Raw genomic sequence first — 115,343 nt, forward strand, 5'->3', positions numbered from 1 at the left:
GGTGATCGAATCAAACTTAAAGGGATGAATGGATCAAAAAAGGTGAAGGATATATTTATTGATAAAAAAGTGCCTCTTGCAGAAAGAGACAGCTGGCCGATCGTCACTGACTCGGATCATCAAATCATCTGGATCCCAGGTCTGAAAAAATCCGTTTTTGAAGAAATTGATATGACAAACAGCGATCTCATTGTATTACAATATAGACAGCATGAAAATTTGTAGGGGGCAAGCAAAAGCATGAAACAAGATATTGAAAAGGTTTTGATCTCAGAAGAAGAGATCCAGCAAAAAGTGAAGGAACTGGGTGCAACATTAACCAGCGATTATGATGGTGAATTTCCCCTGGCTATTGGTGTTTTGAAAGGGGCTCTTCCATTCATGGCAGACCTGATCAAACACATTGATACATATTTAGAACTTGATTTTATGGATGTATCTAGCTACGGAAAATCTACCGTATCTTCAGGAGAAGTAAAGATCATTAAAGATCTAGATACTTCTGTTGAAGGAAGAGATATTTTAATTATGGAAGATATCATCGACAGTGGGTTAACTTTGAGCTATCTGGTAGAGCTTTTCCGATACCGTAAAGCAAACTCCATAAAAATTGTGACATTGCTTGATAAACCAAGTGGTCGTAAAGCAGACATCAAAGCAGATTATGTTGGATTTGAAGTACCAGATGCATTTGTTGTCGGCTATGGATTGGATTTCGCTGAACGTTACCGAAACCTCCCGTATATTGGAGTGTTAAAACCATCTGTTTACGAGGGCTAATCGGCATGCGTATACATGAGGTTATTGGTTGTATTGGAATGATTTTCTATGATACTATTGAACATAGTTGTGCTTACTGTGGGAGGAGGTAAGGAATGAATCGGGTTTTTCGTAATACGATTTTTTATATACTTATTTTATTACTTGTGATAGGGGTAGTCAGTTGGTTAGGATCCCCTAATCAAAAGCCTGAGAACATGTCTTACAGCAAATTTTCGCAAAATCTAAGTGCGGGAAAAGTGGAGAGTATCTCCATTCAGCCTGTAAGAGGGGTTTATGAAATTCGTGGTCAATTAGATGGCGCGAAGAAAGATGAATACTTCATTACCCATGTTCCAGATGGTCAAGGTGTTGACCAGATTTACAGTGCACTGAAGAATACAGATGTAAAAGTAGAACCAGCACCTGAAACAAATGGATGGCTGCAAGTTCTGACAACCATCATTCCGTTCATCATCATCTTTATCCTGTTCTTCTTCTTATTGAACCAAGCTCAGGGCGGTGGAAGCCGTGTCATGAACTTTGGTAAGAGTAAGGCGAAGCTTTACACAGAAGAGAAGAAACGTGTGAAATTTAAAGATGTTGCCGGTGCAGATGAAGAAAAGCAAGAACTTGTAGAAGTGGTTGAATTCCTGAAGGATCCACGTAAATTCGCGGAGCTTGGCGCAAGAATTCCTAAAGGGGTTTTACTAGTAGGACCTCCAGGTACAGGTAAAACATTGCTTGCGAGAGCATCTGCTGGAGAAGCAGGCGTTCCTTTCTTTAGCATCAGTGGTTCTGACTTCGTCGAGATGTTCGTCGGTGTCGGTGCATCACGTGTACGTGATTTATTCGAAAATGCGAAAAAGAATGCACCATGCTTAATCTTTATTGATGAGATTGATGCAGTGGGTCGTCAGCGTGGAGCAGGTCTTGGCGGTGGTCATGACGAGCGTGAACAAACGCTTAACCAGCTTCTTGTTGAAATGGATGGTTTTAGTGCGAACGAAGGTATTATTATCATCGCTGCGACAAACCGTGCAGATATCCTAGATCCTGCATTGCTGCGTCCGGGACGTTTTGACCGTCAAATTACGGTTGACCGCCCAGATGTCATTGGCCGTGAAGAAGTACTGAAGGTTCATGCGAAAAACAAACCGCTTGATGACACAGTGAACTTGAAAGCCATTGCAAGCAGAACACCTGGGTTCTCTGGAGCAGATCTTGAGAACTTACTAAACGAAGCAGCACTTGTTGCTGCCCGTCATAACAAAAAGAAAATTGATATGCGTGATATCGACGAAGCGACTGACCGTGTCATCGCTGGGCCGGCGAAGAAAAGCCGTGTCATTTCGAAGAAAGAACGTAATATCGTGGCTTACCATGAAGCAGGTCATACCGTCATTGGTCTTATCCTAGACGAAGCGGACATGGTGCATAAAGTAACGATCGTTCCTCGTGGTCAGGCAGGCGGATATGCGGTTATGCTTCCAAGAGAAGACCGTTATTTCCAAACGAAGCCTGAGCTTCTTGATAAAATTGTCGGCTTGCTCGGCGGTCGTGTTGCAGAGGAAATTACGTTTGGCGAAGTAAGTACAGGCGCTCACAACGACTTCCAACGTGCAACTGGCATTGCAAGAAGAATGGTTACAGAGTTCGGTATGTCTGATAAACTTGGTCCACTACAATTCGGTCAAGCACAAGGAGGTCAAGTTTTCCTTGGCCGCGATTTCAACAACGAGCCGAATTATAGTGAAGCGATCGCTTACGAAATTGACCAAGAAGTTCAGCGTTTCATTAAGGAGAGCTACGAACGTGCGAAACAAATTCTTACTGAGAATAAAGATAAGTTAGAAATTATCGCACAAGCTCTTCTAGAAGTTGAAACATTAGATGCTGAGCAAATTAAATCTCTTTACGAAACTGGAAAGCTTCCAGAGCGTGTATACGCAGATGACGAAGAGAAAAATGATGATGTGAAAGTAAACATCAAGAAAAAAGAAGAAGACGAGGAGATCTAATCTCCTTCTGTGAAAGCTGCCGGGATCACCGGCAGCTTTTTTTATTTCAATTCCTGAATGGATCGGTTTCGAATTGTTTACAAATGGAACTCAATTCGTGTATGGTATGATAGAAAGTCGAAAAATGCTCTTTTTGAGAAACTATTCAAAGTGGTGATGAAGTTGTTACTCGTGATAGATGTAGGGAACACAAATACCGTTTTAGGTGTTTATCATAATGGCGATCTAAACTACCATTGGCGAATTGAAACAAGCCGTCATAAAACAGAAGATGAATTTGGTATGGCCATTAGGTCTTTATTTGATTATGTCGGCCTAATGTTTGACCAAATAGAAGGAATTATCATATCGTCTGTTGTCCCGCCAATGATGTTTGCATTAGAAAGAATGTGCGAGAAGTACTTTCACATAACTCCCCAAATTGTAGGGCCTGGAATGAAGACTGGATTAAACATTATGTGTGACAATCCAAAGGAAGTCGGGGCTGATCGAATTGTGAATGCCGTAGCGGCGATTCACCTTTATGGGGCACCTCTCATTGTCGTAGACTTTGGTACAGCGACAACCTACTGCTATATCAATGAACAAAAACAATACATGGGTGGGGCGATTGCACCTGGTATTACCATCTCAACAGAGGCTTTATATACAAGAGCGGCAAAACTGCCGAGAATTGAAATTGTCCGTCCAGATCACATTGTTGGAAAAAACACCATTAGTGCGATGCAATCTGGCATCCTTTATGGATATGTTGGGCAAGTCGAGGGAATAGTGAAACGGATGAAGCAGCAAGCGAAACAAACACCGAAAGTCATTGCAACAGGCGGTTTGTCGACATTGATTGGAAATGAATCAGACTGCATTGATATTGTCGATCCGTTCTTAACATTAAAGGGACTTCAACTCATTTATGAACGTAATCGTGTCGGTGTATTATAGGAGGTTTAAAATCGAATGGATTACTTAGTTAAAGCGTTAGCATATGACGGAAAAGTTCGAGCATATGCTGCAAACACAACAGATACAATCAACGAAGCACAAAGAAGACACCATACATGGCCAACAGCTTCAGCAGCGATTGGCAGAACAATGACTGCCACAGTCATGATGGGTGCTATGCTGAAAGGTGAAAATAAATTAACGGTCAAAATTGAAGGCGGTGGACCAATCGGTGCCATTATTGCTGATGGAAACGCAAAGGGCCAGGTGCGCGGATATGTCTCAAATCCACAAGTCCACTTTGACCTAAATGAACATGGCAAACTGGATGTTAGACGTGCAGTCGGGACATCTGGAACGTTAAGTGTTGTGAAAGATATCGGGCTGAAAGATCACTTTACAGGACAAACGGAGATCGTTTCAGGCGAAATTGGAGATGACTTCACTTATTATCTTGTCTCTTCTGAGCAAGTGCCTTCTTCTGTAGGTGTAGGGGTTCTCGTCAATCCAGATAACTCGATTCTCGCAGCTGGCGGTTTCATCATTCAATTGCTGCCTGGAACAGAAGATGCTGTCATTGAAAGATTAGAAAAGCGTCTCTCAACCATTGAACCCATTTCTAAACTCATCGAAAAAGGGATGACACCAGAAGAAATTTTAGAAGAAGTACTCGGAGAAAAACCTCAAATTTTAGAAACTGTACCTGTCGAATTCTCTTGTAACTGCTCAAAAGAACGTTTTGCTAATGGCATTATCAGCCTAGGGAAAGCCGAAATTGACGATATGATTGAACAAGACGGACAAGCAGAAGCTCAATGCCATTTTTGTAACGAAACGTATGTATTTACAAAAGAAGAGCTAGAAGAGCTACGTGAAGAAATAACCCGCTAAGCTCTAAGCAGCGGGTTTTCTTTTTAGAATGGAAAGGAGACGAAAGATGAGACTGAAAGCAAGAGTGGTATGGACATTTATTCTCGTGTTGCTTATGATCAATGCCGTTGTTATTGCATATGTATTAACAAAGTCGCAAATATCACAGGCTTCTTCAAACGGGAAGAGCGGTGAAGAAATTGCGTCGATTGGAAAAGAAAAGGTGACACGTCAAGAATGGTTAAAGAAGATGGAAGACCGCTATGGAAAGGCAACACTTGAGCAAATGATTAATCAGAAGGTGGTCAATCAGCTTGCGAAAGAAAACAAGCTTGAAGTGTCCTCAAAAGAAATCAATCGTGAATTGCTGATGCTTAAAGCGGTATCTAATAATTTCTATGAAGATGGACATACGAGTGAAAAAGATTGGACAGAACAGATTCGTTATCAAATTTTATTGGAGCAGCTTTTAACGAGAGATGCTGTCGTTTCTGAAAAAGAAGCGAAATCCTTTTATGAAAAAAACAAGGACTTATATCAATATGATGATTCATACCGTATTCGTCATATCGTCGTGAAGACAAAAGACGAAGCTGAAAATGTATTGAAGGATCTGAAAGGCGGATCTAGCTTCGAAGCGGTGGCAGCTGAACGCTCTATTGATCGCTACACCTCTCCATATGGCGGAGATCTTGGGTTTGTGACAGAAGAACAAGAAAGCATCCCAGCCCTATACATACAAGAAGCTCAAAAACTTCAGCCAGATGAATGGACAAAAGAACCGATTGAGACCAAAAACGGGTATGCCATTATTCAATTGAAAGAAAAATTAGATGGCCGCTCCTTCTCGTATGAAGAAGTCAAAAATCAGATCAAAAGGCAGATTGCTATGGAAGATCTAGGTGAAAAGGCGAATGTCAAAACCCTGTGGAAAGAAGCAAAAGTCACATGGTTTTACGATGGCGAGCAGGACTAAAAGCATTGACAAAATTTTTCGAAATTGATAATTTAATATTAATACAATAAAATTACTCGGAGATAGAGGTGTTAGTGATGGCTCGTATTGCAAATTCAGTTTTTGAACTAATAGGAAATACACCAGTCGTTAAATTAAACCGTTTAGTAGATGAAGACAGTGCGGATGTCTACTTGAAACTTGAATATATGAACCCGGGCAGCAGTGTAAAAGATCGTATTGCGTTAGCGATGATCGAAGATGCTGAAGCGAAAGGTACTTTAAAAGCCGGCGACACGCTCATCGAACCAACAAGCGGAAACACTGGGATCGGTCTTGCAATGGTAGCGGCAGCTAAAGGAATTAACGCCATTCTAGTGATGCCAGACACAATGAGTCAGGAGCGTCGCAACCTTTTACGCGCTTATGGTGCAGAGCTTGTATTAACACCGGGTGCAGAAGGAATGAAAGGCGCCATCAAAAAGGCAGAAGAATTGGCAGAAGAGCACGGTTACTTCATGCCTCAGCAATTTAGCAACGAAGCCAATGCAGAGATTCACCGTCGTACGACAGGAAAAGAAATTCTTGAACAGTTTGACGGCGAGCTTGATGCATTTATTGCAGGTGTTGGGACGGGCGGCACAATTACAGGTGCTGGTGAAGTCTTAAAAGAAGCCATCCCATCAATTCAGCTTTATGCGGTAGAGCCGACAGATTCACCTGTATTATCAGGCGGAAAGCCAGGCCCGCATAAAATCCAAGGGATTGGAGCAGGTTTTATTCCTTCCATCTTGAACACGGAAGTATACGATGGTATTATCCAAGTGAAAAACGAAGATGCATTTGAGCTTGCAAGAAAAGCAGCGAAAGAGGAAGGAATCCTTGGCGGTATTTCTTCAGGAGCAGCCATTTATGCAGCACTTCAAACAGCGAAGAAACTTGGTAAAGGGAAAAAGGTTCTCGCAATCATCCCAAGTAATGGGGAGCGTTACCTCAGCACACCTCTTTATCAATTCGATTAAACCAATTACCCCAGCATTTGCTGGGGTTTTTTTATGAAATTTGTAGATGGAAAGCAAATACTATTTTCTAAATAAATTGGATTGCATTACAATAAGATTAATGAAAATGAAAAAGGATGATAACATGACACAACGCAGGCCGATGGGCATCAAAATTCCTTTTACGAAAGATGCATTCTTGAAAAGATACGAACAATTAACTGCTGGCGTAACACACCATGTTCTGCTTGAAAGTGCTCGCGGTGGTTCCTACAGCATTGCTGGTATTCACCCAATTGCTAAAGCGAAGGGTAAAGACGGGATGACAACCATCCATTATCAAGATGAGGTGCTGTTCAAAGAAGGTGATCCATTCAGAGCGTTTACGGATTGGTTCCAAACCCTTCAAACTGAAACGAATGAGGAATACCCTGATTTTCAAGGCGGGGCGATTGGATTTTTAAGCTATGATTATGCTAGATATATTGAGCATTTTAAGATGTTGTCCATTGATGACCTGAAAACACCAGATCTTTATTTTCTCGTGTTTAATGATGTTGCGGTCTTTGATCATGAAGAAAACATGCTGTGGCTGATTACTCACACAGAGGGAGCGGAACCTGTGAGTGACACTCATCAAAGACTCGAAGATTTAAAGCAAAAGTGGACAAGCTCTGCAAATGAATCAGTGCAATCACCTGTTCATGAACCTTCTGTAGAATTTGTACCAGCAGCGCCTTTTACCGAAGAAACCTTTGGAGAAGCAGTAGAGAAGATTAAGCAATATATCGCAAGCGGTGATGTGTTCCAAGTGAATTTATCCATCAGACAAGATGAACAGCTCCACACACATCCGTATGAATTATACAAAACGTTACGTCAAGTCAATCCATCCCCTTATATGTCTTATTTGCACACGCCTGATTTCCAGATTGTTTGTGGATCTCCAGAGCTGTTGATTAAGAAAAAGGGAACTCAACTAGAAACAAGACCGATTGCGGGTACAAGATCAAGAGGCAAAGACGAGGCTGAGGATCACGCGCTGGCAAAAGAGCTCATTGAAAATGAAAAAGAACGCGCGGAGCATGTGATGCTCGTGGATCTTGAGCGGAATGACCTTGGACGCGTGTCCACTTATGGCTCAGTAAGAGTGAACGAATTTATGGCGATTGAAAAATATTCACACGTAATGCACATTGTATCCAACGTACAGGGGGAACTGCGTGATGATTGTGATGCAGTAGATGTCATGAGAGCCGTATTCCCAGGAGGCACAATTACAGGTGCTCCAAAGGTGAGAACAATGGAAATCATAGAAGAGCTTGAGCCAACAAGGCGTGGGCTTTATACTGGATCTATAGGCTGGTTTGGATTCAATCAAGATATGCACTTTAACATCGTCATTCGTACGGCGTACTGCACTGAAGGCAAAGCCTTTATGCAGTCGGGTGCTGGGATTGTCATCGATTCTGTACCAAAGCACGAATACAAAGAATCGATTAAAAAAGCCTATGCAGTGAAAAAAGCATTACAGTTGAGCAAAGAAGAGACTATTTTGAGTTAGAGGTGAGCAGAGCATGATATTAATGATTGATAATTATGATTCATTTACGTACAACCTGGTCCAGTATTTAGGTGAGCTTGGAGAAGAATTGATCGTGAAACGGAATGATCAAGTAACCATTCAAGAAATTGAAGAACTCAAGCCTGATTTTCTCATGATTTCTCCAGGACCATGCAGTCCTGATGAAGCGGGAATTAGTATGGAAGCAATCAAGCACTTTGCGGGAAGTATTCCGATTTTCGGTGTATGCCTAGGACATCAATCCATTGCGCAAGTCTTTGGAGGGGATGTCGTTCGTGCTGAACGCTTAATGCATGGTAAAACGTCAGAGATTGAACATGACGGAAAAGGTGTCTTCACTGGACTCCAAAATCCGCTTGTCGCAACGAGATATCATTCATTAATTGTCAAAAACGAGACGCTGCCAGAGTGCTTTGACGCAACAGCCAGCACAAAAGAAGGCGAGCTCATGGCCATTCGCCATAAAGAGCTGCCAATTGAAAGTGTACAGTTTCATCCTGAATCGATTATGACGTCCTTCGGAAAAGAAATGCTTAAAAATTTCATTGAAACCTATCGTAAAAAGGGGCATGAAGTAAACGCATGATCATTTATCTGAACGGTCAGTATATAGAGGAGAAAGACGCGACTCTTTCTCCTTTTGATCATGGTTTTCTATATGGCATCGGTGTATTCGAAACATTTACCAGCCTGGCAGGACAAGTCTTTCTGTTAGATTGGCACCTTGAAAGGCTCAATCAATCATTGCGTGACCTTTGCATCGAATCCACAATAGAGAAACCATTTGTACTCGACATCATTCATACTTTACTAAATAAAAACGACATAGCCGGCGGTCATGCGAGAATTCGCTTCAATGTATCCGCGGGCAGGGGCAATGGATTTTCTGCCGATCCTTATGAAGAACCTGTCGTGTTTGTCATGATCTCTCCATTCCGGCCCGAATCTGTTTTAGATGAGAAACAGGGAGTTATTCTTCAAACGAGGAGAAATACCCCGGAAGGTTCGAGGCGTCTCAAGTCTCACCATTATATGAACAACCTGCTCGCGAAAAGAGAAGTGGGAAATGATCCGAAGGTAGAAGGTATCTTTTTAACAAAAGAAAATGATGTGGCAGAAGGAATTACCTCCAATGTATTTTGGCGAAAAGGCGATGTGATGTATACACCATCACTTGATACAGGCATTTTAAATGGGGTTACTCGACGATATTGTATCGAAACACTCCAAACGATGGAGGCTTCACTAAAAGTAGGGCGATATCCAGTCTCCCATTTGCTATCAGCTGATGAGGCATGGATGACCAATTCTGTTCAAGGGATTGTGCCTTTCAGAAGTATAGGAGACATCTCCTTTTCCCACAACAGCCGAATCTTCTCAACAAAATTGAGAACTCAATATACAAAAGAACGTCTAGATTATAAAGAGTAGGTGGACACAATGACACAACAAGTGATAAAGCAGCCTAAAGTCATACAAGCCAAGCACCACACCCTTAGTTATGAAGAAAAGACATTGGTCATGGGCATTTTAAATGTCACACCTGACTCTTTTTCAGATGGAGGAAAGTTTAATCAAGTGGATAAAGCGCTGGCTCATGCAGCACAGCTGATAGAGGACGGGGCACATATCATTGATATAGGCGGAGAATCGACTCGCCCAGGAGCGGCATTTGTCTCAGAACAAGAAGAGCTTTCAAGAGTCATTCCCGTCATCGAAAAGATCACAAAAGAATTGGATGTTCCAATTTCTATTGATACGTATAAAGCTCATGTGGCAGATGAAGCAGTGAAAGCTGGAGCTTCCATCATTAATGATGTATGGGGAGCGAAGGCAGATCCTCAAATGGCGCACGTAGCAGCGAAGCACAATGTGCCAATTATTTTAATGCACAATCGGCCAGAACGAAATTACACACATCTAATTTCAGATATGATCGCAGATTTGAAAGAAAGTGTTCAAATTGTAAAACAAGCCGGTGTCTGTGATGACATGATCATATTAGACCCAGGTATAGGGTTTTCGAAAAATAAAGAGGACAACCTGATGGTCATGAATGAGCTTGAACATTTTTGTCAGCTCGGGTATCCACTGCTCTTAGCTACATCTCGAAAACGATTCATCGGAGCTGTCTTAGACCTGCCACCGGAAGAGCGTACTGAAGGAACGGGGGCGACGGTCTGCCTTGGAATTCAAAAAGGCAGTGCGATGGTTCGGGTACATGATGTAAAAGAAATCGCAAGAATGGCAAAAATGATGGATGCCATGCTGAATAAGGGAGGCGCTTATCATCGATAAAGTATATGTAAATGGAATGGAATTTTACGGCTACCATGGCGTATTTGCAGAAGAAAATAAATTAGGACAGCGGTTCCGCGTGGATTTAACAGCTTCACTTGATTTAAGTAAAGCCGGACAAACTGATGACCTCAATGAGACCATCAATTATGCGGAGCTCTACCAAATCTGCAAAAGCATTGTAGAGGGTGAATCAGTCAACCTCGTTGAAACACTAACAGAAAGAATTGCAAGCCAAGTGTTAAAGGACTTTCCGACAGTTCAGGAATGCACTGTGAAGGTGATTAAACCAGATCCGCCAATTCCAGGACACTATCAGTCCGTTGCCATTGAAATGACGAGATCGCGCGCATGAACAATACCGCATACATTGCTTTAGGTTCGAACATAGGGAAAAAGGAAACTTATTTAAAAGAAGCCGTCAAAAAACTACACGAACATCCAGAGGTTCAAGTAGAATCGATCTCTTCTATATATGAAACAACACCTGTAGGTTACGAAAACCAAGATGACTTTTTAAATATGGCTGTGAAAATTTCCACCTCGCTTCGTCCAAATGAATTACTGGCACTTACTCAGAAAATCGAGCAAGAGTTAGGTAGAACGAGAGAAGTGAGATGGGGACCACGAACGGCTGACCTTGACATTTTACTTTATAATCGTGAAAATATTGAAACAGAACAGCTCGTAGTGCCACATCCTAGAATGTACGAACGTTTATTCGTTCTCGTTCCGCTGAGTGAGATTTGCCCGGAAATCGGCGAAGTACAAATAAATGCCGTAACAGACCAAGAAGGTGTAAGCATATGGAAAAAGACGTGTGGGGTAGAAGAATTCGTGCATACCGAAAGCTAAAAGGGTATACTCAGGAAGGGTTCGCGAAAAGACTTGGCATCTCTGTCTCTGTCCTAGGAGAAATTGAGCGGGGCAATCGATTACCAACAAACCAATTGGTTGGTCAAATAGCAGATGCTTTAAATATAACGGTGGAAGAACTTTCACCAAATCTTGAAGAAGAAAGGAGGGGAAATGATGTTTAAAATCGGAGATATCGACATTAAAAACAAAGTGGTGCTCGCACCTATGGCTGGTGTGTGCAACTCCGCCTTCAGACTGACAGTGAAAGAATTTGGAGCAGGTTTAGTCTGCGCTGAAATGGTCAGTGACAAGGCAATCCTGATCAACAATGCAAGAACAATGGGTATGCTATACATTGATGAACGGGAAAAGCCTTTGAGCCTTCAGATATTTGGAGGAGAAAAAGACACTCTCGTTGAAGCGGCAAAGTTTGTAGACCAGAATACCACAGCGGACATTATTGATATCAACATGGGCTGTCCTGTGCCGAAGATTACGAAATGTGATGCAGGAGCGAAATGGCTACTTGATCCAAACAAGATTTATGAAATGGTCTCTGCTGTTGTAGATGCTGTAGATAAACCTGTTACCGTGAAAATGAGAATGGGCTGGGACGAAGATCATATCTTTGCTATCGACAATGCCCGTGCTGTTGAACGAGCAGGTGGACAAGCGGTTGCACTTCACGGACGGACACGTGTGCAGATGTACGAAGGAACAGCAAATTGGGATATTATAAAAGAGGTCAAACAATCTGTTTCCATTCCTGTCATCGGCAATGGAGATGTCAAAACCCCTCAGGATGCAAAACGTATGCTTGATGAAACGGGTGCAGATGCTGTCATGATCGGAAGAGCGGCACTAGGAAACCCGTGGATGATCTATCGAACAGTTCATTATTTAGAAACGGGTGAACTGAAAGAAGAGCCAAACGTACGTGAGAAGATGTCAGTGTGTAAGCTTCACTTAGACAGACTTATTGATCTAAAAGGGGAGCATGTGGCTGTCAGAGAAATGAGAAAGCACGCAGCATGGTACTTAAAAGGTGTCCGAGGCAATGCGGACGTGAGAAATCAAATCAATCAAAGTGAAACGAGAGCGGAGCTTGTACAAGTTCTTGATGACTTTACGATCGAAGCCGAGGCAAAAGAGCTTCAAAGTATAAAAGTAGGATAAAACTATCTTTCTTTTTGTAGCTCACTGCTAGTGCATGTACTGGCAGTTTTTCTGCTTTTCTCTGCAAAATACATTATTGGAGTGATATAAATGAGTAATGAAGGGCTTAATAACGAAGAATTAAATGACCAATTCCAGGTCAGACGTGACAAAATGAATAAAATGAGAGAAGAAGGTATCGATCCGTTCGGTGAACGATATGACCGTTCTCATCAATCTGCACAAATTATTGCTGAATACGATGAGTTTTCTAAAGAAGACTTAGAAGAAAAGTCTGCACAAGTAACGATCGCTGGACGTATGATGACAAAGCGTGGAAAAGGGAAAGCTGGCTTTGCGCATATCCAAGACTTAGAAGGACAAATCCAAATCTACGTTCGTAAAGATAGTGTAGGAGAAGAAGCTTATGAATTATTCAAAAGCTCAGACCTAGGCGATATTATCGGTGTAACAGGAACAGTATTTAAAACGAATGTAGGCGAACTTTCTATTAAAGCGACTAGCTTTGAGGTTCTCACAAAAGCACTTCGCCCGCTTCCTGACAAATATCATGGACTTAAAGATGTCGAACAACGCTATCGTCAGCGTTACCTTGACCTGATTGTAAATCCAGAAAGTAAGCAGACGTTCATCATGCGAAGCAAGATCATCCAATCTATGAGAAGATACTTAGATTCTAAAGGATACCTAGAAGTTGAAACACCAACAATGCACAGCATCCCTGGTGGTGCATCAGCACGTCCTTTCATTACTCATCACAATGCACTGGATATGCCACTTTATATGCGTATTGCGATTGAATTGCACTTAAAACGCCTTATTGTCGGTGGTCTAGAGAAGGTATACGAGATTGGCCGTGTATTCCGTAACGAAGGTGTATCAACTCGTCATAACCCAGAATTCACTATGATCGAGCTTTACGAAGCTTACGCAGATTACAAAGACATCATGAACCTAACTGAAAACCTGATTGCTCATATTGCCGAAGAGGTACTAGGAACAACCACTATTCAATACGGAGAAGATGAAATTGATCTGAAGCCTGAATGGAAGAGACTCCATATGGTTGAAGCAGTCAAAGAAGCAACTGGTGTAGACTTCTGGCAGGAGATGTCTGTAGAAGAAGCGCAACAGCATGCAGCTGATCACGGAATTGAAATTACGAAAAATATGACGGTAGGTCATATCATCAATGAGTTCTTCGAGCAAAAAGTGGAGGAAACATTGGTACAGCCTACATTTATTTACGGACATCCAGTGGAGATTTCTCCATTAGCTAAGAAAAATCCTGAAGACCCTCGCTTCACAGATCGCTTTGAGCTATTTATCGTACGCCGTGAGCATGCTAATGCATTCACAGAACTAAATGATCCAATCGATCAAAGAGAACGATTCGAAGCTCAATTAAAAGAACGTGAAGAAGGAAATGACGAAGCGCATCTAATGGATGACGATTTTGTTGAAGCATTAGAATATGGTATGCCTCCAACAGGCGGACTAGGAATCGGTATCGACCGGTTAATCATGCTATTAACAAATTCTCCATCAATCAGAGATGTACTGCTTTTCCCGCAAATGAGAAACCGCTAATACACCAATTAAAGCGCCATTTTAACTATGGCGCTTTTTATTTTTCATGAAATGAAACTTTTTTTTAAAAAACTATTGCAAGGAAAGAATCAAGATGGTATATTATTATTCGTTGCCGCAAAACAGCAACGAGGTTAAAAAAAGAAATTGAAAAAACTTCTTGACTTTAACCGATACGAAATGTTAAGATATTAAAGTCGCTTACGAGCGACAACGAAAATGATCTTTGAAAACTAAACAAGACAAAACGTACCTGTTAATTCGAGTATTTATAAAAAATCCTATGATGTTTCATAGGTAGTCAGTCAAACGCTGACGAAAAACAAAACTTCGGTTTTGTACTTTTTCGGAGAGTTTGATCCTGGCTCAGGACGAACGCTGGCGGCGTGCCTAATACATGCAAGTCGAGCGGACAGAAGGGAGCTTGCTCCCGGATGTTAGCGGCGGACGGGTGAGTAACACGTGGGTAACCTGCCTGTAAGACTGGGATAACTCCGGGAAACCGGAGCTAATACCGGATAGTTCCTTGAACCGCATGGAAGGACGACCTTTATTCTCACTATAATAGGGTTTTACTTTATCTACGATAAATGAAAAATCAATGTACTGATCAATTTTACGAAGCAGGTGATCCTCTTCGACCAGTTGATCGAGCAATACAAATTCAGCTTCGTGCTGAGAAGAATTTCTAGTGTGGAACATGAGAAAAACACCTTCCTTTAGAATGCTTTTCTCTATTATAAAATGGAGTGGTGGAAAATTTAAGGAAAAATAAAGCTGCCGAGATTTTCTCGACAGCCTAAAAGCCCCTTAATGGGGCTTTTTGATTAACGTAATAATTGAAGTACGTTTTGTGGCTGTTGGTTTGCTTGTGCTAGCATCGCTTGAGACGCTTGAGAAAGAATGTTGTTCTTTGTGAACTCACTCATTTCTTTCGCCATGTCAACGTCACGGATACGAGACTCAGCAGCTGTTAAGTTTTCAGCAGAAGCACCAAGGTTGTTGATTGTGTGCTCTAGGCGGTTTTGGACGGCTCCAAGTTTAGAACGCTGGTCTGAAACTTGTTTGATCGCTCCATCAATGATTGCTAATTGATCGTTAAATCCACCTTCTTCATCCGCTGCAATTTCGGCGAAATCAGTTACTTTAATTGTAGAAACGGTTTTATCCTCAACGCCAAGTTTATCAGCAGACATTGCTTCAATATGAACTGACAATTGCTGCGCACCGTTAGCTCCAATTTGGAAAGTAAGTTTTTTCGCTTCTCCGCCTTCTGGCTCAGCAGCAAAAGTTCCATCAAGAAGTTTCTTTCCGTTGAATTCAGTACGGTCAGAAATACCGTTCTTATCTGTACCGTTTCCAATTTCCTGAACTAGTGCATCAATTTCCTCTTGAATTGCACCAAGGTCTGTTTCATCTTGTGTACCAGTGTTTCCAGCTTGTACGACTAGTTCACGTACACGTTGAAGGATTGAGTGAGTTTCAGTCAACGCACCCTCAGCTGTTTGAATAAGAGAGATACCGTCTTGAGCATTTTTCGTCGCCATTTCTAAACCGCGGATCTGACCACGCATTTTTTCAGAAATTGCTAGACCTGCTGCATCGTCTCCTGCACGGTTAATTTTAAGACCAGAAGAAAGCTTCTCCATGTTCTTCTGCCCTGCTCCATTGTTTGCAGACAAACGGTTCAGTGTGTTAAGTGCTGCGATATTGTGGTTAATTCTCATGTTTCATGACCTCCATGTGTTTGAACCAATTGAACATCCTTGTCCAAAAGTTCTAAATTAGAATTTTTTTGTAAGCCTTACAATCCATTTATCGAACTCTAATGGAATTTGTTTAACAAAAAAGGGATAAATGAGGTAAAAGTCTCATTCGTTATGATCGTTTCGCTAGAGTATGCCAAATTTAAAGGTCATTTTTCATGATTTATCAGAAGGATTTAAGAATCATAAGACTGGAGAAAATGCGAAGAAAAAACTGCATAAAAAAAGCCCCATAAAAGGGGCTCTTCATTAACGAAGTAATTGAAGTACGTTTTGTGGCTGTTGGTTCGCTTGTGCAAGCATTGCTTGAGACGCTTGAGAAAGAATGTTGTTCTTAGTGAACTCACTCATTTCTTTCGCCATGTCAACGTCACGGATACGAGACTCAGCAGCTGTTAAGTTTTCACCAGAAGCACCAAGGTTGTTGATTGTGTGCTCTAGACGGTTTTGGACTGCACCAAGTTTAGAACGCTCGTCTGAAACTTGTTTAATTGCATTGTCAACGATATCTAGTTGATCATCGAAACTAGTAGCTGCGAAATCAGTTACGTCAATAGCAGATACTGTTTTAGTAGTATCAGTTGGATCTGTTCCAATTTTATCAGCAGACATTGCTTTAATGTTCACATCTAATTTTTGTGCTTTGTTTGCACCAATTTGGAATGTTAATTTAGCTGTTTCAAAGTCGCCATTCAACAACTTTTTACCGTTGAACTCAGTACGATCAGAAATACCATTTCCATCTGTACCGCCACCAATTTCTTTGATAAGGTTGCTGATTTCCTCTTGAATTGCACCAAGGTCTGTACCATCTTGTGTACCTGTGTTTCCAGCTTGTACGACAAGCTCACGTACACGTTGAAGGATTGAGTGAGTTTCAGTCAATGCACCTTCAGCTGTTTGGATAAGAGAGATACCGTCTTGTGCGTTTTTTGAAGCCATTTCTAAACCGCGGATTTGTCCACGCATTTTTTCAGAGATTGCTAGACCTGCAGCGTCATCTCCTGCACGGTTGATTTTAAGACCAGAAGAAAGTTTCTCCATGTTCTTTTGACTTGCACCGTTATTTGCAGACAAGCGGTTAAGTGTATTAAGTGCTGCGATATTGTGGTTAATTCTCATTCTTTTTACCTCCATGTATGTGGGACCTGACAGACATCCTTGTCTGAAAAAAATCCTTTATTCTAGGGCTTAACAACCCTGACAATTCTTTTATCGGATCGTTTTAAAGGAAGTTTAACACTTTTTAATATTTATTTATTAATCTATCAGTCTTAATTCATGATTTAGTTCTATGGAAAATACATATTGTGTTCTCTTTTTAATATCAGTAGACATAAAAAAAGCCCCATAAAAGGGGCCAATCATTAACGTAGTAATTGAAGTACGTTTTGTGGCTGTTGGTTCGCTTGTGCAAGCATTGCTTGAGACGCTTGAGAAAGAATGTTGTTCTTTGTGAACTCACTCATTTCTTTCGCCATGTCAACGTCACGGATACGAGACTCAGCAGCTGTTAAGTTCTCAGATGAAGCTCCAAGGTTGTTGATTGTGTGCTCTAGACGGTTTTGAACTGCGCCTAGTTTAGAACGTTGGTCTGAAACTTGTTTGATCGCACCATCTACGATGTCTAGTTGTTGATCAAATGTAAGTGTTGGTGTAGCAGCAGCGAATTGTGTAACATTGATGTTAGTGACCGCTTGACCAGCTACAAGAGTACCATTAGTAACAACACCAAGTTTGTCAGCAGACATTGCTTCAATGTTAACTGATAATTGTTGTGCTTTATTTGCACCGATTTGGAACGTTAAAGTAGCTGTACCATCAGCAAAGTCGCCATTCAGCAATTTTTTACCGTTGAACTCAGTACGATCAGAAATACCATTCTTTTCGCTTCCATTACCAATCTCTTGAACTAGAGCATTAATTTCTTCTTGAATTGCACCAAGGTCTGTACCATCTTGTGTACCTGTGTTCCCAGCTTGTACGACAAGCTCACGTACACGTTGAAGGATTGAGTGAGTTTCAGTCAATGCACCCTCAGCGGTTTGGATAAGAGAGATACCGTCCTGTGCGTTTTTAGATGCCATTTCTAATCCGCGGATTTGTCCACGCATTTTTTCAGAGATCGCTAGACCTGCTGCGTCATCTCCTGCACGGTTGATTTTAAGACCAGAAGAAAGTTTCTCCATGTTCTTTTGGCTCGCACCATTGTTTGCAGACAAACGGTTCAATGTGTTAAGTGCTGCGATATTGTGGTTAATTCTCATTTCCTATTACCTCCATGTATGTGGGACCTGACAGACGTCCTTGTCTGAAAAAAGTCCTTTGTTCTTGGGTTCATCTACCCTGACAATTAAAATATCGGTTTATTTTGAAGGATGTTTAGCATGGTTTACGATTAAATTATTAAATTATCTGTCTAAATTCTAATTTCGCTTGATGCTTTTTTTCAATTCTATCTCTATTCTTTAATAAATATAAAAAAGCCCCATAAAGGGGCCTGTCATTAACGTAATAATTGAAGTACGTTTTGTGGCTGTTGGTTCGCTTGTGCGAGCATTGCTTGAGACGCTTGAGAAAGAATGTTGTTCTTAGTGAACTCACTCATTTCTTTCGCCATGTCAACGTCACGGATACGAGACTCAGCTGCTGTTAAGTTCTCAGATGAAGCTCCAAGGTTGTTGATTGTGTGCTCTAGACGGTTTTGGACCGCACCTAGTTTAGAACGTTGGTCTGAAACTTGTTTAATAGCTCCATCTACGATGTCTAATTGCTCATCAAAAGAAAGAGCACCTGCTGCAGCTGGATTAGCAAATTGAGTTACGTCAATCTTATCAACCGTATGATCCGCTACAAGTGTTCCATCATCTTCTAATGCACCAAGTTTATCAGAAGACATTGCTTCAATGTTAACTGATAATTGTTGTGCTTTATTTGCACCAATTTGGAACGTTAAAGTAGCTGTACCATCAGCAAAGTCGCCATTCAACAATTTTTTACCGTTGAACTCAGTACGATCAGAAATACCATTCTTTTCGCTTCCATTACCAATCTCTTGAACTAGAGCTTTGATTTCTTCTTGAATTGCACCAAGATCTGTTTCATCCTGTGTACCAGTATTTCCAGCTTGAACGACTAGTTCACGAACACGTTGAAGGATTGAGTGAGTTTCAGTCAATGCACCTTCAGCTGTTTGGATAAGAGAGATACCGTCTTGTGCGTTTTTTGAGGCCATTTCTAATCCGCGGATTTGTCCACGCATTTTTTCAGAGATTGCTAGACCTGCAGCGTCATCTCCTGCACGGTTGATTTTAAGACCAGAAGAAAGTTTCTCCATGTTCTTTTGGCTCGCACCGTTGTTTGCAGATAAACGGTTTAATGTGTTAAGTGCTGCGATATTGTGATTAATTCTCATTTCCTATTACCTCCATGTATGTAGGACCTGACAGACATCCTTGTCTGAAAAAAGTCCTTTATTCCGGGACTTAAGTGCCCCTACATTTTAGATATCGGATCATTTTAAAGGAAGTTTAGCAATTTCCATTTTAATTTTAGGGAATTTGCCAATCTTATATATAGCAAAGGTTAACTGAAAAGTTAAGATTACTTGAACAAAAAAAGCCCCATAAAGGGGCCTTTGTTAACGTAGTAATTGAAGTACGTTTTGTGGCTGTTGGTTCGCTTGTGCAAGCATTGCTTGAGACGCTTGAGAAAGAATGTTGTTCTTAGTGAACTCACTCATTTCTTTCGCCATGTCAACGTCACGGATACGAGACTCAGCAGCTGTTAAGTTTTCAGATGAAGCTCCAAGGTTGTTGATTGTGTGCTCTAGACGGTTTTGGACTGCGCCTAGTTTAGAACGTTGGTCAGATACTTGTTTGATTGCTCCATCTACGATGTCTAATTGCTCATCGAAGCCACCAGCGTCACCTGCCGCAATTGTTGAAAATTTAGTTACGTCTAATGTAGAAACTGTTTTTGTCGCATCAAGTCCAATTTTATCAGCAGACATTGCTTCAATGTTAACTGATAATTGTTGTGCTTTATTTGCACCGATTTGGAATGTTAATGCTTTAGGATCTCCAGTAGCTGGTGTTGCAGTAAAAGTACCATCAAGTAGTTTTTTTCCATTGAACTCAGTACGGTCAGAGATACCATTTTTGTCGTCTCCGCCACCAATTTCTTGAATTAGTGCATCAATTTCTTCTTTAATTGCACCAAGGTCTGTACCATCTTGTGTACCAGTGTTTCCAGCTTGAACGACTAGTTCACGTACACGTTGAAGGATTGAGTGAGTTTCAGTCAATGCACCTTCAGCTGTTTGGATAAGTGAGATACCGTCCTGTGCGTTTTTAGAAGCCATTTCTAATCCGCGGATTTGTCCACGCATTTTTTCAGAGATCGCTAGACCTGCAGCGTCATCTCCTGCACGGTTGATTTTAAGACCAGAAGAAAGTTTCTCCATGTTCTTTTGGCTCGCACCGTTATTTGCAGATAAACGGTTTAATGTGTTAAGTGCTGCGATATTGTGGTTAATTCTCATTTCCTATTACCTCCATGTATGTGGGACCTGACAGACATCCTTGTCTGAAAAAAGTCCTTCATTCTAGGGCTTATCAACCCTGACAATTTTATTATCGGACGTGGTTATAGGATGTTTAGCAGATTTTTTTTAAAATAGCGCATATTTCCATGACGTTGATCCTAATTTTAATAATTTTTACGAAAACAAAAACTGCTGACCTATCATCAGCAGTTTTTCCATTATATGAATATCAGTATTGCTTGATATCAAACATTAGGATATTTTGGTACACCACATAATCCTTTTTACTTGTAAAAGGCCCTTTATTATGTTCATCATTGATTTCATAGAAGTTCATCCCAATTCCAAAACTTCTCTCTTTATACCAATTAAGAAAATCACTGATTTCTTTCATTGAAAGAAAATAATCTTTTTGCAGTCCGTTTATCATAGTAATTGAAAGTATACCCTTTGTTACTTCTTCATCAGGTTTTATTCCATCTTGATCCTTTGGTTCTTCGGTTGACCCATCACCAGGTTTTATTCCATCTTGATCCTTTGGTTCTTCGGTTGACCCATCACCAGGTTTTGTTCCGTCTTGATCCTTCGGTTGTTCGGTTGACCCATCACCAGGTTTTGTTCCGTCTTGATCCTTCGGTTGTTCGGTTGTTCCATCACTAGGTTTTGTTCCGTCTTGATCCTTCGGTTGTTCGGTTGTTCCATCACCAGGTTTTGTTCCATCCTGATCTTTCGGTTCTTCTGTTGTATCATCATCTGGATTTGCTTCATCTTCAGTTATTTGCAAGTCGCTTAACGGAATAGAAATCACTGATTTGTAATCACTTTTTGCAGAGAGGTGTCTCATACTATATGAGTAGTCACGTCCTCCAATGACATACAATTTCTCATCAACCACTGCCGCAACAGCTGATACTCGACCTTCTGGTAAATCATATGTTGAATTTTTAAATTGACCATCTTTTGGGTTGAAAATTTGAACTTTTTTCATGATCTCACTTGAACTATCACCAGATTGCTGTCCACCAATAACGAAGAATTTCCCATTATATGTTTCGTAAGCCGGTTCAAATACAAATGAAGTTAAGTCACTATCTTTTAGTTTACTCCATGTATCTGCTGAAATATCATATTGGAACAAAGATCTTTCTCTACTATGCCCGATCGAATTTTCTCCACCCGCAACATATATTTTGCCGTCAATTGCAGATATAGCTCTCCCATTTCGAGACGGTAAAGCAGATGAATTCAAGCTCTTCCATTCACCAGAGTCTGTATTATACTTGTAGACATTATTCTTATAAGAGTTTTTTGAAGATATAATATATAGATTTTCTTTTACTGCAACTGCGTACAAAGTTCCCTTGCTATAAGTTGAAAACACAGGGTCTCTAGGTATTTGAATTGGCTCTTCAGCCCACTGATCAAGCTCTGTATCATAAATATCAATTGTGTTATAAGCTACTTTAGTCTCTTCGTTAATTCCGCCTATTAAATATATTTTTTTACCTACAGTAGCATATGTTCCACCTGTTCTATCTCTTGGCATACCGGCTTTCTCTTCCCACACATCTTTCTTAGGGTCATACATATATGTTTGGTTGTTTAATTTATTTGATTCACTTGCTCCACCAAACACATAAATCTTTCCATCAACGACTCCCACTCCAGCATTAATACGTTCTTCTGGTAAATCAGCTCTTTTCGTCCATCCAGTTACTTTTTCTGCTGCATTTGCTTTAAACGGACTAAGGGTACTCATTAACAGAAGTACCGTGATGAATAATAAAAACCTTTTTTTCATTTTCTATTCCTCCAACTCGTTATATTCCCTCCTTTTATCGTTCTTTTTTTCACAAAGTTTACAATTTAAAGAAATTGAGATGAATCACTTTAAAAATCAAATGACACCAAAAGTCACTCATTCAATCATCTAAATATGTAGTGTTATAAAGGAAATGTTCTAAGCTTTACCTTTTCATAATCACTTCTTCGCCTTTCAGCTGAATCATGAGTGAGGATTGATTATATAATAAATTGATAATGCGGCGTGCCATTTCAGGGGGAGACGCATTGTAGTCATTTCTGATCCATTCAATGATAAAACCAAAAATACCGTATGAACGATATTGGATAAAATAACTGTCGTTGATTTCTGCATACTGATCACTTACAAACGACATTCTATGTTCGAAGATATATTGTATTTTCTTAAGCAATTGTTCTTTTATTTGAGGGATGCGGTCTTCCATCACTAATAAATCATAGTAGTCACGATTTTCCACGATATATTGAAATACATCCGTGCCCTCTGGTTTCATGCGAGTTAAATCCAACAGTGGATTTTCACGAGTCGGTTTACAAAATTCATATTCGAAATCTTCCATTTCTCGGTGAATAAAATCTGCTGCTAGTTCATCTTTACTTTCATAATGCACATAAAACGTCGTCCGGTTATAATTTGCCTTTTCCACAATATCCTTCACTTTTACGTGCGAATATCCTTTTTCTTTTACAAGTATTTTGAATGTTTGTCGAAGTGTTTCTTTTGTTCGCTCAACACGGCGATCCTCTTTTTTCATCATCGGCCCCTCCTTTAGACACTTTTAAAAAAATGTTGATTAGAGATACATAAATTCCTATGTGTTGAAAACCTATACACATAAGTTTTTTTGCTGATTGAAACAAAAAAACTTTCGTCCTACAATCAACTTAGTCATAAAGAAATGAATTTTTTGTGACATTTGATCTAACTTCTTTAGAATATCATACTATACAAAAAGTGAGGGCACATGATATGGAAATTCAAGCGATGGTCACAACAAATGAAAAAGATTTCGAGAAACAAACATTATTACTAGATGATCCAAAAGCAGATGAAGTGCTTGTCAAAATCGTTGCATCTGGCGTCTGTCATACTGATGCCACAGTATTAGATGGAACGCTCCCTGTACCACGTCCTGCTTTATTAGGACATGAAGGCTCTGGCATTGTCGTGAAAGCAGGTTCTAATGTCACAACTGTTCAAGAAGGAGACCACGTTGTACTAGGTTTCGCTTATTGTGGTCATTGTCATAATTGTCTAGATGGGAACGCTGGTGGATGTGAAAACATGATTCCACTGAATTTCTCTGGTCGTAATAAGCATAATGAAACGCCTATCCATACACATGATCATGAAGATGTATCACAATTTTTTGGTCAATCATCATTTGGTACATATGCAACGGTTGATGAAAAAAATGTAGTGAAAGTAGACAAAGAAACCGATTTGCGTTATTTAGGACCATTTGGCTGCGGCTTAATGACTGGGAGCGGTACTGTCTTAAATTCACTTGCCCCAGCACCAGGAACAAGCTTTGTTGTTTTCGGTACAGGCGCTGTTGGGTTAAGTGGATTAATGGCAGCAAAAATTGCAGGCTGTGATCCGATTATTGCCGTTGATATTCATGATAGCCGCCTTGAGTTAGCAAAAGAATTAGGTGCAACACATATCATCAACAGTAAACATGAGAATCCAGCTGAAAAAATTAAGGAAATAATAGAAGGAAAAGGGGCACATTACTCATTTGAAACAACTGGAGTACCAGAAGTCACTCTAGCAGCTCTCCATTGCCTGCGTGTCAAAGGGACTTGTGCAACAGTAGCCGTAGGGAAGCGCGATTTAACATTTAATGTAACAAATGATCTAATGCTCAATGCGCTCACATTAAAAGGTGTGATAGAAGGGGATGCCGTTCCACAACTATTTATTCCTAAACTAGTGAAGTTCTTTAAAAATGGACAATTCCCAGTTGAGAAACTAGCAAAATTCTACGAATTGGAAGATATTGAACAAGCCTTTGAAGATTCTAAAAATGGATCTACGATTAAACCCATTCTTATTTTAGATAAAGAGTATCGTGCTTAATTCTTGAAAGTTAGCCCCCTTGCCATGTAAAGGGGGCTATTCGGATTTTCATTTACGGTCCGTTTTAGAAACAAATTGAACTCACACATACATCACCGGCGTCGATATTTTAATAATCTTCCCGCCTCGACGATAAAATCTTGGGACGCGGCGGCTTAGGGTGGCGATGACTTCGTAGTTGATTGTATTCAGCATTTCGGCGATTTCATCAACAGAAATTTCTCCGCCCTTTTGACGACCATATATAACGACCTCCTCGCCTTGCTTTGCTTTCATTTCTCCTAAACTGATCATCGTCATATCCATTGTGACTCGGCCAGCAATCGGCATTCGTTCTCCTCGGAAAAGCATAAATCCCCGATTGGATAAAGCACGTGAGTACCCATCTGCGTAACCGATCGGTATGGTGGCAATGACTTCATCCCGCTTTGCTACATACGTTGCCCCATAGCTGACAGTTCTTGGCTCTGTCACCATCTCCTTCACGAACGCAATTCTCGCTTTTAAACTGAGAGCGGGCTCTAGCTGAACAGCATCTAAGCTTTCAATGTATTGCGAGGGATACAGTCCATATAGCCCGATGCCTAGCCGAATCATATCGGCGCTAAATTCAGGAAACGCGATGGCAGCCGCTGTATTGTTCATATGTACGGTTGGCAGCTTAATTCCTTGTTTTTTCAAAAAACGAAGAAAATCAATAAAAATACTATGCTGCAGCAGCGTGAAATCAGGGTCTGGCTCATCCGCAGTAGAGAAATGTGTAAAAATCCCGTCCCACCTGAGGTTTTCACTCTTTTCAAGGGCTTCCACCACTCCTAACAGCTCTTCCTTCGTCCGTACACCTAGTCGCCCCATCCCTGTGTCGACATTGACATGTATGCCAAGCCGGCGCTGACTTTCTTCTTCTGCTAAGATCTCATTTGCTTCAACAATCCAGTCTTCACGAAGGCCAGATAAATCAATTCTCCAGGCCGCAGCCCTTTTCACACAATCGAGCGGGGTAAATCCAAGAACCAAAATCGGTGCTTCAATTTTTGCTCTTCGCAGCACAATGCCTTCCTCCAAGCTAGCAACTGCGAGCTCCGTCGCACCGCTTTCCAGTGCCTGCCGGGCTACCTCTACTGAGCCATGTCCATAAGCATTCGCCTTCACGACAGCCATGATCTTACTTTTCCTTGGAATATGCGCTTGAATGGCTTCGATATTTCTTTTAATCGCATCAAGATTGACTTCGATCCAGACTTCCCTGCATAGCTTTTTCATTTTATTTTCCTCCTCATCACATGAGCGTTCTTTCTATCTCCATGTTCACTTTTGCGTCTAGTCTATCTTTATTCATTTTTAAGAAAAACATTCAACTACAATGACTGGACCTGCTTTATCTTGGCTCACAAAAAAAAGAAACCACATCAACTGTGATTTCTTCTCTATGAACGATGATATTCAATTTCATCCGCAGATTTCATCATTGCATCAATCTCATGATAAATTTCCTGCAAATTTTCCCGTTCAGCTAAGTATTGAGCATTGCTTTTACGAACAGGCACGTCAAAACGCAGGGAGTTGATCGTGATCGTTGATGATTCTCGGTCATTCATTGTTAACCTTAATTCAAGCGTCGAGACCTCTTCTTCACCACCACTCTCAGCTGAATCAATCGGCACCCCATCTTCTAATATCACAACTTGTTTCAAATCTTTCAAGGATAGTTCAGTGACTGCAAATCTATTTTTTCTAGTTGACCCGCCAGGCTGATGTTCAATAAAGCGCATTTTCTTTAACTCATCATCAATCGCAAATCCCTTATCAACTTGCTCTGAAAAGATATAGGTAGATGCTTGAAACCCATCTTCATGAAAAAGCATCATCATGTTGTCCAATAATATGTTTGGATCATTCTGTTCTTTTCGCCTTTGTAATCTACCGGCAATGAATAATATGACGAATCCTCCGATGATGCTAAGAGCCGGTCCCAATCCATTCCCTACATCTACAAAAACAGTAAGACCTAAAATAGCAATCATAAAAGCAATGATAATGCCTATGATGAATATCACTCAATGCTCCTCCTATCAAGACCCTCCATGAATGGTTTAGCCATAGTATAGCATTGAAAGCAAAATGATTTAAGAATATAAATCTGTTAGGTAGAGTGTTTAAAAAATAGGTAGTAAGAACTCACACATGCCTTCTTCTTCTCTATACCTCTCCATAATAGATGCCGGACGCATGTTCAATTGATTGTTTTGGATCATTTGAGGCAATTGGCTCCAAAACAAATTCACTTTTTCGGTTGTATGTGTCACTGTAAACACAGCATACTTTCCCCCTTCAACATGTCCAGTCTGCGCCATTTGATCTTTTGAGAAATCTCTATTTGTCATCAACATAAGGTCGTATCTGCATTTTTCTGGTGGAATTTTTCCAGGATCATCTTGAGGAACACCATATATACCATATTCCTTTAATTCATCATTTAATTGATGTTGATTGATCCATTGTTTAAATCTCTTCATCATCTCTACATTTTCTTTGCTACCATATGGTCCTTTATTCCTCATATACACGATCTTCATGTTGCTTACGATTTCAATTTTGTAATTCATGATTTCCCTCCAACTCTTATTGGAAGATTGGCCAACCATTCCTTACATCCAACGGTAACATCCTTTAAAATATAATACAGCAGGATATTAAAAATAATTGAATTCTGTTGGAAAAAGATTCACAGGAATTGCGATTTGAAAATAAAAAAGAACGTTCTTTAGCCGCTCACTTGTTTATTGATTTTCCTTAGAAGATTTAGCAAAGAGAAGGGTGACAATCAAATAGATAATTGTTCCGAAAAAAAGACCATTTAACAAGCTGATAAACAACATTTTACAAACCAGGCCAACATAATAAGACACTGGCGTCCCTGGAAACACAGCCATATTGAACAGACTAATCATAAAGGTTAAAGCAAAAAATATAATGAAAATCTTTCGAAATACTGTTGATTTTAACATTGTCATTTCACTTCTCACTTCCTCCTCAGTATGTTTTCTATGGAAAAAATATTCTTTGTTCATAGCGTATATTCCGTTTTATATTAAAAAGCCCTTAAAGGGCTTTCAGCGTGTAGACAAACCCTCGCATTCGTTGTCAGTCCTGCGCTCCGGTGCTCACGAATGTCAAATTCGCTCCGCTCCGATGCTCGTCCTTCCTAGACTTCAAAGGTTTTCTATCACGCTGAAAAGAAGACAAAGAGCTAAAATCAAGATCATTTTAGCCCTTTGTCAACAATCTAAAAGCCCTTAAAGGGCTTTTTACTTAAGCAGTATAACCAATACTTGCAGTATGACCTCTCCTAGCTTCATCATGACTTGCTGTCACTTCAGACGTAAAATAACCAACAACACTTATGACACTAATCATCACGAATACTACTGATAACGTTTTAAATTTCATACTGACAGTCCCCCCGCTTTACTTGAGTTTGGAAATAAAGAATCTTTTCATAGAAATGCATCGCATTGTCTTTATCTCCCATTTCATTATAATATTTTGCAGCATCTTTTGCTAAATCTTCAAGGTCAGGATACATTGACTTTACTTCTAACAATTCCATTATTTTTTCCAACTGCTCAAAATTGTTGTCAATGTATAGGGATCTTAAAAACTTGAATATCAATAAAAGAACATGATCTTTCAGCTTTTCAGATAGTTCTATGCCGTTATTTAAAGCGTATGTACCTAAATCCTGTTCTTTCTTTTTGAAGTAGGCTTTTGACAACATAATGAGCGGATCTAAGATTCTATTTAAATGCTCGTATCCCTGCTCTTTAAATGCTCGAATTGAATCATTAAAGTGAGTAATCGCTTGTGCTAATTCTTTGTTATGAAAATAACTCAACCCTAAATTATAAAGTGCTGATCCTTTTAATCGTTTTGTTGAGTTATCGGCGGCTTTTTCTAGTGCGTGTTGAAAATGGGGTATCGCTTTTTCGGGGCAGCCCATATCAATATAGTTTAATCCAATCACAAAAGAACATTGAATTTCTCTCACTGTGTATGTATCTTTTTCTCGGTAACATTCTATCGCCTGTGCGATATGGTGCATCGACATGTGGGTTTGTTTCATGTGGTAATAGATTTCTGCCATCTTGTAATTAAACTCGGCACGTTCAATATCATCGCTGACAAGAGACAGCTTTTTTTCTGCCCGCTTATAAAAAGTAATCGCATTTAGGTATTCATAGTTTTCAAATTCGTACATGCCGTAGAAAAAATTGAAATAATACTCGAGCAATCCTGTTAATTTCTCTTGTTCCCTTTTGATCTTCATTGCGAGTTCCCTAAAGTTCGCCCGCTCTTTCCCATTTTCTAAAGGATTCAAGTAATCAAGCATTAATTTATGTCTGAATTCCATGAGTGAGAAATACAATAATAAATCTTGATTTTCTTCCATATGATCAAGCATTGATTTGATTTCCTCTTTATATGCTTCGGCGTCCGGTACGTTAAATCGTTGAATATGATAATACCATTCATTGATTTTCAAGCCGACGTGAGAAGAAAGCACTTTCTCCATCAGACCTTACCCCTTCCTCTATTTTCCCTATAATGACATATATTATCATTTTATAAGCCGTTCGACACCGAAAAGAAACCGCAAAAAGGCCCTATAAAGGACCGTGTGAATGATAATATAAAATGACTTCTATTCATAAATAAGCACCCAGTATTTTGCCCCAGGTTCTCCTTCTTCTACAACAGCCTTCCAGCCTCTTTTTTGATAAAAAGACAAAGCATTGCGATTGTCAGAGACACATTTGAGGGTGACCGGTGTTCCCAAAACTTTTATAGCTTGTTTGAGTAGCAGATCGCCAGCCCCTTGACCAGCAGCTTCTGGATGTACAAACAAAAGATGAATAAAACGATCTGGTACATAGAGCGAGATGAATCCGAGGATTTTGTTGTTTTCCTCAGCTAAGAAAATTTGCTCTTCCTGCGTATCCTGATCAAAGTCATGTAAATCCATATCTTCTGCCTTCACCCAATGAAAGCTTTGACGACGAGACGCTAAATAAATTTCTCTTAATTGTGGATAGTCAACCGTTTTTGCTTCTCGAATGAGCAATAGAATTCCCCCGTTTTAATTGAAATGTGAAGCTGCATGATTCAACTCGATACTTCTTCCTCTTTTCTACCTAGTTTCATGGATAACTGAACGCTAATCATCAGCATGACGATGACAAGCATTGCCACAATAGAAGCATAAAAATGTCCGCTTAGATCGAAAACTAAACCAATGATAAACGGACCGAATCCTCCCATGATATACCCTCCCATCTGCGACATGGCAGACCAAGTTCCGGCTTCCTCTGGAGTATCTGTCTCTATAATCGGTAGCATAAGCGCTAAAGGAAATAACCCTCCGGCACCCATACCTAGGAAAATGACAGCTGGCAAGATCGGCATCGGCAGAAGAAGTAAGATAAGACCAATCAGCTCAGACAGACTGCATAAGATGAGAAATAATTTCGGTTTTCCTAATCGAGTAACGACCGCTGGAACGAGAAGTGCCACCGGAATCTGAATGAGTGTAAATATGGTCAGCAGCATAGCAGCATATTGCGGACTGTTTCCGAAACTAAGAGCAATCGGTGAAATCCATGCCGTCAAAGAATAAAACATGCTAGACATAAAGCCAAAAAACAAGGTGAATTGTATCGCCTTTTTGTTTCGCAGTGGCAATTTTAGTGGCATGGTAACAAGGTCACTCTGCTCATTTTTGCGAGCAATACCTACCCAGAGAATAAGCGCGATCACCCCTAGAATAGCCCAGCAGGACAATGCAAACGGAAGATGGTGACTGCGTAGATAAATTGGAATGGTAAAACCGGAAGCAAGTGCTGCACCTATTGTCATCGAAATCGAATAAACACTGACGATACCAGGATTTCTCGGGAAATACTTTTTAATAAAACTAGACAATAATGGGCCAGCGAAGCTAATCCCTACCCCTCCTGCAAATGCAGTCGTGAGCAGGATAGCGACCGATTGGCTTGTACCCCGAAGCGCTGTGGCGATCGTGATGAGAAGAATCGAGAAAAAAAGCGTTCTCTCTAGACCAAATCGCCGGCTGAGTGTCGTCGCAACGGGAGCAAATACCCCCATACAAAGCACAGGCAAAGTGGTTAAAAGACTTGCTGTCAGTGCGTTCACACCAAGCTCTGATTGGATCATACTCATCATAGAAGCCACGGACGTAATGATTGGGCGCAAGTTTAATGCAGCTAAAAATAAAGCGGTTAAGTAAAATATTTTTTTCATCAATGCACTTCTTCCTCTCTCAACTTGTTGAAGTTACTTTGAGTATAAATCCGCCGCTTTCATTGATCAATACAATAATTCGTATTATGATGATAGTAAAAAACTATTGTTAATGAAAGGATGACAAATGGATACTCGGCATATTACATATTTCATGGCTGTATTCGATCATTTACATTTCACAAAAGCTGCTGAGCAATTAGGAATATCACAGCCTACATTAAGCCAGCAGATTCGGCTGCTTGAAGCAGAAGTTGGGATGCCGCTCTTTGACCGAATCGGCAAAAAAGTCGTCGCTACCGAAGCGGGTTCTCTGCTATATCAATATGGGATGAAAATGCTTCAAGCTGAAAGAGATGCAAAAAATGCGATGAAAGAACTATTATCTGAAAAACGGGGAAACGTTCGACTTGCAGTCCTCCCCTCCGATCTTGACTTTCAGCTTGTTCCGCTTTTTGTAGAATTTAAAACACTTTATCCTGAAACCAACCTGAAAGCATATTCAACGATCTTCGTTCGTGAAGAAGTCTTGTCGCATAAGGTAGATCTCGGCATCGGGCTACGAGGGCCTACTGATAAGCGTCTCATTCAAATTCCACTTGGAAGTGAGCCCTACGAATTATTTGCTCATTCAGAAAGTGAATTAGCCCAAAAAAGTGAAGTGACATTGGAAGAGCTGACGCAGCATGCTTTGGTCATGTATCCGAAGGGATATCTAGGAAGAGATTTAGTAGAAGACGTATGTAAAGAACAGGGTGTTGAACTGGACACTGTTATGGAAGTTGGGTCCGCATCTTCATTATTGCAGCTGGTTGAAGCCGGCATCGGTGCAACCATTCAGCCGCGAGGATTGCTGCAACAACAGGCGACGTGGCCAAATATTGTGTCGATTCCTATTGCTGATCCGGCACCTGTTCGTCACTTGGAATTAACTTATTATGCAGATCGATTTGTTAGCAAAGCACAGCAGCAGCTATCTGAATGGCTAATAGACTTTTTTAAATCAAAAACAAATGAAAAATGAGGGTGAAATATGAAGAATGCAAACAGCGTATTTATAAGAACAAACCGGATAGTGATTCGCCAATTTGAACTACAAGATATTGAAGCATTTTATCAGTATCGAGCAAACCCCTCTATTGCAATATATCAATCTTGGGAAAACTATACGTACGAACAAGCTGAATCATTTGTTCAGCAACAAATGACGCAAACACCTGATCAACCAGGGACATGGTTTCAATACGCCATTGCCTTATCTGAATCCAATCAGCTGATAGGAGATTGCGTTATTCATACACTTGACAGTGAGCCTAGAATTGTTGAAATCGGATTTACACTCGCACCTGAATTTCAAGGAAAGGGCTATATTCACGAAGCCTTGAGTTCATTGATCGAATATATTTTCACTACACTGAACAAGCATAAAATCATTGCTTTTACTGATGTGCGCAATGAAAAATCTATTCGAGTGCTGGAACGTTTAGACATGAGACGCGAAGGACATTTGCTTCAAAATTATATGTCGAAGGGACATTGGGTCGACGAATATCAATATGCAATTCTTCAATCAGAGTGGGCCGCTAAGCGCCATTAAAAGACGCTTTTGATCAACCTTCTATATACAGATAGAACTTTTCTATAACGCTCACCATGCTTTCTTTTTTTATAATAGAAAAAAAAGAAATGTGGTGGCTTATATGTCTACAACGATTGGAATCATGGGCGGAATGGGCCCTTTAGCAACGATTGATCTGATGAAAAAAATCATTTCTCATACTCCAGCGATAAAAGATCAGGATCATCTTCATGTGATTGCAGATAATTATCCGCAAATCCCTGATAGAACCAATGCCATATTTGGGAAAGGCGAAGATCCTACAGAATATATGATTGCATCAGCTAAAAGATTAGAACGCGCAGGAGCGGACTTTATTCTGATTGCATGCAATACCGCTCACTTCTTTTTAGAAAACGTACAACAATCCACTCATATCCCTATTATGAATATGCCATTAGAAACCGCAAAGCACCTGAACAAACATCACTATACATCTGTGGGCTTACTATGTACTGATGGCACATTAAAAACCAAGCTCTACCAAAAGGCTTGTGCTCATCACAAGATTGACGTCATGACCCCAAGTGAAGAGCTTCAGAAAAATGTCATGAATGGGATATATGCAGTGAAAGCTGGGAAATTCAGTAAAGGCGAAAGTGAACTGGCATTAGCTTCAGAAATTTTAATCAATCAAGGAGCCGAAGCCATCATTGCCGGCTGTACAGAAATCCCTTTAGTTCTAAGATCAACCAAAGCTGTGAAAGTGATTGACCCAACTGTCATTTTGGCGAAAGAAGCTGTAAAATTAGTGTATGAGCTTGAAAAGCTAAACATTTAAAGAACGTCATATAAGGGGATAACATGAATATTGAGAATATAGAAGCGTTTATTTATGTATGCCAGCTAGGCAGTATCAATAAAGCTGCAGAAGCACTGTATTTAACTCAGCCTTCTGTTTCGGCACGTATTCAATCGTTAGAAAAGGAATTAGACCTGAAATTATTTGATAGACAGAGAAATAAACTATCTCTGACCGAAAAAGGTGAACAGTTTTACCCGCATGCCAAAAAGATTCTCCATTCTTATCAAGAAGCAAAGCATAGTCTCAAACAAACGATGATCCCTTATGAATTGACAATTGGATGCGCATCCTCTATATCCAATAATCTTTTGCCCAACATATTGCCCGCCCTAAAAGAAAAATACGAAAACCTGAAAGTGAAAATTGTCACAGGGCATTCAAAGGATGTTGTCCAAAAAGTGATTAACAACCAAGTAGACTTTGGCATTGTCAGGACTGAAACACATCCTCAAATTGAATCGATTCCTATTTTCAGCGATCCGATTGGGCTGTTCGTCCCAACTTATCATCCGCTTGCCAGCCTTGACAATATCAATATGAAAGAACTAGAAGAACAGCCTTTTATTTTCTTTGACTACGGGTCATTTGATTGGTTGATGCTTCACCGATTATTTCAAAAAAACAACATCACACCGAACATTTCCATTGAGGTTGATCATATGGAAACCGCAAAAAATTTAGTGCTACAAGGAATGGGGCTATCGTTTCTACCTCATCATTGTGTTAGAAATGAAGTAGAACAAGGAACATTAAAACAAATTTCAATCGATCCATCCATCCATTTCAATATCAATATCGAGTTCATTTATAAAAAAGGAAAATCAAAATCCGTTTTCATTGATCAACTCAAACAGTTTTTTCATGAATTAAATTAAAAAAGCCCTTTTCAGGGGCTTTTCAGATTGTTGACAAAGGGCTAAAATGATCTTCCCTTTGTCTTCTTTTCAGCGTGATAGAAAACCTTTGAAGTCTAGGAAGGGCGAGCACTGGCGCGGAGCGAATTTGACATTCGTGAGCACCGGAGCGCAGACCTGACACCGAATGCGAGGGTTTGTCTACACACTGAAAAGCCCTTTTCAGGGGCTTTTCTTTTTCTTCTTTCACTATCATTTTTTACCTGGATGAATGTCTTCTCCAAAAAAAGCGGTATTAGGTTCACCACTATTTTCTAGAAACTCCCCTATTTCTTTCAGCACTTGATTGATACGATCATTCCTTGGCATATCTGGATTTAATAAAAGGATGGAGTGAACAGTAGTAGCCGCTTCATACAAAACATGTTGATCTTTTATCTGTTGAATGCTTTGTTTCATACGATTGAAAAACCATTCGATCTCTTCTGTTTCTTCCATCGGATAATGTGCCATTTTGAAGAGATTCTGCTGACGAAGATCCTGCCTCTCAAAAATGTGTTCAAGCTCTTCTTTACTGACATATAAATCAGAATCTTCCTCCTCAGTCTCTACTACTTCAACCATCGCATCTTCAGCTGTATATAACTTCTCAATAAAATCATCGAAACTATCTGCCAGCTTAAAATCTACTTCCATCTCTAAATCAAAATAGTGAATAGGAGGATGTTCTTTCGTTTCTCGATAATCCATTGCGATCCATGTATCTTCTTCTCCGCTGATGATAATAAGTCCCTCGGGCAGCTCCAATTCATCACTTAACGGAGCGCTATTCATAATTCCATCATCTTTGGCGATTCCTCTTAGATGGTCGAATTGAATATGATCCTCTGCCCATGAATTCGGCCGTTCGGTTGGAAAAGCATTACGAACTGTAAAACCACCATTCCATTCTAAAATGAGTTTTTTGTATGTATCAGGTAAAGTGACACCAAGTGTTTCCTCTGCTTCACGAATTTGTTCCTCTTCTATCTTTTTTAACGTAAAAGGACTCTCTTCTTCTTTCTCCCAGAATGATTTCAAAGTGGGTGCCTCCTCGTATCTATTGAGATAAGTATAACATTGACCAACTATTCACTTACCATTTTAAAACCTCAAATTACAACCCTGTTCAATCCCTTCCTCCAATAAAGAATTTATCAGTAGATATAAAAAAGACCTAGCTGGAGTTCCAGCCAAGTACAAGGCACTTAAGTGCTCAATGCCAGCATCCGCCGGTTATTCCTTCTGGACAAAATATTCACGTTCGATTTATTTATCTATATCACACGATGATCCACACAGAAAAAAATCTTCTTTTTCGCGGTTTGTTGACCAATAGACACAAAAAACCTTGAAAGGCATTGGCCAATCAAGGTTCATTTTGTTACTTTATCTTCACTGCTTCTTTCATTTCCTCTATTATTTTATTAAACCACTGTAAAGGGTTTAATGAGATCGCCGGAAAGTAGATTTCTGCATTATTTTCGATAAAGTTTTCTTTTTCCTGTATTGTTAAAGTACTATTCAAAAAATCCTGACAATCCTTTATAGTAGACAGCAGACATTCTTTGCTAGCTTCATGAATAAACTCATCAATCGCTTCTTCTGGTGAATCGATATCCTGATGAAATGTGCCACCTAAAAAATCTTCTAACTCTTCTAAATAACTGTAACTCTCATTCATTTTATCATCCTTCATATTATCCAACATAATTAAATTCTCCATTTTAATATCAACTTTAACTTAAATTTGGCATTTTCCAATATGAAGTTCAAAATGTTTTTCTTCTGAATATATTTGAGCGATTTTACCTGTTACTTTATCTGCTACAATTACGTTGTGATTCTCTGAAAATAGCCAAATCTCTTCAATTGCCTTATCAAAATCTAGAGCTTTTACATTAGCCCAAACAGGAAAAGGGTCATTTACTACTAAAATAAACCATTCTTTTTTCTCTTTCAGAAAATCTAAAGAATTTTTTAACCAATCCATAACAGATTCACTGTCTGTAATTGTTAAAATGTCGGAAGGCGTGGAATTTATTTGACGAAATTGCTTTAGTACTGCTTCACATAATTTCAGCCATTGAGAAGAATCATCTTCAAAATCAATTACTTCAAGATTTGCTAATTGATTTATTTTCTTCTTAGCATTCATTAAAGCTATTTTCTTCTGTATTTTTTCATTTTGATATACCATATTTTCATGCCCCGCTATTCATTGTAATAGATATGATGATCACCATTTGGTCCATAAATATTTGAATATCTCTCTTTTTTAAAATCATAATTAAATGGATTGGCACCCTCTTTTGGTTTCCCTGCATGAGTGTGTAATTTTCCGTCATTAGTATGCTGTACTATAACTCTTTTTCCTTTTGGGGTATCAAATTCATAGTATCGCCCATGGTGAGTTTGGTTAGAACTGTACTCATAATTACTATGTTCTTGCCCCTTCTTAAAAACATTATCTCCTACTTGCCATTGACGAGTAGGCTGTTGCGATCTAGGTATCCCACCTAAATCTTTTGCATACCGCAATGCCCTTTTTCGATTAAATCCTTCTGGACTTTGAGGTTTTACCCCCATCTTCCCATGAAACCCTTTCGCCCCAAACGGTAAAAGCATTCCCAGCGCTGCGTTCATACTCGCTTCCTGTTGTTCTTTCGAGATCTTATTCCCAAACATGTCTCTACCTGTAATTGCTTCGCTGAAGCCGTTTGTAGCAGTGAGTCCATATAAGCCTTTTTGCGATGTTTTTAAGGCGTCAAAGGATTTTTGCGATGTCTTGTAAATGTCGACCGCTTTGACTGCGGCTGAGGTGGCTTGGGTCGTTTTATAGACAGCTTTTCCGCCTTTGAAAATGCGGCCTGCCCAGCCGACGATTGGGATGTAGCCTGCGGCTGCCATGCCGCCTGCCGCGACTCGCTGTCCTGCCGTGAGCTCTTCACCTGTGATTGGATCAACGCCTGTTGCGGCACGTTTTGCATCGTTCACGCCGGTCAGTTCATTCACGATGTTTCCACCATAATCGAGAGCTTTTTCATACCAAGGGCGGTTGGCGAGTGCTTCTTGTTCCTTTGCGATTTCGCGGGCTTCTTCCTGTTCTTTTTTGATTTTCAGATATTCAGAAGTTTGCTTCTCAATATCGCTCTTTGCCTTGTAGATTTCGCTATTTTGATACGCTTTCTTGTCAAAATTCATAGGCGAAATCGCTTTTCCGTCATTTGTCGCATTCATCATTTCAGCGTACAATGCCATTGTAGCTTGCTGTTCCGTCTCTGACAAAGCATATTCATCTTTTAAATTTTGATCAAGCTCTCTTAGTTCTTTGACCGTCTTTTTTCGTTCATCTTCCGCATCTTCTATTTTTTCATCAAAGGTTTGGCTATCAAATACCTCTAGGGAAATGAGGTCATCAATGTCTTGAAAAATCGTTTTGAGTGTCTTTTTTTGATCCTTTACAATGCTTTTGGCATTCTTGATGCCCATATGTACTGCGTTGTCTAAAAAGTGTTCCTCTATAAAGGTATCGCCGCCAAAACTCGTATCATCCAGTGTCCCAGAAACACCTTCATGAAAGGCTTTTTGCTTATCGATAAAGTTGATAAACATGTCTACATTTCCGGCGAGCTCTTTATAAAAGCTTTTAATGTTATCGGCACCTTTCCCAGTGAAGTCGTCACCGAGGTTGGCAACACCTTGTAATGCCTTTTTTAAATCTACCATTTGTTCGCGGAGTTCCTGATAGTGTTTTGCCCTTGTGTCCATGGCACTTGTTAGTGCTTTTGCATCAAGTATTTTCCATCAGAAGAAGTCACTCCTTCCTATTCATTTACAAGGTCAATTTTACCAACAGAGGATTTGTCATGAAATAGGAGTAAAGACACAAAAACAAGACCCAGAGTACTAGAGTTTTAGGTTACTTGTTTTTTAATAAGTAATATCTAGCTCTTCCTAAAAACACTCAAAACAATTTTGATAGATAAAAGGCCATCCCAATCAAAAGAAACAGAACTTTCGTTGTCGTAAAAACAAAAAAACTTGCTAGAGATAAAGACTTCAACGATGATTCGACTGGACTTAAACCAGTGCCTCCTCCCCTGTCAAGGTGAATGACCATAACTAAAGTGAACGTAAGTTCTTTGAAAAAGACTAATTTAATAAGGTTCTATGATGAGCCTTTCTATTAAAAAATGTGAATTTTTGAAGAAAACTGAAAGGGTTGATCCTCAATCCGTCCCCATAAAAAAACAGACCATGCAGGGTCTGTTTTAATTTTGCTTATACGTTTTGAGGTGTTGTGTTTCGGTCTATCGTAGTCGTGTTTCGATCTATTTTTTGTGGAACAAAAGTTGTATTTCTATTCGACTCCTCCATTGTTGTATTTCTATTTGATGCTGGTTTAATTAAGCTAGATGCTTCATATACACCTGCACCTAGAAGGATAATAGAGGTTATAACAACCATTTTTTTAACACTCATAAAGACACTCTCCTTTTTGAATATTATGTTGGGCTTGAAATGCCTTCCTGTAATATTCTGTTGCTTTCTCAAACTTTCCTCTTTTTTCATGAATAACTGCAAGGTTTTTAGTGAATTCTTCTACGAAAACAAACAACTGCTTTTTTTCAAATGTCTGAAGCATAGCTTGAATCTCTTCCTCATCATTACTTTCATATGTTGTTCTTATAGATCGTATTAATAAAATCTCGTGTGGGTTCTCATTATGAGAGACGAGTTTCAAAGCTTTATCCACTAATTTGGATGCTTCATCATATTCTCCTGTCTTATATAGAGCCCAACAAAGATTAACATATATGACCGATTTTACATCGTCCATACCATCTTCTGATATTTCAAGGGACTCTTGATAGTATTGGATAGCCTTTGCATAATCTTGTTTTTTTTCATAATTGTTTCCTATATTTAAAAGTACCTTGGAAATCAACCTATTATCCGCTATTTCTTCAGCGATGGAATAGGCTTTATTCAGATGTATTAATGATTTTTCATACTGCTTAAAATCATCATAATTTCCTGCTATTACAAATAGGCATTGAACTTTTCTGATCTTGTATAACTCGTACTGATCGTAAATTTCAAGCGCCTTTATGATGTGATGCATAGAAACATGCGTTTGTTTCATAATATAGTAGGCTTCAGCCACCTTGAAGTGGAACTCCGCTTGCTCAATATCATCGACAACCAGTGCAAGCTGCCTTTCAGCGATCTTGTAATATTGAATAGCCTGTACATATTCTTTCTTACTAAATTCATGCATTCCCTTAAAAAAAGCATTGTAATATTGCAACATACCGGAAAGTTGATGATTAGAATTCTCAATTTTATCAACCAAATCAGAAACAGAAGGCGATCGTTTTTCTGATGGTTTGATATAATCAAGCATAAGCTGGTGACGAAAACACATCAATTGATAATAAATGAGTAAATCCTGATCTTCTTCCATCCGTTCAATTTCTTGTTCTACCTCAGCTTTCAAAATCTCTGCATCAGGTACACTGAATTGTCGAATCATTTTATACCATTCATTGATTTTCACACCTACATGTGAAGAAAGAACTTTCTCCATCCCTTATTCCCCTTCCACTGAACTCCCTTATATGACATTTATTATCACATACAAGAATTTACAAAGCACCGAAAAGATACCGCAAAAAGAACAAATATAGCCTCAGTAAACCTTTGGAACATTTTCATTCTCATCACAAAACAAAAAGGCAGACTCATTTCAGTCTGCCTTCATCTTCTAGATTTCCATGAGCATACCTTTTGTCTTCAGGTAATTGGCATTGAATCATTTAACCACTCGTCACAATGTTCAATAAGCCACCTCAAATATTCCACATATTGACCAACGTGATAGCCATCACAAACAGCATGGTGTACTTGAATCGCAACGGGCAAAATGATTTTCCCTTCTTCCACTTTAAATTTACCTATCGTAAATATTGGCAGTAAATAAGCTTCATCTGTAGATACATTAAGGTTAAAAGAAGTAAAATCTATCCACGGTAGACTTGAAATATTGAACATGTTTTCTGGCATATGAGATTTCGGAAACAGCTTGCTGCTTTTGCTAAATGTTTCAATGTCGGCTACACAGCTTTTATAAAACTGAGCAAAGTTTTCATCATAAGGCGTCCAAATACTTGAAAACGTCTTTGTTTCTTTATTTAGAATCGTATAACTAGGATGGAGAATTTCCCAGTAACCCAGTTCATCGTTCACTTGATCCATCCGAAATTCAGGAATTTGCTGCACAGCTCTTGCTAACAAATAAATTTGCACAGGATATACTTTTAGCTTTTTTTCTTTTAATCTTGCATGCAATTTCGTGATGTCGAGATTGATCACCAGGCTATATGAGCATCGGGTTAACGTCATATAATGATGAAAGTGCTCTTTTCGCGGGTAATTTTCGTCTATTTGTTTAAACATTTTTATCTCCTCCTGAATGTGATTTCTTGTATTCAGGAGGAAACTTTATCTGTTTTCACCACCACAATCATCCTTTCGATCTTTGCCTACGATAAAGACTGCAACAACTCTTCGTAAGTTATCTTGCCCAACGTGAATTTTTCTAGTGCTATATATGTATTCTCCGCTGAGGTATTCATTCTATTATGACAATCATGCACTAGCTCATGTTCATTTGGTAATGGTTCATGTATATGTTCTTTTTTTCGACATGCTTCATAGTATCTTATACCAATTCTCTGGGACATCGCACTGATGTGAATTCCATCCGGATTAGGTATAAGACCTTTCGCAGTAACATAATAACAATTTTCATGATCATGTGCATATTTTTGTAGTTCCTCATTAATCAGTTGATATTCCACACATCCTGCGCCAAATGCTGTCTTTCCTAAGAAATCGCCCAAACCACCTATCACAAGCGGAATGTTAGGGACAGATCATTCAGTTCTTAGTTCATGAAATAATCTTCGTATTTTTTCATCGTATTCTTTGTATTTCCCATCTTGACTGTCACTTTCTCCTTGTTGCCATAATATCCCGACCAATTAGCTATCTTCCTTTGCAAATGTAGCTTCATTTATTGCATGACGAAATAATGCCTCATCTCGTGACCACTCATCAATGGAACTGCCACCTTCGGCACATGGAATAAGACCAATTTTTTCTCCCTCATGATCCTTACACCAAGTCTCCGCGAAGGAAGCCGCCAGTCCTACTCCAGCTACTGGCCTATCAAAGTGAATCGGTTCAGTCATCATTTGCCATCTACCATTTCGCAGCATCATGATTCTTTCATTATAAATTGGCGGCACTTCATGTTTGAAGCCTCGCCCCGCCATATTTGATTGTCCAATTAGTAAAAATGACTTCATATCTTTCTCCTCCACTAAATATTTTATCAAATATATATTTACCTGAACGTAATCATTTTACCCTTCCTTTGTTTTTCATATTTGTCTACTTTTGTCGAAAGGATAGTAAATAGGAATTCCTTAGTGTAATATCCTTATGCATCTATCAATCAGGAGGATCTACTACGAAAAAATGTTTTGTATTATTTTTTACATGTTTATTATTGTTAACGGCTTGTAGCAGTGCAGCATCTACTAAAAAACAGCTTAACACAGACAATGTGATTGAAGCTTTCAAAAGTGCTGGGCTTGAAGCAGAAAAACCAACTGATCTTGAACAAAAAGAGTTTGGAAATATAAGAGAAGAAGGAAAAAGGATTCTCATTCCTTCTTTAGGTGAAAATGCTGGTGGAAGGATTTTTAAATTTGGAAATGAAACTGATCTTAAGCAAGCAAAATCTTATTATGATGAGTTGGGCAATGCTGGATCTATGTTTTTCTCTCACACATATTCAAAAGGGAACTTCTTATTACAAATGAATGGGGAAATGAAAGATTCTGAATTTGAAAAATATAAGAAAGTGATGGATAAGGAAATAGATTAGTCTAATTTTACTTCTTTAATTTTTAAAAAGAAGGATTCCGATGGTCCCTATTTCAAATGGCGGCAAACAATTATAATGAACTAAAACATATCTAAATGGTGAAGCAACGAGGAGGTACTTGATTAGTGACACAGGAAAATAAGGCACCAAAAAGTTTATTAATTACTTTACCCGCCGCTATTATCGCTATTGTATTGATTTTAGGAAAAATTGATACACCTGTAACAAACATTTTATTTTATGTAGTAGCTTTTGGTGTAATTGGTTTAACTGTTTCAAGCTTAATAAAAGACTACAAAAAAAAGAAAGATTGATGACTTTCGAAGGTGTAGCTATGAAAAACAGGATAATGAGTCCTTCAATAGCAGAAATAAGGTTACCAAAATACGGTTTTATGATCTTAACCACACTATGAAACTATTGTATTGTTAAATGGCTCACCTGTCGTATCTTAAATTGACCACACTGAAAAAATACAGTGTGGTTTTTCATTTCACTAATGTTTTCTTTTGTTTTAGAAATACAACAAAAGCCACTCTTGACTATCTCAAGAATGGCTCTGTATCAACATCTTTTCATACGATTCCGTCTGGGTTCGACCCAGCGATCTCTCCCCGTCAAGGTGAATGACCTTATCCGAAACTTCCAGATGTTCTCTTGAAAATTTAATAAGATTCTATGCTAAGCCTTTCTAATAAAAAATGTGCACTTCTGAAGAAAACTGAAAGTTGCAAAACAAAAAATTGAACAACCTATTTTAAAGGAAGAATTTAATTGTTTTTCTAAACTAATCTCTCCCATCTTAGGGAATGAAATATAAATTCTTTATGATATAATTCAATATCAGTTTAAAAAAGCCTTTGTTGAACTTTAACAAACGATCCGGATTACTTCACAAGAAGCTTTTATAAAACGTATTTTTAGGAGGTTAACATTAGTGAACAGCTCCCCCAATGAATTGAAACTTACCATTCCAACAGGATGTGACAATGCTCCCAGGAAGCAAATAATCATTGATTTTACAGTGGCTATATTAACACGGCAGAATGAAGTAATTAATGAATATGCGGATGAATCTATTATATGGTTTCAGTTAAAGGATAATACAAAGCTTGAAGGACGAAATGCCTTAAACTCCACTTTGTACAAAGAGGACAGAGAAATCGTTAGCGCCCTTGAAATTTACCAAGTAATCACACACGGAAAATTTGCTTCAATAAATGGTGTAATGTTATTAGCGAATGGTTTAAAAATTGATTTCTGCGATGTCTATATTTTTAGTAGTGCTGCAAAATCTGGAAAGATAAAGGAAATCAAATCATATAGGATTTAAACGGTACTGGTCCATTTATTAAATGACTCAAAAGGCGTTGCGTACAAATTTGATACGTTTTTCAGATATAATAAGTGTAAAAACACCCTAACAAAAAGTAAGGGTGTTTTTTAGCGAGGTATTTATTATTTATAGTTTTTTTGTCCTCCATAAGTAACTCCATTAGACTCAGACATATTACAAACACTTCGGCATGGCCAGAGTTGATAACATCCTCCAAATTTAAAGCCCAAAATGGTGTCTACATAAATCCTTGTTATGTATGTTTTTAATTGGTGCTATTTAATAATATGTTAGCAATTTTACTTCTTCGATGTGACTAATTAACAAAACAAAAAAACCCTTGCTAGGCAAAGGTTTGAACGATGATTCTCACTGGGTTCGAACCAGCGATCTCTCCCCGTCAAGGTGAATGACCTTCTCCGAAACTTCCAGATGTTCTCTTAAAAAGACTGATTTAATAAGATTCTATGATGAGCCCTTCCGATAAAAAATGTGCATTTCCGAATAAAACTGAAAGGGTTCGTCCCCATAAAAAAACAGACCCTGCATGGTCTGATTTAATTTTGCCTATACGTTTTGAGTTGTGTTTCTAATATCTTTTGATCAGCAGCCGTAGTCTTCAAATCGACCTTGTTTCCCATACTCATCTGCATATACTATTTAGCATGCTTCAGCATAAGCGAAACGCTGTTTCTGCTCTAAATACTGAAAGACCTAGGGCAACTGCTTCTCATTTAAATTAATAAAATAAATCGGTTTATACCATTTTAACAAGTAGAAATATCTCATCCTTATTTTAATATTGGCTTACGTTAAACTTGTGAAAAAAACAAATTCATGTATAATACAATTGATGTATGGTACATGAATTGTAGGAGGGTAACCTTTTTGAAAAGAGAAGATGCCTTAAAACTAAGATCAGATATTAAGAAAATGATTATAACAACTGGAGTTTTTGAATCTCAAAATTTGCCCAATGGACCATTTGAAAAACCTCTACCAACTTCTCAAATGATGGCGTTAGAGGAACTAGAGGTGGAAAAATTAACTGTTTGGCAACTTTCCAATAAACTTAGATTAGAGACTTCAACTGTGAGTAGATTGGTAGATAAGTTAGTAAAAAAGGGGCTTGTTTATCGTGAAGTAAATGAAAAAAATAGAAGAGAACTTTTTCTGCACCTCACAGAAAAAGGTCACACAACTGTTCATAGCTTAAGAGAGCAATCCATTACATTTTATCAAAATCTTCTCAATAACTTATCAGAATCAGAACAAAAAATAGTTGTGGCTGGTTTTAAATTATTTATTGATTCTATTTCTAAGCCTTTTGATTAGAGTGAGGTAAATCATAACATTTGGAGGGTATAATGAGTTTGGATTTTGAACGTCCTATTATTGAATTAAAAGAGAAGTTTGATGAATTAAAGAAAATAATGAAAGAACATGATGTAGATTTATCGTCAGAAATTCATGTATTAGAAAAACGTTTAAATAAAATGCAAGATGAAATTTATTCTAATATTACACCTTTTCAACGAGTTCAAATTGCAAGGCTACGTAACCGGCCTACGACATTGGACTATATACCTTTATTGTTTACAAACTTTCTAGAACTTCATGGTGACCGATTATATGGTGATGATCAAGCAATGATAGGTGGTATTGCAAAATTTAAAGGGATGCCCGTTACGATTATTGGTCATCAAAGAGGTAGAAATACAAAGGAAAATATAGAAAGAAATTTTGGAATGGCACATCCAGAAGGTTATAGAAAAGCGCTAAGACTTATGAAACAAGCTGATAAATTTAATCGCCCTATTATTACATTTATTGATACAATAGGCGCCTATCCAGGGAAAGGGTCTGAAGAACGTGGAATTTCTGAAGCGATAGCTCGGAATCTGTTTGAAATGACTACACTTAAAGTGCCAATTGTTTGTATTGTAATTGGAGAGGCATCAAGTGGTGGAGCTCTTGGCATTAGTGTCGGTAACCATATCCATATGTTAGATTATTCATGGTACTCGGTCATTTCGCCAGAAGGAGCAGCATCTATCCTATGGAAGGACGCTAAGTATGCTCCAGAAGCTGCTGAACATATGAAAATTTCAGCAATAGATTTAAAACATTTAGGAGTTATTGATGAAATCATTCCTGAAATTAGAGGTGGAGCACAAAATGATATAAAATCACAGGCAAAATTGATTGAATCTACAATCGAATCATCTCTAAAAAAATTGATACCATTATCCTCGGAAGAGCTTATACAACAGAGAAATGAAAAGTATAGACAAATAGAGAATTATAAATGAAGATATTTAAAGTCCGTATTGCATTTCGGAGGATTCTTACAAAAAAATTCTTAATATTTTGTAAGTAACCTCTTAAACTGGATATGCTGATACTATTAAAAAATGTGAGATCGGTATAGAAAAAGAAAATTTGTTCAAATCGAAGCATTATCACCAAGATATTATTTTGTTAACTGTACATTGGTACAGTACAACTTAATTTAGTAGAAATGTTGAGAAAACAGGACTATACTACCATTATGCTAGAAATAGATATGTAAATGTGTACAATGAGAATTAAGAAAGATGGTTTTGTCAATGATTGTCAATGAAGATTTAATGCGGACTATTTCACCTCTTATCGGTTTGGTATCTCTTGGTGTCACAATTCTTACTTGGAAGCCTTTGTTTTTTTGGGATCAAACATAGTGAAGATGGTTTTAAAAAAACGTCTCCTGAAAAATAAACACCGAAATAAAGCCCCTGCCCATAAAGAACAGAGGCTTTACTTATGGTTTTTAAAGAACTGTTTTTGTCTTCGGCTCGTAAATACCGTCAGCAGCAAGATCGTACATCAATTGGAATCGTTTGACCGCATCCGCTGTTTTTGTCCGTAATAGCCATCTTTCCCATTATTTTCGGCTCCTTTTTCAAGGAGAAGTTATCAAAATACTCTACAATATGAACAGATTTAGAAAAAATCCTACAATACATGACCTTCAAATAAAAATAGGTAAAGTTGAATCATCTATAAGAAAAGCCGTTAAAAATCTGAAAAGAGCTTACTTGGGATTGAATCATTAGATAGAGAAACAGGGAAAAGAAAAAGGATCGTACAAAGAGGGTTTGCTTCAAAAAACGAATCAATGAAAGCAGCAGAAGCAAAGGTAAAAGAATTGTAGATTCACGGATCAAAGGATGAAAAATATGGAGTTTTTCGAAACAGATATTAGTTTTATTTTTTTGAATTCTAAATGATTCAACTCTTATAATTATTTTACATTTAATTTCCAATATTGTTTTAAACTGATGGACCATCTGCAAATCTAGCTATTAGAAAATCAGCAGCAGAACCTGATGTAGTACCAAAGACTGTTATTACATCCCTAGGGCCACCTGAGCTATTTCGTAATGAGACAGTAACTGGTGTTCCTTGCACTACTTGAATAAGTGCCCCACCTCCCATGTTCCCTCCACTAGTTGCTGAATTCCCTATAGAAGAAACTGTTCTACCATTCTGAACCAGATGAAAAACACTGGTACCACTATTTTCAGCTGTATTCACGTTAAAATTTACAAGATAAAGACCAGGTTCATTGAGAGTAAATGTATCTGTTCCATTAAACGTAATTGCAGTTCCTACTACATCAGATGAAACTGCGGTAAAAGTAACTAAAGCTTCGTTTGCAACAGTTTGATTTTCATTCTTTCTTGCTTCATAATAACTAGATAAAAAAGGGCCTGTTGCTCCTGTCCCAGTTGCTCCCGTGGCACCTGTTCCGCCTGTGACTCCGGTTACTCCCGTTCCACCTGTGGCTCCTGTTCCGCCTGTGACTCCCGTAGCTCCTGTCCCACCTGTGACTCCGGTTACTCCCGTTTCTCCGGTTGCTCCCGTGACTCCTGTCCCACCTGTGACTCCGGTTACTCCCGTTTCTCCGGTTGCACCCGTGGCTCCTGTTCCGCCTGTGACTCCCGTAGCTCCAGTTCCACCTGTGGCTCCCGTGGTTCCTGTTCCGCCTGTGATTCCGGTAACTCCAGTTCCACCTGTGGCTCCCGTAGCTCCTGTCCCACCTGTGACTCCGGTTACTCCCGTTTCTCCGGTTGCACCCGTGGCTCCTGTTGCGCCTGTGACTCCGGTTACTCCCGTTCCACCTGTGATTCCCGTGGCTCCTGTCCCACCTGTGGCTCCCGTAGCTCCTGTTCCACCTGTCACTCCCGTGGCTCCTGTCCCACCTGTGACTCCCGTGGCTCCTGCTGAACCCGCTGGACCTGCTAAACCCGTCGGACCTGCTGGACCTGCTGGACCTGCCGAACCCGCCGGACCTGCTGGACCTGTTGAACCTGCCGGACCTGCTGGACCTGCTGGACCTCTCCTTCCTGGTCGTCCTTGAATCACACAAACACAAGGATCCTTTCCACAACATCGATTTCCCCTTACTTTCTTGCAGCTATCACACTCCCAGCCATTATTTCCGCAATGAGATGTACATGATTTTCCACAATGTTTACATCCTTTCATAAATAAAATCACCTCAATATAATTCTATGTAACTAAGTAGATAATGTGATTTTAGTCCTATTACTCTATCAAAAATGATTAAAGAGACTAAAATTAGCAGACGATTTATAAAAACATTTTTATCATTGATAACTTATTTTCCTATATAATTTTAAAAAAGCATTTGTAAAAAATAAAAATAAATCATTCCCTTCCACAAGAAAAAAGATAAAAACAAAAAAACTCCCCTAGGAGGAGTTTCTTTCTAGATGGGATAAAACTATGAGAGATGAAAGACATGTGGTCTGTATACTATATGAAAGTGGTGACTATTTACAAATTTAAGTTATAACCAATAGGATTTGGGCAAAGTATGACTAGGAAACCCCAACTCATGCTAGTGGATAGAAAAAGTGACACCTCTGTGACTCAAATCCTCACCAATTCATAAGGTAACATCTCCTCTAAAAAAATAGACAGGGTTGCATCTCCCTGTCTACAAATTTAAGCTTTATCACCATTAATATATTTCACTAACATTGCTGCTGCGTACATAAAAAAAGCAGCGATTAAACCATTCACCATACTCCCAAACACGACAATCAGAATCTGTCCTGCGTAATCTGTCCATGTCTTATCTGGAAATACAGCAATGTTCCATATACTCACCAGCATATAGAATCCAGTCACAACGATAAACGTCCAAACAACTAACTTTGATTTGAGCATTTAACGACTATTCCTCCAATATCCATTTTATTCTATGATAACATGGATTAATAATAAATCCTCAATCAATTCACCTTGATCCATACTCTTGATTTAGTCTTACTCACGTTCTAATCTCTTCTTATCTTGTTATCCTTTCAAAACGTATATGAGCAATACACTGAATTGGTTTCTTCATAAGTTGAGAAGTTTTTCACTTCCAAAAAACCTTCAAAGCCCAACAAGCTTTAACTATATTTTTACTCTTAAACAACATCTCTCTTTGAATTTCATTATCTTCCATGCTTGAAATATCATCCATAAACATTGCGTGTAATTCAAATCTATTATTCTCATATTCAAATCTAAGAACCTTCACTTGTAATCCCCCTAATTTTGCTCCATTAAATATAAAGAAAATTCAAATTAATTAAAAAGAATACCGCATTTTAGAACGACAATATTATTTATAATTTTACGATTTATGTAAATATATCTCTATAATACAATAGGTTTTAGAAAGGAGAATTTTTATGAAAAATAACTTATCCTTACTAGGTGCAATCGCCATTTTAATTATCACCATTGTGAACTTTGCTTCAAAAGATGAAATAATCACAGAGATAGTTGGAGGTATATTGTTTATATTCATGCTTGTTCTAAACATCGTATCTAGAAAACGAACAAACAATGACTCTACTTAAGGTAATGGATTTGAAGTGAAAACTTTTAGTTAGTAGTTTAAGTGAGACCACTTACTTCAATGTAGGTGGTTTTTTATTTCAATCATTTAAATACAACTTTTTTTCTCTTATTCCTAGTCAAATATTCGCTTAATGGTTTTCATACTCTCACCTACTTTGTTCCACATTCTTCTTTTATACAGATGCAAAAGTATGAACCAATTTTTTAACTCAGACTGTTCATGATAACAGCTAAACTTCGCTTTTTGTGACCTATCATTTTTTCAAATCAAAGAACTTAAAAAATTAACAACGCTGTTTTGGTTTATTATCACTTTTTCTTTATAGGCATAGAAAAAACCCATCCTTAAACAATTAAAGGATGGGTTTACATCAACGACTTTTCATATGATTCCGACTGGGCTCGAACCAGCGACCTCTACCCTGTCAAGGTAGCGCTCTCCCAGCTGAGCTACGGAATCGGGTTATGTATCAGTTCTGGGGTTTCTGTTACTGACAGTCTCTATTATATAACCTTCATGATCCATCGTCAATGGTTTTGTTGAAAAAAGGTCAAAAAGCCGGCGGCTGTGCCGGCTTTTTCTCCCCTTCATGATTGGTTGACAAGAACGGGCTTTAGTTGATCTAGTGCTTGTTTGAAATCGCGTTTGAGGTCTTCTCCGTTTTCAACTCCGACACTTAAACGAAGCAACCCATCTGTAATTCCTCTTTTTTCTCTTTCTTCTTTTGGCATAGCCGCATGTGACATTTTGGCTGGGTATGACAGAATGGATTCGACGGCGCCAAGGCTGACGGCGAATACAGGTAATGTGACAGCGTCCACTAATTCTTTGACTGCTGCTTCGTTTTCTAATTCAAATGAGAGAACGGCTCCAGCTCCGCTTGCTTGCTTACGCTGAATGTCTGCCCCTGGATGGTTATCTAAGCCTGGATAGTATACTTTTTTCACCGCAGGATGTTCTTTGAGAAATGAAGCGAGTTCAAATGCCGTTTGACTGGCTTTTTCTAATCTGACCTGAAGGGTTTTTAACCCTCTTAACACAAGCCAGCAATCCTGCACGCCAAGGACCGCACCGAATGAGTTTTGCAGCGAATAAAGCTCCTCACCCAGTTTCTCGTCTTTTACTACGGCTAAACCTGACAGTACATCACTATGACCGCTCAAAAATTTCGTTGCGCTGTGCAGGACAACGTCAACGCCAAGGTCGAGCGGACGCTGAAGAGCAGGTGTTAAAAATGTATTATCTAAAAATGTCAGACAGTCATGTTCTTTCGCAAGCTGGACGACGCCCTCTATATCCGTAATTCCTAGCGTCGGGTTTGACGGTGTTTCCATGTAAATGACCTTCGTATTCGATTGAATGCCTTTTTTGACTTCATTCAAATCCGTCATGTCCACAAAGGTATGCTCAATGCCGAATCTCGAAAGGACTTGGGTGATCATACGAAATGTACCACCATACACATCTCTTGTGACAAGGACGTGATCTCCTTTTGATAATAGAAGAAAAGCAGTGGAAATGGCTGCCATGCCAGATGCAAAAGCAAGCCCTCTTGTTCCTCCTTCTAGCGCCGCAATCGTATCCTCTAACGCTTGACGTGTAGGAGTCCCCGATCTTGAGTAGTCATATTGACCAAAATCATCAAAGCTGCTTTGATGAAAGGTGGACGCATGCTGAATCGGCACACTGACTGCACCTGTTGAACGGTCTGTTTTGAATGCGTTATGAACGAGTTGGGTTTCGAATGTCCAATCATGTGTGGTCATTTGGCATGTGCCTCCTCTTTTACTTGTGATAATGCCTGCTTTAGGTCTGCCTTCAGGTCATCTACGTGCTCAATACCAACGGAGAAACGGAGCAGTTTGTTACACACACCGTTTGCAATGCGAATTTCCTCAGGAATATCCATGTGCGTTTGTGTCGCAGGATACGTGATAAAACTTTCAATTCCGCCAAGACTTTCAGCAAAACAAATCGTTTTCAGCTGCTTTAAAAATGAATTGACCCAGTCCTCTTCGGCTACACGGAAAGACAGCATTCCTCCCTTGCCTGGGTATAGGACATCTTGAATTTCTGGCTGTTTCTTTAAAAACTCGGCTAGCTCCTGCGCATTTGCCTCGTGCTGGCGCATTCTCAGAGCCAGTGTTTTCATCCCTCTCATTAATAGCCATGAGTCAAATGGTGATAGAACCGCTCCAATCGCGTTTTGATGCTGGAACATGTCTTCAGACAACTGCTCTCCTTTTGTGATGACAAGCCCTGCAAGAACGTCATTATGTCCGCCTAAATATTTGGTTGCGCTATGAATCACAATGTCCGCTCCAAGCGTAATCGGCTTTTGCAAAACGGGAGTGTAAAAGGTGTTATCGACAATGACCAAAGCGCCATGTTCTTTTGCAATCTTCGCTATTTTTTGAATATCCGCTTCTTGCATAAGTGGATTTGTCGGCGTCTCAATAAAGACTGCTTTTGTGTTTGTTGTGATTTTAGAGCGTAAACAGTCTTCATCTGAAAAATCATCGTAAAGAAAACGTAAGCCGTACTTTTTCCATTCGTTTTCAAACAAACGGTATGTACCGCCATATAGGTCTGATGAGACGATGAGTTCATCACCGCTTTCAAATAGCGCCATGATCGTTTGGATCGCAGCCATTCCCGAACTGAAGGCAAATCCGGCCGTCCCTTCTTCGAGTGAAGCAATCGCATCCTCTACAAGCTGCCTTGTTGGGTTTTTCGTTCGAATGTAATCAAATCCGGTTGATTCCCCTATGCCTCTATGTCTGTATGCTGTTGAAAGATAAACGGGGGGACTGACCGTACCAGTCGCCTCTTCGCTACGGTTTCCAATTTGCGCTAATGTCGTTTCCACATGTTCTGTCATTTGACACCATCCTAAGTAAAAATCTGATTTCAAAACAGAAAACCCCTTCTTCATAAGAAGAAGGGGTTTTAATCGCTTCCTCTTATCTTCCAAGCAAAAAAGCTGCTTGCTGGATTTAGCACCTTGGTACATCACATGAAGTGATGCATACCGGTTGCTGAGGTTTCAAAGGGCCAGTCCCTCCACCTCTCACGATAAGAATGTGTTGTCTGTCTGTTCTAATTCTTAATACTGTAACGCATTAAATCTCATTTTTCAAGAGGAATCTGAACAATTAATTGAAATTTTCTGTATTTTATAACAGATTCGGTGTTAACTGAATTGAATGCATGTTAGCATATAGGAACAACGCTATTTTTCATGTTACAATGAATGGAAACGTTTCACTTTGTGATGAAATCGGTTAGCTGGAGGAATGGATTATGGTGAAGAAAACAGGCATTATTCAAGAAGAAACCTTACATTCAAAAGAACTTGGGGCGGATATGACCCTTTTGATCTATTTGCCAGTCAATTACTCCCCCCTTTATACATATCATGTCATCATTGCCCAAGATGGTCATGATTATTTCCGTTTAGGCAAAATAGGCAGACAGGCAGAAGAATTGATGCAAAACAAAGAAATGGAACGCTCCATTATCATTGGCGTCCCTTATGAAAATGTCACAGAAAGAAGGAATACGTATCATCCAGATGGCACAAAATTTGAAGCGTATAAACGCTTTTTAGCAAATGAACTTGTCCCTTATATTGATACGCACTATCCAACCTATCAAATTGGCTCAGGACGCACATTTATTGGTGATTCTCTGGGTGCTACGATTTCTCTTATGACAGCGATTGATTATCCTTCTTTATTTGGCGGACTCATTTTGCAGTCACCTTACGTTGATGATTCAGTCTTAGAAGCTGTTAAACAGTCGACAGCCCTTTCTCATTATGCGATTATCCATCAAATTGGACTGGAAGAAACGGCTGTGAAAACGACAGATGGTCAAGTGCTCGATTTTATTCAGCCGAACGACGATTTAAAGGCACTTCTTGAACAGTCAGGTGCAGATTATTTATTTGAGACATTCGAAGGGGATCATAAATGGACGTTTTGGCAACCGCTCATTGCGCCTTCGTTAAAAAGAATGCTCCCATATTCGTTAATCAACTGAATTTTGTTATAATAAACAATAATAAATACTTTCTTAATCAGGAGGGAACAAGATGAAATACGGAGTTGTTTTATTTCCATCAAAAAAATTGCAAGATATTGCGAACTCTTACCGAAAGCGTTATGATCCGAACTATGCACTCATACCGCCTCATTTAACACTTAGAACACCTTTTGAACTAACGGATCTAGAAGCAGCTGAGGTCGTCTCAACGCTAAGAGAATATGCAAAAAATGCTTCTCCTATTACATTACGTATTAAAAAATTCAGTTCATTCGCTCCTGTAAACAACGTTATTTATATGAAAGTAGAACAGAACGAAGAAATCATGGCGCTCAATGAAAGATTGTATGCAGATCCACTTGAAGGTACACCTGAATATGCCTTTGTTCCTCATGTGACAGTGGCTCAAAAACTCTCAGATGATGAGCATTCAGACGTTCTTGGTACATTAAAGCTGAGAAAGATTGACCATGAAGAAACAGTGGATCGCTTCCACCTTTTATATCAACTAGAGAACGGATCTTGGACCGTCTATGAAACATTTATTTTAGGAGAAGAGGGTTAAGGAGATTTGAAAACAGTCATCGCAACAGCACAAACACAACGAGAAGATGCATATTACGTTCGAAAAGAAGTATTCGTCAAAGAACAAGAAGTCCCATTAGAGATTGAAATAGATGAATTAGAAGACGAGGCCATTCATTTTGTCATTTATAATGATGAAATGAAGCCTCAAGCAGCCGCTAGATTGCGGATCATTGAAGGACCAAAAGCAAAGCTAGAACGAATTTGTGTGTTAAAAGAGGCACGCGCTTTCGGCCTTGGCCACAAACTATTAGAAGCGCTAGAAACAGAAGCCATTGCAAATGGAGCGAAGGAAGCGGTTATGCACGCACAAGTCCAAGCCCTTCCTTTCTACGAAAAGAAAGGTTACAAAGCCATTTCTGAACCGTTTGAAGAAGCAGGAATCACACATGTCAAAATGACAAAAACTCTGTCTGTTTGACCATTAGAAAAAGCCAGCGCATCCATGATGCCCTGGCTTTTTCTTTATCATCGTTCGTCAATGGAAGAAAGCGCAATCATTTATATATAAGTATTAATATGAACGCCTTTGCCTTCCTCCATAAACATATCTCGTACAAAGCGTTCCCGCTTTTTTTGCTGTACTTTCGTTTCTGCTTCTGCCACTAAGTCCTCTTTTTTCTCCAGCTCTCTGTATACCTTGTCATGAAAGGTGCGCGTAACCTTAGTTACTTTCGCGTAGTCTTCTTTATCCTGAGGAGCAGGACGATTGATATATTGAAAATACAGATCCGGCTGAATCGGGGCTATATATCCCATCAAGAACGCCTCCTTTGCTTCTCTTCTACTCTACTATTCCCTAATTATGACTGTTTGAAACACGTCTCATTTGATATGATTAGATGTGTTTCTTTTTAAGATTGATTAACTATTGGAGGACTAGCTTTGAAATGCGCACGACGACATGATCGAACGATCTCATTACATACGTATTCGAGAGAACATTATCAATTCCTCCATGACGAGGGAAAAAAAGGGCATTTATTCTGCCCATATTGCGGCCAACCCATCTTTTTCAGATTAAATATACATGAAAAACCTGCCTTTATTCATAAACATATGTCTCAGCAAGAGATATGTGAACAAGCAGAAGAACAAGAAGTTCAGAAAAAACACGCAGAACAAAAGGAAAGTGCTTCTTATAAAGAACGTGGGGGCTTCCGTTTTCCAACAGGCAAACAAATCATCTCGCAAACGAATGATTCATATGAGTGGCAGGAACCAAGGTCGATTCAATTTAGCGATGCATTACATTTAGAAGAGAATGAACAAGCACATACCATCGATCTCTTTCCACATATCACCTTTAGCACACCGCAGCTTCAAGCTGTCACACATAAAGACGGTCCAATGCTTGTACTGGCTGGCGCTGGTAGCGGGAAAACAAGAGTCCTGACAGCAAGAGCGGCTTATCTCATGTCACATCATCACATTCCTGCTCACCACATCTTACTCGTGACGTTCACCACAAAAGCCAGTAGTGAAATGAAAGAAAGACTGCGCAAGCAATATCAGCTGCACCCATCACAAGCAAGCCAAGTGGTGACAGGCACCTTCCACAGTCTTTTTTATAAAATGCTGCTTCACGATGACGCAAACAAATGGAACGGCCAGCACCTGATCAAGTTTGATTGGCAGAAAGAGCAGTACATTCGGAAAGCCATCATGAATGAAGGACTTGATGAAAAAGACTACCCTACCGATCAAGTCCTGCAATCAATCGGCTATTGGAAAAATGCTTTCTTACCAGGCGACCTTCCTGATTTGAAGGATGAAAAGGAAAAACACATGTGGACGATCTATCAATCTTATGAACAGCAAAAACGAGACAATCAGCAATTTGACTTTGATGACATGGCGATTGCCTGCTTGCACATGCTGACAGAACAGCCTGAACTGCTGAAACGGTATCAAGACCGGTTCCAATATATATTGGTGGATGAATTTCAGGATATAAATCCAGTTCAATATCAATTGATTCAGCTATTAGCTGGAGAATCTGAGCAGCTATTTTGTGTCGGTGATGATGATCAAGCCATTTATGCCTTTAGGGGCAGTAATCCTGCTTTCATTCTTGAATTCAAACGGGACTACCCTTCGGCTCAGATTGTCCATTTACATGCCAATTACCGCTCGCATCATACGATTGTCGCAAGTGCCGATGCCATTATTAAGAAAAATCAGCATCGTTATGAGAAAACATTAAAAGCCGTCCGATCGGAGACGATCCCTCCTACGCTCTTTTATCCATATGACGAGGAAGAGGAAGCGACCATGATCGTGGCAGATATTCAGGAGAAAATTAAAAACGGCGCAAAGCCGAACGATATCTGCGTGCTCTTTCGCACCAATACGGGAGGCCGTGCGATTTATGAGCGTCTGCATCAATCTGCGATTCCATATGAGACGGAGGCTGGTGTCAAAGCCTTCTACAGCAGACGAATTGTTCGAGTTCTTCTCGCCTTTCTCTCTTTAAGTCAGGATGCTGATGATGTGCCCGCTATGAAACAGCTGCTTCCGGTATTCTTTTTAAAGCAGCAGACCTTAAACACAATGAAGGCGTTGACCATTACGGAAGATTGTTCAATGGTCGACGCACTCGGAAAACTAACAGATATTCAGCCGTTTCAACAGAAAAAGTTACAATCCATTGTCCCTCTGTTCCGCACGTTACGAAATTTAAAGCCGTCTGACGCTGTGGCATTTATTGAACAAAAGATGGGGCTAGGTGATTACTTAAAAAAACGAGTGAATGATACGAATGTGCTTGAAAAAGGGACGGATGACGTACGAGATGTGAAAACTGCTGCCAAACGCTTTGAAACGATTGAAGCCTTTCTCGCACATGCCGAACATATGAAGTCTGCCGAAAAGGAAAAAACAGACGAACCAGGTGTTCAGCTCATGACGATCCACCGTGCAAAGGGACTGGAATTCCAAACGGTGTACATCACTTGTGTGGTCGACGGGGCACTTCCACATGATTTCTCACTCGATGAACTCAGAAACGGCGATGAAGAAGCCTTGGAAGAAGAGCGCCGTTTATTATACGTGGCTATGACAAGAGCTGAACAATCTCTTTATCTATCGGTTCCATCGTTTAGACGAGGGAAAACCGCTCATCGCTCGCGTTTTTTATATCCCCTTCTAAAGAAAAATCGAGCATTATTCACAGAAAAACAACAGGCTCCCCTTTAAGCGGAGAGCCTGTTGTTTATTTTTTGTTGTTCATCATTTTAGCGATGGTATTGAAATCAAGCTTTTCTTTTCCACTTGTAATCGATTGAACGATTTTGTCTTCCATTTCTTTCGGTACACGTTTATTTGCAAGCTGTGCTACTTTTTTAATGACGCCTCGAACCGTTGCTTCATCTTTAAAGTTCGCATTTTGCAAAGAACCTGCCAGTTTAAAGACATCGTTCATATTCACACCCGTTTTATTTTCAACGCTTTTAAAGAATTTATTATCCATTCATATGCCTCCTCTTTGTGGAGTAATCACCTTACTATATGAAAATAGGCGAGATATGTGCCTATCCTAAAGCCTTGTTTGCCCAAAGAGAAAGGAAAGCAAAAGGCTCCCCCATTGCTTCCCTCACCTTCTTACTGTTTAGTTAAAGAAAGAAGCACCAACGATGATTAGAAGGATGAAAAGCACAACGACAAGAACAAATGTTGATCCATATCCGCCGCCGTAACCTCCGCCGTAGCCGCCGCAAGAACCGCCACCGTAACCGTAACAACTCATATATAAGCACCTCCTCTTCTCCCTTACAAAATATGAAAAATACAACAAATGGTTTGGACGATCACATAAAAAAGTGCGGAATTTTTATTTCTGCTGTTTAAAGACGTAATCTACCTCTCCATGACGCACCATGAATGCTTCTGTTTCTTTCGCAAAAGCATCCATCTTCACGCTAAATGCTTTTAAATGCTCTTCAAGATCCTGCGCTTTATCCGCTAGATCCATTTCAACCTTTTCGTGCGCTTGCTCTTTCCCATCATGGGGTTTAGTGAACAAGGAACCGATTAATTGTTCGAATGCATCCATTCTGGTCACCCCTTCTCTCTTACATATGCATCACTCAAAAAAAGGGCAACAAAAAAACCGGATAAATCCGGCTTTTGTTTTCTCTTCTATTGAGGTTTCTTTTTCTTTCCACAGCCGCAGCCTGCTTTTTTGATTTTCTTCGTATAAACAGATTGTTGATTTGACTGCGCTGGATAACCTTGAAGCATATGTGACGGCGTTTCAGTTGGTTTCATCGCAACCCTTCCTTTCCTATTCCATGATAGTATATGCATGTTTTGAAAGCGTGTCTGATCAGAATGCCTGTTTATTTCACCAGTTTTGAGACAATTGCTTCAATAATGCCTGCTGCTGCGGCAATGGCTAATAGTAAATTAAGCCACATGCTGATGACAGGAAATAGTATGTATATCAGAAGTAATGCAGCAGTGCACCACATACCAGTACACCAATAACAGCTTAACAGCTCTCCTATCCAAGACCGCAGCCCTTTCCCTTTAATGATGATATATGTCTCTACTTCACCTTGTTCATTGACCTCTTCTTGTTCTTCATGAAATAAACGGCGGAAAGGCGCAGTAATGGTATCAAACACAACGAGCCTCGTCAGTCTAAAGGATGCGAGGGCAAACAAGAGAAATGACAAAGTACCGCTCAGGAGCCTCCACCTCCTTCTTTCTTCTTTTTTGCGTCCTTTCTTTATATATGCAAAAAGAAAGACCGCCATGATGAATCGAGCGGAAATAAAATTGGGTTGTACTTTTTCACACTTTCCGATTCCACCTTGAGCCTCTGCTGCATTAAATAATGTATAGATAAGAAAGGAGTGAAAGTATTGTCTATTGAAGAAAGTGCTGATTTATTATACACACAACTGTTAAACGAATTAATCAGCAATTATGATGATTTCATTGAGATCAAAGATTCCGAAAATGTCACGATTCATAAAACAGATGTAACAGCCGCACTCTCCCTTCAAGCGACCGTAACGACAATCATTACTCTTTTAATCCAACTTCTTGTACCTGACGATGAACTGGCTACAGAAATCACAGATCAGCTTTTAGCCACACAACAAGTGACCGTCCAAAAGAAGACTGTGATCCAAATCATCAATTGCTATAACGTCACGATTACATTATCAGACGCATCTATTATGAACTCTGTCCAAATCCTCACTCAAACATTGAATGTGCTATTAGTTGAAGCCGGCATTCTTTGACCCTTTCTTTTTCTAACATTATGTATGAAAGAGGTGAAATAATCGTGGCTGAAGAGAACGAAAAAAAGGAATTTCAAATCAATACTGAGGTTGATCCATTAACGAGTCTTCTTGTGAGTGATATTTTAAACAAAAACAATATCACAGATGATCAGAAAGCAAACATTTCAGATGATCAAAGAAGAATGATTTTGAAATTAGTTGAGGACTTACAAAAGAAAGCAGATGACTTCGTACAGCAGCAGCAGGAGAAAAAAAGGCAGGCTGAGGCAGCAAAACATGTCGAAGAAGTAGCGCCTGAACCGCAAGTACGTCCAAAACGAAATTCACTTCGAGATCGTATTCAGCAGCGCCGTGATGCGCAGCGAAACAACGATTAAATAAAAATGGGTTGCGTGATAGGGTAAATGCCCGAGACAAAACGACGCATGCCAGCATTTAATAAAGTAAACGGAAGGAGGAATAGAAATGGATTCTAAACCATATTCTTGGGTCGCTCTAGATCGTAACTGTACACACCACGGCGATTACAACTATGAAAGAAAAGCTGTTTGTGACGGCAACTATTATGATGATGAAGACGTCTTGCAAGATTTTGATCAAGTGAGTGTGACAAAGCAGACATCTGAGGAAGTCATTATTGTTAGAGACTCTTGTGACATTAATGTCTCTTCTGTTGATGCACAGGTTGCAGCATCTATCCAAGTAGCAGTTCAAACAGCGATCATTACCATTACAAACATCTCAATCGCAGACGGTGATTTAGCTGACCGCGTTACACAAGATCTCTTACAAGCCGCTACTCACAAACAAACAAACCGCCAGAAACTTGTCATCGAAAACTCTAGAAACGTTACAGTATCAACAATCGATGCGGATATCTCGATCGCGATTCAAACACTTACTCAAACACTTGTTGCGACAATCGTTGCAATCGGTATCCTCTAATGTCCAAAAGCAGAGCGAAAAGCTCTGCTTTTCCTTTTATAAAAATACAACAAATATAAATGGTCATTTACCCACACCAACTAGAGGGCGCATACATATGTTGTTAAGGACTAAAGTCAAATACCTTGTTAAAGGAGCTGAAATCCATGAGCTGCGGAAAACACCATGGCCGACATGATGAAAACTGTGTATGCGATGCGGTTGATAAGATTTTAGCAGAGCAGGAAGCTGTAGAAGATAAATGTCCTACAAGCTGCTACAGTAATTTATTAAGCCCGACAGTTTCTGGAAAAGATACCATTCCGTTTTTACTTTTTGATAAAAAGGGCGGATTGTTTTCTACTTTCGGAAACATTGGAGGATTTGTTGACGATTGCCAATGCTTCGAATCCATTTTCTTCCGGGTTGAAAAATTAAACGACTGCTGTGCTACGTTATCTGTATTAAGACCTGTTGATGTACACGGACATACGCTGAGCGTTTGTCACCCTTGTGACCCTGACTTCTTTGGTTTAGAGAAAACAGACTTTTGTATCGAGGTTGATCTAAACTGCTTCTGCGCAATCCAATGTTTAAACCCAGAACTAGTAGACAGAGTCATGCCAACGAAAGATAAAAAGCATCATCACCACGGCTAAACCGATCGGCCGCTCATCTAACTTGTCATGAGTCAAAGCATCCCCTTCCTTACGAATGACAGTCAATCGTGCGGAGCAGTCAGCATAAGAGCTGCCGCTTCCGCATTGATTGAAAGTAGAAGTATCAACCGGCAAAATAAAAAGCTTGTAGATGATGACAGTGCTCAAACACTCAAACAAATTTCCTAGTATAGGAGGGTTGAATATGAGCCGCAAACATTCATGGAATTGTGTAGCAGAGGCTGTTGAAAATATTAACGACTTGCAAAATGCCGTTGAAGAAGAATGCCCGACCAGCTGTTACAGCAATCTCCTTTCTCCATCTCATTCATTAGGTGACACTGTCCCGTTTGTTCTCTTTACATCTAAATCAAAACCATTCGTCGCATTCGGTAACGTCGGAGAAGTAGATGCAGGTCCTTGCTTCAGCACTACATTTTTCAGAGTCGAACACATCTCTGACCACTGCGCAACACTCAGCTTGCTTATCGCATTTGACAAAGACCGTCATATTTTAGATTTTACAGATAAAGATTCCGTATGTGATGTGTTCCGATTAGAAAAATCGAAGTATTGCATTGAAGTAGATCTAGACTGCTTCTGCGCAATCGAGTGCTTAAATCCACGACTCATCAACCGTAACTGCTAACAAAAAAAGTCCCTCTATGGGACTTTCAGGCTGTCGAGAAAATCTCGGCAGCTTTATTTTTTCCTTAAATTTTCCACCACTCCATTTTATAATAGAGAAAAGCATTCTAAAGGAAGGTGTTTTTCTCATGTTCCACACTAGAAATTCTTCTCAGCACGAAGCCGAATTTGTATTGCTCGATCAACTGGTCGAAGAGGATCACCTGCTTCGTAAAATTGATCAGTACATTGATTTTTCATTTATCGTAGATAAAGTAAAACCCTATTATAGTGAGAATAAAGGTCGTCCTTTGATGTTCAAACCTAAAAACCATCTATACGCCATGTTATAGTAAATTTCTTTTTCGAGTTGTCTTTCAGAACGGATACCGTAAAGGTATCCGATAAACATCATTTTGAACAAAATAAGCGGATCAAGGGAAGGACGACCTTTATTTTCACTATAATAGGGTTTTACTTTATCTACGATAAATGAAAAATCAATATACTGATCAATTTTACGAAGCAGGTGATCCTCTTCGACCAGTTGATCTAGCAATACAAATTCGGCTTCGTGCTGAGAAGAATTTCTAGTGTGGAACATGAGAAAAACACCTTCCTTTAGAATGCTTTTCTCTATTATAAAATGGAGTGGTGGAAAATTTAAGGGAAAAAATAAAGCTGCCGAGATTTTCTCGACAGCCTGAGGACTTTCTATAGAAGAAAGTCCTTTTCGCTTCATTTATTGCGCGCCTTGACCTTTAAGTTCACGCTGCACATCTAAGTCATCAGCTTCTCTGCTGAACTTTGGCAGTGTAAAGAAGTAAAAAAGGAAAACGAGTAAAATAATAACGCCCATTCCGTAATAAATATAAGAAACGTTTGTAATGAGTTTTGGAAAAAGTACCGCAATCAAACCTAATGTCATGGATTGAGCAAACATGGTAAGTGGATCAACCCAACCCGACACACGTCCCATCAAACGAGGGTGGACGATTCTTGGCAGCCAGCCGCCAATGACAATGTTGACTGGGCCAATGCATGTACCAATGACAAATGATGTGACATAAAACAACCATAGTGTGTGGGTGGAACCAAGTACAAAAATCAGAATGCCTGCAACCAAAATTGGAAGCGACATGAGATATTGCATCTTTACTTTTTTAGCAAGAATAGAGCCCATTAAGCTGCCAACAAGTAGACCGGCACCAATTGCAATTGTAAAGAACGATGTATGCAGTTCAAAATGGTCCGGTGAAAGGCCATATTTCATTGTAAACATCGGAAGTACAGCAAATGCGCCATTGACTAGACCAAAAACAAAAAAGCCAAAAATTAAAGAAGCCAACAATTTATTTTTTATAATGTAAAGTATGCCTTCTTTAAAATCTTTTAGAGACGTTTTAATGGTCATGCCTCTCCAGCCTGCTTGTCCATTTGGCTGACGTGCTTCAATTGGAATGTTACATGAACGAATCAGGATGCCTGACACAATAAAACTGATCAAATCAATCGTAATGGCACCGTGGAGTCCAATCGTCTTATACATAATCGCACCGATTCCAACGCCAAATACCATGAATAAACTAAATAGCATTTGATTTAAGCCAGCGGCTTTTGCATATTGATCTTTATTTAAAATCGCCTGAACGAGAGAGGCTTCAGCTGGATAGAAGAACTTCGTAATGGCACTTCGAATAAACAAGATCAAGAAAATAAGTGGAAGTGAATTAAAATAAATAACAATAAATAAAACAATCGTCAGCCCAGCTCGTATCCAATCGCAATTCTCTGCGACTTTTTTACGATCAAAACGATCTGCTACGACACCGACCATAAAAAAGACAAAGATCGTTGGAAGTGAATACATGAGCTCTGCTAATGTGGCATAGGCGGGCTGATGACTAAAATGATCGAGCAAATAAAAGGCGAACGCCATATTGCCGACTGTTGTCCCCATTTGCGAAGCAAGTGCAGCAAAAAAGAGACGAACAAAATTTCTGTTTTTAAAAATATCCATAAATACGCTCCTTAACCTGAAGATCCCACTTTACATCATATAAAATTTTAAGCATTCATACAATTAATTTCTATTACTGGCTAATGGTCACAGGTGTTCCATTTGGAACGATTGAAGCAAGTTCGATGACATTCTGATTATACATACGAATGCATCCTCTAGACACAGCTTTACCAATTGAAGACGGGTTATTCGTACCGTGAATGCCGTAATGAACTTTCGAGAGGCTCAGCCAATAGGCGCCAAAGGGACCTCCTGGGTTTGGCTGTCTGTTCACAATATAATAAGAACCTGTCGGTGTCATATTTAAAATTCTTCCTGTTGCAATCGGATACGACCGAATCAGCTCTGATCCAGAAAACAAGACGAGACGTTTGCTTGAAATTGAAACAGAGATGCGGTAAGGGATCGTATTTGGATCGGGCAGACCAGGAATGATGATGACCTCATTTTGTACCGGCTCTTGGCCTTGCAGTGAAGGGTTTGCAGCCTTTAAAGCATCTGTTGTTGTTCGAAAATCAAGCGCTATAGAAGCAAGCGTTTCTCCGCGTTTTACCGTATATCGCAGCACCAAAGGACACTCCTTTTGCTCAAATAAAAGAAGCCATGATACCCGTCACTTGCTATATATATGGACGGAATCAGGCTAAGGAAGGTTTCTCCTAACATATGTCATGAGAAAGATCTTTGATTATGTATATGCACAAGGAAGCGGTTTGGCTTCTGTCTAAATGCGAGAAGAGAGTGTGAAAAACGTTAATTCAGGTTTGGCTAAAAATCGAAGCGGCAGTCTTGTTGTCCCAAGTCCGCGGTTGACATAGATGCGGTGCTGATAACTTCCGTATAAACCTTCTACATATGTATGGCCGAAAGGTGCTGTGAGAATGGGTCCATAAAAAGGGAGCTGCACCTGACCGCCATGGGTATGTCCAGAAAGCTGCAAGTTAATAGGGATTGTATCCAGCTCCAATGCTGCATCAGGCTCATGTACGAGCAGCAAGGTAAATAAATCAGATGATACTTCTCGCTTTATCAGGTCATAATCCGGCACACTCATCATCAAGTCATCCATTGTCGCAATCTGAATATGTGCCCCTTCTTTTTCTAATGGAAACACATCATTTTTACATATTGTAAAGCCGCAATCTTCCATCGTTTTCTCATAAAGATCAATGCCAAATGGTCCGTAGTCATGATTACCGCATATCGCAAGCTTACCAAACGGGGCGTGGAGCTTAGTCAAATAGGCTTTCGCTTTTTCATGCTCTTCAATCGATGCTTGAAAATCAACGAGATCCCCTGTGAACACAATGAGGTCTGGAGATTCAGCGTTGATTTGCTGCACGACGGATTCTAATTCCTTTGAAGGAAATGTATCACTTAAATGAACATCACTAAATTGAGCAATTTTAAACTGATCAAATGAAGCTGGAAGCTGAGCATCCCGAATGGTCATTGACACAGTATCGATCATGCGTGGTTCGATGTATCTGGCATATCCATATCCACATGTTGTAGCTAAAAAACCGAGAATGCTCGCGCCAGCAGCTCCTTTTAAAAACTGTCTCCGAGAAAGTTGCTTCATATAAGACTCCTTTATAAATAAAATTAAGTATAGCATCATATATAAAGAATCTCCCATATGGTGCATCTAGGGTCAATCATGATATGATAGGGAATAATGAATGAATAGTCATTCAAAACTACAGAGGGGGAGAACAATGACGAAACAAACAGTGATTGTCACAGGGGGATCAAGCGGAATGGGGAAGGCGATGGCTGTCCATTTGGCACACGAAGGCTGGAATGTCGTGATTACAGGAAGAACAGAAGAAACGTTAGAAAAGGTAGCAAATGAAATCAAACAAAATGGCGGCTCGATCGCTTACTTCCAAATGGATGTGCGAAACCCAGAGGATGCTGATCAAATGGTCAAATTTGCTGTAGATACATTTGGTGATGTGGACGCTCTGATTAACAATGCTGCAGGAAACTTTTTGGTTCCAGCAGAAAAACTATCTCCAAACGGCTGGAAGGCTGTCATTGATATTGTATTAAATGGAACATTTTTTTGCAGTCATGCAGTGGGCAATTACTGGATTCGTCAAAAGAAAAGGGGAAGTATGGTCAATATGGTGGCAACCTATGCATGGGGTGCTGGTGTAGGTGTGGCGCATTCAGCAGCAGCAAAGGCAGGCGTTTTATCCCTCACTCGAACGCTTGCAGTGGAGTGGGGAAAGCAATATCGAATTCGCGTCAATGCCATCGCGCCAGGTCCAATTGAGAGAACAGGCGGTGCGGATAAACTATGGGAATCGGAAGAGGCAGCGCAAAGAACATTAGATAGTGTTCCTCTTGGCAGACTGGGCACACCAGAGGAAATCGCAGAACTCGCAAGCTTTTTATTATCTGAACAAGCGTCTTATATAAATGGCGATTGTATCACAATGGATGGAGGGCAATGGCTCAACCAATCCCCATTTTGAATGACGATGTAAGACCTGCTTTTGATGTGTTATAATCACACAAAGAGAGAAGCAGGTGATGAAAATGGTCGATCCATTGGATATTTTAACGAATATTGAAGATGTTTTCCCGCACTATCAAGCGATATTCAGTGCGGAAGAGCAAAAAGTGATAGGCTATGAGATTTTAGGAAGAATGAAGCTCGAGTCTGAAACAGTTAGCCTAGGCTCCTTCTTTACGGATTCATCTATTCCTGACGAATATAAAGTGGAAGTAGATCATAAAGTACTGACGCAAGCACTCGATCTTTTCACAACAGAAGATGATGATTTGCTCATTTTTATTAATCATGATGCAAATATCTTGATGCTTGATCATGGTGAAAGCTTTTTGGAACTTTTGAAGGAATATGAAGCAAGGGGTATTCAGCTGAATCGATTTGTTATCGAATTTACAGAGCATACGTTTAGCGGCGATATTGAACAGCTTTACCATACGTTAACGTATTTTCGTACATATGGTATTAAAATCGCCATCTCGAATATCGGAAAAGAAAGCAGCAATCTTGATCGGATTGCTTTGCTCTCACCCGATCTATTAAAAATAGATTTACACGCATTAAAGGCATCGGCTCCTTCGCCTTCCTATGAATATGTTTTGTACAGCATTTCATTGCTTGCGAGAAAAATAGGGGCAGCTTTAATTTATGAAGACATTGAAGCAAATTTTCAGCTGCAGTATGCTTGGAGAAATGGCGGAAGATACTTTCAAGGGTTCTATCTTCATGAGCCTGCGGCGGAATTAATCGATCGCAATAAACGAAAAGATCAGCTGAGAGAAGAATTCCAGCAATTTATTGCCCATGAGAAAAAGAAACTTCAAACGGTCTACGAACATTCTGAAACATTTTATAAACGAATTCACCAAGCTGTCACGACCTTAAAAAAATCATGCAGTACAAATGATGAACTTATTCAAAAGCTGGCATTAGAATTAACGGATTGCAGCTTTCGGATTTATATGTGTAACGAAGAAGGCTTTCAAATCACTGGAAATGTGTTTAAAAAAGAAAAAGAATGGTTGTTTCAGCCTGAATATATCGAGAAAAACTGGAGCTGGCGTCCTTATTTCCTAGCAAATATTCTCCAAATGAGAATGAGCGGGAAAGGATTTTTCAGTGATATTTACAGCGATTTAGAAACTGGTGAGAGGATACGTACGTTTTCTTACCCGTTAGAGGGAGATATGTATTTGTTTATAGATCTTCCGTATGCCTATTTATATGAGCAAGATGGATTAATTTAAAAATACAGTGAGAAGATCGCATGAACAATTTGAGTAGCCTTTTAGGCTGCTTTTTTTGATTGAAAAAAAGAAATAAAAAATGGTTGACAATGAAACTGATAATCATTATCATTTAGTTATAGAGAGAAGCTACTCTCTGTTCCCCAACCCCTCTATCAGATCAAGATCCAAAAAACTTGGCGCTACCCCCGCCAAGTTTTTTTTGTGCTTTTCATCTTCGCCTCATGCATAGGACAGCCCAATCACTCCATACACCTTAAGTGATGACAGTTAGACGGTAGGAGGGAACGTCATGATCAAACGTGACAAGCGGCTGCTAATTGATTTGCCAAGACCAGATCATCCAGATGCAAATGGTGCTGCTGCTGTGCAAGAATTACTCGGCGGAAAATTCGGTGAAATGTCCACATTAAATAATTACATGTTCCAATCCTTTAACTTTAGAGGAAAACGAAAACTCAAACCGTTTTATGATCTCGTATCCAGTATTACGGCTGAAGAATTCGGTCATGTAGAACTTGTGACCACTGCTGTGAATCTCATGATTACAGGGACCACCCATGGCGGAGATCCAGATACGACACCGATGAAAGCGGCTGTCGATAAACGAAATACACAGCATTTTATTCAAACGGCTCAAACAGGTTATCCGTTTGATTCCATGGCAAAACCTTGGACCGGAGAGAATGTGTTCTCAAGCGGCAACCTGATTCTTGACCTCCTTCATAATTTCTTCCTTGAATGCGGGGCTCGTACGCACAAAATGCGCGTATATGAAATGACAGATCATCCTACAGCAAGAGAGATGATCGGTTATTTACTTGTGCGGGGCGGTGTGCACGTTGTGGCATATGCAAAGGCGCTTGAAGTAGCCACAGGAGTAGATGTAGGGAAAATGCTCCCGATTCCAAACCTCGACAACAAATACTTTGATTCTGCGAGAAAATTTGAAGACCAAAATATTCATACAAAACTGTACACATTTAGTGATACGGATTACAAAGATATCAATAAAATTTGGAAGGGCAGCCATCCGATTGATGGAAAACCGCTCACAGTGATTGAGGGCACCCCGCAAGGAGCACCTGTGCCAGATTATAGAGAATTACCGGAAGAGTTTGCCCCAGGCATTTCCAAAGAGGATTTTGACGAAATTGCCAAACGTCTAATGAGATCTGCTGGTTTATAAAAACATGGTGCATGAGATCAGAAAAAAGACTCAAACTAAAAAAACAGATTCTTTTTCTTTTTTTGAATTCAAGAGGAAAAATATCATCTGAGAACACTTTATGGTATGATGCTTTGTAGGACTTGTGTATAATCAATACGGGTTCATCTTGAGTTGTTTTTTTGAAAGGAGTCTTTTTTTAGAATGTCACAATTAATGGGTATCATTACAAGGCTGCAAAGTCTTCAAGAGACAGCAGAAGCTGCAAACGAGCCGGCACAGCGTTATTTCGAAGTGAACGGTGAGAAAATCTGTAGTGTGAAGTATTTCGAAAAGAATCAAACGTTTGAATTGACTGTTTTTCAACAAGGGGATAAGCCAAACACTTTCCCATTTGACAACATTGATATGATTTCGATTGAGATTTTTGAGCTTTTACAATCCTAAGCTGAATCGTATGAAATGTTTTTTCTAAGGATTCCTTCGTTTATTTGCGGCAATATACATGTGTCATCATTGGCGCAGTGTACAAATGGAAGATGATCATTCAGCGCATATTTCGGATAAGAGACCATGAAAAAGGAGTTCCTTTCTGTGAGTGATTCTTTTTATTACAATCTTTCTGAAGATCATTTAGCGTTTTCTGATGTCGTCATGAGAATGAAAGACTTTATTCGAAAAGACCCTAGATCCGTCTATGTGTTATCCATTGGTACGGACTCGCAGGTCAATCAAAATGTCACAAAATTTATGACTGCAATTCATCTCCACCGGATTGGCAAAGGGGCTTGGGGCTGCCTCACGCAACAAGTGATCAGCAGGCCTGTGCAAAGCCTTAGAGAAAAAATTTCATTAGAGACAGCGTTTAGCCAAAAGGTATGTGCAGACATCCTTGAGGGGCCTTTAACAGAACTGATGGATTTGCTTCTTCCGTTTGCTGAGGAAGGGGCAGACCTTCGTTTTGAAGCCCATTTAGATATTGGCAAAAAAGGAAGTACAAAAGAACTGATCCAGGAAATGACCGGAATGATCACAGCTATGGGAATTGAAGCTAAAATAAAACCCGACTCATACGCAGCATTTTGCTATGCCAATCGATACACAAAATAAATTCCGTCATTTTTCTCCAAACCTTGTCGAAACGTGCGGTTGACGATTCGATTCTAGTTCCTTATTCTAGCTGTATAGAGAGGAAGCAGACATTCAAAAGCCTGCTAATCAATATAAAAGCATATATGAAACAGGGGGCCTGATGTTGGATGAGCGTCATCGAAAATCGTTTTAATGAAGAAGAGAAAAAGCTATTATTAAACGTATTGCTGAATCAGGAATATGCTGTCGAATTACTAAGCAGTGAGATCAATGATATAGAATGTGGAACAAAAAATGTCGATGACAATACGTATAAGCAATTGATCACATTGTATGACAGAGTAAGGTTTGAGAATTAATAATGATTTAACATTCTATTAGATACTCGGGAGCTGAGTATCTTTTTTATGCAGAAAAAAATCTTTCGACAAATTTCGTTTTAGTTTATGCTTAATGGTAAAGGGGAATGTATGATTGATGATTGAGAGAAAAGGGGTCGAAGAAATATGATAGAGATAGAACCAACTCAATTGCTTGAGTCAACAGTAGCTGAGCATATGATTGATGCAGATAAAGTGGCACATGTTCAAATTGGAAATAATCTTGAGCATGCTCTATTGGTCCTTACAAAAACAGGATATACAGCCATCCCGGTACTAGATCCTTCTTACCACCTGCATGGGTTAATTGGAACGAATATGATTATGGATAAGATATTTGGTTTAGAACGAATTGAATTCGAAAAACTGGACCAACTGAAGGTAGAAGAGGTTATGCTCACTGATATCCCTAGACTTAAAACGACAGATCCTGTGCTAAAAGGTGTTCACGCTGTAACGAATAATGGATTTGTTTGTGTCGTAAATGAGGAGCAAGTCTTTGAAGGAATATTTACACGACGTGTTGTATTAAAGCGCTTAAACGAAGTGATACATGCTGCGAAAAAATGAGCTGAAGCCCAGCTTATTTTTTTTGCCTTCATAAGCAAAAATTTATATAATGGCAATATGGAATAAGAAAAACTTATAGAGAGAAAGGGGACGCCCATGCAGCTTCAGGAGTTACATATGCTTGTTGTGCTAAGTGAAGAATTGAATATGAGAAAGGCTTCGGAGCGGCTCTTTGTCTCTCAGCCTGCGTTATCCCAAAGATTGCAGACAATCGAAAAAGAGTGGGGAACCAAAATCTTTTTTCGTTCTCAAAAAGGACTCACCGTAACTTCGGCAGGTGAACAGATCATTCAATTTGCAAAAGAAGTGACGGTTGAACAAGATCGAGTGAGAGAACGAATTGATGAACTTGAAGGAGAAATTCACGGCACGCTAAAGCTTGCGGTTGCATCTATTATTGGGCAGCACTGGCTGCCGAAAGTGTTAAAGCGATATGTCGAAAAATACCCAAATGCGAAGGTATCACTTGTGACCGGCTGGAGTAGTGAAATGCTCAAAAGCTTATACGAGGATCACGTACACATTGGGATCATTCGCGGAAACCCTGATTGGAAGGGAACTAAGGAATACTTGATGACAGATCATTTATATTTAGTAGATTCTGTTATCAAAGACGTGGATGAGTTAATTGAGACAGAACGCCCGTTTATTCAATTTAAAAGCGACAGCACGTATTATCAAGAAATTCAGCACTGGTGGCATCAAAAGTTCAAAGTGTCTCCAAAGCAGACGATTCTAGTGGATCAGATTGAGACGTGTAAACAAATGGCTTACCACGGCATCGGCTACGCCATTTTGCCTTCGGTCACCTTATACGACCATGAAAAAAGTGTTCATAAAACACCGCTTGTTGACGTGAATGGAGAGCAAATCGGACGTGACACATGGCTGCTAGGCTATGAAGCTTCTTTTCAATTAAAACAGGTGCAAGCATTTGTTGGTGTGGTCAAAGAAATGCTTGAAAGCGATGCGGTATAAGTACCTTCTTGGAAGAGGAAGGTGCTTTTTTTAGGTGAGTGATCATTTACTTAGATAGAGCGAATGATAGAGGAGACTTCAATCTTATGAAAAACAATCAATTAATCAAAATACACAAACCTGAATGGGGAGATCGTTTGCGTGCGAGGTGGCGTGAACGTTTTGCTAGTCATCTTTCAATGAAAGAACAAAACGAGATATCAATAGATGATTTTTTATGGCATTTATGTAGTTTTGAGATGGTTACATGTCTTGAAAAGGCTGAAGCGATAGACGCATTTCTTCAGCAATCAAAGGATAAGTGCACTGTTTTTTATCAATTTGTGGACGATGCATATCTTTTCGAAAATGCCAGCTCTCTTTCAATCAATGATTTACCATATCAAACGAATCATATGGATTATAACGATATGTATGTGATGGATTGGAATGAAAAATGGACATTTGTAATGACACACGAAACGGATTATGGTCCATATTTTATTCAGATAGATGAAACGAACGAATGAGAAACCGATGATCTCTTCAATACGAAAAACCCGCCTTCCAATTGGAAAGAGCGGGTTTTTCATTGAGTGATAAAAATGATTAGTCAAAGCTTTTTCATGAAATCATTTGACAATGAAAATCATTATCATTTAAAGTGTACATATAATAATTGAAAATGATTATCATTTAGATGAGGTGACCAATAGATGAAAGCACTAATTGCATTTGCGAGTATGTCTGGTAATACAGAAGATATGGCAGCGATCATAAAACAAACACTAGAAGGAAAAGGGATCGATACAGAGATGTTGGAATTTGATGATACAAGCGCAGAGGACCTTTCTTCATACGATTATGTGTTCATCGGTTCTTATACATGGGGTGATGGTGATTTACCTTATGAAGCAGAGGATTTTTATGAAGAGGTTTCTGCGCTTGAACTAAGTGACATCAAAGCAGCTGTGTTCGGATCCGGAGATTACAGCTATCCGAAGTTTTGTGAGGCTGTCCATACATTTCATGACATGCTCAAATCAACTGGTGCATCTGTATTCCCTGAAACATTGAAAATGGAGCTTGCGCCTGATACAGATGAAGATGTGGCGTGCTGTCAGGAATTTGCGACAAGCTTTTTAACGTGGGCGGCGCTATCTGAGAAACGAGTTGAAAATCATGTTTCATAAAGGAGCGACGGCCGTTGCTGCATCTAAAAGCGGTGGGTACTTTGTCGCTGTAAAACGTGAAGGTATTTTTCACTACAGTGTGGAGAGCGGGTGGCAGCAACTGTTTAAACTCAAGCATAAAATTCATGCCATCAGCTACATTGGACCTTATTTATTCGGTGTTGGTGAAAACGGTACAGTGATTAGATCTGGAGATGAAGGCCATACATGGGCGCTATCATCCTTTCCAACAAATGCAGTCGTTTGGTCTATTACAGGACGCAAAGACGGGTTTGTGTGTGCACATGGAAAACATAGTATTTATGTGTCAAATGATTTCGGGATTTCCTGGGAAATTATGAAGCCATTTGCTCATGTGAACCACCCGCCTGTTATTCGTTCTTTATGTGCTGCGGGTGATCATCTTTATATTGGCACTCAAATTCATGAGGTTCACGGAGGAATATGGGTGTATGACTTGGAGAGTGAACAGGTTTTCCTCCTAAACAGAGAGAAGCACCGGATGACAGCTTCTATGCTGCTCTGTCAGGAGCATCTGCTTGTTTGCGCATTGGGGTCAAAAAAAGGCAAAAAGGGATCTGTTCAAATTTTAGATTTACATACCAATATACTGCATGATATTCAATCACAAGCCTTTGCTAGAGAGGAATCATTTTTGGATGTGTCAGAGGATAATAGCATTGTGTATGTGACAACTTCACAAGACGAACACGGGTTTTCTAAAGTGTATCAGCTTGATATAGAGCAAAAAGAGCTCAAATGGTTTGATACGATTAAAGGACACGGTTTTCGTGTAGCCAATCAAAATGAAAACTTTTTCTGTGCTGGTTTATATGAAAGCAAGTTTGTAAGGCCATATGATGAGCCGGCATTGATTCATTGATAAGGAGGAAGAAAAAGTGACAGAAAAGGTTTTACTAGTGTATGCCACAATGTCTGGGAATACAGAAGCGATGGCAGATCTAATTGAAAAAGGAATCACAGAAGCAGGGGCTGGCGTGGACCGTCATGAAGCGATGGATATTGATGCAGAGCTTCTCAATGATTACACGCACATTATGTTAGGAGCATACACATGGGGGGATGGTGACCTTCCTGATGATTTTATTGATTTTTATGAAGAAATGGAAGAGCTTGATTTAACGGGAAAAGCATTTGCTGTATTCGGTTCCGGGGACACATCTTATGAGCATTTTTGCGGAGCTGTTGACCTAATCGAAGAAAAAGTGAAGGAACTTGGCGGTGACATTGTCATGCCATCCGTCAAGATCGAGCTAAATCCAGAAGGAGAAGAAGAAGAGAAATTGATTTCTTTTGGCAAACAATTTGTTCATCTGCACCAGCAGGAAGCGGGGTAATCAGTCCCGCTTGTTTTATTTTCCATTGAAGAGTCAACTCTTTCACTTGTCATTAAAACTCTCCTTTGGTACAGTAATGAAGTATAAATTAAGAGGAGGACATACATACATGAAACAAATGGACGCTAATGAAATTATTTCATTTATTCAAAATAGTACAAAATCAACACCTGTCAAAGTCTACATTAAAGGTGATTTAGAAGGTATTGAGTTTGGTGAACAGGCAAAAACGTTCATCACAGGAAACACTGGAGTTGTTTTCGGTGAGTGGAGCGACATTCAAGAAGCGCTAGAAACGAACAAAGACAAAATTGAAGATGTTGTTGTGGAAAATGATCGCCGCAACTCTGCCATCCCAATGTTAGATTTAAAGAACATTAAAGCACGTATTGAGCCAGGTGCGATCATTCGTGACCAAGTTGAAATCGGTGATAATGCAGTCATCATGATGGGGGCTTCTATTAATATCGGTTCTGTGATCGGCGAAGGAACAATGATTGACATGAACGTAGTGCTTGGCGGCCGTGCGACAGTAGGTAAGAACTGTCATATCGGTGCTGGATCTGTTCTTGCAGGTGTCATTGAGCCACCGTCTGCCAAGCCAGTTGTCGTAGAAGATGATGTTGTCATCGGTGCGAATGCTGTTGTTCTAGAAGGTGTGACAATTGGTAAAGGTGCAGTCGTAGCTGCAGGTGCGATCGTTGTGAACGACGTAGAACCTTACACAGTTGTAGCAGGTACACCTGCAAAGAAAATCAAAGACATTGATGAAAAAACAAAAGGTAAAACAGAAATTAAACAAGAACTGCGTCAGCTTTAATTCATAATTCGCAGCTGAAGACATAGACGTGGATGATATATCCACGTTTCAGATTGTTGACAAAGGGCTAAAATGATCTTTATTTTAGCCCTTTGTCTTCTTTTCAGCGTGATAGAAAACCTTTGAAGTCTAGGAAGGACGAGTAACGGAGTGGAGCGAATTAAACATTCGTGAGCACCGGAACGCAGTCCTGACAAAGAATGCGAGGGTTTGTCTACACGCTGAGGTGTGGATGATATATCCACGTCTTATTCGTATAGAGGAAAGGAAGCGAGTTCACTTGTTAAATCGTGAGCAATTGATATCCATTCGAAGAGATTTACATCAAATCCCTGAGCTTGGTTTTAAAGAATTCAAAACACAAGCGTATCTCATCAAGCATCTTGATGCTTATTCAAAAGATCGCATTGAATTGGAAACATGGCGAACTGGACTTTTTGTTAAAGTAAAGGGAACAAATCCTGAGCGAGTATTTGCGTATCGAGCAGATATGGACGGTCTGTCTATTCCCGAGGATACAGGGTATCCATTTCAATCAGTACATGAAGGGAAGATGCATGCGTGTGGACATGACCTTCATATGACCATTGCACTTGGTGTCATTGATCATTTCGTTCATGAGCCAATTAAAGAAGATCTATTATTTATGTTCCAGCCGGCAGAAGAAGGTCCGGGCGGAGCTGAACCGATGCTGACAAGTGATGTGCTGAAAAAATGGACGCCGGATTTTATTACAGCACTGCATATTGCACCTGAATATCCTGTCGGAACGATAGCCACAAAGCCAGGGCTGCTTTTTGCCAATACGAGTGAGCTTGTGATTGATCTTGAAGGAAAAGGTGGACACGCTGCTTACCCTCATTTAGCGAATGATATGGTTGTGGCTGCGAGTGCACTTGTAGGTCAACTGCAATCGGTTATTTCTCGTAATGTGGATCCTCTTGATAGTGCCGTCATTACGATTGGCACGATTACCGGGGGAACGGCTCAAAATATCATTGCGCAGCATGCAAAGCTTGATGGCACCATTCGTACACTTTCACCAGAATCTATGGAAAAAGTGAGAAAGCGAATTGAAGCACTAGCAAAAGGGATTGAAATTGGCTACGAATGTAAGGCAACCGTGCGATACCCTTCATCTTATTACGAAGTGGATAATTCCAAGGAACTGACAGAAGAATTTATGTCATATGTTGCTGAAGAAGGACTTGCGAATGTGGTTGAATGCAGAGAGGCCATGACAGGAGAAGATTTTGGTTACATGCTGAAAAAATACCCTGGATTCATGTTTTGGTTAGGGGTCGATTCAGAATATGGTCTGCATCATGCAAAACTTATGCCTGATGAAAAAGCGATAGAAACAGCAGTAAATGTTATGACGGCTTATTTCAAAAAGCAAGCAGGTGAATGAATAAACAAGCTGCCTCCTGTACACCTTATGAACAGGAGGTGTTCTTGATTATGACAAGAATTGGTGTAGAACCATCTTTATCTGATGTAGAAGAACTACTGAAGCAAAAAGGATATGACGTTGTACGTATTCAAAATGAACAGCAAATGGATCAGTGTGACTGCTATGTCGTCACAGGACTAGATTCAAATGTTCTTGGCATTTCAGACACAACGACAAAGGCATCTGTGATTACCGCATCTGGTATGACGGCTGATGAAATTTGTCAAGAAGTAGAACAGCGTGTTCAATAAAACAAACCATAAAAAGAACCGGTAGATTATTGTCCCGGTTCTTTTTGCTCTTTTTCTATATCAAGTACTTCTTTCATTTTTTTGCGCAGGATTCGTTCTACTCGCCATTGCTCCATTGTTTCGGTTTTTGCAATGATGCGCAGTACGAGGGAAGAGGAACCGAACGCCTCCACGCCGACAACTTGAGGCCCTTCGATAATTTGAGGAATGTCTTCCCGCACTTCATCACACGCCGCTTGAAGGGCAGTGATCATTTGATCCACATTCTCTTCTGGAGATAGCTCGATATCAACCAGTGCCTGCATAGTGCCTCTTGAATGGTTGCTCACGTTCAATATGCTTCGATTTGGAATAAAATGAAGGGTGCCGTCAAAGCTTCTAAGCTGCGTGGTTCTAAGTCCAATTTGTTCTACGATCCCATCAAATCCAGCAACTGTTATATATTCTCCCACATCGAATTGTTTCTCTAACAGGATAAAAAATCCTGTCACAATATCACTCACTAGACCTTGAGCGCCAAAGCCGATCGCAAGCCCCACAACCCCTGCACCAGCTAGTAAAGCTGTCGGGTTATAATGAAACAAGTCGAGGATCATGACGACTAGAATAAAAATCAATATGTAGGCGAAAATATTCAACGTAAGACTTTGCAGCGTCTGAGCCCTTGATAAAGAGACATCATGCTTTTCAGAGAATGTGGAGTAGGCACGCTTAATCATCTTATTTCCGATGGCTTTGATGATAAAGTAAATCGCGAAAATAGCGATTAGTTTTAGCAAAATCATACTGCTATTGAGGATAATGGAAATCCAATCTACTTGCTCAAATGCTTTCATGATCTTCAAAACCTTTCTATGTATGCTCTAATAGAGAAGCTAATCATTTGTTCCCTTCTGCAAGACATGTTAAACTTTTGTTAAGTGGAGCAAGAGATTGTGACAAGTCGTTAATTAAATTTATTATTAATTAATATTGACTAAAAACCGCTTAAGTATTATAATTATAATTGTGAAGTTATTAACTAAATGAGAATTTCAACTTTTGATTCTCATTTTATATACAGCTTAGAAGTCTGTATAAAGATATTATTTTTGGAGGGATTTACATATGGCAGAGCGTTTTGTAGGAAAACAAGCTCCACGTTTTGAAATGGAAGCAGTACTTGCTAACAAGGAATTTGGTAAAGTAAGTCTAGAAGAAAACATGAAGAATGACAAATGGACAGTTCTTTTCTTCTATCCAATGGATTTCACATTTGTTTGTCCAACTGAAATTACAGCAATGAGCGATCGTTATGATGAGTTCGAAGATTTAGATGCTGAAATTATTGGTGTATCTACTGATACAATCCATACGCATCTTGCTTGGATCAACACAGACCGTAAAGACAATGGTTTAGGTGAATTGAAATATCCGCTAGCTGCTGATACAAACCACACAGTATCTAGAGAATACGGCGTTTTAATTGAAGAAGAAGGAATTGCACTTCGTGGTCTATTCATTATCAACCCAGAAGGCGAACTTCAATATCAAACAGTATTCCACAACAATATCGGTCGTGATGTAGATGAGACATTACGTGTTCTTCAAGCATTACAAACTGGTGGACTTTGCCCAGCGAACTGGAAGCCTGGTCAAAAAACACTTTAATTGATAGCTGAAGAAACAGGAGGGTCTAACTGATGTTAGACCTTTTTGTTTCGACACATACAATGGATGGAGGCGCTTCATAATGAAATTACGTCAACCAATGCCAGAACTAACTGGTGCAAAAGAATGGTTAAATGGAGAAGTAACAAAAGAAGATCTAATTGGTGAGAAACCAACATTGATTCATTTCTGGTCAGTCAGCTGTCATCTTTGTAAAGAGGCAATGCCTCAAGTCAATCAATTCCGTGATGAATACAAGGATCAATTAAACGTGATAGCCGTTCATATGCCGCGATCAGAGGATGACTTAGATCTGGATAAGATCAAGGAAGTTGCGAATGAGCATGAAATCACGCAGCCAATTTTTGTGGATAGTGATCATAAATTAACAGAAGCCTTTGAAAATGAATATGTACCAGCATATTATGTATTTGATAAAACAGGTGCTCTGCGTCACTTCCAAGCTGGCGGAAGCGGGATGAAGATGCTTGAGAAACGTGTCAATCGAGTGCTTTCAGAGTCTGAAAAGGCTGCAGAATAGGCTTTCCCCCATCATTGGGGGTTTTTTCATGGACAAAAATAGGCGACCTATTGCACGGAATGGACTTGTTCTTCTTAAGAAAAGAGAAATTGAGGGAGTTTATTAAAAAATATTCCTGAAACAAAAAGGCGTAAAGACCTATTTACATTTTTGTTTTGAAATGAAAATGTAAAGATTTTAACTTTTTACTATTCAGAACGTTTTTGCACAAAAGAAATTTCAGTTTGGTAAATAACGATGTAAATCAAGTAGTATAAGTGTTTATTCAAATTTTTTACAATATTTTAAGGTTTGTCAAAAGCCTTTAGTGGCAATGAAATGGATGCCGATTGTTCCTCTTTGGCAAAATTTTAGTTGAAAATACCTATCTGATAACAAACTGTAAAATGATAAAAAAATAGTTGATAAAATTAGTTTTCTAATCTAATATTTACTATAGAATATTTTTTATATGATGAGGGGGAAATCCATTGTTTAATGAGAGGGAAGCGTTACGATTACGATTGGAACAATTAAACGAGGCAGAAGTAAAGGTCATCCGTGAATATCAAATTGAGCGAGATGCGATTTATGCAAAATTAAGAGAATTAGACCGTCAAGGAACAGGTCTAGTGTCAGATACAAAAAAAGAAGTGCGTACAGAAAGAAAAACGGATTCACTGCCTGTATTAGCTGAGCTGGCTGCACAGGAAATGAGAAGTTACCAGCCGCCTGCACAATCACAATCTAATTCTGCATCATCTTTAGGAACAGGGCAGCTAAACGGTGCACCTGTAGGTATTCCTGAAGGATCTACAAGACGTAGAAGAGGCACAGCCCGCCCTGGTTCAAAGGCAGCTAAACTTCGTGAAGCTGCAATTAAAACGTTAAAGCGTCATAATGCGGCGATTAAAAGCTCTGAACTTCAAAAAGAAATTGAAAAAGAGAGCGGTCTTGAAATTCCAAATATGACAACGTTTATGCAAAGCTTAATTAAAATGTATCCTGAAGTGAAAAAGCCATATCGCGGACAGTATATTCTAGAAGGCGATATTCAAACAGAAGACGAATAAACAAAAAAGAAACTGCTGACGTCAAGCCAGCAGTTTTTTTATTGCGAGAATTACTTTTTTTGATCAACCGTATAGACAATTCTTCGTTCCTTTGGCAGATGGTCACGCTGTTTTTTGAAGCCATCAATCTTCACTGTCATGATCTCTCCATTTTGCTGCACCGCATCAACTTGTGCTTGGAGCGTTTGAACTTGTTCGTTCAGTTTTTTCAAGATAGGTTCGATTTCTTCCGTTGTTTGCAGGAGGGTTTCTCGCGAGAATGGCTGTGAATTTGTTTGGGCTGACTGGTCAATATCAGCAAAATGAGATGCGATCCATTCCTCGCTTTCGGCTAACTGCTTTTGATAGCTGATGAGCGTTTCATAAAAAATCGCTTCCTTTGCTTTTTCGATTTGCAGTAATTTCTCTTGTGTTTCATAAAAACGCTCCTGCAGGTGTTTAACGCCTTCTTGTAATAGATGAAGCTCTGCGTTTTTATCACTTAATGTTTGCTGCAGTTTCTCAATCACAGCGGATAAAGTATTTCCTTTTTTCTCCTCTTTTGCAAGCCGTTTATCTTGATCCTGCATCCGTTCATTTAATTGTTGAGAGATTTCCTTATATTTAATGACTTTTAAATGCAATCGGTGTTTTTCTTCCGTTTCTTTCCTTCTATGAAAGGTTTCTTTTTGGAGCATTTCATGAAGCAGGACTATTTTATGTAACAATTCAGATTTGCTGTAGGAAAGATCCTGTATTTTTGAGGCCGTATGATCTTGATCAATGGTCATTTCATCCAATTGTTGCTTTAATTGCGTGTAATCCTTTTTCATCTCATGATATTCTTGAGTTAACTTCTTATTTTTAGAATACGTATATGAGGACTGTAAATCAGAGATCATTTGTTGATATTTTGCTGCTTCCGCTTTTAAGTACAAATTCTCTTGAGATAGATCATGGAATAGGGGAGAAGCAGGACGCCTGTTCATCGATAGACCCTCCTTATTCATGTTATCAATAAAGTATGCGAGATGAGAGTGATTAGAACAACCATATCAAAGGAGGGAGAGCGGATGGACGTAGTCAATGTCATGTTAGCTGGAGGAGCATCGAGACGTTTTGGAGAGCCAAAGGCAAGTTATATGTATCAAGGAAAACCACTATATGAGCATGTGAAAAAACAGCTTTTGAAAAGACAGACGGTCATCATCAGCCATCCATCACTTCTGACCTTTTTCAAAGAAAGAGGTGAACGAGATGTGTGGTTAGATGATGAACAGGTGCGCGGATATGGGCCGCTTGCAGGTATGTATACGGCGATGCAAAACAAAGAAGCAGCATGGTATTTAGTGACGGCATGTGACATGCCTTTCATACGGAGGGAGACCGCCGAAGCATTATCGTCCTATTGTAGCGAGCACGTAGACGCAATTATCCCGCTTGTTCAGGGCAGATTACAGCCTTTATTTGCGCTTTATCACCACCGCTGTCTGCCGGCTATTGATGCGTGTTTAAAAGAGAACCAATTAGCCATGAAAGATTTAATACAAAAGCTAAAGGTTCGTATCGTCTCAGAGGAGGAACTGAACGCAACGCCAAACGAATTTCGAAATATCAATAAAAGAAACGATTTACCTGAAAACGGTATGATATGATACATAAAAATGGTGAGGAGAGAACAGCATTGAATGATCGATATTCAAGACAAATCTTGTTCCCTCCGGTTGGGGAAAAGGGTCAGCGTGCGCTTGCTGACAGTCATGTTCTAATTGTTGGAGCGGGTGCACTTGGAACGGCCTCAGCAGAAGGGCTTGTCCGGTCTGGGATCGGCACGTTAACGATAGTAGATCGTGATTATGTAGAGTTTTCAAATTTACAGCGGCAGCAGCTTTACACAGAACATGATGCAAAGGCACATGTGCCAAAAGCAGTTGCGGCAAAAAAACGTCTCCAAGAGATCAATCATGAAGTAACCATAGATGCCCTAATTGAAGATGCAGGTGTTGAGCTGTTAAGACCGTTATTTCAAAACGCAAATATAGTCATTGATGCGACGGATAATTTCGAGACGAGAATGATCATGAATGATTTATCGCAGGAAACGAAGACGCCTTGGATATATGGCGCTTGTGTAAGCAGTCAGGGGATGTATATGACTGTTTTGCCGGATAAAACGCCGTGTTTATCGTGTGTCTTTACAGAAATGCCTGTTGGCGGCTTGACGTGTGATACAGCGGGGATTATTTCTCCAGCAGTTCAGATGGTTTCTGCTTATCAGCAAACAGAGGCGCTAAAATATTTAACAGGACATGAAGATCAAATTGAACGGAAATTTGTCACATTTGATCTTTGGCAGGCGACCTCGTTTAAAATGGATTTGTCTCATACTAAGCAGAAGGACTGTCCATCTTGCGGCAAAGATAGAACCTATCCTTATTTACACGAGCAACGTAAAAAAACGACGATTCTATGCGGGCGGGATACCGTACAAGTTGTATCTAAGGATTTAGCTAATCTATCATTTCAGCATGTGAAAGAACGGCTGTCATCTATTTGTGAGATGGAAGTGAATGACTTCTTAATCCATGTCCGCTATGAGTCATATCGTATTGTCATTTTCAAAGGTGGACGTGCATTAATTCATGGGACAAATGATGAAAAAGCAGCCAATTCATTACTAGCAAAACTGCTAGGGATATAGGAGTGAAGTGTGATGGAAAGACGTCAGCCAATTCCAGTACAAGAAGCCATTCAGAAAGTCCATCAATATGAAAAGGATGGACAAGTAGAATGGGTGCCTTTAAGAAATAGCCTTGAAAGGTTCATTGCAGAAGATATTTTGGCAGATCATGATGTTCCTGCATTTGATCGTTCCCCGTATGATGGTTTTGCACTTAGGGCAGAGGATACAAAAGAAGCGTCAAGCGAGCATCCGGTTGAACTTGAGGTCATTGATCATATTGGGGCAGGAGTGGTCTCAGCAAAAACCATCGGTCCCTTCCAAGCCATCCGTATCATGACAGGAGCAAAAATCCCGAATGGAGCAAATGTCGTCATCATGCTTGAGCTGACTAAAACCTTTGAAAAAGATGGAAAATCATATATGTCACTTAAAAGACCGCTGAAAAAAGGGGACAATATTTCTCGTCAAGGAGAAGAGGTACTTGAAGGGAATGTGATGCTCAAAAAAGGAACCAAAGTTACTCCGGGCGTGACAGCCCTATTGGCGACATTTGGATATGCAGTCGTCCCAGTGGTCAAAAAGCCAGTGATTGGCATCATCTCAACAGGTACAGAACTTCTTCAAGTGAGTGATGCGATGGTGGACGGGAAGATTAGAAACAGTAACCTTAGTATGGTTTATGCCCAGATCCTCGAAGCTGGGGGGGAGCCGCTTGATTTAGGTGGTGTGTCTGATGATTTTGACAAAAGCTATCAAGCAGTCAAAGCAGCCTTAGAGAAGGTAGACTTCTTAATCACAACAGGCGGAGTTTCAGTAGGTGATTTTGACTTTCTCCCCGCAATTTATGAAAAACTGGGAGCTGAAGTGCTATTTAATAAAGTGGCCATGAGACCCGGAAGTGTGACGACGGTTGCTGCAATGCCAAATGGTCAACTGCTGTTTGGCCTGTCAGGAAATCCAGCTGCCTGTTTTGTTGGCTTTGAATTATTTGTGAAACCGATGATCTATAAATGGTCTTTGAAGAAACAGCCGTTCCCTGATTTTGCTGAGGCGAAGCTGACACACGATTTTCCAAAAGCCAACCCGTTCACTCGATTTGTCAGAGCAGCACTTCAATTCACGGGCAGTCAGCTCAGTGTGACCCCAACAGGTCTTGATAAATCAAGTGCCGTCACCTCAATTGCAGAGGCTAACTGCTTCATCGTGCTGCCAGGTGGAACAAGAGGTTTTAAGGCCGGTGATCAGGTGCATGTTCTGCTGTTTCAGCACGAAGGTGAGGGTTCCCTATGCTGGATGACACATTAAGCATATTACAGGTGGTCGGTTATCAAAACAGCGGAAAGACATCGTTAATTGAAAAGATCTGTCAGCTAGCTGTACTTGATGGGCTGAAGCTAGGCTGCTTTAAACACCATGGACATGGCGGTAAACCAGATCGTCTTTTGAAAGAAAAAGACACCTATCGATATGTCGGGGCGGGTGCATTTGCCGCTGGCGTGGAAGGGGAGGGTGAATTTCACTTTTCGATGCAGCACATCACGTTAAAGCAATTGCTCAGCATGTGTCAGCATCTTCCATTAGACGCAGTCTTGATAGAAGGGTATAAACAGGCACCATACCGCAAAATCATTTGTGTGAAGAATGAAGAGGAGCTTATTGATCTTTCAACACTTTCCAATATACAAGCAGCTATTTATTTTTCTCAAGAGTTTCAGTTAGCCAAAAATTATTCTTTTCCAGTGTTTTCAGCCTTTGAAAAGGATGCGAATACATTTTGTTATAACTTATTGAAGGGAGGCGGCTCTTTTTGAGTGAACTGTTTAAAATAACAAAAGTGCCGATTGATGTGAATGAATTGATTCAGCACGTGACAAGTCGGAATGCAGGGGCCATTACGACATTTATCGGGACGGTCAGAGAGTGGACAAAAGGTAAGAAAACGCTGCGCTTAACTTATGAAGCATACATACCAATGGCCGAAAGCATGCTAAGTCAAATTGGACAGGAAATCAAGAAACGGTGGCCTGATACTGAAGCGGCGATTGTGCACCGGATCGGGACACTTGATATAACGGATATTGCTGTTGCGATAGCCGTTTCATCTCCTCATAGGAAGGCTGCATACGAAGCGAACGAATATGCCATTGAGCGAATTAAGGAAATCGTGCCGATTTGGAAAAAAGAATATTGGGAAGACGGGGAAGCCTGGATAGGTGATCAGCTTGAAACAGTTTCATATCCTGAGGGTAAACCTAGCGATCTTCAACTAGCAAAGAAAGAAGGTGATCAGCTTGATTAGTGTATTATTGTTCGCCGGCCTTGCTGAGAAGGCCGGTAAACAACAAATCATCATTCAAAAAGATCAAACAACGGTTGATGAGATTAAATTAGAATTACAGGAGGTATATGGTGTTGATGCTGCACAAAACGTGATGGTTGCAGTCAACGAACGATATACGAGGGGAAACGCTGAAGTGCGTAACGGGGACACTGTTGCATTCATTCCTCCTGTAAGTGGTGGATAATAGATATTAGAGGATTTGGTTATGGCCAGCGGCTGTAACCAATTTTTTATGTGTGAAAAGATTGTAGAGGTATTTGGGTGTGATCTTCGTAAATAAAACATCCCCTTCGTGCTTTAGAAATGTGAGGATCGAGCTGCTGTATCAAATCATACAATTCGCTAATTCGTCTCACATTGAAATCTGTCTGGGCTTGAAGCTGTTCTTTTAATTCTTTTGTGCTCACAATGCTTCCCTTTTTCTCTTTAATAATATCTACACATCTAGCAGCGTAGTATATTTTGTCATTAGAAGGTCTGCTTTCTTTCATATCAAGTAATTTGAGCTCATGATAAATTAGTTCTCTTTCCTTTCGAAAGTATTGCCATGCTTCTTGTTCCTTTTCATAAAGTAAAATCAATTGCGTTTTCAATTTTTCTCTTAACATTCACTTGACTCCATTTCCACTATCATTTAACCTACCTCTATTTTACATTATATGAAAAAATAACTTTTGATCAAGTAAAATCATGATATTTTTAATTTTTTAATATGAAAGTATTGTTACTAAAGGCTCATTTGTTCTATAAAAGAAACCAATCATAGTCCTATAAAGCCGGGATTTGTTGAAATTACTAGGATTATTTTAACAAAAAATTGTTGTGTCTCACGAAGATCAACCAAATTCAAAGGAAAAGGATATTTATTCCGAAAGACATGTGTTTTTTTGATAAAACGTTTTTACGTCAGTAAAACCTCTATTTTTTGATATGAATATGGTCTGGTCACGGTGTCATTTGGAGGATTTCATACATGAAAATAGAATAATAGATCATTTTTTCCGCAATGAAAACAAGAAAATCAAATCATCCATCACTTATTGGCAATCTTTTGATAAAATAGAAAGATAAAGAGAGAACATGTGCGTTTGCATACTTGTATAGCATAGAGAGGATGACATTTGATGAAAGAAAATGTGCAAAAGCCTACGATCATTGGGGTGAGTACAAGACCTTCAGAGCACCTGAAAAGAGTATGGGAGAATCCGGTGGTTTGGTGGCCTTTAACTTGTGTCCTTCTTTTAACAGTGATTGTGACTTATTTGTCAGATCTGGTGAATAAAGGAATGTGGGCAGATTTAAGCTTGCCGGTATTATGTGGTGACGCTCATCGGTCTCCTTCTCGGGCTTGTGGTTAATGCTGCAATATATAAGCTCATCGTATTTTTAGCAAAGGGTGATGCATCGTTTCAGCAGCTGTTTTCAGCGGTCCTGTTTATTACACCAGTTACGATCGTTGGGACGATTATTTCTCATCTGTCCATCATTCTGTTCCATGTACCAAAAAACACCACAATCACCTCATTAAATGCACTCATTCAAACGTCTGGTCCATGGCATGCTGTGCTTGCTAATATAGATCTATTTGTGATCTGGAATCTTGTTTTAACAGGCTTTTTATTGATGAAAGTTGGTCATATATCGCCAAGAATAACTTGGACTATTATAGGAGTCTTTTATCTCTTATCTATCATTTTTCAATATGTAGGAACTGCAATCACCATATCAGTAAGTTGGGGGTAGAATGTCTTTATGAGAAAGAAAATCATCATCGGATCCATTTTTATTATTGTTATCGGTCTATTTATTGGCTTTAACATTGCAAAAAATCAATCAAAGCCTGCTTCAACAGCAGCGATTAAAACAGTAAAACCCATGCAAAAAGAAATCACCACTAAGGTCATGACGCCGGGCACACTTTCATTCTCTGAAGAGCAATTTATTTATGCAGAAGAGGACAAGGGACATTTGAAGGGGATTTCTGTAAAAGAAGGAGAAAAGGTAAAGCCTGGGACGCCGCTTCTTACATATGAAAATAGAGAGCTGGAGCTTGAAGAAGAGCAGCAAGCTCTTGCGGCTGAATCTAGTACGTTAAAACGCGAACAATTACAAAATAGATTGAGCGAATTAGACAAAAAACAAGAAGGCGAATCCGCCACCAATCCTAAAAACGAGCGAGACCAGCTTGAGTTAGAACTGAAAGCAGCTGAATTAGAACAAAAACAAGCAGAGATCAGCCAAGAAAAAGTAAAAGCACAAATAGAAGATTTAACCGTACATAGTAAAATTGACGGTACAGTGATTTCCATTGAACAAGAAGAAGGGGCAGGAAAGCCGGAAGAAAGGCAGCCGATCATTCATATTGGCAACGAGAAAAAAATGATTGTGCGAGGATTGATTTCTGAGTATGACGCCATAAAAGTGAAAAAGAAACAAAAAGTAAAGATCACGTCTGATGTCATTCGCGGAAAGAGCTGGCAAGGAGTGGTGAAAAAAGTAGGGATTGTACCTGCTCAGGCAGCATCTGAAACAACTGGAGGTGATCAAACGGTGCAATATCCAGTTGAAATCGAAATAAAGGGAAAAAAACCTGAAGCAAAACCTGGTTTTAAAATGATCATGGAAATTGAAACAGATAAGCGTCAAGCCCTAACGATTCCCGAATCAGCTGTAAAAAAAGAGGATGATGGGCAATACGTTTATGTTGTCAAAAAGAATGTACTTAAAAAAATAAAAGTGGAGCTAGGGGAAACGTCAGGTAAAGACCTTGAAGTGACAAAAGGTGTCGTAGCTGAGGATCAAATCATTTCTCAACCATCAGATGACATGTATGACGGAATGGAAGTGAATGCTGAATGATTCAGCTTTCAAACGTGACAAAAAGCTATGAGGTTGTCCAAGAAGCATTTGATGTATTAAGTGAGATCGATCTTGTCATTGAAAAAGGCGAGTATATGTCCATTATGGGCCCGTCTGGCTCTGGAAAATCGACGTTAATGAATATCATTGGCTGTTTAGACCGGCCAACTACAGGACAATATCATTTTCAAGGAAGAGAGCTGTCAGCAGCAAAGGATCAAGACCTCGCAGTGATTCGAAATCAATTCATTGGATTTGTCTTTCAGCAATTTCACTTGTTGCCGAGGTTAAATGCGAGGCGTAATGTTGAGCTTCCGATGATTTACGCCGGTATCAGTCAAAAGGAAAGAAAAGAACGCGCAGAGATGGCACTTGAAAAGGTTGGTTTGGCAGACCGAATGAAACATATGCCGAGTGAGTTGTCGGGAGGGCAAAAGCAAAGGGTGGCAATTGCTCGTGCAATTGTCAATAAGCCGAAGCTTATCTTAGCAGATGAACCGACAGGCGCTCTTGACTCAAAAACAAGCTTCTCAATCATGGAACAGTTTACGAAGTTGAATGAGGAAGGGACAACGATTGTACTTGTTACCCATGAAGAAGAAATAGCTGCATATACAAATCGAACGGTCGTTGTAAGAGATGGACGACTCGTTGAAGATAGATTGACACAAGGGGACGCTATGAATGAAACTCTTTGAAAATATCAAAATAGCGATGAATTCTGTTTTAGCTCATAAATTACGTTCTATTTTAACGATGCTTGGGATTATTATTGGTGTTGGATCAGTCATTGCGGTTGTAGCTATCGGTCAAGGCGGCGAGCAAATGCTAAAAGGATCGATTTCAGGTCCAAACAATACCGTTGATATGACGTATACGCCTTCTGACGAAGAGTTAAATGCAAATCCTAATGCTTTATTCGACGCCACATTTACTGAAGAAGACATTAAAAGCATTAAGACAATGAATGGAGTGAATCAGGTTGCCTCTTCGACTGCGCAAGGAATGCAGCTGAGATTTCAAGATACGACAGTGGATGCGACAGTTAACGGTATAAATGAAGGGTATACGAATGTCCATTCATTACAAATAGCAGAAGGACAGAATTTAAAAGATATTGACTTTAGAAGCGGCAGAAGAGCCGCCCTGATCTCTGAAGGCTTACAAAAAGAATTATTTAATGGCAAGAAGGCCTTGGGCGAAATGATTTGGATGAACGGACAGCCAGTTGAAGTCATCGGTGTTCTAGCCAAACAGAAAGGGATGCTTTCATTCGATATGAATGAAGTATATGTCCCATTTGCAATGCTTACCTCCGCATTTGGGATCAATGAATACGATAAGTTGTCAATTCAAGTCGCACATGCTGATCAAATGAAGGAAGTAGGGAAGAATGCGGCTGCATTATTAAATGAAAATCATCATACAGAAGATGCTTATGAAATGATCAATATGGAAGAAATCGCAGAAGGCATCGGTCAAATCACGTCCGTTATGACAACAATCATTGGCTCAATAGCTGGAATTTCGTTACTTGTCGGCGGTATCGGAGTGATGAATATCATGCTTGTTTCTGTGACAGAGAGGACAAGGGAAATCGGTATTCGAAAAGCAATTGGAGCAACGAGAGCTCAAATACTCGTTCAATTTTTAATTGAGTCTGTCGTGTTAACCATGATCGGTGGGTTGATGGGGATTGCACTAGGTATAGGCGGTGCCTCGTTAGTATCACTCATTGCTGGCTGGCCGTCCTTAGTATCTTGGCAAATCATCTGTATAGGTGTGCTGTTTAGTATGCTAATTGGGATTGTTTTTGGGTTAATTCCTGCGAATAAAGCAGCAAGACTAGATCCGATTGATTCTCTTAGATATGAATAATTTCGGAAAGAGAAAAAGCATACAATCAGTGTGAATTCCGCTGTAATCAAGTATCAAAAGCTTTTATGCACATCGCATAAAAGCTTTTTTTAGTTCTATTGAATGAAATGAAAAATGATAGAAATGCTAAGATCATGACTTTCATCTTAATGTCACATATTTTTCAGTTTACAAATGGTACATATAAAGGTAAGATGACCATGGTGAAAGATTTTGATAGTTATTGAATGTATTTGATTGTTTTGTATTGATAATGTTGAAAAAAGCGATTACAATAAAGGTGCGCGCAAAATGAATACGTTTTCAAAAGGGGGTGTTTTCATGTTAACACCGGAAAGACATCAACTCATTATCGACTGTTTAGAAGAAAATGATGTCATCAAAATACAGGACTTAACGATTATGACGGATGCATCTGAATCTACTATTAGAAGAGATTTATCAGCCCTTGAAGAAAAAGGATTTCTAAAAAGAGTCCACGGGGGAGCAGCCAAGATATCAAGTATCCGACTTGAACCAGATGTATTTGAGAAATCTGCCAAAAACCTTCAAGAAAAGTCATTGATTGCGGAGGCAGCTGCTGCACTTTTAAAACAAGGCGATTGTATTTATTTAGATGCTGGTACGACCACACAGCAAATGATTGAATATATCGATCCAGATCAAGATATTGTTGTGGTGACAAACGGTGTTATGCACATTGAAGCACTCATGAGGAAAGGCATTTCTTTTTACTTGATAGGCGGATCAGTGAAACATCGAACAGGAGCCATGGTCGGAGCCGCAGCTTTGACGGCGATGGAACATTATCGTTTTGACAAAAGCTTTGTTGGGACGAACGGTATTCATCCCGAGGCGGGGTTTACAACACCTGACCCAGAGGAAGCGCTCATGAAAAAAAGGGCCATGAAGCAGGCGAAAAAAACCTATATTTTAACAGATGCCTCGAAGTTTGGCGAAATATCGTTTTCAACCTTTGCTAGTTTACAGGAAGCCACCATTATCACAAACGACGCAAAAGAGGATTCATTCGATAATTACCATGAAAAAACGGTTATAAAGGTAGTGAAAACATGATTTATACAGTTACTTTAAACCCATCAGTTGATTACATCGTACACGTGGAGGATTTTGCAGTCGGCGGTTTGAATCGTTCAACTTATGACAAAAAATATCCAGGCGGAAAAGGGATCAATGTCTCAAGGCTTTTAAAACGTCACAGTGTTGAATCAAAGGCGCTTGGATTCATAGGTGGATTTACAGGCAAATATATTCAAGACTTTTTGCAAAACGAACAATTACAAACAGCCTTTCACGAGGTGTCAGAAGATACACGAATTAATGTGAAACTAAAAACCGGTGAAGAAACCGAAATCAACGGACTAGGTCCATCAATTACTGAAGCGCAATTTGATTCGTTTCTGTCTCAATTTACTTCATTGATTGAAGGTGATGTCGTTGTGTTAGCTGGTAGCATTCCTTCTTCATTGCCGCATAACACGTATGAACGTATTGCTGAGGTATGCGAAAAGCAAGGCGTTAGAGTGGTCCTTGATATTTCTGGAGAAGCCCTAAAGAAAGCAGCAGGCTTGAAACCGTTCTTAATGAAGCCAAACCATCATGAACTAGGTGAAATGTTTGAAACAAGCATCTCTACTGCGGAAGAAGCCATTCCTTATGGGAAGAAGCTGTTAGAACAAGGTGCTGAACATGTCATCGTATCCATGGCTGGAGATGGTGCTCTCTTATTCAGTAAGGAAGGGATTTATCAGTCCAACGTTCCAAAGGGTACGCTTGTTAATTCGGTTGGTGCAGGGGATTCAGTCGTTGCAGGATTTTTAGCCGGCGTTTCGAAAGGTCTTTCGATTGAAGAATCATTTAAGCTTGGCGTCACATCAGGCAGTGCTACAGCATTTTCTGAGGAGCTTGGGACCAAAGAGCTTGTCGACACACTATTACCACAAGTAAAAGTCACACGCATTTAAAGGAGGAGTCATCATGAAAATAACAGAACTACTCACAAAACAGACCATTAAGCTTCAATTAGACAGCCAGCAGAAAGAAGCCGTCATTGAAGAACTAGTCACTGTTTTAGATACAGCAGGCAAGCTAAATGATAAAGAGGGCTACAAAGAAGCAGTGCTCAACCGTGAAAAACAGAGCTCTACTGGTATTGGTGAAGGAATTGCTATCCCTCACGCTAAAACAGCAAGTGTCAAAGAGCCTGCCATTGCATTTGGCCGCTCGACAGCTGGTGTAGATTATGAATCACTGGATGCGCAGCCGAGTCATCTTGTCTTTATGATTGCAGCAACTGAAGGCGCGAACAACACGCACTTAGAAGCGCTTTCTCGTTTATCAACACTTTTGATGCGTGAAGAAATCAGAAAGCAGCTACTTGAAGCGGCTACTGAAGATGAAATCATTGATATCATCAATACGCATGATAAGGACGATGAAGAAGAAGAAGAGGAAGTTCAAGAGGAGCCTGTTGTAGCAGGTAAACCAGCTAAGATTTTAGCAGTAACAGCTTGTCCAACAGGTATTGCACATACATTTATGGCAGCAGATGCTTTGAAAGAAAAAGCGAAAGAAATGGGCATTGACATTAAAGTCGAAACAAACGGCTCTGGCGGTATTAAACACGCCCTTACTGCAAAGGAAATCGAAGAAGCTCCAGCCATTATTGTGGCAGCGGACAAGCAAGTTGAAATGGAACGCTTTAAAGGCAAACATGTCATTGAAGTACCTGTGACAGCAGGAATCCGTCGTCCGCAGGAGTTGATTGAAAAAGCAGTTAATCAAGATGCGCCGATCTATAAAGGCTCTGGCGGCAGTTCTTCAAAAGACGAACATGAGTCATCTGGCAAAGGGAGAAGTGGTTTTTACAAGCACTTAATGAGCGGTGTAAGCAACATGCTTCCATTTGTTGTCGGAGGCGGTATTCTTGTTGCAATTTCATTCTTCTGGGGAATTAACTCAGCAGATCCTAAAGACCCTTCATTTAATTCATTTGCAGCTGTATTAAAAGGAATTGGCGGAGATAATGCACTTGCCTTAATCGTGGCTGTATTAGCCGGATTTATTGCGATGAGTATTGCAGATCGTCCAGGTTTTGCGCCGGGTATGGTCGGTGGATTTATGGCGTCAGCAGCAGGTGCTGGGTTCTTAGGCGGACTCATCGCCGGTTTCCTTGCTGGTTATGTCGTTGTGTTACTTAAAAAAGTATTCACATTCGTACCGCAGTCACTCGACGGAATTAAACCGGTTCTGCTGTATCCATTGTTTGGTATTTTCTTCACAGGTATCATCATGCATTACATTGTGAACACACCAGTAAAAATGGTGATGGACGGATTAACTCATTGGCTTGAAACTTTAGGTACTGGTAACCTTGTCTTAATGGGCATTATCTTAGCAGGTATGATGGCAATTGATATGGGTGGCCCAATTAACAAAGCGGCTTACACCTTTGGTCTTGCGATGATTGCTGCTGGAAACTATGCACCGCACGCTGCTATTATGGCAGGCGGAATGGTACCACCACTAGGTATTGCACTAGCTACAACAATTTTTAGAAATAAATTCTCAAAACGTGACCGAGAAGCAGGGATTACATGCTACTTCATGGGAGCTGCCTTTATTACTGAAGGGGCGATTCCGTTTGCAGCGGCTGACCCTCTACGAGTGATTCCTTCAGCTGTCATTGGAGCAGCTGTGGCTGGCGGATTAACAGAATTCTTTAGAGTCACGCTTCCTGCACCGCACGGCGGACTATTCGTTTTCTGGGTAACAAATCATCCAGTTCTTTATATTATCAGCATCTTAATCGGTGCCGTTGTAACAGCGATTTTACTCGGTATTTTGAAAAAACCAGTGAAACTAGAAGCGTAATTCAGAAGAGAAGCATCGTGAAGAGCGGTGCTTCTTTTTGTTTAATAATGAACAAATTAGGAAAAAATATCTAATTTAATGGTTGTCTTGTGAATTTTTAAATGACATGTGATAAAGTAAAGTTATTCAATTCGTGTTTCAAGTCTTTTAGCAGAAAGTCTTAGGAGGAAGCAGTATTTTGAACGAAGAAAACAAACAAAACGAAAATGATATTCAATCTGATGTAAAACAAGCCAAAACAGAGAAGAAAAGTTCACTGTTTGAATGGATCAAAGCCATTTTAATTGCACTTGCGCTCGTCTTGCTCATCCGTACGTTTATATTTGAGCCGTATGTGGTGGAAGGAGAGTCGATGGAACCGACCCTTCATGATGGGGAAAAACTGTTCGTCAACAAAACCATTAACTATCTAGGTGGTGTCAAACGAGGTGACATCGTGATTATTAATGGAAAAGATGGCCAGAAAATTCATTATGTAAAACGTTTAATCGGTCTCCCAGGAGACACGATTGAAATGAAGGATGATACACTTTACATTAATGGTAAAAAAGTTGATGAGCCTTATTTAAAAGAGAACAAGGCACATGCGAAAGAGTATGAAGTGCATTTGACAGGGGATTTTGGTCCAGTGAAAGTACCGAAAAACGATTACTTTGTGATGGGGGACAATAGACTCAATTCCATGGACAGCAGAAATGGACTTGGACTCATTGAAAAGGATCGGGTTGTCGGGACATCAGAATTTGTTTTCTTCCCATTTGGCGACATTCGGCAAACAAAATAAAAGCACTCTTCTCAGGTGTGTGAGAAAAGTGCTTAAATGGACGACCCTTAAAAGTAGGGTCGTTTTTAATTTGGCGTGAGCACCGTAACAATGAGCACAATCGCCAACACAGAAGCAAAGACAGACCCAGTAATGGCTAAAACAGATCGGAACAATCCGACCTTATGATTTTCTTTCCCTCGCTTTTGTAAAAAGCGTTTCGAAAAGATGTGTACCAGTGTGTAAATAAGCACAAGCCCAATATAAAGGCCAAAATCCCTCGCATTAAAGCCTGTTGCAGATAAATAAATACCCATAAAGAAAATCAATAAACAGTATTCCATCAGTGTAAGTAATCTCAAATCGCACGAACTCCTTCAATCAATCATTCCTACTTATTATACCATATTGGACAATTTGCCTTCGTTCTTTGTGAGAGACGTTTCTAACAAACGTTATTCATGTTATACTTCATAATGATGAATGAGTGATGGAGGATTAATAAATGATTGCAGTAAATAATGTTAGTTTGCGATTTGCTGATCGTAAACTATTTGAAGAAGTAAATATTAAATTCACTCCTGGCAACTGCTACGGTTTAATTGGTGCCAATGGAGCTGGTAAATCAACGTTTCTAAAGATTCTTTCAGGTGAAATCGAGGCTCAGACAGGCGATGTTCATATGAGCCCTGGTGAGCGTTTAGCGATTTTAAAACAGAACCACTTTGAATACGAAGAATTTGAAGTATTAAAAGTGGTCATGATGGGTCACAAACGTCTATATGATGTGATGCAGGAGAAAGATGCGATTTATATGAAACCTGATTTCTCAGATGAAGACGGAATTCGTGCAGCAGAGCTTGAAGGTGAGTTCGCTGAGTTAAACGGCTGGGAAGCAGAAAGTGAAGCAGCAATCTTATTAAAAGGTCTTGGCATACCAGAGAGCCTTCAATCGAAGAAAATGTCTGAGCTTGGCGGTTCTGAAAAGGTCAAAGTATTACTAGCTCAAGCTTTATTTGGCAAGCCTGACGTTCTTCTTCTGGATGAGCCAACGAACCACTTGGACTTACAAGCCATCCAGTGGCTGGAAGAGTTCCTCATTAATTTTGAAAATACCGTGATCGTCGTTTCGCATGACCGTCACTTCTTAAACAAAGTATGTACACATATTGCGGACCTAGACTTCGGAAAAATTCAAGTATATGTCGGTAACTATGATTTCTGGTATGAGTCCAGCCAGCTAGCGCTGAAACTTAGTCAAGATGCAAATAAGAAAAAAGAAGAGCAAATTAAGCAGCTTCAAGAGTTCGTTGCTCGGTTCAGTGCGAACGCTTCTAAATCGAAGCAAGCGACCTCAAGAAAGAAATTGCTTGATAAAATCTCTTTAGACGATATTAAGCCATCTTCACGTAAATATCCGTATGTTCATTTTGCGCCAGAGCGCGAAATCGGAAATGATGTCCTTCAAGTAGAAGGTCTATCGAAAACAATTGACGGTGTGAAAGTACTTGATAACGTCAGTTTTATCATGAATCGCGAGGATAAAATTGCGTTCCTAAGCCGTAATGAGCTGGCAGTGTCTACTTTATTTAAAATTCTTGCTGGTGAGATGGAACCAGACAGCGGCACATATAAATGGGGCGTCACAACATCTCAAGCCTTTTTCCCGAAAGACAATAGTGAATACTTTGAAGGAAACGATGTTGATCTAGTGGATTGGCTTCGCCAGTATTCTCCTAATGATCAAAGCGAGAGCTTCTTACGCGGATTCTTAGGACGTATGCTCTTCTCTGGAGAAGAAGTAAAGAAAAAAGCAAGCGTCTTATCAGGAGGAGAAAAGGTTCGTTGTATGTTATCGAAAATGATGCTGTCAGGAGCGAATGTACTGCTTCTAGATGAGCCAACGAACCATTTAGACCTAGAATCCATTACGGCGCTGAATAACGGTTTAATGAGCTTTAAAGGAGCGATGCTCTTCTCATCTCATGACCACCAGTTTGTTGAAACAGTGGCAAACCGTATTATCGAAGTGACGCCAAATGGCATCGTCGATAAACAAACAACATATGATGAGTTCTTATCAGATCAAGAGATTCAAAAGAGACTCGTTGAGCTTTATGCGTAAATAAGAAAAGACATCCACAAATGGATGTCTCAGCGTGTAGACAAACCCTCGCATTCGTTGTCAGGTCTGCGCTTCGGTGCTCACGAATGTCAAATTCGCTCCGCTCCGATGCTCGTCCTTCCTAGACTTCAAAGGTTTTCTATCACGCTGAAAAGAAGACAAAGGGCTAAAATAAAGATCATTTTAGCCCTTTGTCAACAACCTGAGACATCCACAAATGGATGTCTTTTTTTCGGTTAAATCGCCCAGTTCCCATTACGGAAGATCGGTTCGCGTTTCCCGTCTTTTGTAATACCGTCAATATTCATTTCCTTTGAACCAATCATGAAATCGACGTGTGTAATACTGTTGTTTACACCAGCTGCATCCAATTCTTCACGTTTCATCTCTTTTCCGCCTTCGATATTGAACGCATATCCGCTGCCGATGGCAAGGTGATTCGATGCGTTTTCATCATAAAGGGTATTGTAATAGAGAATATTTGAATTTGAGATTGGTGAATCATCTGGTACAAGAGCAACTTCACCTAGATAATGAGAGCCTTCATCTGTTTCAACGAGTGAAGTTAAAATGTCTTCGCCTTCCTTCGCTTTCACATCGACAATTCGGCCATTTTCAAATGTTAAAGTAAACTCATCAATGATATTTCCTGCATAGCTGAGCGGTTTTGTGCTTGAGACAGTCCCATTTACACCATCTTTTTTAGGTACGGTAAACACTTCTTCTGTTGGCATGTTGGCCATGAAAGAGACGCCATGCTCACTCACGCTGCCGGCACCTACCCAAATGTGCTGTTCAGGGAGCTCAATCGTTAAATCAGTTCCAGGAGCATCATAATGAAGCTTGTGGTAGTGGCGCTCATTTAGGATTTTAACCTTTTCATTTAGCGATTCATCGTGCTTTTTCCAAGCCTCCACAGGATCTGCTTGATCAGCGCGAGCAACTTTAAAGATTTGATCCCATAATAAAGCAATAGCTTCTTCGTCTGTCTGGTCAGGGGAAATCTTTTTCGCCCAATCTTTTGATGCAGCGCCGACGACCGTCCAAGCCACTTTGTCTGATTGAACGTATTGGCGATATGTATGAAGGGCGGATCCAGCGGCTTTTTGCTGTGCAGCGATTTTTTTCGAATCAATGCCTCGCAGAAGGTCAGGGCTTTCTGACAAGATCGTGATAAAAGCTCCGCCGCGTTTTGCAATGGTTTCCATCATCTGTGCTTCCCATTCAGGGAATTGCTCAAACACATCCTGCGGTGCATGTTCATATTTTAAACGAGCAAGAACACCGTCACTCCAGCGGATATGTACGTTTTTCGCCCCGCGCTCATACGCATGTTTCGCGACAAGACGAACAAGGTCTGCAGATTCAGTTGATGCGGATACGACGACTTCTTGTTCTTTTTGAACATTCACACCGACTTCAACGATGGTCTTCGCATATTGATCTAGTTGTTTTTCAAATGAACTCATAAAAACCCTCCTTTAGTCATGTTCATCATATCAGATTTAAGACCGAAAAGGAAAATGGGGAGCACGCGAAAAGCCAAAATAAAAAAGCCGCTTTCGTGCGGCTTTTTTAGCGGTTCAGTTGTTTCACAGGCTGTGCATTAGAAGGGGGCATATGTGAAAACGACAGGCTCATTCCTCCTAAGATAATACCCGTTAAAATGACTGTGACAACGACCCGTTTACCTAAATCAAGCAACATGTTCTTCCTCCTTCACGTTTATCCATTCCTCACGATATGATCGAAAGGATAAAAAAAGAAGTAGAACAAGGAGATTATTTTAATGTTTTTTGTAATTTATGAATGACTTCGAGTGAACGACCTGTTCCGATTGCAACAGATTCAAGTGGATTTGCAGCAATATGAACTGGAACGACAATCTCCTGTGAGAGCCATTCTTGAATTCCGTTTAACAAAGCGCCACCGCCAGTTAAGATCACGCCGCGGTCTACGATGTCACCACTAAGCTCCGGGGGGCTGTCCTCTAATGTGGCGCGAATCGCCTCTAAAATATGAAGGAGTGACTCTCGCATAGCACCTTGAATCTCATGAGATTCAAGTGTGATCGTTTTTGGAAGACCTGTTACTAGATCACGTCCACGTACTTCTAATGACTCTGGCTCATGCTCAATAAGACCATAACCAATTTCCATCTTAACCTGTTCAGCTGTCCGCTCGCCGATTAATAGGTTATATTTCTTTCGCACAAACGTAATGATATCTTCATCAAGCTGATCTCCGCCAATTCGAATGGAATGACAAGAGACCACGCCGCCAAACGAAATGATGGCAACTTCTGTTGTTCCTCCGCCAATATCGACTACGACGTTTGCAACAGGCTCATCTACTGGAAGATCAGCGCCGATTGCCGCTGCAACAGGTTCTTCGATTAAATGCACGTGCTTTGCTCCACAGTTTTTCACAGCATCACTGATGGCGCGGCGCTCAACAGCTGTTGAACCAGAAGGTGTACAGACGACGACCGTTGGTTTTCTGAAAGTAAACCCGATATTTTTTCCTGCTTTTTTCATGATTTGTTTGAGTAAATCTGTTGTCATATCATAATCAGCGATGACACCGTCTTTCATTGGACGGATCGCCACAATTTTCCCAGGAGTTTTCCCAATCATTTCTTTTGCTTCTGTTCCGACGGCAAGTACAGTTTTTGTTTCTGTATCGACTGCCACGACGGACGGTTCATTTAAAATAATTCCCTTATTTTTACTATAAACCAATATGTTAGCTGTTCCTAAATCAATTCCAATTTCGGCATTTTGAAACATGTTTTCACCCAATCTCTATTTTTGCTATTTAAACAATTTTACATTTAAAAGTTCAAAGGGTTGAGGTCATTTGTGGGGGTTTGTGATAACCTTGAAATGAACTTGTAAAATTCAAGTATCATTTTGACAATCACAATAAATTTTCCCTTTGTTTTTTCTTTTATGAAAAAAATTTTTATAGAAGAGAAACCTTTTGAGAATCTCTTACGTCTACGATATATCAATTGGTGAAAAACAGATTGATCTTGAGCTAATGAAAGAAAGAGGGAACGAATTTGAAATCTATCGGAGTCGTAAGAAAAGTAGACGAACTAGGGCGTATTGTGATGCCAATCGAATTAAGAAGAGCACTTGATATTGCTATTAAAGACAGTATGGAATTTTTTATAGATGGGGATAAAATCGTCTTGAAAAAATACCAGCCAGAAGGTGTTTGCCTCATGACTGGTGAGATTACATCAGAGAACCATGATTATGGTAATGGTCAAATTACATTAAGCGCTGAAGGCGCAGAACTACTGTTAAAAGAACTTCAAGAAGCTCTTCAGCAGTAATGAAAAAAGCCTGATCTCTTCCTTTGTGCTGAGAACAGGCTTTTTTTCTGAAAAAGTTCCTTAAAAATGCCCCATCTCCCTCAAAAAATAAGTGGAAAATGGTACAATTGACAAAGAATCTCAGGGCGGCAGGTGGAATCATTTGAACAAAACATATCAAGTGCGGATCGTGTTATCTGTTCTTGCATTTATTTTAATTTTAAGCTGGGATTTCTTTTATTATCTAGGTGGCTATCAAATTAATTGGCCGCTCGATTTAGCCTTTACAGTCCTTGTTCTAACAGGGATCTGGGTTATATCAGGCTATGTAGACCGCTTAAATCTACTTGTGTCAGACTTAAATACGAGAGAAAAAGAAGCACACGAACTGACAGAGCGGCTGAATCGAATCACAGATAACTTGCAAGAAATCGTCTTTGAAACAAATGAAAAAGGTGAAATTATTTTCTTAAATCAAGCATGGACACAAATGACGGGCTATGACATCGATGAATGTCTAGGTACCATGTACAATCAGTACTTTGATCAAGAGGAACGCGTGGTCCAGCATTTATTATCTGTGATCAAGGAGCATAAGGATGCGGGACGGGTAGAACTGCAGCTTCTCCATAAAGAGGGAAAGAAGGTATGGGGAGACGTTCATTACAAGCTTTATTTTGACGAGCACCACCAGTTTACCGGAGGAATTGGAACGGTAGCTGATATTACGAAACAAAAGCAGGCGAAGCTTGAGCTTGAAAGATCCAATCAGCAATTGCAAATGCAGGCGCAAAAGCTGGCAGTCGCTGGACAAATAGCCGCTGGAATCGCCCATGAAGTCAGAAATCCACTGACATCCGTAAATGGTTTTTTGCAGCTGATGAAGACACAATATCCTGAAAGAACCGATTATTTTGACATTATCTTTTCAGAAATTAAACGGATTGATTTTGTTTTAAGTGAGCTGCTTGTATTGGCTAAGCCTCAATCTGTCCATTTTCAAGAAGTCCAGCTTCATGAGCTTCTAGAACAAGTGATTACTTTATTAAAAACAAATGCCGTTCTGTCAAATATTGACCTCAAGCAGCCATTTAAAAGGCAGGATGCCGGTGCCATCCTCGCAGACGCTAATCAAATGAAGCAGCTGTTCATTAATTTAATCAAAAATGCGATTGAGGCAATGCCTGAAGGTGGTAGCATATACATATCTACAGAAAAAGTATTGAATGAATGGAAGATTACCATTCAAGATGAAGGAAAAGGGATGTCTGAAGAAGATATTCAAAAAATATATGATCCTTTCTTTTCCACGAAAAAAGAAGGAACAGGGCTTGGTCTGACCATCTGTGCGACAATTTTAAAAGATCATCACGGAAGAATGGACGTGTCAAGTGAGCTTGGAAAAGGCACAGCTTTTCATATTTATTTGCCAGTGTGTCAAAAAAGCAGACAGCAGCAAGTTGAGAGGACGTGAAGTCATGACGGTAAAGGTTTTATTTGTATATGGAACGCTATTGCAGCATGAAAAGCACCACGAAACGTACATGAAGGAAAGCAGGCTATTAGCTAAATCTGCTTGGATGAGTGGAAGGATTTATGATACAGGTCAAGGATATCCAGCATGTATTCCTGCAGAAAAAGGCACTGTATACGGGGAATTGTACGAGGTAACCGCTGACGCGTTGAATAAGATAGATGTACTAGAGGAAGGGTATGACAAGCAGGAAATCAATGTCATGACGGATCGAGGTCAGTTAGCAGCCGTGACATACACGTTGCCAGAGCAAAAGGCATCAGTGCTGAAAGAAATAAAGAGAGGGTGCTGGAAAGCTTATCAACTGTGGCAGCAAAAACCATCATCCTTCTATTATTTTGCCTATGGCTCCTGTATGGATGATGCTAGATTTAAGCTCGCAGAAGTCGATCATCATTTCAAACAAATCATCGGCGGTGGAGTACTAAATGGTTTTACAACGAGATTTACCTTGGTGAGGCCAGATGGATCAAGAGCTGATATGGTAGAAGATGGCGGGGAAACAGAGGGTGTTTTATATGAAGTTCCTTTTGATGCCATTCGTTATTTGTATAAAAGAGAAGGCGTATATGAAGGTACATATCGTCCAGCATTTGTCGATGTCAAAATAGGTGATCAAATGTATGAGGACTGTTTAACCTTTCTTGTGCTTCAAAAAAGCGAAGAAATCGCCCCGCCAACTCATTATCGCAGTGAAATCGAAAAAGGAGCAGACCTTTATTTAAGTGAAGCGTTCCGTAAAAAAATCCGTTCACATATGGATTCATTAATCAAACCGTAGTAAAATGCATGGTAAGTGAGATAAAAGGAGTCTGAACATGAAAAAGGAATATGCGGTCATTGGTCTTGGACGCTTTGGTGGAAGTATTTGCAAGGCGCTGAGCGAAGAAGGACTTGAAGTCATGGCAATGGATATGAATGAAGATCGAGTAAACGAGTACGCGAAAATTGCCTCACATGCGGTTATTGGTGATTCGACGGACGAAAACGTTTTAAAAAATCTTGGTATTCGCAATTTTGATCATGTCATCGTTGCGATTGGCGAAAACATTCAGGCAAGTATTTTAACAACGATTATGCTGAAAGAGCTTGGCGTGAAAATGGTCACTGTGAAAGCGCAAAATGATTACCATGAAAAGGTGCTTAACAAAATTGGAGCGGATCGCGTCGTTCATCCAGAGCGAGATATGGGGAGACGGATTGCACATAAGATCATTTCAAATAACGTGCTTGATTACCTCGAACTGTCAGATGAGTACAGCCTGATTGAGATCGTTGCAAACAACAGGCTTGCGGGACATTCTCTTCTAGATCTTGATATTAGGGCAAGATACGGTATCAATATTGTTGCGATCAAGCGCGGAAAGGAAGTCATTGTTTCCCCGCTGGCAGATGAAATGATCCAAAAAGAAGATATCCTCATTGTCATTGGGGCAGTAGCCGATATAGGACGCTTTGAAAAACGAGAAATGCAGAACGATTATTAAACACTCCGAAGACGGGGTGTTTTTTTACATGAATGTGTTCATGACAGGTGGACATTGAGGCGAAAATAGAAACTGAAAATGGTTGCTTTGATCATGTATAACCGCAAAAATAAGTCATCTTATTTTTCATGCAATTATCACTATTCAGAAATAAAAATCAGTGTTTTGATATGGTTGATTTTCTCTAAATGTCATTGACTGGACAAACAGATTCGTTTACGATAAGAAACATTATATTGTTTACTTGGAGGAGGCAGTGTCGTTGGATAAGGAGCTTTTCAGACATCAAATTGAGGTAGCAGCAAAGAGAAAAAAAGCAGCCCTCGTAATTAAACATGCGAAAGTCATGGATGTGTTTAACCAGGAATGGATAGACGCAGATGTCGCTGTTGAAAATGGACAAATCGTCGGGATAGGAGAGTACGAGGGAGAACAGGAGCTTGATGCAGTAGGTCAAATGCTTGTGCCTGGTTTTATTGATGGCCACGTTCATATCGAGTCTTCTATGGTTACCCCTGCCGAATTCTCCAAAGCTGTCGTTCCTCACGGTGTGACAACTGTCGTAACAGATCCGCATGAAATCGCCAATGTGTCAGGTATAACAGGCATCCGTTTTATGCTGGAAGAAGCGAAAAAAGCTGCCTTACATATTTATTTCATGCTGCCTTCCTGTGTACCGGCAGTCAGTTTTGAACGATCAGGTGCTACATTAAAAGCGAAAGATTTAAAGCCTCTTTATCAAGAGAAGGAAGTGCTTGGTCTTGCAGAGGTGATGGACTATGTCGGTGTGGAGCAGGCAGAAGAAGATATGCTTCAAAAGCTGCTTGATGCGCAACACGAGAATAAACTGATTGATGGCCATCTAGCAGGCTTAACAGACCGATTAATCAACGTCTACCGGACAGCGAGTGTCCAAACAGACCATGAGGTGACAACAGCACAGGAAGCCCTTGAACGTGTAAAAAGAGGTATGTATGTGATGCTGAGAGAAGGATCTGTTGCCAAAAACGTGAAAAATGTTTTACCCGCTGTCAATGAAAAGAATGCGCGACGCTTTTTCTTTTGTACAGATGATAAACATTTGGATGATCTAATGGCACAGGGAAGTATTGATGAGCAAGTACGGATGTCCATAAAAGAAGGATTAGATCCATTTTTAGCTTATCAAATGGGAAGCTTAAATGCCGCAGAGTGTTTTGGTCTTAAAACAAAGGGAGCCATTGCACCAGGCTATGATGCTGATTTTATGCTCGTTTCAGACTTTCATCATGTAGATATTACAAGCGTATTTATCGCAGGTGAATTGGTTGCACAGAACGGAGAGTACAAGCCGAGTGTCGAAAAGATCGCACCGAGCCCAGCATTATTACAATCTGTTCATGCCATAGATGTTCAAGAGGAAGACATTGCACTACCTATTACGGGTGATCAGCATATGAATGTCATCCGTATTATTCCGAATCAGCTTGAAACAAAGTTAGAACAAGTCTCTCCTTCAGAAATGAACGGACAATTTACAAGTGATACAGGCAGAGATGTATTAAAAATGGTGCTTGTTGAACGTCATCAAGGTTTATCTGAAATGGGTGTAGGAATTGTCAGCGGCTTCGGCATCAAACAAGGTGCAATTGCAACAACGGTTGCACATGATTCACATAACTTAATTGCAGTCGGCACAAATGATGCTGATATTATCAAAGCGATTGAGGCGTTAAAAGAAGCAGGCGGCGGTTTGACTGTTGTTAAAGAGGGGCAGTCACTTCATACGCTGCCATTACCAATCTCTGGTTTGTTGTCAGATCAGCCGGCACATCTCGTCAATGAAAGCCTTCATTCACTTCATGAAGCGCTAAAAGAAACTGGCTTTTCCTTAGACTTTAATCCGTTTTTGACGCTTTCTTTCTTGGCACTTCCAGTCATTCCTGATGTGAAAATGACAACAAAAGGCTTATTTGATGTCAGAAACTTTCAGCACCTCCCTATTCAATCATAAAAAGTAAGAAACCGCATGTGTACGATGTATATATGCGGCTTTTTTTAATACTTGATGAAAAAAAGAGACACAGCCAATCGGCTTGTGTCTCTTTTATGATTACACTTCCATAATAATCGGTAAGATCATTGGGCGGCGTCTTGTTTTTTCGTAAAGGAAAGGAGCAAGAGTGTCCGTAATTTCGTTCTTAATTTCCGACCACTGAGTTGTCTTACGTTCCATTACTTTTTCAAGATGCTTTGAAATGAGATCTTGTGCGTCGTTGATGAGGTCGCCAGATTCTCTCATGTAGACAAAGCCTCTTGAGATGAGATCAGGACCAGCAGAGATTTTGAATTCTTTCATATCCATGCTGACGACTACAATGACTAGACCTTCTTCTGAAAGAATGCGGCGGTCTCTTAAGACGATATTCCCGATATCACCAATTCCGCTTCCGTCGATATACACGTTCCCTGATGGAATTTTGCCAGCGACACTTGCTTCGTCGCCTTTAAGTGCAAGAACTTCACCATTATCCATGATAAAGCAGTTTTCCTCAGGAATTCCGCAATCATTCGCCAGTTTAATATGCGTTTTTTGCATGCGGTATTCACCGTGAATCGGCATAAAGAATTTTGGTTTAATTAAACGGAGCATCAGCTTTTGTTCTTCTTGTCCGCCGTGACCAGATGTATGAATATTATTAAGTGAGCCATGAATGACCTCAGCGCCAGCACGGTAAAGCTGGTTAATGGTGCGGCTTACGCTAATATTGTTACCAGGAATCGGTGAAGATGAGAAAACAACTGTGTCTCCAGGATTAATCGAAATCTGGCGATGAGTGCCGTTTGCAATACGAGAAAGAGCAGCCATCGGCTCACCTTGGCTTCCAGTACATAGGATCGTCACTTTGTTTGCTGGAAGGCGGTTGATTTCATTGTGTTCAATAAACGTGTTTTTCGGACATTTAATGTAGCCAAGATCTTGTCCAATATCAATAGCAGACTCCATACTACGTCCAAACACCGCAACTTTTCGGCCGTTAGCAACAGCGGACTCGATCACTTGCTGAAGTCTGTGAATGTTCGAAGCAAACGTCGCAAAGATGATACGTCCGTCAACTTTTCTAAAGATGTCATCAATGCTTTCTCCTACGCGTCTTTCAGACATCGTAAATTCTGGAATTTCACTGTTTGTACTATCGGATAAAAGACATAGAACGCCTTCTTTCCCGATTTCAGCCATTTTTGTTAAGTTGGCAGGCTCGCCAACAGGCGTAAAGTCAAACTTGAAATCACCTGTATGTACGATGTTACCAGGAGGTGTCTTCACGACAATTCCATAAGAATCTGGAATACTGTGAGTTGTTCTAAAGAAAGACACAGCTGTTTTTCTAAATTTAATGGTATCTTCTTCTTCAAAAATGTGAAGTTTTGTCTGTCTCAAGAGACCATGTTCTTCCAATTTATTACGAAGTAGGCCGATTGCGAGTTTGCCGCCGTAAACTGGAATATTCACTTGCTTGAGAAGGTAAGGGATACCGCCGATGTGGTCTTCATGTCCGTGAGTGATGAAAAGACCTTTGATTTTATCTTCGTTTTTAACTAAGTACGTATAGTCAGGGATGACGTAGTCAATTCCAAGAAGCTCATCTTCAGGGAACTTAATACCAGCATCAATTAAAATGATTTCATCTTGAAATTGAACGCCATACGTGTTTTTACCGATCTCGCCTAATCCGCCGAGCGCAAAAACTGCCGCCTGATCGTTTTTTACAAATTTCATTCCTCTCATAGCTCCAATACTTTAAAATTTTCACTTTCTCGTTCATAGTCTAAAAAAGCACCGTCTACAGGTTGAATGAATTCAATGTTGTAGCTATGTTTTTTCAACTTATCGCGTACGTCTCTTTCAGAAACTGCTTCAACGTATAGTGAATCTGTGTGTTCTCTTACAGGTACCTCAGTAGTACTTGCCTGAAAAAATACCTTATATATCATCCAAATCTCTCCTTAAATACCGTATGTTACACTCGCTATTTCTATTATATTAAAAAAACGCGCATAAGAAAAGTCTCTGAGAAAAAAGGACCCTCAGCAAATGTGCGGAAGATCCTTTTAAGCGATCGATTTTTTACGAAGCATGTCCTTCCATTGTCTTCTAATTTTCTTACGCAGACGACGAAGCATCACAGGTCGCCTCCTTTCGAATTGAAATTAGATTGTACCTTGTATTCCGTTCTCTCTTTATACTTGTATTATATGACGTTTCCATTGAATGTTACATGGTTATATGTGGGAAATGGGCGTTTTCATCGGAAGTGGTTTCGAAAGCAGAAATCTTTCTGTATGATGAAAGGGAGTAGGTATACATAACAAGAGACAGGAGACGGGATATGAATAAAAAAGTCATCTTCTTTGATATCGATGGTACTTTATATGATCATGATAAAAAGATACCTGAATCAACGAAACGAGCGGTTCATTTATTAAAAGAAAAAGGCCATCATCTCTTCATTGCATCTGGGCGTTCGCCTTTTTTAATTAAGCCTATTTTAGAGGAATTAGGGCTTGACTCCTTTATTGCTTATAACGGTCAGTATGTCATGTATGAGGGAGAAGTCATTTACGGCAATCCGCTTAAACTGGAGCTGATGGAGAAAATTTATGAAACGGCAGATCGTCAAGATCACCCGCTTGTTTTCATGGGGGAAAAAGCGCTGAAGGCTTCTGTGCCAAATCATCCGTTTATCCATGAGGGGATTGGGACTCTAAAAATAAAGCATCCTGAACATGATTTGTCTTACTTTAAAGAAAACGAGATTTTTCAAATACTGTTATTCTGTAAGGCAGAAGAGGAAGTCAAGTACGAGGCGTTCAGCGAAGAAATTGATCTTGTCAGGTGGCACGAGCTGTCAACAGATGTCGTGCCAAAGGGCGGTTCGAAAGCTGAAGGCATTAAACAAGTTATCGAAAGACTACCTTACGAACAAAAGGATACCGTTGCCTTTGGAGACGGTCTGAACGATCGAGAGATGATTTCATTTGCTGGTACAGGTGTCGCTATGGGAAATGCTGTGAATGAATTAAAGGATTTGGCTGATTTTGTGACAAAGCCAGTAGATGAAGACGGTATATTCCACGCAGTGACTCATCTAGGTCTGATTGAAGAATAAAAAAGAAGACCCATAGGTTATTGGGTCTTCTTTCAGCTTGTAGACAAAGTCTACAAGCTTTTTTGTATAATAAGGGTAATAACAATAATCTGTGGGGGATAAACATGTTATCGAAACGTGAAGAAGAAAGAAGAAATCAATTAGAAGTAGTGGCTTCCTTAAAAAACTAGCAAACTGGACATGGAAAGTACCATGTCCAGCGTAAAACACATGATGTTTTTCAAAAAAAATGTGAAAACCCCACTTTTACTTGAAGTAAAGGTAGGGTTTGTCTACGGTCTGAGACATCTTCCTAAGAAGATGTCTCAGCGTGTAGACAAACCCTCGCATTCGTTGTCAGTCCTGCGTGCTGGTGCTCACGAATGTCAAATTCGCTCCGCGCCAGTACTCGTCCTTCCTATACTGCAAAGGTTTTCTATCACGCTGAAAAGGAGACAAAGGGCTAAAATCAAGATCATTTTAGCCCTTTGTCAACAATCTGAAATAGGGTAAGAAAAAAGACATCTTCCTAAGAAGATGTCTTTTGCGTATTGAGGCGGAATAACCACACGCCACATTCGTGTGTGTCTCAAAGAGACATGTTACCCGACTTACACAATTCAGCTCATCGCTTGATTAATATAGCATGGGATGAGCTTGAATGCAACCCTTAAATCAATTCTTTCAGATTTCCACGTTAGTTCACAAAAATAAATGACAACATAGCAATTATTTGGATTATTTTTTCAAAAAATATTGAAAAGTCAGATCAGATTTTATAAAATGAATTCATCTTAGTTTGTTTGGTCAATAAACTAAGATGAGTTTCAAGTATTGATCCCTCTATTGAAGGAGATGATTCTGTCATTCGACTGTTTTGCTGCGCATTTGGGCTAAGCTGAAAAATTGAAATGTTCAGCTACATTTTTATCACAAATTGAAAGCGCTTTATATTTCCTGTATTGATTGCTGCTGCCCTCCATCATCTGTTCGTTAGAAGAGGCTAAGTGAAGAAGGGAGAAAGCTCATGGTTAGTGAGAATTTAAAGAAGATTCGTATGTCTGAAAAAGTGGGATATGCTTCAGGGGATTTCGCATGTAATTTGATTTACGCAACTGTCTCTACGTATCTATTATTTTTCTATACAGATGTGTACGGTTTATCAGCAGCAGCAGCAGGGACGATGTTTTTGGTTGTTCGCGCTATAGATGCGCTTGCAGATCCATTTATTGGTGCATTGGTGGACCGGACGAACAGCCGTTTTGGTAGATTCAGACCTTATTTGTTATTCGGCGCCTTTCCTTTTGTCGTACTTGCCATTCTTTGCTTTACAACACCTGACTTTTCCGAAATGGGTAAACTCATTTATGCCTACATCACGTATGTTGGTCTATCGCTTACATACACATTCATCAACGTTCCTTATGGTGCTTTAACTTCCGCAATGACAAGAAATAACCAAGAGGTTGTCAGTATTACGTCCGTTCGTATGGTGTTTGCCAATTTAGGCGGTCTGGTTGTGGCTTTTTTTGTTCCGTTTCTTGCGACCTTTTTAAGTGATACGACAGGAAATACAGCACTCGGCTGGCAGATGACGATGGCTTTTCTCGGCGTTCTTGGCGGCGCATTACTCATTTTCTGTTTTAAAAGCACAAATGAACGTGTCACGCTTCAAAAGCCAGAGGAAAAGATTAAATTCAGTGATATCTTTGTTCAGTTACGAGTGAATCGCCCGCTAGTTGTATTAAGTATTTTCTTTATTATTATTTTTGGTGTGAACTCGATCAGCAACTCTGTTGGGATCTATTATGTGACGTATAACCTTGGCAGAGAAGATTTAGTGAAATGGTACGGACTCATTGGCAGTCTACCAGCTTTAATGGTGCTGCCGTTTATTCCAAAGCTGCACAAGTTTTTAGGTAAGAAGAAACTGCTGAATTATTCTTTATCGCTGAATATTGTGGGTCTTCTTGCTTTACTTGTGATACCACCGAGTCAAATCACATTAATCCTGATTTTCAGGCTCGTTGCTGCTGCGGGGAGTATTACAGCCGGTGCTTACATGTGGGCACTCATTCCTGAGACCGTTGAATATGGCGAATATAAAACTGGAAAAAGGATGGGCGGACTGATCTACGCAGTCATTGGGTTTTTCTTTAAATTTGGAATGGCATTAGGCGGAATTGTTCCGGGGCTTGTACTCGATCGATTTGGCTATGTTGCAAATCAAATACAGACGCCAGAAGCATTGCTTGGCATTTTACTCACGGTAACAGTGATTCCTGTATGCTTGTTGATTTTAGCGATGATTGATATTAATTTTTATAACCTAGATGAAGAAAAGCACCAAGAAGTCGTGAGGGAGCTTGAGAATAGGGATCAAGTATATATCGATCATATGGATGATTTTAAAATGTAGGTCGTGAAAGAGGAGGAAGTTGAATGAAAATTACCAATCCAGTGCTGAGAGGATTTAATCCGGATCCAAGTATTTGCCGTGTAGGAGAAGATTATTACATGGCGGTCTCTACATTTGAATGGTTTCCAGGGGTGCAAATTTATCATTCGAAGGATCTCGTCCATTGGCGGCTTGCTGCGCGTCCTTTGCAAAAAACGTCGCAGCTGGACATGAAAGGGAATCCTGATTCTGGCGGAGTATGGGCACCGTGCCTGAGCTATGCAGATGGTCATTTTTGGCTCATTTATTCAGATATTAAAGTAGTGGATGGTCCATTTAAAGATGGTCATAATTATTTGGTGACAGCAAATGAAGTTGACGGTGATTGGAGTGAGCCGGTGAAGCTTAATAGCTCTGGCTTTGATCCCTCTTTATTTCATGACCAAAGCGGCAAGAAATACGTCTTAAATATGCTGTGGGACCATAGGGAAAAACACCATTCCTTTGCGGGTATTGCCCTGCAGGAATATAGCGTGACAGAAAAGAAACTCATTGGTGAGCGGAAGGTTATTTTTAAAGGCACACCGATTAAATTGACAGAAGCACCGCATCTTTATCACATTGGCGATTACTATTATTTATTAACAGCAGAAGGAGGCACCCGCTACGAGCATGCGGCAACAATTGCCCGTTCCCCGCAGATTGAAGGGCCTTATGAGGTTCATCCTGATAACCCAATTTTAAGTGCTTTTCACACACCTGAACATCCGCTTCAAAAATGCGGGCATGCTTCCATTGTTCAAACGCACACAAATGAATGGTATCTCGCCCATTTGACTGGTCGCCCTATTCAATCAAGCAAGGAATCTATTTTTCAACAGAGAGGGTGGTGTCCTTTAGGAAGAGAAACAGCAATTCAAAAGCTTGAATGGAAGGATGGCTGGCCGTATGTTGTGGGCGGAAAAGAAGGAGCACTGGAGGTTGAAGCACCAGCGATCAACGAAAAGGTTTTTGCTCCAACCTATCATACAGTCGATGAATTTAAAGAATCAACGTTAAATAGACACTTCCAAACATTAAGAATTCCTTTCACTGAACAGATCGGTTCATTAACGGAAAAACCTCAGCATTTAAGGTTATACGGTCAGGAATCTCTCACATCTAAGTTTACCCAAGCCTTTGTTGCAAGGCGCTGGCAAAGCTTTTATTTTGAAGCTGAGACAGCAGTATCGTTCTTTCCAGAGAATTTTCAGCAAGCTGCTGGTCTTGTGAATTATTATAATACGGAAAATTGGACGGCGCTTCAGGTGACATATGACGAGGAATTTGGCCGCATTCTTGAATTATCTGCCTGTCAAAACCTTTCCTTTTCTCAGCCATTGACACAAAAAATCGTCATTCCAGAGGAAGTCACCTATGTGTATTTAAAAGTGATCGTTCAGAAAGAAACATATACCTATTCTTATTCTTTTGATCAAAAAGACTGGAAGGACATTGATGTGATATTTGAATCTAGCCATCTATCTGATGACTTTATTCGAGGAGGAGGATTTTTTACAGGGGCATTTGTCGGCATGCAGTGCCAAGATACAAGTGGCGAGCGTCTGCCTGCTGATTTTAACTATTTCCGTTATGAGGAAACAGAATAAATAAAAAAAGACAACACGGTAAGAGCTGTCTTTTTTATCTAAGAATCTGTCATGGTGAGAGGGTGGCATCTTGCAGAAAGGCTTCAATGACGAGAGATGTCATCCCTAATACCGGTGCGTTATGTCCTAATGATGAAGGTAGCAGCTCGACATGTGAGCTGAATTGAGTATCTATCCTTGAGGATACTTCCTCTTGAATCACACGTAAAACTGTTGGCTGCGATTCAATCACTTTGTTTCGTAAAATAATTGCTTGGGGGTTAAAGGTATGCAGGACGTTTGTGAGACCGACCCCAAGGTAAAAACCAAAGTTGCGCAACGCATTGAGCGTTTTCATATCATTTAACGTTGCCAGCTGTTCCACATCTTGGTGGGAGATGGGCTTTTCATTTGTTTGAAGAGACTGAAACAAAGCTTTCTCAGATGCATACAACTCCCAGCAACCACGATTTCCGCAGCTGCATGTTGGTCCATTAAAGTCGATGGTCATATGTCCCATTTCACCAGAAAAGCCGTATGCACCTCTGTATAAATGATGATTAATAATAATCCCAATCCCAATACCAGTGCCGATGCTTGCATAAATCAAATGATCATAATGTTTAGCGGCCCCAAAGATTTTTTCACCATATGCACCGGCATTTGCTTCATTTTCAATGAAGACTGGTACTTGGAATGCGTCTTGGAGCGCCTTTTTCAGGTCAACATTTTTCCATTTAGAATGCGGCGTAAACACGATTTGCTGATCGGCATCCACTAGTCCCGGTATACATAGACCAATACCTATGAGTCCGTATGGGGAAGAGGGGATTTGGGACATCAACTGCTGTATTAATTCAGTTAATATGCGTATGGTCACATCAGGAGCACTTGATGGGAGGTTGATCTGCTCTTCGTGAAGGATGGACCCTTCAAGGTCGGTTAAAATGCCGTTGACATAATCAACGCCGACATCAATCCCGATGGAGCAGCCAGCACGTTTATTAAACATGAGTAAAACCGGTCTTCTCCCGCCGCTAGACTCACCTTGACCGATCTCATAGACGAGTTGCTCTTTCATTAATGTACTTACTTGAGAGGAAACAGTCGATTTATTTAACCCAGTGCGTTCAGATAATTTGGCTCTAGAAATTGGCGCATGCTGGAGAATTTCTTTTAATAATAGCTTTTGATTTATTTTTTTCACAAAGTTCTGATCAGCGATATCCATGTTATCCACTCCATTTGTTTCGTCTTTAGATTAAGTGAAGAAAAAACTGATTTTCTTCGTCTGTTATCTGTAAGAAGGATGATTTTAACTTTATTATAACGAAAATATTTCTAAAAAACTAAAAAATATGGAAAATTCAAAGTGAATGGATCATCAATTGAATATTAGTTTGTTGAATCAACTTACAAAGTGTAATCATAGGAGGAATAAAAGATGGCTAACTCAAATATGAAAACGTTACACAGCTTAGAAGGAATCGGAAAAATACAATTTGAAGGAAAACAATCAAAAAATCCACTCGCTTTTAAATCCTATAATCCAAGTGAAGTAATTGGCGGAAAAACAATGAAAGATCACCTGCGCTTCTCAGTCGCTTATTGGCATACATTGACTGCTGATGGAACAGACATGTTTGGAACTGGCACGATGCAGAGAGCATGGGACTCCTACAGCGGGATGGATTTAGCAAAAGCTAGATTGGAAGTTGCCTTTCAACTGTTTGATCTATTAGATGTCCCGTATTTTTCCTTCCATGACCGTGACATTGCACCGGAGGGAGATACGCTTCAAGAGACGAATCAACATTTAGACATCATTTTAGAAAGAATGAAAGAATACATGCGGGATAGCGGAGTCAAGCTACTGTGGAACACGGCCAACATGTTCAAGCATCCTAGATTTGTTCACGGCGCAGCGACATCTTGTCATGCAGATGTCTTTGCCTATGCAGCCGCACAGGTGAAAAAAGGCATCGAAACAGCTAAAGAACTTCGCGCAGAAAATTACGTTTTCTGGGGAGGACGAGAGGGATACGATACTCTGCTGAATACTGATATGAAAAGAGAGCTAGACCACATGGCGTCATTCTTGCATATGGCTGTTGATTATGCAAAGGAAATTGGATACACTGGCCAATTTTTAATTGAGCCTAAGCCGAAGGAGCCGACTACTCATCAATACGATGCAGATGCAGCGACATCTATCGCCTTTTTAAAGCAATACGGATTAGATACACATTTTAAATTGAACATTGAGGCGAATCATGCGACGCTTGCTGGCCATACGTTTGAGCATGAATTACGTGTCGCGAGAATACATGGATTGCTCGGTTCTGTGGATGCGAACCAAGGGAATACGCTACTTGGATGGGACACTGATGAATTTCCAACCGATTTATATGCCACAACGCTTGCCATGTATGAAATTCTGCAAAATGGCGGACTAGGTACTGGTGGTCTCAACTTTGATGCAAAAGTTAGAAGAGCTTCTTTTGAGCTTGAAGATATTTTGTATGCCCATATTGCGGGGATGGATGCATTCGCAAAAGGATTGAGGGTCGCTCATAGACTCATAGAAGATCGTGTGTTTGAAGATGTCATTAAGCACCGGTATCGCAGTTTTTCTGAAGGGATTGGCCGTGATATTTCAGAAGGAAAGGCAAACTTTCATATATTAGAAGAGTATGCATTGAAACATCCTTTAATCAGAAACGAATCGGGAAGAGAGGAACAGTTGAAAGCCCGGTTAAATCAATACTTGTTAGAAGATTGATAGAAGAAGCGGACCTGTTTTGAAGGAGTGAAGACATGAAGTATGTGATGGGAATTGACCTTGGAACGAGCGGAGTCAAAGCCATATTAGTCGATGAGGACGGAAAGGTATGCGGCGAGGCCACTAAGCCTTACCGCCTCATTCAAGATAAACCTGGATATTGTGAGCAGAACCCAGAGGAATGGGTTGAGCAAACAGTGGCTGCGATGAAAGAACTGATGGCAAGGCAGCCTGTCCTTTCAAAAAAAGTAGGGGGCATCAGCTTTTCTGGACAGATGCATGGGCTGGTTCTTTTAAATGAATCCCGCGAGGTGCTCCGCCCTGCGATTTTATGGAATGATACACGAACGACAGCGCAATGTATACACATCACAAACAAGCTGGGGGAACGGCTCCACCAAATAACGAAAAATCAAGCGCTAGAAGGATTCACACTACCAAAATTATTATGGGTAAAGGAACATGAACCAGAAATTGATCAACAAATCAACATGTTTTTACTTCCGAAAGATTATGTCAGATTTCGTTTAACAGGTTCTGTCCATATCGATTATTCTGATGCGGCTGGCACCTTGCTGTTAAATATTGGGGATCGAGCATGGAGTGAAGAGATTTGTCAGGTATTTGATATTCCTTTTCATATTTGCCCGCCGCTTGTCTCGTCAGAGGATGAGGTCGGAACCCTATTGCCGCACATTGCACGTGAAGCTGGGATTGAAGAGGGGGCCAAAGTCTTTGCTGGCGGGGCAGACAATGCTTGCGGAGCAATTGGAGCTGGCATTTTATCTTCTGGCCGCACGTTATGCAGCATTGGCACATCTGGCGTCATTCTTTCTTACGAAGAGGATCATGAAAGAGCGCTGCAAGGAAACTTGCATTTGTTTCATCATGCAAAAAAAGATGCTTTATATACAATGGGTGTGACGCTTTCAGCAGGATATAGCCTGAACTGGGTAAAGCATTTACTATCCCCAGAGGAATCGTTCCAATCACTACTAGAAGGTGCGGTTGATGTTGCGCCTGGAGCGAATGGATTGCTCT

122 protein-coding genes, 1 tRNA gene, 6 pseudogenes and 1 riboswitch (2 of these 130 running past the window's edge) are annotated in these 115,343 nt (G+C 40.0%); of the genes and pseudogenes, 79 read left to right on the plus strand and 50 right to left on the minus strand.

Annotated elements, in window-relative coordinates; genetic code table 11:
* From tilS to lysS, 16 genes and pseudogenes are all read left to right on the plus strand, one after another.
* Positions 1-244: pseudogene (gene tilS / locus GPS65_RS17075) on the plus strand (tRNA lysidine(34) synthetase TilS); it begins 1,179 nt to the left of the window's first position.
* Positions 241-780 (plus strand): hypoxanthine phosphoribosyltransferase, encoded by a 540-nt coding sequence (hpt, locus tag GPS65_RS17080; RefSeq protein WP_012008668.1) that lies wholly within the window; start codon positions 241-243, stop codon positions 778-780. The pseudogene tilS and the gene hpt overlap by 4 nt, the downstream one beginning before the upstream one ends.
* 95 nt (positions 781-875) lie before the next feature.
* Positions 876-2,780: an ATP-dependent zinc metalloprotease FtsH gene (gene ftsH, locus GPS65_RS17085; protein ID WP_012008669.1), complete on the plus strand. Its 1,905-nt coding sequence runs from the start codon at positions 876-878 to the stop codon at positions 2,778-2,780.
* Positions 2,781-2,942: 162 nt separating this feature from the next.
* The gene (locus GPS65_RS17090; RefSeq protein ID WP_008341820.1) at positions 2,943-3,719 is read left to right on the plus strand and encodes a type III pantothenate kinase; all 777 of its coding nucleotides are present in this window, start codon (positions 2,943-2,945) and stop codon (positions 3,717-3,719) included.
* A 15-nt stretch (positions 3,720-3,734) separates the two neighbouring features.
* Positions 3,735-4,610 carry an Hsp33 family molecular chaperone HslO gene (gene hslO, locus GPS65_RS17095; RefSeq protein ID WP_012008671.1) on the plus strand — a complete coding sequence of 292 codons (876 nt, stop codon included), beginning with the start codon at positions 3,735-3,737 and terminating at the stop codon, positions 4,608-4,610.
* A gap of 52 nt (positions 4,611-4,662) precedes the next feature.
* Complete coding sequence (locus GPS65_RS17100; RefSeq protein ID WP_238389168.1) at positions 4,663-5,565, plus strand: peptidyl-prolyl cis-trans isomerase; 903 nt, start codon at positions 4,663-4,665, stop codon at positions 5,563-5,565.
* A 77-nt stretch (positions 5,566-5,642) separates the two neighbouring features.
* Entirely contained in the window at positions 5,643-6,566 is a 924-nt protein-coding gene (gene cysK / locus GPS65_RS17105) for a cysteine synthase A (RefSeq protein ID WP_012008673.1), read from the plus strand.
* Between the two features lie 124 nt (positions 6,567-6,690).
* Positions 6,691-8,109: an anthranilate synthase component I family protein gene (locus GPS65_RS17110; protein ID WP_012008674.1), complete on the plus strand. Its 1,419-nt coding sequence runs from the start codon at positions 6,691-6,693 to the stop codon at positions 8,107-8,109.
* A gap of 13 nt (positions 8,110-8,122) precedes the next feature.
* A complete protein-coding gene (gene pabA, locus GPS65_RS17115) occupies positions 8,123-8,716 on the plus strand; it encodes an aminodeoxychorismate/anthranilate synthase component II (RefSeq protein ID WP_012008675.1) in 594 nt (197 codons plus the stop codon).
* Positions 8,713-9,561 carry an aminodeoxychorismate lyase gene (gene pabC, locus GPS65_RS17120; RefSeq protein ID WP_012008676.1) on the plus strand — a complete coding sequence of 283 codons (849 nt, stop codon included), beginning with the start codon at positions 8,713-8,715 and terminating at the stop codon, positions 9,559-9,561. The genes pabA and pabC overlap by 4 nt, the downstream gene beginning before the upstream one ends.
* 9 nt (positions 9,562-9,570) lie before the next feature.
* The gene (folP, locus tag GPS65_RS17125) at positions 9,571-10,428 is read left to right on the plus strand and encodes a dihydropteroate synthase (RefSeq protein ID WP_119124324.1); all 858 of its coding nucleotides are present in this window, start codon (positions 9,571-9,573) and stop codon (positions 10,426-10,428) included.
* Complete coding sequence (gene folB / locus GPS65_RS17130) at positions 10,421-10,783, plus strand: dihydroneopterin aldolase (protein WP_106052285.1); 363 nt, start codon at positions 10,421-10,423, stop codon at positions 10,781-10,783. Before folP ends, folB begins: the two co-directional genes overlap by 8 nt.
* Entirely contained in the window at positions 10,780-11,283 is a 504-nt protein-coding gene (gene folK / locus GPS65_RS17135) for a 2-amino-4-hydroxy-6-hydroxymethyldihydropteridine diphosphokinase (protein WP_119124325.1), read from the plus strand. Before folB ends, folK begins: the two co-directional genes overlap by 4 nt.
* Complete coding sequence (locus GPS65_RS17140) at positions 11,235-11,468, plus strand: helix-turn-helix domain-containing protein (RefSeq protein ID WP_012008680.1); 234 nt, start codon at positions 11,235-11,237, stop codon at positions 11,466-11,468. Before folK ends, GPS65_RS17140 begins: the two co-directional genes overlap by 49 nt.
* A complete protein-coding gene (gene dusB / locus GPS65_RS17145; RefSeq protein ID WP_012008681.1) occupies positions 11,461-12,462 on the plus strand; it encodes a tRNA dihydrouridine synthase DusB in 1,002 nt (333 codons plus the stop codon). The genes GPS65_RS17140 and dusB overlap by 8 nt, the downstream gene beginning before the upstream one ends.
* Positions 12,463-12,552: 90 nt before the next feature.
* Entirely contained in the window at positions 12,553-14,052 is a 1,500-nt protein-coding gene (gene lysS / locus GPS65_RS17150) for a lysine--tRNA ligase (protein ID WP_012008682.1), read from the plus strand.
* Between the two features lie 534 nt (positions 14,053-14,586).
* Here the strand turns inward: lysS and GPS65_RS19495 are convergent.
* The 8 genes and pseudogenes from GPS65_RS19495 to GPS65_RS17185 form a co-directional block, all read right to left on the minus strand.
* Positions 14,587-14,754: pseudogene (locus GPS65_RS19495) on the minus strand (transposase); the annotation flags it as partial.
* Positions 14,755-14,879: 125 nt separating this feature from the next.
* Complete coding sequence (gene hag, locus GPS65_RS17155) at positions 14,880-15,779, minus strand: flagellin Hag (protein ID WP_012009643.1); 900 nt, start codon at positions 15,777-15,779, stop codon at positions 14,880-14,882.
* A 288-nt stretch (positions 15,780-16,067) separates the two neighbouring features.
* Entirely contained in the window at positions 16,068-16,940 is an 873-nt protein-coding gene (gene hag / locus GPS65_RS17160) for a flagellin Hag (protein ID WP_144481851.1), read from the minus strand.
* A 245-nt stretch (positions 16,941-17,185) separates the two neighbouring features.
* Positions 17,186-18,085 (minus strand): flagellin Hag, encoded by a 900-nt coding sequence (gene hag / locus GPS65_RS17165; protein WP_144481850.1) that lies wholly within the window; start codon positions 18,083-18,085, stop codon positions 17,186-17,188.
* A 239-nt stretch (positions 18,086-18,324) separates the two neighbouring features.
* Positions 18,325-19,233, minus strand: a complete 909-nt coding sequence (gene hag, locus GPS65_RS17170) for a flagellin Hag (protein ID WP_144481849.1) — start codon at positions 19,231-19,233, stop codon at positions 18,325-18,327.
* Positions 19,234-19,458: 225 nt separating this feature from the next.
* Entirely contained in the window at positions 19,459-20,361 is a 903-nt protein-coding gene (gene hag / locus GPS65_RS17175) for a flagellin Hag (protein ID WP_144481848.1), read from the minus strand.
* 232 nt (positions 20,362-20,593) lie between these two features.
* A complete protein-coding gene (locus tag GPS65_RS17180; protein WP_144481847.1) occupies positions 20,594-22,165 on the minus strand; it encodes a Kelch repeat-containing protein in 1,572 nt (523 codons plus the stop codon).
* Positions 22,166-22,331: 166 nt separating this feature from the next.
* The gene (locus GPS65_RS17185) at positions 22,332-22,943 is read right to left on the minus strand and encodes a TetR/AcrR family transcriptional regulator (RefSeq protein WP_238389110.1); all 612 of its coding nucleotides are present in this window, start codon (positions 22,941-22,943) and stop codon (positions 22,332-22,334) included.
* 215 nt (positions 22,944-23,158) lie between these two features.
* On the opposite strand from GPS65_RS17185, the gene GPS65_RS17190 reads away from it, so the two are divergent.
* Positions 23,159-24,271: an NAD(P)-dependent alcohol dehydrogenase gene (locus GPS65_RS17190; RefSeq protein ID WP_144481845.1), complete on the plus strand. Its 1,113-nt coding sequence runs from the start codon at positions 23,159-23,161 to the stop codon at positions 24,269-24,271.
* Between the two features lie 81 nt (positions 24,272-24,352).
* Here GPS65_RS17190 and alr read toward each other — a convergent pair whose 3' ends face one another.
* From alr to GPS65_RS17225, 7 genes are all read right to left on the minus strand, one after another.
* Entirely contained in the window at positions 24,353-25,534 is a 1,182-nt protein-coding gene (gene alr / locus GPS65_RS17195; RefSeq protein WP_012009637.1) for an alanine racemase, read from the minus strand.
* Positions 25,535-25,698: 164 nt separating this feature from the next.
* Positions 25,699-26,328 carry a hypothetical protein gene (locus tag GPS65_RS17200; RefSeq protein WP_144481844.1) on the minus strand — a complete coding sequence of 210 codons (630 nt, stop codon included), beginning with the start codon at positions 26,326-26,328 and terminating at the stop codon, positions 25,699-25,701.
* Between the two features lie 99 nt (positions 26,329-26,427).
* Positions 26,428-26,877, minus strand: a complete 450-nt coding sequence (locus tag GPS65_RS17205; RefSeq protein WP_144481843.1) for a GyrI-like domain-containing protein — start codon at positions 26,875-26,877, stop codon at positions 26,428-26,430.
* A 706-nt stretch (positions 26,878-27,583) separates the two neighbouring features.
* Positions 27,584-27,721 carry a hypothetical protein gene (locus GPS65_RS17210; protein ID WP_012009633.1) on the minus strand — a complete coding sequence of 46 codons (138 nt, stop codon included), beginning with the start codon at positions 27,719-27,721 and terminating at the stop codon, positions 27,584-27,586.
* Entirely contained in the window at positions 27,711-28,844 is a 1,134-nt protein-coding gene (locus tag GPS65_RS17215) for a Rap family tetratricopeptide repeat protein (RefSeq protein ID WP_119124721.1), read from the minus strand. Before GPS65_RS17215 ends, GPS65_RS17210 begins: the two co-directional genes overlap by 11 nt.
* Before the next feature lie 129 nt (positions 28,845-28,973).
* Positions 28,974-29,393, minus strand: a complete 420-nt coding sequence (locus GPS65_RS17220) for a GNAT family N-acetyltransferase (RefSeq protein WP_119124720.1) — start codon at positions 29,391-29,393, stop codon at positions 28,974-28,976.
* A 41-nt stretch (positions 29,394-29,434) separates the two neighbouring features.
* Positions 29,435-30,589 (minus strand): MFS transporter, encoded by a 1,155-nt coding sequence (locus tag GPS65_RS17225; protein ID WP_119124719.1) that lies wholly within the window; start codon positions 30,587-30,589, stop codon positions 29,435-29,437.
* 127 nt (positions 30,590-30,716) lie between these two features.
* On the opposite strand from GPS65_RS17225, the gene GPS65_RS17230 reads away from it, so the two are divergent.
* The 4 genes from GPS65_RS17230 to GPS65_RS17245 all read left to right on the plus strand — a co-directional run bounded on the left by GPS65_RS17230 (position 30,717) and on the right by GPS65_RS17245 (position 33,887).
* Positions 30,717-31,613, plus strand: a complete 897-nt coding sequence (locus GPS65_RS17230; RefSeq protein ID WP_119124718.1) for a LysR family transcriptional regulator — start codon at positions 30,717-30,719, stop codon at positions 31,611-31,613.
* Positions 31,614-31,622: 9 nt separating this feature from the next.
* On the plus strand, positions 31,623-32,186 hold the full coding sequence (locus tag GPS65_RS17235) for a GNAT family N-acetyltransferase (protein WP_119124717.1): 564 nt from the start codon (positions 31,623-31,625) through the stop codon (positions 32,184-32,186).
* 103 nt (positions 32,187-32,289) lie between these two features.
* Entirely contained in the window at positions 32,290-32,988 is a 699-nt protein-coding gene (gene cuyB / locus GPS65_RS17240; protein WP_119124716.1) for a cysteate racemase, read from the plus strand.
* A gap of 23 nt (positions 32,989-33,011) precedes the next feature.
* Positions 33,012-33,887 (plus strand): LysR family transcriptional regulator, encoded by an 876-nt coding sequence (locus GPS65_RS17245; protein WP_012009626.1) that lies wholly within the window; start codon positions 33,012-33,014, stop codon positions 33,885-33,887.
* Between the two features lie 231 nt (positions 33,888-34,118).
* Here the strand turns inward: GPS65_RS17245 and GPS65_RS17250 are convergent, their stop codons facing one another.
* The 8 genes and pseudogenes from GPS65_RS17250 to GPS65_RS17285 all read right to left on the minus strand — a co-directional run bounded on the left by GPS65_RS17250 (position 34,119) and on the right by GPS65_RS17285 (position 41,281).
* A complete protein-coding gene (locus GPS65_RS17250) occupies positions 34,119-34,946 on the minus strand; it encodes an SMI1/KNR4 family protein (protein WP_119124715.1) in 828 nt (275 codons plus the stop codon).
* A 343-nt stretch (positions 34,947-35,289) separates the two neighbouring features.
* Positions 35,290-35,589, minus strand: coding sequence for a contact-dependent growth inhibition system immunity protein (locus GPS65_RS17255; protein WP_119125685.1), 300 nt, complete (start codon positions 35,587-35,589; stop codon positions 35,290-35,292).
* A 60-nt stretch (positions 35,590-35,649) separates the two neighbouring features.
* Positions 35,650-36,105 (minus strand): hypothetical protein, encoded by a 456-nt coding sequence (locus GPS65_RS17260; RefSeq protein ID WP_119124714.1) that lies wholly within the window; start codon positions 36,103-36,105, stop codon positions 35,650-35,652.
* 14 nt (positions 36,106-36,119) lie between these two features.
* A complete protein-coding gene (locus GPS65_RS17265; RefSeq protein ID WP_260859059.1) occupies positions 36,120-37,706 on the minus strand; it encodes a T7SS effector LXG polymorphic toxin in 1,587 nt (528 codons plus the stop codon).
* Between the two features lie 483 nt (positions 37,707-38,189).
* The gene (locus GPS65_RS17270; RefSeq protein ID WP_119124712.1) at positions 38,190-38,390 is read right to left on the minus strand and encodes a RapH phosphatase inhibitor; all 201 of its coding nucleotides are present in this window, start codon (positions 38,388-38,390) and stop codon (positions 38,190-38,192) included.
* A complete protein-coding gene (locus GPS65_RS17275; RefSeq protein ID WP_119124711.1) occupies positions 38,380-39,498 on the minus strand; it encodes a tetratricopeptide repeat protein in 1,119 nt (372 codons plus the stop codon). Before GPS65_RS17275 ends, GPS65_RS17270 begins: the two co-directional genes overlap by 11 nt.
* 206 nt (positions 39,499-39,704) lie before the next feature.
* The gene (gene catA, locus GPS65_RS17280) at positions 39,705-40,367 is read right to left on the minus strand and encodes a type A chloramphenicol O-acetyltransferase (protein ID WP_119124710.1); all 663 of its coding nucleotides are present in this window, start codon (positions 40,365-40,367) and stop codon (positions 39,705-39,707) included.
* Between the two features lie 86 nt (positions 40,368-40,453).
* Positions 40,454-41,281: pseudogene (locus GPS65_RS17285) on the minus strand (sialate O-acetylesterase).
* A gap of 203 nt (positions 41,282-41,484) precedes the next feature.
* On the opposite strand from GPS65_RS17285, the gene GPS65_RS17290 reads away from it, so the two are divergent.
* From GPS65_RS17290 to GPS65_RS17310, 5 genes are all read left to right on the plus strand, one after another.
* Positions 41,485-41,865 carry a stress protein gene (locus GPS65_RS17290; protein WP_238389111.1) on the plus strand — a complete coding sequence of 127 codons (381 nt, stop codon included), beginning with the start codon at positions 41,485-41,487 and terminating at the stop codon, positions 41,863-41,865.
* 125 nt (positions 41,866-41,990) lie between these two features.
* Complete coding sequence (locus GPS65_RS17295) at positions 41,991-42,179, plus strand: hypothetical protein (protein WP_012009619.1); 189 nt, start codon at positions 41,991-41,993, stop codon at positions 42,177-42,179.
* 623 nt (positions 42,180-42,802) lie between these two features.
* Entirely contained in the window at positions 42,803-43,198 is a 396-nt protein-coding gene (locus tag GPS65_RS17300; RefSeq protein ID WP_088003161.1) for a hypothetical protein, read from the plus strand.
* Positions 43,199-44,089: 891 nt separating this feature from the next.
* Positions 44,090-44,536: a MarR family winged helix-turn-helix transcriptional regulator gene (locus GPS65_RS17305; RefSeq protein ID WP_119124708.1), complete on the plus strand. Its 447-nt coding sequence runs from the start codon at positions 44,090-44,092 to the stop codon at positions 44,534-44,536.
* Positions 44,537-44,568: 32 nt separating this feature from the next.
* Entirely contained in the window at positions 44,569-45,513 is a 945-nt protein-coding gene (locus GPS65_RS17310; RefSeq protein WP_119124707.1) for an acetyl-CoA carboxylase carboxyltransferase subunit alpha, read from the plus strand.
* 497 nt (positions 45,514-46,010) lie between these two features.
* Here GPS65_RS17310 and GPS65_RS17320 read toward each other — a convergent pair.
* The 7 genes and pseudogenes from GPS65_RS17320 to GPS65_RS17350 form a co-directional block, all read right to left on the minus strand.
* Positions 46,011-46,144: pseudogene (locus tag GPS65_RS17320) on the minus strand (peptidoglycan-binding domain-containing protein); the annotation flags it as partial.
* 369 nt (positions 46,145-46,513) lie between these two features.
* Positions 46,514-47,608 (minus strand): collagen-like triple helix repeat-containing protein, encoded by a 1,095-nt coding sequence (locus GPS65_RS17325; protein WP_238389112.1) that lies wholly within the window; start codon positions 47,606-47,608, stop codon positions 46,514-46,516.
* Between the two features lie 606 nt (positions 47,609-48,214).
* Positions 48,215-48,439: a hypothetical protein gene (locus GPS65_RS17330; protein WP_017359644.1), complete on the minus strand. Its 225-nt coding sequence runs from the start codon at positions 48,437-48,439 to the stop codon at positions 48,215-48,217.
* A gap of 193 nt (positions 48,440-48,632) precedes the next feature.
* Positions 48,633-48,797 carry a hypothetical protein gene (locus GPS65_RS17335; protein ID WP_161985464.1) on the minus strand — a complete coding sequence of 55 codons (165 nt, stop codon included), beginning with the start codon at positions 48,795-48,797 and terminating at the stop codon, positions 48,633-48,635.
* Positions 48,798-49,510: 713 nt separating this feature from the next.
* Positions 49,511-49,583, minus strand: a tRNA-Val gene (locus GPS65_RS17340).
* Between the two features lie 128 nt (positions 49,584-49,711).
* Entirely contained in the window at positions 49,712-50,890 is a 1,179-nt protein-coding gene (gene metC / locus GPS65_RS17345; protein ID WP_119124706.1) for a cystathionine beta-lyase, read from the minus strand.
* Complete coding sequence (locus GPS65_RS17350; RefSeq protein WP_119124705.1) at positions 50,887-52,005, minus strand: methionine biosynthesis PLP-dependent protein; 1,119 nt, start codon at positions 52,003-52,005, stop codon at positions 50,887-50,889. The genes metC and GPS65_RS17350 overlap by 4 nt, the downstream gene beginning before the upstream one ends.
* Positions 52,006-52,084: 79 nt before the next feature.
* Positions 52,085-52,206: riboswitch (SAM riboswitch) on the minus strand.
* A gap of 221 nt (positions 52,207-52,427) precedes the next feature.
* Here GPS65_RS17350 and GPS65_RS17355 point away from each other — a divergent pair.
* The 3 genes from GPS65_RS17355 to GPS65_RS17365 are packed head-to-tail and all read left to right on the plus strand — an operon-like array spanning position 52,428 to position 54,177.
* Positions 52,428-53,168, plus strand: a complete 741-nt coding sequence (locus tag GPS65_RS17355; RefSeq protein ID WP_044140431.1) for an alpha/beta hydrolase — start codon at positions 52,428-52,430, stop codon at positions 53,166-53,168.
* 52 nt (positions 53,169-53,220) lie between these two features.
* Positions 53,221-53,736, plus strand: a complete 516-nt coding sequence (locus GPS65_RS17360; RefSeq protein ID WP_119124704.1) for a YjcG family protein — start codon at positions 53,221-53,223, stop codon at positions 53,734-53,736.
* 6 nt (positions 53,737-53,742) lie between these two features.
* On the plus strand, positions 53,743-54,177 hold the full coding sequence (locus tag GPS65_RS17365) for a GNAT family N-acetyltransferase (RefSeq protein WP_012009607.1): 435 nt from the start codon (positions 53,743-53,745) through the stop codon (positions 54,175-54,177).
* 80 nt (positions 54,178-54,257) lie between these two features.
* Here GPS65_RS17365 and GPS65_RS17370 read toward each other — a convergent pair whose 3' ends face one another.
* A complete protein-coding gene (locus GPS65_RS17370) occupies positions 54,258-54,515 on the minus strand; it encodes a hypothetical protein (RefSeq protein WP_041815422.1) in 258 nt (85 codons plus the stop codon).
* 126 nt (positions 54,516-54,641) lie between these two features.
* Between GPS65_RS17370 and GPS65_RS17375 the strand changes: the two genes are divergently transcribed.
* On the plus strand, positions 54,642-56,954 hold the full coding sequence (locus GPS65_RS17375; protein WP_161985465.1) for an ATP-dependent helicase: 2,313 nt from the start codon (positions 54,642-54,644) through the stop codon (positions 56,952-56,954).
* Between the two features lie 16 nt (positions 56,955-56,970).
* Here GPS65_RS17375 and spoVIF read toward each other — a convergent pair whose 3' ends face one another.
* The 5 genes from spoVIF to GPS65_RS17395 all read right to left on the minus strand — a co-directional run bounded on the left by spoVIF (position 56,971) and on the right by GPS65_RS17395 (position 58,447).
* Positions 56,971-57,228 carry a sporulation-specific transcription regulator SpoVIF gene (spoVIF, locus tag GPS65_RS17380; protein WP_003212292.1) on the minus strand — a complete coding sequence of 86 codons (258 nt, stop codon included), beginning with the start codon at positions 57,226-57,228 and terminating at the stop codon, positions 56,971-56,973.
* Between the two features lie 138 nt (positions 57,229-57,366).
* On the minus strand, positions 57,367-57,504 hold the full coding sequence (locus GPS65_RS17385; protein WP_003212017.1) for a YjcZ family sporulation protein: 138 nt from the start codon (positions 57,502-57,504) through the stop codon (positions 57,367-57,369).
* A gap of 84 nt (positions 57,505-57,588) precedes the next feature.
* Positions 57,589-57,810, minus strand: coding sequence for a hypothetical protein (locus tag GPS65_RS17390; protein ID WP_041815420.1), 222 nt, complete (start codon positions 57,808-57,810; stop codon positions 57,589-57,591).
* A gap of 86 nt (positions 57,811-57,896) precedes the next feature.
* On the minus strand, positions 57,897-58,025 hold the full coding sequence (locus GPS65_RS19675) for a hypothetical protein (protein ID WP_260849903.1): 129 nt from the start codon (positions 58,023-58,025) through the stop codon (positions 57,897-57,899).
* Positions 58,026-58,096: 71 nt separating this feature from the next.
* Positions 58,097-58,447, minus strand: a complete 351-nt coding sequence (locus tag GPS65_RS17395; RefSeq protein ID WP_041816213.1) for a DUF1360 domain-containing protein — start codon at positions 58,445-58,447, stop codon at positions 58,097-58,099.
* A 177-nt stretch (positions 58,448-58,624) separates the two neighbouring features.
* Here GPS65_RS17395 and GPS65_RS17400 point away from each other — a divergent pair, with 177 nt between their 5' ends.
* The 6 genes and pseudogenes from GPS65_RS17400 to GPS65_RS19500 form a co-directional block, all read left to right on the plus strand.
* Entirely contained in the window at positions 58,625-59,011 is a 387-nt protein-coding gene (locus tag GPS65_RS17400; protein ID WP_041815417.1) for a spore coat protein, read from the plus strand.
* 44 nt (positions 59,012-59,055) lie between these two features.
* A complete protein-coding gene (locus GPS65_RS17405) occupies positions 59,056-59,391 on the plus strand; it encodes a hypothetical protein (RefSeq protein ID WP_041815414.1) in 336 nt (111 codons plus the stop codon).
* An 88-nt stretch (positions 59,392-59,479) separates the two neighbouring features.
* Positions 59,480-59,959: a spore coat protein gene (locus GPS65_RS17410; RefSeq protein WP_012009598.1), complete on the plus strand. Its 480-nt coding sequence runs from the start codon at positions 59,480-59,482 to the stop codon at positions 59,957-59,959.
* Positions 59,960-60,105: 146 nt separating this feature from the next.
* A complete protein-coding gene (locus GPS65_RS17415) occupies positions 60,106-60,597 on the plus strand; it encodes a CotY/CotZ family spore coat protein (RefSeq protein WP_012009597.1) in 492 nt (163 codons plus the stop codon).
* Between the two features lie 205 nt (positions 60,598-60,802).
* Positions 60,803-61,246: a CotY/CotZ family spore coat protein gene (locus GPS65_RS17420; RefSeq protein ID WP_012009595.1), complete on the plus strand. Its 444-nt coding sequence runs from the start codon at positions 60,803-60,805 to the stop codon at positions 61,244-61,246.
* Between the two features lie 127 nt (positions 61,247-61,373).
* A pseudogene (locus GPS65_RS19500) lies at positions 61,374-61,535 on the plus strand (transposase); the annotation flags it as partial.
* A gap of 2 nt (positions 61,536-61,537) precedes the next feature.
* Here GPS65_RS19500 and GPS65_RS17425 read toward each other — a convergent pair.
* The 4 genes and pseudogenes from GPS65_RS17425 to GPS65_RS17440 all read right to left on the minus strand — a co-directional run.
* A pseudogene (locus GPS65_RS17425) lies at positions 61,538-61,828 on the minus strand (transposase); the annotation flags it as partial.
* Between the two features lie 138 nt (positions 61,829-61,966).
* The gene (locus GPS65_RS17430) at positions 61,967-63,244 is read right to left on the minus strand and encodes an MFS transporter (RefSeq protein ID WP_041815467.1); all 1,278 of its coding nucleotides are present in this window, start codon (positions 63,242-63,244) and stop codon (positions 61,967-61,969) included.
* Between the two features lie 73 nt (positions 63,245-63,317).
* Entirely contained in the window at positions 63,318-63,815 is a 498-nt protein-coding gene (locus tag GPS65_RS17435) for a L,D-transpeptidase family protein (protein ID WP_012009778.1), read from the minus strand.
* A gap of 156 nt (positions 63,816-63,971) precedes the next feature.
* Positions 63,972-64,829, minus strand: coding sequence for a metallophosphoesterase (locus GPS65_RS17440; RefSeq protein ID WP_012009779.1), 858 nt, complete (start codon positions 64,827-64,829; stop codon positions 63,972-63,974).
* 136 nt (positions 64,830-64,965) lie between these two features.
* Between GPS65_RS17440 and fadH the strand changes: the two genes are divergently transcribed.
* The 15 genes from fadH (at position 64,966) to GPS65_RS17515 (ending at position 76,257) form a co-directional block, all read left to right on the plus strand.
* Positions 64,966-65,730 (plus strand): 2,4-dienoyl-CoA reductase, encoded by a 765-nt coding sequence (gene fadH / locus GPS65_RS17445; protein WP_012009780.1) that lies wholly within the window; start codon positions 64,966-64,968, stop codon positions 65,728-65,730.
* 64 nt (positions 65,731-65,794) lie between these two features.
* Complete coding sequence (locus tag GPS65_RS17450; RefSeq protein WP_012009781.1) at positions 65,795-67,015, plus strand: EAL domain-containing protein; 1,221 nt, start codon at positions 65,795-65,797, stop codon at positions 67,013-67,015.
* Positions 67,016-67,307: 292 nt separating this feature from the next.
* On the plus strand, positions 67,308-68,204 hold the full coding sequence (locus tag GPS65_RS17455) for a manganese catalase family protein (protein WP_012009782.1): 897 nt from the start codon (positions 67,308-67,310) through the stop codon (positions 68,202-68,204).
* A 183-nt stretch (positions 68,205-68,387) separates the two neighbouring features.
* A complete protein-coding gene (locus GPS65_RS17460) occupies positions 68,388-68,630 on the plus strand; it encodes a YkuJ family protein (RefSeq protein ID WP_003212254.1) in 243 nt (80 codons plus the stop codon).
* A 147-nt stretch (positions 68,631-68,777) separates the two neighbouring features.
* Positions 68,778-69,293: a ribonuclease H-like YkuK family protein gene (locus GPS65_RS17465; protein ID WP_041815470.1), complete on the plus strand. Its 516-nt coding sequence runs from the start codon at positions 68,778-68,780 to the stop codon at positions 69,291-69,293.
* 149 nt (positions 69,294-69,442) lie between these two features.
* A complete protein-coding gene (abbA, locus tag GPS65_RS17470) occupies positions 69,443-69,634 on the plus strand; it encodes an antirepressor AbbA (protein ID WP_003210802.1) in 192 nt (63 codons plus the stop codon).
* A gap of 147 nt (positions 69,635-69,781) precedes the next feature.
* A complete protein-coding gene (cbpB, locus tag GPS65_RS17475; RefSeq protein ID WP_003210874.1) occupies positions 69,782-70,225 on the plus strand; it encodes a cyclic-di-AMP-binding protein CbpB in 444 nt (147 codons plus the stop codon).
* A gap of 96 nt (positions 70,226-70,321) precedes the next feature.
* Entirely contained in the window at positions 70,322-71,203 is an 882-nt protein-coding gene (locus GPS65_RS17480) for a transcriptional regulator CcpC (protein WP_003211236.1), read from the plus strand.
* Positions 71,204-71,289: 86 nt separating this feature from the next.
* Entirely contained in the window at positions 71,290-71,712 is a 423-nt protein-coding gene (locus GPS65_RS17485) for a DUF4275 family protein (RefSeq protein WP_012009784.1), read from the plus strand.
* Between the two features lie 186 nt (positions 71,713-71,898).
* Positions 71,899-72,375, plus strand: a complete 477-nt coding sequence (locus GPS65_RS17490) for a flavodoxin (protein ID WP_012009785.1) — start codon at positions 71,899-71,901, stop codon at positions 72,373-72,375.
* Positions 72,365-73,258, plus strand: a complete 894-nt coding sequence (locus tag GPS65_RS17495) for a WD40/YVTN/BNR-like repeat-containing protein (protein WP_012009786.1) — start codon at positions 72,365-72,367, stop codon at positions 73,256-73,258. The genes GPS65_RS17490 and GPS65_RS17495 overlap by 11 nt, the downstream gene beginning before the upstream one ends.
* Before the next feature lie 16 nt (positions 73,259-73,274).
* Positions 73,275-73,733, plus strand: coding sequence for a flavodoxin (locus GPS65_RS17500; RefSeq protein ID WP_144469942.1), 459 nt, complete (start codon positions 73,275-73,277; stop codon positions 73,731-73,733).
* Positions 73,734-73,842: 109 nt separating this feature from the next.
* Positions 73,843-74,553 carry a 2,3,4,5-tetrahydropyridine-2,6-dicarboxylate N-acetyltransferase gene (gene dapD / locus GPS65_RS17505; protein WP_012009788.1) on the plus strand — a complete coding sequence of 237 codons (711 nt, stop codon included), beginning with the start codon at positions 73,843-73,845 and terminating at the stop codon, positions 74,551-74,553.
* Positions 74,554-74,785: 232 nt separating this feature from the next.
* Positions 74,786-75,964, plus strand: coding sequence for an N-acetyldiaminopimelate deacetylase (locus GPS65_RS17510; RefSeq protein ID WP_144482363.1), 1,179 nt, complete (start codon positions 74,786-74,788; stop codon positions 75,962-75,964).
* Positions 75,965-76,014: 50 nt separating this feature from the next.
* Positions 76,015-76,257 (plus strand): YkuS family protein, encoded by a 243-nt coding sequence (locus GPS65_RS17515; RefSeq protein WP_003211408.1) that lies wholly within the window; start codon positions 76,015-76,017, stop codon positions 76,255-76,257.
* Between the two features lie 26 nt (positions 76,258-76,283).
* Here GPS65_RS17515 and GPS65_RS17520 read toward each other — a convergent pair whose 3' ends face one another.
* Complete coding sequence (locus tag GPS65_RS17520) at positions 76,284-77,093, minus strand: mechanosensitive ion channel family protein (protein WP_012009790.1); 810 nt, start codon at positions 77,091-77,093, stop codon at positions 76,284-76,286.
* Positions 77,094-77,364: 271 nt separating this feature from the next.
* Between GPS65_RS17520 and ahpA the strand changes: the two genes are divergently transcribed.
* From ahpA to rok, 3 genes are all read left to right on the plus strand, one after another.
* Entirely contained in the window at positions 77,365-77,907 is a 543-nt protein-coding gene (gene ahpA / locus GPS65_RS17525; protein WP_003211758.1) for a biofilm-specific peroxidase AhpA, read from the plus strand.
* An 82-nt stretch (positions 77,908-77,989) separates the two neighbouring features.
* Positions 77,990-78,448 carry a TlpA family protein disulfide reductase gene (locus tag GPS65_RS17530; protein ID WP_012009791.1) on the plus strand — a complete coding sequence of 153 codons (459 nt, stop codon included), beginning with the start codon at positions 77,990-77,992 and terminating at the stop codon, positions 78,446-78,448.
* A 470-nt stretch (positions 78,449-78,918) separates the two neighbouring features.
* Positions 78,919-79,500, plus strand: a complete 582-nt coding sequence (rok, locus tag GPS65_RS17535; protein WP_012009792.1) for a transcriptional regulator Rok — start codon at positions 78,919-78,921, stop codon at positions 79,498-79,500.
* A 50-nt stretch (positions 79,501-79,550) separates the two neighbouring features.
* Here rok and GPS65_RS17540 read toward each other — a convergent pair whose 3' ends face one another.
* The gene (locus tag GPS65_RS17540) at positions 79,551-80,468 is read right to left on the minus strand and encodes a coiled-coil domain-containing protein (RefSeq protein WP_012009793.1); all 918 of its coding nucleotides are present in this window, start codon (positions 80,466-80,468) and stop codon (positions 79,551-79,553) included.
* Between the two features lie 84 nt (positions 80,469-80,552).
* Between GPS65_RS17540 and GPS65_RS17545 the strand changes: the two genes are divergently transcribed.
* Genes GPS65_RS17545 through moaD form a run of 6 tightly spaced genes read left to right on the plus strand, consistent with a single transcriptional unit; the run spans position 80,553 to position 84,687 of the window.
* Positions 80,553-81,134 (plus strand): molybdenum cofactor guanylyltransferase, encoded by a 582-nt coding sequence (locus GPS65_RS17545; protein ID WP_012009794.1) that lies wholly within the window; start codon positions 80,553-80,555, stop codon positions 81,132-81,134.
* Positions 81,135-81,163: 29 nt separating this feature from the next.
* Entirely contained in the window at positions 81,164-82,180 is a 1,017-nt protein-coding gene (locus tag GPS65_RS17550) for a thiazole biosynthesis adenylyltransferase ThiF (protein ID WP_012009795.1), read from the plus strand.
* Positions 82,181-82,189: 9 nt separating this feature from the next.
* Complete coding sequence (locus tag GPS65_RS17555) at positions 82,190-83,467, plus strand: molybdopterin molybdotransferase MoeA (RefSeq protein ID WP_012009796.1); 1,278 nt, start codon at positions 82,190-82,192, stop codon at positions 83,465-83,467.
* Positions 83,449-83,973: a molybdopterin-guanine dinucleotide biosynthesis protein B gene (gene mobB / locus GPS65_RS17560; RefSeq protein ID WP_119125689.1), complete on the plus strand. Its 525-nt coding sequence runs from the start codon at positions 83,449-83,451 to the stop codon at positions 83,971-83,973. The genes GPS65_RS17555 and mobB overlap by 19 nt, the downstream gene beginning before the upstream one ends.
* Positions 83,970-84,461, plus strand: coding sequence for a molybdenum cofactor biosynthesis protein MoaE (locus tag GPS65_RS17565; protein ID WP_119124786.1), 492 nt, complete (start codon positions 83,970-83,972; stop codon positions 84,459-84,461). Before mobB ends, GPS65_RS17565 begins: the two co-directional genes overlap by 4 nt.
* Positions 84,454-84,687 carry a molybdopterin converting factor subunit 1 gene (gene moaD, locus GPS65_RS17570; RefSeq protein ID WP_119124787.1) on the plus strand — a complete coding sequence of 78 codons (234 nt, stop codon included), beginning with the start codon at positions 84,454-84,456 and terminating at the stop codon, positions 84,685-84,687. Before GPS65_RS17565 ends, moaD begins: the two co-directional genes overlap by 8 nt.
* Before the next feature lie 46 nt (positions 84,688-84,733).
* Here moaD and GPS65_RS17575 read toward each other — a convergent pair whose 3' ends face one another.
* On the minus strand, positions 84,734-85,111 hold the full coding sequence (locus GPS65_RS17575; protein ID WP_003211488.1) for a Rok-like winged helix domain-containing protein: 378 nt from the start codon (positions 85,109-85,111) through the stop codon (positions 84,734-84,736).
* 712 nt (positions 85,112-85,823) lie between these two features.
* Here GPS65_RS17575 and GPS65_RS17580 point away from each other — a divergent pair.
* The 8 genes from GPS65_RS17580 (at position 85,824) to lepB (ending at position 93,918) form a co-directional block, all read left to right on the plus strand.
* The gene (locus tag GPS65_RS17580) at positions 85,824-86,246 is read left to right on the plus strand and encodes a YIP1 family protein (RefSeq protein ID WP_238389113.1); all 423 of its coding nucleotides are present in this window, start codon (positions 85,824-85,826) and stop codon (positions 86,244-86,246) included.
* Between the two features lie 9 nt (positions 86,247-86,255).
* Positions 86,256-87,362, plus strand: coding sequence for an efflux RND transporter periplasmic adaptor subunit (locus GPS65_RS17585; RefSeq protein ID WP_119124788.1), 1,107 nt, complete (start codon positions 86,256-86,258; stop codon positions 87,360-87,362).
* Entirely contained in the window at positions 87,359-88,060 is a 702-nt protein-coding gene (locus GPS65_RS17590) for an ABC transporter ATP-binding protein (RefSeq protein WP_119124789.1), read from the plus strand. Before GPS65_RS17585 ends, GPS65_RS17590 begins: the two co-directional genes overlap by 4 nt.
* Positions 88,047-89,240, plus strand: a complete 1,194-nt coding sequence (locus GPS65_RS17595; RefSeq protein WP_119124790.1) for an ABC transporter permease — start codon at positions 88,047-88,049, stop codon at positions 89,238-89,240. Before GPS65_RS17590 ends, GPS65_RS17595 begins: the two co-directional genes overlap by 14 nt.
* Positions 89,241-89,561: 321 nt before the next feature.
* Entirely contained in the window at positions 89,562-90,317 is a 756-nt protein-coding gene (locus GPS65_RS17600) for a DeoR/GlpR family DNA-binding transcription regulator (protein WP_119124791.1), read from the plus strand.
* Positions 90,314-91,225 (plus strand): 1-phosphofructokinase, encoded by a 912-nt coding sequence (pfkB, locus tag GPS65_RS17605; RefSeq protein WP_012009805.1) that lies wholly within the window; start codon positions 90,314-90,316, stop codon positions 91,223-91,225. The genes GPS65_RS17600 and pfkB overlap by 4 nt, the downstream gene beginning before the upstream one ends.
* Before the next feature lie 13 nt (positions 91,226-91,238).
* The gene (locus GPS65_RS17610) at positions 91,239-93,134 is read left to right on the plus strand and encodes a PTS fructose transporter subunit IIABC (protein WP_012009806.1); all 1,896 of its coding nucleotides are present in this window, start codon (positions 91,239-91,241) and stop codon (positions 93,132-93,134) included.
* Positions 93,135-93,345: 211 nt separating this feature from the next.
* Positions 93,346-93,918, plus strand: a complete 573-nt coding sequence (gene lepB / locus GPS65_RS17615) for a signal peptidase I (RefSeq protein ID WP_041816226.1) — start codon at positions 93,346-93,348, stop codon at positions 93,916-93,918.
* 65 nt (positions 93,919-93,983) lie between these two features.
* On the opposite strand, the gene GPS65_RS17620 is transcribed toward lepB, so the two are convergent.
* A complete protein-coding gene (locus tag GPS65_RS17620; RefSeq protein ID WP_088003904.1) occupies positions 93,984-94,259 on the minus strand; it encodes a hypothetical protein in 276 nt (91 codons plus the stop codon).
* A gap of 143 nt (positions 94,260-94,402) precedes the next feature.
* Here GPS65_RS17620 and GPS65_RS17625 point away from each other — a divergent pair, with 143 nt between their 5' ends.
* Positions 94,403-96,022: an ABC-F family ATP-binding cassette domain-containing protein gene (locus GPS65_RS17625; protein ID WP_050945126.1), complete on the plus strand. Its 1,620-nt coding sequence runs from the start codon at positions 94,403-94,405 to the stop codon at positions 96,020-96,022.
* A gap of 236 nt (positions 96,023-96,258) precedes the next feature.
* Here GPS65_RS17625 and GPS65_RS17630 read toward each other — a convergent pair whose 3' ends face one another.
* From GPS65_RS17630 to mreBH, 3 genes are all read right to left on the minus strand, one after another.
* A complete protein-coding gene (locus tag GPS65_RS17630) occupies positions 96,259-97,491 on the minus strand; it encodes an aminopeptidase (RefSeq protein ID WP_144482361.1) in 1,233 nt (410 codons plus the stop codon).
* Between the two features lie 106 nt (positions 97,492-97,597).
* Positions 97,598-97,729 (minus strand): protein YkpC, encoded by a 132-nt coding sequence (locus GPS65_RS17635; RefSeq protein ID WP_003210922.1) that lies wholly within the window; start codon positions 97,727-97,729, stop codon positions 97,598-97,600.
* Between the two features lie 74 nt (positions 97,730-97,803).
* A complete protein-coding gene (gene mreBH / locus GPS65_RS17640; RefSeq protein WP_012009812.1) occupies positions 97,804-98,811 on the minus strand; it encodes a rod-share determining protein MreBH in 1,008 nt (335 codons plus the stop codon).
* Between the two features lie 275 nt (positions 98,812-99,086).
* On the opposite strand from mreBH, the gene GPS65_RS17645 reads away from it, so the two are divergent.
* The 5 genes from GPS65_RS17645 (at position 99,087) to ade (ending at position 104,358) form a co-directional block, all read left to right on the plus strand.
* The gene (locus GPS65_RS17645; protein ID WP_012009813.1) at positions 99,087-99,365 is read left to right on the plus strand and encodes a transcriptional regulator AbhA; all 279 of its coding nucleotides are present in this window, start codon (positions 99,087-99,089) and stop codon (positions 99,363-99,365) included.
* Positions 99,366-99,507: 142 nt separating this feature from the next.
* Positions 99,508-100,818, plus strand: a complete 1,311-nt coding sequence (locus tag GPS65_RS17650; RefSeq protein WP_119124793.1) for an ATP-binding protein — start codon at positions 99,508-99,510, stop codon at positions 100,816-100,818.
* 4 nt (positions 100,819-100,822) lie between these two features.
* Positions 100,823-101,659 (plus strand): gamma-glutamylcyclotransferase family protein, encoded by an 837-nt coding sequence (locus GPS65_RS17655; protein ID WP_012009815.1) that lies wholly within the window; start codon positions 100,823-100,825, stop codon positions 101,657-101,659.
* A 37-nt stretch (positions 101,660-101,696) separates the two neighbouring features.
* Entirely contained in the window at positions 101,697-102,365 is a 669-nt protein-coding gene (locus GPS65_RS17660) for a potassium channel family protein (protein ID WP_012009816.1), read from the plus strand.
* Between the two features lie 262 nt (positions 102,366-102,627).
* Positions 102,628-104,358 (plus strand): adenine deaminase, encoded by a 1,731-nt coding sequence (gene ade, locus GPS65_RS17665; RefSeq protein WP_012009817.1) that lies wholly within the window; start codon positions 102,628-102,630, stop codon positions 104,356-104,358.
* A gap of 99 nt (positions 104,359-104,457) precedes the next feature.
* Here ade and rnjA read toward each other — a convergent pair whose 3' ends face one another.
* Together rnjA and GPS65_RS17675 are read right to left on the minus strand one after the other, a co-directional pair.
* Positions 104,458-106,125, minus strand: coding sequence for a ribonuclease J1 (gene rnjA, locus GPS65_RS17670; protein WP_012009818.1), 1,668 nt, complete (start codon positions 106,123-106,125; stop codon positions 104,458-104,460).
* A 5-nt stretch (positions 106,126-106,130) separates the two neighbouring features.
* Entirely contained in the window at positions 106,131-106,340 is a 210-nt protein-coding gene (locus GPS65_RS17675; protein ID WP_003211882.1) for a DNA-dependent RNA polymerase subunit epsilon, read from the minus strand.
* A 395-nt stretch (positions 106,341-106,735) separates the two neighbouring features.
* On the opposite strand from GPS65_RS17675, the gene GPS65_RS17680 reads away from it, so the two are divergent.
* The 3 genes from GPS65_RS17680 to GPS65_RS17690 all read left to right on the plus strand — a co-directional run bounded on the left by GPS65_RS17680 (position 106,736) and on the right by GPS65_RS17690 (position 111,541).
* Positions 106,736-107,515, plus strand: a complete 780-nt coding sequence (locus GPS65_RS17680; RefSeq protein WP_119124795.1) for a Cof-type HAD-IIB family hydrolase — start codon at positions 106,736-106,738, stop codon at positions 107,513-107,515.
* Positions 107,516-108,521: 1,006 nt separating this feature from the next.
* Entirely contained in the window at positions 108,522-109,913 is a 1,392-nt protein-coding gene (locus tag GPS65_RS17685; protein WP_012010228.1) for an MFS transporter, read from the plus strand.
* Between the two features lie 23 nt (positions 109,914-109,936).
* Entirely contained in the window at positions 109,937-111,541 is a 1,605-nt protein-coding gene (locus GPS65_RS17690; RefSeq protein WP_012010227.1) for a glycoside hydrolase family 43 protein, read from the plus strand.
* A 49-nt stretch (positions 111,542-111,590) separates the two neighbouring features.
* Here GPS65_RS17690 and xylR read toward each other — a convergent pair whose 3' ends face one another.
* Positions 111,591-112,751, minus strand: coding sequence for a transcriptional repressor XylR (gene xylR, locus GPS65_RS17695; RefSeq protein ID WP_012010226.1), 1,161 nt, complete (start codon positions 112,749-112,751; stop codon positions 111,591-111,593).
* A 213-nt stretch (positions 112,752-112,964) separates the two neighbouring features.
* Between xylR and xylA the strand changes: the two genes are divergently transcribed.
* Together xylA and xylB are read left to right on the plus strand one after the other, a co-directional pair.
* Entirely contained in the window at positions 112,965-114,302 is a 1,338-nt protein-coding gene (xylA, locus tag GPS65_RS17700; RefSeq protein ID WP_012010225.1) for a xylose isomerase, read from the plus strand.
* Between the two features lie 35 nt (positions 114,303-114,337).
* Positions 114,338-115,343, plus strand: partial view of a xylulokinase gene (xylB, locus tag GPS65_RS17705; protein WP_012010224.1) — the 5' portion only. It continues 494 nt past the right edge of the window; 1,006 of the gene's 1,500 nt are visible here — the first part of the coding sequence; the start codon lies at positions 114,338-114,340; the stop codon falls past the right edge of the window.

Source organism: Bacillus pumilus, from assembly GCF_009937765.1.
GTDB classification, from domain to species: Bacteria; Bacillota; Bacilli; order Bacillales; family Bacillaceae; genus Bacillus; species Bacillus pumilus_O.

Excerpts from the sequence above, each read along its gene's own strand:
- alr (WP_012009637.1), bottom strand. The coding sequence starts at position 25,534 with ATGAAAAAGCTATGCAGGGAAGTCTGGATCGAAGTCAATCTTGATGCG.
- spoVIF (WP_003212292.1), bottom strand. The coding sequence starts at position 57,228 with ATGGATAATAAATTCTTTAAAAGCGTTGAAAATAAAACGGGTGTGAAT.
- GPS65_RS17350 (WP_119124705.1), bottom strand. The coding sequence starts at position 52,005 with ATGACAGAACATGTGGAAACGACATTAGCGCAAATTGGAAACCGTAGC.
- GPS65_RS17495 (WP_012009786.1), top strand. The coding sequence starts at position 72,365 with ATGTTTCATAAAGGAGCGACGGCCGTTGCTGCATCTAAAAGCGGTGGG.
- GPS65_RS17575 (WP_003211488.1), bottom strand. The coding sequence starts at position 85,111 with ATGTTAAGAGAAAAATTGAAAACGCAATTGATTTTACTTTATGAAAAG.
- GPS65_RS17625 (WP_050945126.1), top strand. The coding sequence starts at position 94,403 with ATGATTGCAGTAAATAATGTTAGTTTGCGATTTGCTGATCGTAAACTA.
- fadH (WP_012009780.1), top strand. The coding sequence starts at position 64,966 with ATGACGAAACAAACAGTGATTGTCACAGGGGGATCAAGCGGAATGGGG.
- GPS65_RS17110 (WP_012008674.1), top strand. The coding sequence starts at position 6,691 with ATGACACAACGCAGGCCGATGGGCATCAAAATTCCTTTTACGAAAGAT.
- GPS65_RS17685 (WP_012010228.1), top strand. The coding sequence starts at position 108,522 with ATGGTTAGTGAGAATTTAAAGAAGATTCGTATGTCTGAAAAAGTGGGA.
- GPS65_RS17330 (WP_017359644.1), bottom strand. The coding sequence starts at position 48,439 with ATGCTCAAATCAAAGTTAGTTGTTTGGACGTTTATCGTTGTGACTGGA.
- mreBH (WP_012009812.1), bottom strand. The coding sequence starts at position 98,811 with ATGTTTCAAAATGCCGAAATTGGAATTGATTTAGGAACAGCTAACATA.
- GPS65_RS17520 (WP_012009790.1), bottom strand. The coding sequence starts at position 77,093 with ATGAAAGCATTTGAGCAAGTAGATTGGATTTCCATTATCCTCAATAGC.
- GPS65_RS17655 (WP_012009815.1), top strand. The coding sequence starts at position 100,823 with ATGACGGTAAAGGTTTTATTTGTATATGGAACGCTATTGCAGCATGAA.
- pabA (WP_012008675.1), top strand. The coding sequence starts at position 8,123 with ATGATATTAATGATTGATAATTATGATTCATTTACGTACAACCTGGTC.
- GPS65_RS17600 (WP_119124791.1), top strand. The coding sequence starts at position 89,562 with ATGTTAACACCGGAAAGACATCAACTCATTATCGACTGTTTAGAAGAA.
- GPS65_RS17675 (WP_003211882.1), bottom strand. The coding sequence starts at position 106,340 with ATGATATATAAGGTATTTTTTCAGGCAAGTACTACTGAGGTACCTGTA.
- GPS65_RS17210 (WP_012009633.1), bottom strand. The coding sequence starts at position 27,721 with ATGAAATTTAAAACGTTATCAGTAGTATTCGTGATGATTAGTGTCATA.
- GPS65_RS17585 (WP_119124788.1), top strand. The coding sequence starts at position 86,256 with ATGAGAAAGAAAATCATCATCGGATCCATTTTTATTATTGTTATCGGT.
- cuyB (WP_119124716.1), top strand. The coding sequence starts at position 32,290 with ATGTCTACAACGATTGGAATCATGGGCGGAATGGGCCCTTTAGCAACG.
- GPS65_RS17460 (WP_003212254.1), top strand. The coding sequence starts at position 68,388 with ATGTCACAATTAATGGGTATCATTACAAGGCTGCAAAGTCTTCAAGAG.
- GPS65_RS17690 (WP_012010227.1), top strand. The coding sequence starts at position 109,937 with ATGAAAATTACCAATCCAGTGCTGAGAGGATTTAATCCGGATCCAAGT.
- hag (WP_144481849.1), bottom strand. The coding sequence starts at position 19,233 with ATGAGAATTAATCACAATATCGCAGCACTTAACACATTAAACCGTTTA.
- GPS65_RS17660 (WP_012009816.1), top strand. The coding sequence starts at position 101,697 with ATGAAAAAGGAATATGCGGTCATTGGTCTTGGACGCTTTGGTGGAAGT.
- GPS65_RS17595 (WP_119124790.1), top strand. The coding sequence starts at position 88,047 with ATGAAACTCTTTGAAAATATCAAAATAGCGATGAATTCTGTTTTAGCT.
- abbA (WP_003210802.1), top strand. The coding sequence starts at position 69,443 with ATGAGCGTCATCGAAAATCGTTTTAATGAAGAAGAGAAAAAGCTATTA.
- GPS65_RS17310 (WP_119124707.1), top strand. The coding sequence starts at position 44,569 with ATGAGTTTGGATTTTGAACGTCCTATTATTGAATTAAAAGAGAAGTTT.
- dusB (WP_012008681.1), top strand. The coding sequence starts at position 11,461 with ATGTTTAAAATCGGAGATATCGACATTAAAAACAAAGTGGTGCTCGCA.
- GPS65_RS17630 (WP_144482361.1), bottom strand. The coding sequence starts at position 97,491 with ATGAGTTCATTTGAAAAACAACTAGATCAATATGCGAAGACCATCGTT.
- hpt (WP_012008668.1), top strand. The coding sequence starts at position 241 with ATGAAACAAGATATTGAAAAGGTTTTGATCTCAGAAGAAGAGATCCAG.
- folK (WP_119124325.1), top strand. The coding sequence starts at position 10,780 with ATGAACAATACCGCATACATTGCTTTAGGTTCGAACATAGGGAAAAAG.
- GPS65_RS17140 (WP_012008680.1), top strand. The coding sequence starts at position 11,235 with ATGGAAAAAGACGTGTGGGGTAGAAGAATTCGTGCATACCGAAAGCTA.
- metC (WP_119124706.1), bottom strand. The coding sequence starts at position 50,890 with ATGACCACACATGATTGGACATTCGAAACCCAACTCGTTCATAACGCA.
- catA (WP_119124710.1), bottom strand. The coding sequence starts at position 40,367 with ATGTTTAAACAAATAGACGAAAATTACCCGCGAAAAGAGCACTTTCAT.
- folP (WP_119124324.1), top strand. The coding sequence starts at position 9,571 with ATGACACAACAAGTGATAAAGCAGCCTAAAGTCATACAAGCCAAGCAC.
- xylR (WP_012010226.1), bottom strand. The coding sequence starts at position 112,751 with ATGGATATCGCTGATCAGAACTTTGTGAAAAAAATAAATCAAAAGCTA.
- GPS65_RS17275 (WP_119124711.1), bottom strand. The coding sequence starts at position 39,498 with ATGGAGAAAGTTCTTTCTTCACATGTAGGTGTGAAAATCAATGAATGG.
- lysS (WP_012008682.1), top strand. The coding sequence starts at position 12,553 with ATGAGTAATGAAGGGCTTAATAACGAAGAATTAAATGACCAATTCCAG.
- GPS65_RS17355 (WP_044140431.1), top strand. The coding sequence starts at position 52,428 with ATGGTGAAGAAAACAGGCATTATTCAAGAAGAAACCTTACATTCAAAA.
- GPS65_RS17385 (WP_003212017.1), bottom strand. The coding sequence starts at position 57,504 with ATGAGTTGTTACGGTTACGGTGGCGGTTCTTGCGGCGGCTACGGCGGA.
- GPS65_RS17205 (WP_144481843.1), bottom strand. The coding sequence starts at position 26,877 with ATGAATTACAAAATTGAAATCGTAAGCAACATGAAGATCGTGTATATG.
- pabC (WP_012008676.1), top strand. The coding sequence starts at position 8,713 with ATGATCATTTATCTGAACGGTCAGTATATAGAGGAGAAAGACGCGACT.
- GPS65_RS17540 (WP_012009793.1), bottom strand. The coding sequence starts at position 80,468 with ATGAACAGGCGTCCTGCTTCTCCCCTATTCCATGATCTATCTCAAGAG.
- GPS65_RS17180 (WP_144481847.1), bottom strand. The coding sequence starts at position 22,165 with ATGAAAAAAAGGTTTTTATTATTCATCACGGTACTTCTGTTAATGAGT.
- xylA (WP_012010225.1), top strand. The coding sequence starts at position 112,965 with ATGGCTAACTCAAATATGAAAACGTTACACAGCTTAGAAGGAATCGGA.
- GPS65_RS17270 (WP_119124712.1), bottom strand. The coding sequence starts at position 38,390 with ATGAGTGTTAAAAAAATGGTTGTTATAACCTCTATTATCCTTCTAGGT.
- GPS65_RS17415 (WP_012009597.1), top strand. The coding sequence starts at position 60,106 with ATGAGCTGCGGAAAACACCATGGCCGACATGATGAAAACTGTGTATGC.
- GPS65_RS17515 (WP_003211408.1), top strand. The coding sequence starts at position 76,015 with ATGACAAGAATTGGTGTAGAACCATCTTTATCTGATGTAGAAGAACTA.
- pfkB (WP_012009805.1), top strand. The coding sequence starts at position 90,314 with ATGATTTATACAGTTACTTTAAACCCATCAGTTGATTACATCGTACAC.
- hag (WP_144481850.1), bottom strand. The coding sequence starts at position 18,085 with ATGAGAATTAACCACAATATCGCAGCACTTAACACATTGAACCGTTTG.
- rnjA (WP_012009818.1), bottom strand. The coding sequence starts at position 106,125 with ATGAAATTTGTAAAAAACGATCAGGCGGCAGTTTTTGCGCTCGGCGGA.
- GPS65_RS17245 (WP_012009626.1), top strand. The coding sequence starts at position 33,012 with ATGAATATTGAGAATATAGAAGCGTTTATTTATGTATGCCAGCTAGGC.
- GPS65_RS17510 (WP_144482363.1), top strand. The coding sequence starts at position 74,786 with ATGATATATCCACGTCTTATTCGTATAGAGGAAAGGAAGCGAGTTCAC.
- GPS65_RS17260 (WP_119124714.1), bottom strand. The coding sequence starts at position 36,105 with ATGGTATATCAAAATGAAAAAATACAGAAGAAAATAGCTTTAATGAAT.
- GPS65_RS17430 (WP_041815467.1), bottom strand. The coding sequence starts at position 63,244 with ATGGATATTTTTAAAAACAGAAATTTTGTTCGTCTCTTTTTTGCTGCA.
- cbpB (WP_003210874.1), top strand. The coding sequence starts at position 69,782 with ATGATAGAGATAGAACCAACTCAATTGCTTGAGTCAACAGTAGCTGAG.
- dapD (WP_012009788.1), top strand. The coding sequence starts at position 73,843 with ATGAAACAAATGGACGCTAATGAAATTATTTCATTTATTCAAAATAGT.
- hag (WP_144481851.1), bottom strand. The coding sequence starts at position 16,940 with ATGAGAATTAACCACAATATCGCAGCACTTAATACACTTAACCGCTTG.
- hslO (WP_012008671.1), top strand. The coding sequence starts at position 3,735 with ATGGATTACTTAGTTAAAGCGTTAGCATATGACGGAAAAGTTCGAGCA.
- GPS65_RS17545 (WP_012009794.1), top strand. The coding sequence starts at position 80,553 with ATGGACGTAGTCAATGTCATGTTAGCTGGAGGAGCATCGAGACGTTTT.
- GPS65_RS17490 (WP_012009785.1), top strand. The coding sequence starts at position 71,899 with ATGAAAGCACTAATTGCATTTGCGAGTATGTCTGGTAATACAGAAGAT.
- GPS65_RS17190 (WP_144481845.1), top strand. The coding sequence starts at position 23,159 with ATGGAAATTCAAGCGATGGTCACAACAAATGAAAAAGATTTCGAGAAA.
- GPS65_RS17225 (WP_119124719.1), bottom strand. The coding sequence starts at position 30,589 with ATGAAAAAAATATTTTACTTAACCGCTTTATTTTTAGCTGCATTAAAC.
- GPS65_RS17485 (WP_012009784.1), top strand. The coding sequence starts at position 71,290 with ATGAAAAACAATCAATTAATCAAAATACACAAACCTGAATGGGGAGAT.
- GPS65_RS19675 (WP_260849903.1), bottom strand. The coding sequence starts at position 58,025 with ATGAAACCAACTGAAACGCCGTCACATATGCTTCAAGGTTATCCAGCG.
- ahpA (WP_003211758.1), top strand. The coding sequence starts at position 77,365 with ATGGCAGAGCGTTTTGTAGGAAAACAAGCTCCACGTTTTGAAATGGAA.
- GPS65_RS17455 (WP_012009782.1), top strand. The coding sequence starts at position 67,308 with ATGATCAAACGTGACAAGCGGCTGCTAATTGATTTGCCAAGACCAGAT.
- hag (WP_012009643.1), bottom strand. The coding sequence starts at position 15,779 with ATGAGAATTAACCACAATATCGCAGCACTTAACACACTGAACCGTTTG.
- GPS65_RS17450 (WP_012009781.1), top strand. The coding sequence starts at position 65,795 with ATGGTCGATCCATTGGATATTTTAACGAATATTGAAGATGTTTTCCCG.
- GPS65_RS17360 (WP_119124704.1), top strand. The coding sequence starts at position 53,221 with ATGAAATACGGAGTTGTTTTATTTCCATCAAAAAAATTGCAAGATATT.
- GPS65_RS17530 (WP_012009791.1), top strand. The coding sequence starts at position 77,990 with ATGAAATTACGTCAACCAATGCCAGAACTAACTGGTGCAAAAGAATGG.
- GPS65_RS17610 (WP_012009806.1), top strand. The coding sequence starts at position 91,239 with ATGAAAATAACAGAACTACTCACAAAACAGACCATTAAGCTTCAATTA.
- GPS65_RS17390 (WP_041815420.1), bottom strand. The coding sequence starts at position 57,810 with ATGGATGCATTCGAACAATTAATCGGTTCCTTGTTCACTAAACCCCAT.
- GPS65_RS17635 (WP_003210922.1), bottom strand. The coding sequence starts at position 97,729 with ATGTTGCTTGATTTAGGTAAACGGGTCGTTGTCACAGTCATTTTAACG.
- GPS65_RS17680 (WP_119124795.1), top strand. The coding sequence starts at position 106,736 with ATGAATAAAAAAGTCATCTTCTTTGATATCGATGGTACTTTATATGAT.
- hag (WP_144481848.1), bottom strand. The coding sequence starts at position 20,361 with ATGAGAATTAACCACAATATCGCAGCACTTAACACATTAAACCGTTTA.
- GPS65_RS17230 (WP_119124718.1), top strand. The coding sequence starts at position 30,717 with ATGGATACTCGGCATATTACATATTTCATGGCTGTATTCGATCATTTA.
- GPS65_RS17410 (WP_012009598.1), top strand. The coding sequence starts at position 59,480 with ATGGATTCTAAACCATATTCTTGGGTCGCTCTAGATCGTAACTGTACA.
- GPS65_RS17440 (WP_012009779.1), bottom strand. The coding sequence starts at position 64,829 with ATGAAGCAACTTTCTCGGAGACAGTTTTTAAAAGGAGCTGCTGGCGCG.
- GPS65_RS17235 (WP_119124717.1), top strand. The coding sequence starts at position 31,623 with ATGAAGAATGCAAACAGCGTATTTATAAGAACAAACCGGATAGTGATT.
- GPS65_RS17370 (WP_041815422.1), bottom strand. The coding sequence starts at position 54,515 with ATGGGATATATAGCCCCGATTCAGCCGGATCTGTATTTTCAATATATC.
- GPS65_RS17215 (WP_119124721.1), bottom strand. The coding sequence starts at position 28,844 with ATGGAGAAAGTGCTTTCTTCTCACGTCGGCTTGAAAATCAATGAATGG.
- ftsH (WP_012008669.1), top strand. The coding sequence starts at position 876 with ATGAATCGGGTTTTTCGTAATACGATTTTTTATATACTTATTTTATTA.
- cysK (WP_012008673.1), top strand. The coding sequence starts at position 5,643 with ATGGCTCGTATTGCAAATTCAGTTTTTGAACTAATAGGAAATACACCA.
- GPS65_RS17185 (WP_238389110.1), bottom strand. The coding sequence starts at position 22,943 with ATGAAAAAAGAGGATCGCCGTGTTGAGCGAACAAAAGAAACACTTCGA.
- mobB (WP_119125689.1), top strand. The coding sequence starts at position 83,449 with ATGCTGGATGACACATTAAGCATATTACAGGTGGTCGGTTATCAAAAC.
- GPS65_RS17420 (WP_012009595.1), top strand. The coding sequence starts at position 60,803 with ATGAGCCGCAAACATTCATGGAATTGTGTAGCAGAGGCTGTTGAAAAT.
- GPS65_RS17590 (WP_119124789.1), top strand. The coding sequence starts at position 87,359 with ATGATTCAGCTTTCAAACGTGACAAAAAGCTATGAGGTTGTCCAAGAA.
- GPS65_RS17255 (WP_119125685.1), bottom strand. The coding sequence starts at position 35,589 with ATGAATGAGAGTTACAGTTATTTAGAAGAGTTAGAAGATTTTTTAGGT.
- GPS65_RS17480 (WP_003211236.1), top strand. The coding sequence starts at position 70,322 with ATGCAGCTTCAGGAGTTACATATGCTTGTTGTGCTAAGTGAAGAATTG.